Origin of the sequence: Bacillus sp. J14TS2 (assembly GCF_018333015.1) — a bacterium.
Classification (GTDB): Bacteria; Bacillota; Bacilli; order Bacillales; family Bacillaceae_C; genus Lederbergia.
This window is the reverse complement of the sequence record NZ_BORE01000009.1, coordinates 1-115,343: the sequence shown is the minus strand read 5'-3', so window position 1 is coordinate 115,343 and position 115,343 is coordinate 1. Positions and strand designations below refer to the sequence as shown.

General features: G+C 38.5%; 87 protein-coding genes (1 of these 87 running past the window's edge). 74 read left to right on the top strand and 13 right to left on the bottom strand.

Annotated elements, in window-relative coordinates; translation table 11 throughout:
- From KI375_RS14955 to KI375_RS14935, 5 genes are all read left to right on the top strand, one after another.
- Nucleotides 1-425 carry the 3' portion of an SDR family oxidoreductase gene (locus KI375_RS14955; protein ID WP_212974275.1) on the top strand. It extends 346 nt beyond the left edge of the window, so only the last 425 of its 771 coding nucleotides appear in the window; its start codon lies off the left edge, out of view; the stop codon is at nt 423-425.
- Between the two features lie 25 nt (nt 426-450).
- Complete coding sequence (gene larE, locus KI375_RS14950; protein ID WP_212974274.1) at nt 451-1,251, top strand: ATP-dependent sacrificial sulfur transferase LarE; 801 nt, start codon at nt 451-453, stop codon at nt 1,249-1,251.
- An 80-nt stretch (nt 1,252-1,331) separates the two neighbouring features.
- Nucleotides 1,332-2,807, top strand: a complete 1,476-nt coding sequence (locus tag KI375_RS14945) for a gluconokinase (RefSeq protein ID WP_212974273.1) — start codon at nt 1,332-1,334, stop codon at nt 2,805-2,807.
- Nucleotides 2,808-2,821: 14 nt separating this feature from the next.
- Nucleotides 2,822-3,565, top strand: coding sequence for a nickel pincer cofactor biosynthesis protein LarB (gene larB / locus KI375_RS14940; RefSeq protein WP_212974401.1), 744 nt, complete (start codon nt 2,822-2,824; stop codon nt 3,563-3,565).
- 23 nt (nt 3,566-3,588) lie between these two features.
- On the top strand, nt 3,589-4,044 hold the full coding sequence (locus KI375_RS14935; RefSeq protein WP_212974272.1) for a GNAT family N-acetyltransferase: 456 nt from the start codon (nt 3,589-3,591) through the stop codon (nt 4,042-4,044).
- Nucleotides 4,045-4,796: 752 nt separating this feature from the next.
- Here the strand turns inward: KI375_RS14935 and KI375_RS14930 are convergent.
- A complete protein-coding gene (locus tag KI375_RS14930; RefSeq protein WP_212974271.1) occupies nt 4,797-5,738 on the bottom strand; it encodes a nuclease-related domain-containing protein in 942 nt (313 codons plus the stop codon).
- Nucleotides 5,739-5,830: 92 nt separating this feature from the next.
- On the bottom strand, nt 5,831-6,820 hold the full coding sequence (locus KI375_RS14925) for a LacI family DNA-binding transcriptional regulator (RefSeq protein WP_212974270.1): 990 nt from the start codon (nt 6,818-6,820) through the stop codon (nt 5,831-5,833).
- Between the two features lie 282 nt (nt 6,821-7,102).
- Here KI375_RS14925 and KI375_RS14920 point away from each other — a divergent pair, with 282 nt between their 5' ends.
- The 3 genes from KI375_RS14920 (at nt 7,103) to KI375_RS14910 (ending at nt 10,571) form a co-directional block, all read left to right on the top strand.
- Nucleotides 7,103-8,614: a tagaturonate epimerase family protein gene (locus KI375_RS14920; RefSeq protein WP_244852674.1), complete on the top strand. Its 1,512-nt coding sequence runs from the start codon at nt 7,103-7,105 to the stop codon at nt 8,612-8,614.
- A gap of 207 nt (nt 8,615-8,821) precedes the next feature.
- A complete protein-coding gene (uxaC, locus tag KI375_RS14915) occupies nt 8,822-10,225 on the top strand; it encodes a glucuronate isomerase (protein WP_212974269.1) in 1,404 nt (467 codons plus the stop codon).
- A gap of 10 nt (nt 10,226-10,235) precedes the next feature.
- Complete coding sequence (locus tag KI375_RS14910) at nt 10,236-10,571, top strand: NIPSNAP family protein (protein ID WP_212974268.1); 336 nt, start codon at nt 10,236-10,238, stop codon at nt 10,569-10,571.
- Between the two features lie 45 nt (nt 10,572-10,616).
- Here KI375_RS14910 and gsiB read toward each other — a convergent pair whose 3' ends face one another.
- The gene (gene gsiB / locus KI375_RS14905; protein ID WP_212974267.1) at nt 10,617-10,997 is read right to left on the bottom strand and encodes a KGG domain-containing protein; all 381 of its coding nucleotides are present in this window, start codon (nt 10,995-10,997) and stop codon (nt 10,617-10,619) included.
- 251 nt (nt 10,998-11,248) lie between these two features.
- Between gsiB and KI375_RS14900 the strand changes: the two genes are divergently transcribed.
- The 7 genes from KI375_RS14900 to KI375_RS14870 all read left to right on the top strand — a co-directional run bounded on the left by KI375_RS14900 (nt 11,249) and on the right by KI375_RS14870 (nt 20,986).
- A complete protein-coding gene (locus tag KI375_RS14900; protein WP_212974266.1) occupies nt 11,249-12,412 on the top strand; it encodes an ROK family transcriptional regulator in 1,164 nt (387 codons plus the stop codon).
- A gap of 40 nt (nt 12,413-12,452) precedes the next feature.
- Complete coding sequence (locus KI375_RS14895; RefSeq protein ID WP_212974265.1) at nt 12,453-13,157, top strand: endonuclease/exonuclease/phosphatase family protein; 705 nt, start codon at nt 12,453-12,455, stop codon at nt 13,155-13,157.
- Between the two features lie 470 nt (nt 13,158-13,627).
- Nucleotides 13,628-15,259 carry an extracellular solute-binding protein gene (locus KI375_RS14890; protein WP_212974264.1) on the top strand — a complete coding sequence of 544 codons (1,632 nt, stop codon included), beginning with the start codon at nt 13,628-13,630 and terminating at the stop codon, nt 15,257-15,259.
- A 138-nt stretch (nt 15,260-15,397) separates the two neighbouring features.
- On the top strand, nt 15,398-16,315 hold the full coding sequence (locus KI375_RS14885) for an ABC transporter permease (RefSeq protein ID WP_207450420.1): 918 nt from the start codon (nt 15,398-15,400) through the stop codon (nt 16,313-16,315).
- Nucleotides 16,316-16,328: 13 nt separating this feature from the next.
- On the top strand, nt 16,329-17,222 hold the full coding sequence (locus tag KI375_RS14880; protein ID WP_212974262.1) for a carbohydrate ABC transporter permease: 894 nt from the start codon (nt 16,329-16,331) through the stop codon (nt 17,220-17,222).
- 198 nt (nt 17,223-17,420) lie between these two features.
- Nucleotides 17,421-19,016, top strand: a complete 1,596-nt coding sequence (locus tag KI375_RS14875; RefSeq protein WP_212974261.1) for an extracellular solute-binding protein — start codon at nt 17,421-17,423, stop codon at nt 19,014-19,016.
- A gap of 140 nt (nt 19,017-19,156) precedes the next feature.
- Nucleotides 19,157-20,986, top strand: a complete 1,830-nt coding sequence (locus KI375_RS14870; RefSeq protein ID WP_212974260.1) for an FAD-dependent oxidoreductase — start codon at nt 19,157-19,159, stop codon at nt 20,984-20,986.
- 55 nt (nt 20,987-21,041) lie between these two features.
- Here the strand turns inward: KI375_RS14870 and KI375_RS14865 are convergent, their stop codons facing one another.
- Nucleotides 21,042-22,667: an extracellular solute-binding protein gene (locus tag KI375_RS14865; RefSeq protein WP_244852672.1), complete on the bottom strand. Its 1,626-nt coding sequence runs from the start codon at nt 22,665-22,667 to the stop codon at nt 21,042-21,044.
- Between the two features lie 291 nt (nt 22,668-22,958).
- Between KI375_RS14865 and KI375_RS14860 the strand changes: the two genes are divergently transcribed.
- The 9 genes from KI375_RS14860 (at nt 22,959) to KI375_RS14820 (ending at nt 36,015) form a co-directional block, all read left to right on the top strand.
- Entirely contained in the window at nt 22,959-23,729 is a 771-nt protein-coding gene (locus tag KI375_RS14860; protein WP_212974259.1) for an AraC family transcriptional regulator, read from the top strand.
- Between the two features lie 150 nt (nt 23,730-23,879).
- The gene (locus tag KI375_RS14855; RefSeq protein WP_244852670.1) at nt 23,880-25,505 is read left to right on the top strand and encodes an extracellular solute-binding protein; all 1,626 of its coding nucleotides are present in this window, start codon (nt 23,880-23,882) and stop codon (nt 25,503-25,505) included.
- A gap of 127 nt (nt 25,506-25,632) precedes the next feature.
- Nucleotides 25,633-26,505 (top strand): sugar phosphate isomerase/epimerase family protein, encoded by an 873-nt coding sequence (locus tag KI375_RS14850; protein WP_212974258.1) that lies wholly within the window; start codon nt 25,633-25,635, stop codon nt 26,503-26,505.
- A gap of 450 nt (nt 26,506-26,955) precedes the next feature.
- Nucleotides 26,956-27,723: a GntR family transcriptional regulator gene (locus KI375_RS14845; RefSeq protein WP_212974257.1), complete on the top strand. Its 768-nt coding sequence runs from the start codon at nt 26,956-26,958 to the stop codon at nt 27,721-27,723.
- Between the two features lie 173 nt (nt 27,724-27,896).
- The gene (locus KI375_RS14840; protein WP_212974256.1) at nt 27,897-29,825 is read left to right on the top strand and encodes a CehA/McbA family metallohydrolase; all 1,929 of its coding nucleotides are present in this window, start codon (nt 27,897-27,899) and stop codon (nt 29,823-29,825) included.
- A gap of 136 nt (nt 29,826-29,961) precedes the next feature.
- Entirely contained in the window at nt 29,962-31,584 is a 1,623-nt protein-coding gene (locus tag KI375_RS14835; RefSeq protein ID WP_212974255.1) for a type 2 periplasmic-binding domain-containing protein, read from the top strand.
- A gap of 783 nt (nt 31,585-32,367) precedes the next feature.
- Nucleotides 32,368-33,165 (top strand): ABC transporter ATP-binding protein, encoded by a 798-nt coding sequence (locus KI375_RS14830; RefSeq protein WP_212974254.1) that lies wholly within the window; start codon nt 32,368-32,370, stop codon nt 33,163-33,165.
- A 59-nt stretch (nt 33,166-33,224) separates the two neighbouring features.
- Nucleotides 33,225-34,622, top strand: coding sequence for a protoporphyrinogen oxidase (gene hemG, locus KI375_RS14825; protein ID WP_212974253.1), 1,398 nt, complete (start codon nt 33,225-33,227; stop codon nt 34,620-34,622).
- Nucleotides 34,623-34,824: 202 nt separating this feature from the next.
- Complete coding sequence (locus tag KI375_RS14820; RefSeq protein ID WP_212974252.1) at nt 34,825-36,015, top strand: MFS transporter; 1,191 nt, start codon at nt 34,825-34,827, stop codon at nt 36,013-36,015.
- 252 nt (nt 36,016-36,267) lie between these two features.
- Here KI375_RS14820 and KI375_RS14815 read toward each other — a convergent pair whose 3' ends face one another.
- Both KI375_RS14815 and KI375_RS14810 read right to left on the bottom strand, forming a co-directional pair.
- A complete protein-coding gene (locus KI375_RS14815) occupies nt 36,268-37,752 on the bottom strand; it encodes a cellulase family glycosylhydrolase (protein ID WP_212974251.1) in 1,485 nt (494 codons plus the stop codon).
- Nucleotides 37,753-37,929: 177 nt separating this feature from the next.
- Complete coding sequence (locus KI375_RS14810) at nt 37,930-38,547, bottom strand: YktB family protein (protein ID WP_212974250.1); 618 nt, start codon at nt 38,545-38,547, stop codon at nt 37,930-37,932.
- A gap of 193 nt (nt 38,548-38,740) precedes the next feature.
- Between KI375_RS14810 and KI375_RS14805 the strand changes: the two genes are divergently transcribed.
- The 12 genes from KI375_RS14805 to KI375_RS14750 all read left to right on the top strand — a co-directional run bounded on the left by KI375_RS14805 (nt 38,741) and on the right by KI375_RS14750 (nt 55,739).
- Nucleotides 38,741-40,249, top strand: a complete 1,509-nt coding sequence (locus tag KI375_RS14805; RefSeq protein ID WP_212974249.1) for a DUF1846 domain-containing protein — start codon at nt 38,741-38,743, stop codon at nt 40,247-40,249.
- Between the two features lie 210 nt (nt 40,250-40,459).
- The gene (locus tag KI375_RS14800) at nt 40,460-41,425 is read left to right on the top strand and encodes a 2-hydroxyacid dehydrogenase (protein WP_212974248.1); all 966 of its coding nucleotides are present in this window, start codon (nt 40,460-40,462) and stop codon (nt 41,423-41,425) included.
- A 44-nt stretch (nt 41,426-41,469) separates the two neighbouring features.
- Nucleotides 41,470-43,722, top strand: coding sequence for a helix-turn-helix domain-containing protein (locus tag KI375_RS14795; RefSeq protein ID WP_212974247.1), 2,253 nt, complete (start codon nt 41,470-41,472; stop codon nt 43,720-43,722).
- Nucleotides 43,723-44,024: 302 nt separating this feature from the next.
- Nucleotides 44,025-44,990 (top strand): ABC transporter permease, encoded by a 966-nt coding sequence (locus tag KI375_RS14790; RefSeq protein WP_207450295.1) that lies wholly within the window; start codon nt 44,025-44,027, stop codon nt 44,988-44,990.
- A 16-nt stretch (nt 44,991-45,006) separates the two neighbouring features.
- Nucleotides 45,007-45,903, top strand: coding sequence for a carbohydrate ABC transporter permease (locus tag KI375_RS14785; protein WP_212974246.1), 897 nt, complete (start codon nt 45,007-45,009; stop codon nt 45,901-45,903).
- Nucleotides 45,904-45,944: 41 nt separating this feature from the next.
- On the top strand, nt 45,945-47,495 hold the full coding sequence (locus tag KI375_RS14780) for an extracellular solute-binding protein (RefSeq protein ID WP_212974245.1): 1,551 nt from the start codon (nt 45,945-45,947) through the stop codon (nt 47,493-47,495).
- Nucleotides 47,496-47,684: 189 nt separating this feature from the next.
- A complete protein-coding gene (locus KI375_RS14775) occupies nt 47,685-49,181 on the top strand; it encodes a LamG-like jellyroll fold domain-containing protein (RefSeq protein ID WP_212974244.1) in 1,497 nt (498 codons plus the stop codon).
- Nucleotides 49,182-49,218: 37 nt separating this feature from the next.
- Nucleotides 49,219-50,733, top strand: coding sequence for a sulfatase family protein (locus tag KI375_RS14770; protein ID WP_212974243.1), 1,515 nt, complete (start codon nt 49,219-49,221; stop codon nt 50,731-50,733).
- A gap of 59 nt (nt 50,734-50,792) precedes the next feature.
- Nucleotides 50,793-52,259, top strand: coding sequence for an arylsulfatase (locus KI375_RS14765; protein ID WP_212974242.1), 1,467 nt, complete (start codon nt 50,793-50,795; stop codon nt 52,257-52,259).
- Nucleotides 52,260-52,335: 76 nt separating this feature from the next.
- A complete protein-coding gene (locus KI375_RS14760) occupies nt 52,336-53,736 on the top strand; it encodes a sulfatase family protein (RefSeq protein ID WP_244852667.1) in 1,401 nt (466 codons plus the stop codon).
- 61 nt (nt 53,737-53,797) lie between these two features.
- Nucleotides 53,798-54,895 (top strand): mandelate racemase/muconate lactonizing enzyme family protein, encoded by a 1,098-nt coding sequence (locus KI375_RS14755; protein WP_212974241.1) that lies wholly within the window; start codon nt 53,798-53,800, stop codon nt 54,893-54,895.
- 229 nt (nt 54,896-55,124) lie between these two features.
- Nucleotides 55,125-55,739, top strand: coding sequence for a hypothetical protein (locus tag KI375_RS14750; protein ID WP_212974240.1), 615 nt, complete (start codon nt 55,125-55,127; stop codon nt 55,737-55,739).
- 193 nt (nt 55,740-55,932) lie between these two features.
- Here KI375_RS14750 and KI375_RS14745 read toward each other — a convergent pair whose 3' ends face one another.
- Entirely contained in the window at nt 55,933-56,703 is a 771-nt protein-coding gene (locus KI375_RS14745) for a YibE/F family protein (RefSeq protein WP_207450278.1), read from the bottom strand.
- Nucleotides 56,700-57,836 carry a YibE/F family protein gene (locus KI375_RS14740; protein ID WP_212974239.1) on the bottom strand — a complete coding sequence of 379 codons (1,137 nt, stop codon included), beginning with the start codon at nt 57,834-57,836 and terminating at the stop codon, nt 56,700-56,702. Before KI375_RS14740 ends, KI375_RS14745 begins: the two co-directional genes overlap by 4 nt.
- 274 nt (nt 57,837-58,110) lie before the next feature.
- On the opposite strand from KI375_RS14740, the gene KI375_RS14735 reads away from it, so the two are divergent.
- The 3 genes from KI375_RS14735 to KI375_RS14725 all read left to right on the top strand — a co-directional run bounded on the left by KI375_RS14735 (nt 58,111) and on the right by KI375_RS14725 (nt 62,650).
- Nucleotides 58,111-60,207, top strand: coding sequence for a phosphodiester glycosidase family protein (locus KI375_RS14735; RefSeq protein ID WP_212974238.1), 2,097 nt, complete (start codon nt 58,111-58,113; stop codon nt 60,205-60,207).
- Nucleotides 60,208-60,240: 33 nt separating this feature from the next.
- Nucleotides 60,241-61,062, top strand: coding sequence for an amidohydrolase family protein (locus KI375_RS14730; RefSeq protein ID WP_212974237.1), 822 nt, complete (start codon nt 60,241-60,243; stop codon nt 61,060-61,062).
- A gap of 289 nt (nt 61,063-61,351) precedes the next feature.
- Nucleotides 61,352-62,650 (top strand): ABC transporter substrate-binding protein, encoded by a 1,299-nt coding sequence (locus tag KI375_RS14725; protein ID WP_212974236.1) that lies wholly within the window; start codon nt 61,352-61,354, stop codon nt 62,648-62,650.
- Between the two features lie 506 nt (nt 62,651-63,156).
- Here KI375_RS14725 and betB read toward each other — a convergent pair.
- The 3 genes from betB to KI375_RS14710 all read right to left on the bottom strand — a co-directional run bounded on the left by betB (nt 63,157) and on the right by KI375_RS14710 (nt 66,584).
- The gene (gene betB / locus KI375_RS14720) at nt 63,157-64,629 is read right to left on the bottom strand and encodes a betaine-aldehyde dehydrogenase (RefSeq protein ID WP_212974235.1); all 1,473 of its coding nucleotides are present in this window, start codon (nt 64,627-64,629) and stop codon (nt 63,157-63,159) included.
- A 42-nt stretch (nt 64,630-64,671) separates the two neighbouring features.
- The gene (gene betA, locus KI375_RS14715) at nt 64,672-66,333 is read right to left on the bottom strand and encodes a choline dehydrogenase (RefSeq protein WP_212974234.1); all 1,662 of its coding nucleotides are present in this window, start codon (nt 66,331-66,333) and stop codon (nt 64,672-64,674) included.
- Between the two features lie 71 nt (nt 66,334-66,404).
- Entirely contained in the window at nt 66,405-66,584 is a 180-nt protein-coding gene (locus KI375_RS14710; protein WP_212974233.1) for a hypothetical protein, read from the bottom strand.
- 676 nt (nt 66,585-67,260) lie between these two features.
- Here KI375_RS14710 and KI375_RS14705 point away from each other — a divergent pair.
- From KI375_RS14705 to cudC, 7 genes are all read left to right on the top strand, one after another.
- Nucleotides 67,261-68,019: an HAD family hydrolase gene (locus tag KI375_RS14705; RefSeq protein WP_212974232.1), complete on the top strand. Its 759-nt coding sequence runs from the start codon at nt 67,261-67,263 to the stop codon at nt 68,017-68,019.
- Between the two features lie 21 nt (nt 68,020-68,040).
- Entirely contained in the window at nt 68,041-69,126 is a 1,086-nt protein-coding gene (locus tag KI375_RS14700; protein WP_212974231.1) for an ABC transporter ATP-binding protein, read from the top strand.
- Nucleotides 69,123-69,995, top strand: coding sequence for a carbohydrate ABC transporter permease (locus tag KI375_RS14695; protein ID WP_207450260.1), 873 nt, complete (start codon nt 69,123-69,125; stop codon nt 69,993-69,995). Before KI375_RS14700 ends, KI375_RS14695 begins: the two co-directional genes overlap by 4 nt.
- 16 nt (nt 69,996-70,011) lie before the next feature.
- Complete coding sequence (locus tag KI375_RS14690) at nt 70,012-70,851, top strand: carbohydrate ABC transporter permease (protein WP_244852665.1); 840 nt, start codon at nt 70,012-70,014, stop codon at nt 70,849-70,851.
- A 64-nt stretch (nt 70,852-70,915) separates the two neighbouring features.
- Nucleotides 70,916-72,241, top strand: coding sequence for an ABC transporter substrate-binding protein (locus KI375_RS14685; protein WP_212974230.1), 1,326 nt, complete (start codon nt 70,916-70,918; stop codon nt 72,239-72,241).
- Between the two features lie 267 nt (nt 72,242-72,508).
- Nucleotides 72,509-73,960, top strand: coding sequence for a CehA/McbA family metallohydrolase (locus KI375_RS14680; protein WP_212974229.1), 1,452 nt, complete (start codon nt 72,509-72,511; stop codon nt 73,958-73,960).
- Between the two features lie 287 nt (nt 73,961-74,247).
- On the top strand, nt 74,248-74,826 hold the full coding sequence (gene cudC, locus KI375_RS14675; protein ID WP_212974228.1) for a choline uptake/conversion transcriptional regulator CudC: 579 nt from the start codon (nt 74,248-74,250) through the stop codon (nt 74,824-74,826).
- A gap of 286 nt (nt 74,827-75,112) precedes the next feature.
- Here the strand turns inward: cudC and KI375_RS14670 are convergent, their stop codons facing one another.
- Nucleotides 75,113-76,129: a LacI family DNA-binding transcriptional regulator gene (locus tag KI375_RS14670; protein WP_212974227.1), complete on the bottom strand. Its 1,017-nt coding sequence runs from the start codon at nt 76,127-76,129 to the stop codon at nt 75,113-75,115.
- Nucleotides 76,130-76,530: 401 nt separating this feature from the next.
- Between KI375_RS14670 and KI375_RS14665 the strand changes: the two genes are divergently transcribed.
- The 28 genes from KI375_RS14665 to KI375_RS14530 all read left to right on the top strand — a co-directional run bounded on the left by KI375_RS14665 (nt 76,531) and on the right by KI375_RS14530 (nt 114,300).
- The gene (locus KI375_RS14665) at nt 76,531-77,853 is read left to right on the top strand and encodes an ABC transporter substrate-binding protein (RefSeq protein ID WP_212974226.1); all 1,323 of its coding nucleotides are present in this window, start codon (nt 76,531-76,533) and stop codon (nt 77,851-77,853) included.
- A gap of 307 nt (nt 77,854-78,160) precedes the next feature.
- A complete protein-coding gene (locus KI375_RS14660; RefSeq protein WP_212974225.1) occupies nt 78,161-79,033 on the top strand; it encodes a sugar phosphate isomerase/epimerase family protein in 873 nt (290 codons plus the stop codon).
- Nucleotides 79,034-79,126: 93 nt separating this feature from the next.
- Nucleotides 79,127-80,500, top strand: a complete 1,374-nt coding sequence (locus tag KI375_RS14655) for an alpha-L-fucosidase (RefSeq protein ID WP_212974224.1) — start codon at nt 79,127-79,129, stop codon at nt 80,498-80,500.
- 315 nt (nt 80,501-80,815) lie between these two features.
- On the top strand, nt 80,816-82,141 hold the full coding sequence (locus tag KI375_RS14650; RefSeq protein ID WP_212974223.1) for an alpha-L-fucosidase: 1,326 nt from the start codon (nt 80,816-80,818) through the stop codon (nt 82,139-82,141).
- A gap of 85 nt (nt 82,142-82,226) precedes the next feature.
- On the top strand, nt 82,227-83,561 hold the full coding sequence (locus tag KI375_RS14645) for an ABC transporter substrate-binding protein (protein ID WP_212974222.1): 1,335 nt from the start codon (nt 82,227-82,229) through the stop codon (nt 83,559-83,561).
- Between the two features lie 15 nt (nt 83,562-83,576).
- Complete coding sequence (locus KI375_RS14640; protein ID WP_212974221.1) at nt 83,577-85,277, top strand: alpha-L-fucosidase; 1,701 nt, start codon at nt 83,577-83,579, stop codon at nt 85,275-85,277.
- 108 nt (nt 85,278-85,385) lie between these two features.
- Complete coding sequence (locus KI375_RS14635) at nt 85,386-86,726, top strand: ABC transporter substrate-binding protein (RefSeq protein WP_212974220.1); 1,341 nt, start codon at nt 85,386-85,388, stop codon at nt 86,724-86,726.
- 606 nt (nt 86,727-87,332) lie between these two features.
- A complete protein-coding gene (locus tag KI375_RS14630; protein ID WP_212974219.1) occupies nt 87,333-88,301 on the top strand; it encodes an ABC transporter permease in 969 nt (322 codons plus the stop codon).
- A 27-nt stretch (nt 88,302-88,328) separates the two neighbouring features.
- Nucleotides 88,329-89,225: a carbohydrate ABC transporter permease gene (locus KI375_RS14625; RefSeq protein ID WP_244852700.1), complete on the top strand. Its 897-nt coding sequence runs from the start codon at nt 88,329-88,331 to the stop codon at nt 89,223-89,225.
- A gap of 97 nt (nt 89,226-89,322) precedes the next feature.
- A complete protein-coding gene (locus KI375_RS14620; protein ID WP_244852663.1) occupies nt 89,323-90,951 on the top strand; it encodes an ABC transporter substrate-binding protein in 1,629 nt (542 codons plus the stop codon).
- Between the two features lie 23 nt (nt 90,952-90,974).
- On the top strand, nt 90,975-92,291 hold the full coding sequence (locus KI375_RS14615; RefSeq protein ID WP_212974218.1) for an alpha-L-fucosidase: 1,317 nt from the start codon (nt 90,975-90,977) through the stop codon (nt 92,289-92,291).
- Nucleotides 92,292-92,436: 145 nt separating this feature from the next.
- A complete protein-coding gene (locus tag KI375_RS14610) occupies nt 92,437-93,840 on the top strand; it encodes a sulfatase family protein (protein ID WP_212974217.1) in 1,404 nt (467 codons plus the stop codon).
- Between the two features lie 241 nt (nt 93,841-94,081).
- Nucleotides 94,082-96,370, top strand: coding sequence for a glycoside hydrolase family 95 protein (locus KI375_RS14605; RefSeq protein ID WP_212974216.1), 2,289 nt, complete (start codon nt 94,082-94,084; stop codon nt 96,368-96,370).
- An 82-nt stretch (nt 96,371-96,452) separates the two neighbouring features.
- The gene (locus tag KI375_RS14600; RefSeq protein ID WP_212974215.1) at nt 96,453-97,745 is read left to right on the top strand and encodes an alpha-L-fucosidase; all 1,293 of its coding nucleotides are present in this window, start codon (nt 96,453-96,455) and stop codon (nt 97,743-97,745) included.
- A gap of 101 nt (nt 97,746-97,846) precedes the next feature.
- Nucleotides 97,847-98,137 carry a hypothetical protein gene (locus KI375_RS14595; RefSeq protein ID WP_212974214.1) on the top strand — a complete coding sequence of 97 codons (291 nt, stop codon included), beginning with the start codon at nt 97,847-97,849 and terminating at the stop codon, nt 98,135-98,137.
- Nucleotides 98,138-98,164: 27 nt separating this feature from the next.
- On the top strand, nt 98,165-99,175 hold the full coding sequence (locus KI375_RS14590) for an extracellular solute-binding protein (protein ID WP_212974213.1): 1,011 nt from the start codon (nt 98,165-98,167) through the stop codon (nt 99,173-99,175).
- Between the two features lie 148 nt (nt 99,176-99,323).
- Nucleotides 99,324-101,735 carry a PDZ domain-containing protein gene (locus KI375_RS14585; protein ID WP_212974212.1) on the top strand — a complete coding sequence of 804 codons (2,412 nt, stop codon included), beginning with the start codon at nt 99,324-99,326 and terminating at the stop codon, nt 101,733-101,735.
- Between the two features lie 145 nt (nt 101,736-101,880).
- On the top strand, nt 101,881-102,219 hold the full coding sequence (locus KI375_RS14580) for a UxaA family hydrolase (RefSeq protein WP_212974211.1): 339 nt from the start codon (nt 101,881-101,883) through the stop codon (nt 102,217-102,219).
- A complete protein-coding gene (locus KI375_RS14575; RefSeq protein ID WP_212974210.1) occupies nt 102,206-103,366 on the top strand; it encodes a UxaA family hydrolase in 1,161 nt (386 codons plus the stop codon). The genes KI375_RS14580 and KI375_RS14575 overlap by 14 nt, the downstream gene beginning before the upstream one ends.
- A gap of 27 nt (nt 103,367-103,393) precedes the next feature.
- Nucleotides 103,394-104,203, top strand: a complete 810-nt coding sequence (locus KI375_RS14570) for an SDR family NAD(P)-dependent oxidoreductase (protein WP_212974209.1) — start codon at nt 103,394-103,396, stop codon at nt 104,201-104,203.
- 1 nt (nt 104,204) lies between these two features.
- Entirely contained in the window at nt 104,205-104,978 is a 774-nt protein-coding gene (locus KI375_RS14565; RefSeq protein WP_212974208.1) for an SDR family NAD(P)-dependent oxidoreductase, read from the top strand.
- A 24-nt stretch (nt 104,979-105,002) separates the two neighbouring features.
- Nucleotides 105,003-105,896, top strand: a complete 894-nt coding sequence (locus KI375_RS14560; protein WP_212974207.1) for a fumarylacetoacetate hydrolase family protein — start codon at nt 105,003-105,005, stop codon at nt 105,894-105,896.
- A 19-nt stretch (nt 105,897-105,915) separates the two neighbouring features.
- Nucleotides 105,916-106,347: an L-fucose mutarotase gene (fucU, locus tag KI375_RS14555; protein WP_212974206.1), complete on the top strand. Its 432-nt coding sequence runs from the start codon at nt 105,916-105,918 to the stop codon at nt 106,345-106,347.
- Nucleotides 106,348-106,740: 393 nt separating this feature from the next.
- A complete protein-coding gene (locus KI375_RS14550) occupies nt 106,741-108,942 on the top strand; it encodes a helix-turn-helix domain-containing protein (protein WP_212974205.1) in 2,202 nt (733 codons plus the stop codon).
- 244 nt (nt 108,943-109,186) lie between these two features.
- Nucleotides 109,187-110,152 carry an ABC transporter permease gene (locus tag KI375_RS14545; protein ID WP_212974204.1) on the top strand — a complete coding sequence of 322 codons (966 nt, stop codon included), beginning with the start codon at nt 109,187-109,189 and terminating at the stop codon, nt 110,150-110,152.
- A 12-nt stretch (nt 110,153-110,164) separates the two neighbouring features.
- Nucleotides 110,165-111,067 carry a carbohydrate ABC transporter permease gene (locus KI375_RS14540; protein ID WP_212974203.1) on the top strand — a complete coding sequence of 301 codons (903 nt, stop codon included), beginning with the start codon at nt 110,165-110,167 and terminating at the stop codon, nt 111,065-111,067.
- A 208-nt stretch (nt 111,068-111,275) separates the two neighbouring features.
- On the top strand, nt 111,276-112,892 hold the full coding sequence (locus KI375_RS14535; protein ID WP_212974394.1) for an ABC transporter substrate-binding protein: 1,617 nt from the start codon (nt 111,276-111,278) through the stop codon (nt 112,890-112,892).
- Between the two features lie 166 nt (nt 112,893-113,058).
- Entirely contained in the window at nt 113,059-114,300 is a 1,242-nt protein-coding gene (locus KI375_RS14530; RefSeq protein WP_244852658.1) for an alpha-L-fucosidase, read from the top strand.
- 153 nt (nt 114,301-114,453) lie between these two features.
- On the opposite strand, the gene KI375_RS14525 is transcribed toward KI375_RS14530, so the two are convergent.
- Nucleotides 114,454-115,343: transposase (locus KI375_RS14525; protein WP_212974202.1), on the bottom strand; the 890-nt coding region annotated here is incomplete at its 5' end.

Below are 115,343 nucleotides of genomic sequence, written 5' to 3'. Positions count from 1 at the left end.
TGAATCTGAAAGGACTCGTATTCACGATTCAGCATTTTGCCAAACGAATGATAGAGCAAGAGCGGAAAGGCAGCATTATCAATATTTCATCAGTTTCCTCCGGGCCCCCGTTATCGAAAGTATTTACATATTCTGCATCCAAAGCTGGGGTAGATAATATAACTCAATTTTTAGCCAGAGAATTTGCGCCTCATGGTATACGGGTAAATGCGCTTATTCCAGGGTTCTTTCCAGCGGAGCAGAATCGGAAAATTTTAAGTGACGAACGAGTGGAGTCGATTATGGGCCATACGCCAATGAATCGTTTCGGTGAACCTGAAGAACTACAAGGGGCAGCTGTTTACCTAGCCTCTAACCGCGCTTCTGGTTTTGTAACTGGAACATTTATCAGGATTGATGGCGGTTTTGGTAGTATGACAATCTAACATGATTTTGAAAGGAGATCGTATTTTGCTAGAGGAAAAAGTTGAAAAACTGACATCCATTCTCCGAGAAATGAATAAAGTCGTCGTCGCTTTTTCTGGTGGTGTGGACAGTACCTTTCTATTGAAAATGGCTGTCGACACATTAGGAAAAGACCGTGTTTTGGCCGTGACGGCCGATTCAGAAACCTATCCGACGAAGGAATTGCTAGAAGCGAAAGAATTGGCAAAGGGAATTGGGTCTCGTCATATGGTTGTGGAAACTTCAGAGTTAGCGATTCCTGGTTACACCGAGAACGATCGCAATCGCTGTTACTTTTGTAAAAATAGTTTGTTTGAGCATTTAATTCCAATTATGGAGGAGAAAGGCTTCCAAAATGTTGTCTATGGCGTGATTGCAGATGATATGAATGAATTTCGACCAGGTATGAAAGCAGCAAAAGAAAAAGGTGTGCGCGGACCATTACAGGAAGCGAATTTATTTAAAGAAGAAATAAGGATTCTATCGAAGGAGCTGGACCTGCCAACATGGGATAAACCATCCTTTGCTTGTTTGTCGTCACGGATTTCTTATGGTGAAACGATCACACAAGCGAAGCTAACAAAGGTAGAGAAATCAGAAGCCTATATTCAAAGCTTAGGCATTCGCCAAGTGCGCGTTCGAACTCATGAAGATATTGCTAGAATAGAAGTTGAACCGCGTGATATGCATATTTTGCTAAATAATCATGCGAAAATTGCCAAGAAACTACAAGATTTTGGTTATAAATATATTACAATGGATTTGAATGGTTACAAAAGTGGAAGTATGAATAAAGTATTGGTTTAGCGTATATTGGTGTTAGGGGAGATGAAAAATCTCCTCTCTTTCATTTTAGAAAAGAAACAAGCTAAGGGATGTGTGAATGTATGCAAAAGGAATATGTGATTGGGATCGACCTTGGGACAACCAGTGTAAAGGCTGTATTATTTGATACGAAGGGACAGTTCGTTGCTGAAGCAGAAAGATTGAATACTTTTTATTATCCGAGCGCTGACTGGGCCGAACAAGATCCCGATGAAATTGAAGAATCTGCGCGTATTACGCTTAAAGAAGTGATTGAAAAAGGAAAAATTGCCGAAGAGCGTCTAGTCGCTGTTGGTTTTTCCTGTGCGATGCATTCATTGATATGTGTGGACGAGAGGTATCAGCCATTATCGAAGATGATCATTTGGTCTGATGGGAGAAGCAATCGTCAGGCTGAACAATTGAAAAAGGGAAGCGGCAAGCAACTCTTTTTAAAAACAGGTGCACCAATCCATCCAATGACCCCCTTTTTAAAACTATTATGGATGAAGGAAACAGAAGACGAAGCCTATCAGAAGGCGGCATATTATATTTCCATGCAAGAATATCTTATTGAGAAATGGTTTGGAGAGCGGATTATAGACTATTCCATGGCTTCCGCAACAGGCTTACTCAACATTGAAAATGTCGCATGGGAAGAGGAAGCACTTAAGTTAGTTGGAATAAGAAGAGAACAGCTTTCTAAGATAGTGTCTCCAACAACACGCTTACCTCATCTAAAAAAAGAAATTGCAGATGAAATCGGTGTTTCAGACGAGTTACCATTTGTAATCGGGGCTGCAGATGGACAACTTGCAAATCTTGGGGATGGAGCGATTTCACCAGGAGAAGTAGCCATCTCAGCTGGGACAAGTGGAGCGATTCGCCAATTTATTAGTGGTGCTGCAGTAAATGAATCAGAAGAAACATTTACATATCTTTTTACGAAAAATAGTTCGATTATTGGTGGGGCGACAAATAACGGTGGCATTACCTTGCAATGGTTAAAAGATCTGCTAGATTATAAAGGACCTTTAGAGGATCTTTTACATGAGGCGGAAGCAATTGCTGTTGGGGCAGAAGGACTCATTTTTCACCCTTATATTAATGGAGAAAGGGCACCATTATGGAACCAACGGGCAAAGGGGAATTTTTACGGATTTACAATTGGACATAAACGTGCACATTTAGTCCGCGCAGTATTAGAAGGAATTGTCCTGAATCTTTTTCAAATAGGACAGTCTCTGGAGAAACTAGCTGGACCTCCAAAGAAAATTTGTGTCAATGGGGGATTAACCAAATCATCGTTATGGGTGCAGATCTTAGCAGATGTCTTCGCTCAAGAGATACATCTCTCAGATACACCTTACAGTGCTGCTTGGGGGGCTGCATGGACAGCACTTGTCGGCGTTAAAAAAGTAGACTCTTTTGAAGAGATTAAAGATAATCTACCAGCTGGAAAAGTGGTTCAGCCAAATCTGACTCGACATGAACAATATAAATCTATCTTTAAAAAATATGAACGCTTGGCAAAGGATTTACAGGCTTATTTTATTTGAAGGTGTGGGCATCAATGGAAAAAATATTACAACAAGTGCGAGATGGGCAATTAACAGTGGAAGAGGCAAAAGCTCAATTAGCCACTTATGAAAACCTGGGATTTGCGAAGGTAGATCATCACCGGAAAAAACGGCAAGGCTTTCCCGAAATCATATATGGGGAGGGCAAGACTACAGACCAAATTCTCGCCATTATGAAAGCTATTTTAGCTAAAAAAGAAGATGTTTTAATTACTCGGATATCAAAAGAAAAGGCAGAAGCGATTTTACAGGAATATCCGGAACTGAAGTATCATGAGATCGCTCGGATTCTATCTTATCAACATGAGCCGAAAAATCGGAGAGCTGGTTATATATCGGTAATTTGTGCAGGCACTTCAGACCTTCCCGTTGCGGAAGAAGCAGCAGTCACGGCAGAAGTATTAGGAAGTAATGTAAAACGAATTTACGATGTCGGTGTCGCGGGCATCCACCGCCTATTTGACCAAATTGAAGACATTCAACATGCAACGGTGTCAATCGTCGTTGCTGGAATGGAAGGGGCACTACCAAGCGTAGTCGGCGGTCTCGTTTCCCACCCTGTTTTAGCCGTTCCAACCAGCATCGGCTATGGCGCCAATTTCGGCGGCCTATCCGCCTTATTAACCATGCTCAACTCGTGTGCTTCCGGGATCAGCGTCGTCAATATTGATAATGGCTTTGGTGGCGCCTATAATGCGGTGTTGATTGATAGAATGGTGAGAGGGGAAATGGGCTAAACAAATTTTTAAGAGGTGTTGAGATGTCCAGAATAGAGATAATCAAGCTGGAGTCAGATTTACTTACTGAAGCAAGTCAACTTTTAGCGGATTATATATATTCCAGCGATGAATGGGGAAAAGAACAGCTAGAGAGCTGTAGGAATAATCTAGCTTGCTTATTAGATTTTCCGAGCGCTGACTTTTTCATGGCCAAAAAAGAAACAGATTTTGTCGGATTTATCGCTGTCAATTGGAGTTTCTCAACAAGCGCGGGAAAACCATTTTTGCTGATTCAGGACTTGTATGTCCGTCCTGAACACAGGAAAAAAGGTGTGGCGGCAGCTCTTATTAACAAGGCGAAAGTTTGGGGAGAACTCCATCAAGCGAACAGGCTTCAACTTAACACAGGGACAAATAATAGAAAGGCCCGTCAATTATATGAAGGGTTAGGCTTTGAATGGTTTCCTGATAAGGAAATCTATATGTACTTTCTATAAAATAATACTAAATCTTGAAAATCCATTGGATTCTCAAGATTTTTTAATATAGAAAGAATGTCCATATGCCTGAACGAATGTTGAAAGAATGAAAAATGGTTAGATAGCAAGGTACATAGATCCTAGATCCCATAAAGGACTTGGCCCTTACTTAGCCGTGCCCAAAATGGAGCGAATCCAAGAAAAGGGGAACGGCGAAGCGAGTGGCGCGCCCGAAAAGGAGCGAATCCAAGAAAAAGGGAACGGCGAAGCGAGTGGCCGTGCCCAAAATGGAGCGAATCCAAGAAAAGGGGAACGGCGAAGCGAGTGGCCGTGCCCGAAAAGGAGCGAAGCCAAGAAAAAGGGAACGGCGAAGCGAGTGGCCGTGCCCAAAATGGAGCGAATCCAAGAAAAGGGGAACGGCGAAGCGAGTGGCCGTGCCCGGAATGGAGCGAAGCCAAGAAAAAGGGAACGGCGAAGCGAGTGGCCATGCCCGAAATGGCGTCAACCCAAGAAAAAGGGAACGGCGAAGCGTGTGGCCGTGCCCGAAATGGAGCGAACCCAAGAAAAAGGGAACAGCGAAGCGTGTGGCCGTGCCCGAAATGGAGGGAATCCAAGAAAAAGGGAACGGCGAAGCGAGTGGCCGTGCCCGAAATGGAGGGAATCCAAGAAAAAGGGAACGGCGAAGCGTGTGGCCGTGCCCGAAATGGAGCGAACCCAAGAAAAAGGAGGACAATATAGCTCATGGTTGGTTCTGATTATTGGTTAGGTTATTAAATAATGAAATTGCCCATACTATTATTTTTTAGAAGATAGTAAGAAAATCCCCCTCTGTCAATGAAAATGAAATTTTCGGTTAAGATTCTTCTAATTATTTTCTTGGATAAAATCCCACCACACCATTCATAGATGGCTTTTGTAGTAATTTTTCTTTCGGGAAACAGCAAATGAAATTCCGCTATGTGTTCGATGACAGATGTTTCTGCCTTTATCTCTCGGTGGCAATGCTCGCATAGAAGTATGTGAAACGTTTTGGGGATTAGGAAGTTTTTACAGCATGGGCAAGTCATGCCTTTTCGTAATTGATCGTATTCATACTCAGGTAACTGTTCATATGATGAATTCTCTATATGATGCGTAGCGAATTTCTCCGATAAGGCTTTCTGGTTTTGTGTGATCTCGGGGTTGGAAGCTAGCAATTTCTTAAAAAAGCGATTTAGTTGGGTTGGAAATATGATGGGTTGATGCAGGGGCGTCTGATACAAGGTGAATTCGGGGTTGATGAAGATGACATAGGGTTCAATGGAAATGGTGTACCCCCATTTGTGGAGAAGTTGTCGAAGTAAAAATTCGCTTCTTTTTAGTTGCGAGAGGGGATTTCTAATTTCTTTTCCGTTGGCAGCGACGTACCAATTGTCTTGTTGAATATAAAAATCACCTTCGTAATTTTTGATTTCAAACAAATAAATCTTATTTTTTTCGATAAAAAGGCTATCTAATTGGAATTCCGTTTTATTGCTTGGCAGTAATAAATCGTAGAGAATTGTTTGGTTTTTAAGAGGAGTCTCATTTAATTGTTGATAAAAGGCGATTTCGCCGTTGTACCCTTTTTCAAGGTTGTCCGTATGCTTTTTTTCCTCCAATGATAGCTTCATGCGTGGGAGTAAAGACTGTAAAACGAGTAATTCTCTAGATTTTCTGGGTTTATCATGCATTGTCTCTTTCCTTTCATTTATAATAATAGTTTCATAGTAAAGAAATCTCAGGATAATTCCAAGGGGAAAGACTCAAATCTTCCCCAAAAAAATCATGGTTCAATTGCTTTGCATGAAGCTCTTTCGTGCAGGATGGGCTGTAATTTTTTAATTTTTGGTTCGATGTCCTGTTTTTCGATTTGTTCGATCACAGTATGAACAATTTCCTTTGCTAATTGATCAACCGGGACACCAATCGCAGTTAACGGGATTTCAAGATTGGCCATTTGTGGGATATTATCATAACTAATAATCGAAATATCATTCGGTATATCTAGTTGATTTTCCTTCAATCCTCTAATAATGCCACTGCTAATATCATAACTTCCACCAACAATTGCTGTAGGAAGAGAGGGAGCGATGATCAGTTTTTTTACAGCAGAGAAGCCATTATACCAATCTAATCCTTCTGTATTTACGAGATAATGGGGATCAAGCGGAAGCTTATACTTTTTGACAGCTTGAACGAAGCCATTGTATTTGGCTATTTGCATCGGATCGTTTGCAGAGATGTCGCCAATATAAGCGATTTTTCTATGGCCCAACTCATATAAATACTGAATCGCATCATGCATTGCTTGTCCATGATTTGCATCAATAATTGGATAGGGAGAGACTGCTTTTCTTGATACCCCGTAAGAAAGCAAGGGAATTGGATGGGTTTCAATCTCTCTATCGTCCTCTCCCTCAAATAAAATAATCCCATCGACTTGAAACTTTCGAAATGTTTCTAGGGAGGCTTCAATTGGATCGACAGATAGAATCATGGAATAAGCAGTTTTACGAATTTCATCACTAATTTTGGTTACTAAAGTTGCTAAAACGACCCTTTCAATTGTAGGCCAAATTAAACCGACTAGTTTTGTTCGTTTTGAAACAAGACGTTGGGCGGCAAAGTTCGGTTCATAGCCCATTTCTTGGGCAATTGCAATTATTTTATCTTTCGTATTCTTTTTCACTAAAGGACTATTATTCAAAGCTTTGGAGACCGTTGAATAACTAACGCCTGCTAATTGAGCGATATCCTTGATCGTTATACTCATAACATCACCTGAAAAATCTTATTTTTATCCCGCATTGACGGGTAGTAATCCTCCAGAATGGAGTCCCACTTTATTAATGTATCATAGATTCGTGCTCTTTACATTGGCGGTGCGCATCGCCGTTCATTAGGGGTTTGAACTTTTCTAAAGAAAATGACGGAAATAGGTTGTTCTAGATAAGAAAATGATTTACTATTATTATAACAACGTTGTTATAAATTATCCATTGATTTGTAATCGTTATCAAACCTATTTTCATATTTTTGAAAGGAGTTCGATCAAATGACACACTTAGTAGATCAAAAGGTACATTTATTGGAACTAATGAATGATTTAGAAAAAGGAGAAGTTCCGGTATCCTCTTCTACGAAAATCTATAATCAATCCTATGTAGAACATGATGGCACCCGGTTACTAATGGTGCATGATCAAGAGGACAAGTGGCTACTGGCAGTCGGGGAAGGGGTTGTTTTTAATGATCTTCAAGGAACAGTTTTAACTAATGATAAAAAAGTTTGCCCACTTACTCATGAAAATCGTTTAGTCTTAAATCGGTATTTCGATTATACCGTTCCACGTGCATTTGGTACGAAAACGGCTACAATGGGATTGGGGGACCGTTTAGGGTTGGCTTCGCCGGGACATATTGAAACCGTTCACAATAGAAATGTCAAACCCATTCTTGCTCAACAAAGTATTCGCGAATTAACACTTTTAAATAGAACGATGAATGATATGTTAGATGCCGCAAGCTTTGCTGTTTTTCAAGAAGGATATAAGGATGGATATGGGGCTGATGGTGATCATATTAAAGAAGAGAAGGATATAGAATATGCCTTGTCATTAGGGGTATCTATGCTAACGCTAGATTGTTCCGATCATATCCCTAAACAAATTGAATCACTATCATCAGAGGAATTAGAGAAGGCATTTAATGAGGTAGATGCTGAAGCAAAGGCTTATTTTCAAAATGAATATACCAATAAAACCTTTTCTGTGAATGGTCTCTCGATCCAGTTTGATAAAATAAATGTCATGAAAAATGTTTTACAGTATGCGAAAGCTCTAAATTTTATGGCCCATGTCTATGATACTTACATTCGTGAATCAGATCGTCCGATTGATTTTGAAATTTCTATTGATGAAACGGAGACGATCACTTCCCCGCAGGCCCACTTTTTCGTTGCGAATGAGCTACAGCGTAGGGGTGTTAGTGTAACAAGCTTGGCACCTAGATTCTGTGGAGAATTCCAAAAAGGCATTGATTATATTGGTGATATTGAACAATTTGAGCGTGAATTAAGCGAGCATGCCTTGATTGCGGAGCATTTCGGATATAAGCTAAGTATTCATTCTGGTAGTGATAAATTTAAGGTATTCCCAATTATCTCCAAATATACGAAAGGGATCCTTCATATTAAAACGGCTGGAACGAACTGGTTAGAAGCAATCAGAGTGGTGGCTAACACGAATCCAAGCCTTTACCGTCGTATGCATATGTATGCTTTGGACCATTTTGAAGAAGCTTTGGCTTATTATCATGTGACACCAGACTTAAACAGCATTACTCCACTTGAGCAAGTTGCAGATGAAAAGCTTGCCGACTATATGAATCATGAGGCCGCCCGCCAGTTATTTCATGTGACCTATGGAATTCTCCTCACAGCAAAAGATGATCAGGGTGAGTTCTTATTTAAAGATGAATTTTTTGATATATTACAACAAAATGAAGACGTTTATCGGGAAGCGCTTGTAAGCCATATTGGCAAACATGTTGATTTATTGGGATTGTAAGCTAGGGCGGAAATGAATGTAATAAAGACCAAGTTTTGCGCTGCCCTGACGTCAATCGCAAACGTCCGAAATGCACGTTGCAAGTTTGAGGCTATGCTGACTTCGACACAGGAAGTGCCGTACTTAGCCGAAGATCACCTATCTCGCAGTATCATTTTTACTGGTCTTTTTGAACATCCTCTAAAATGAAAGAAAGCTGGTGTGAACATGAAAGAATTTATGAATGGAAATTTTTTATTAGAAAATGATGTAGCGGTTCAACTGTACCATGAGTATGCCAAAGATATGCCGATTATTGACTACCATTGCCATTTAAGTCCACAGGAAATCTATGAAAATAAGCAATTTAAGAATATTACCGACATCTGGTTGTATGGGGATCATTATAAATGGCGGACATTGCGCGCAAATGGGATTGAGGAAAAGTATATTACTGGGGATGCAAGCGATTATGATAAATTTCTAGCTTGGGCGAAAACAGTTCCAATGTTAATCGGCAATCCTTTATATAATTGGGCCCATTTAGAATTACAAAGATTTTTCGGTATTCACGATCTCTTGAATGAGGAGACAGCCCCTACTATTTGGGAAAAAGTGAATAGTCAATTGAATGGTGAAGGTTTTGGTGCACGAGACTTTATTATAAAGTCGAATGTGAAAGTGGTTTGTACAACCGATGATCCAATAGACACATTAGAATACCATCAGAAAATAAAAGAGGATACCAGTTTCGAAGTATCCGTTCTACCGAGTTTCCGTCCTGATAAAGGGTTAGAAATTAACCGAGATGGCTTTCAAGCTTGGGTGAAAAAGCTCGAAGATATTTCCGGCACGCAAATTCATTCATATGAGGATTTCCTGCAGGCACTTGAAGAAAGGGTGGACTTTTTTCAATCAGTTGGCTGCAAAGTTTCTGATCATGCACTCGATTCGATGATGTTTACCAGGACGACCAAAGAGGAAGCATCGATCTTTTTCAAAGAGGCACTGGACGGTAAAAAAGTTACCCTTGAGGGTGAGAAAAAATATAAAAGTTACACACTGCAATTTCTCGGGAAATTATACGCAAAATATGATTGGGCTATGCAATATCATATTAATGCTTTAAGAAATAATAATACGAGAATGCTAGAGGAACTTGGTCCAGATACTGGTTTTGACTCCATGAATGATGAAGGAATTGCCAAGCCATTAGTAGGGCTATTAAATGCATTGGAAAAAGAAAATGCCTTACCTAAGACCATTTTGTATTCACTAAATCCAAATGATTTTCCGACGATTGCCGCAATGATTGGTAGTTTTCAAGGTGGGGGAATCCCCGGGAAAATCCAATTTGGAACAGCTTGGTGGTTTAATGATACAAAAGCAGGCATGTTGAATCAAATGCAAATTTTAGCGGATATGGGTGTATTTAGCCGCTTTATCGGAATGCTAACTGATTCACGCAGCTTCCTATCCTATACACGTCATGAATATTTTCGAAGAATCGTTTGTAACTTTATCGGCGAGTGGGTTGAAAAGGGAGAAGTTCCTCATGATATCGAGTTCTTAGGGGAGATTGTTCAAGGCATCGCCTACCATAATGCAGAATCTTATTTTCAATTTGAATAGGGGAGGTTTCATGATTTATCGAAGAAAAAAGTATAAAGTAAATCCACAGATTGTGAAAGAATTTAATCGACATTTTAAACAGACGTTATTACCAGCACAGCTGAAATACGGGGCACGGCTAGTCGGGCGATGGATGACGACTGAAAAAGAAAACGAAGTAGAAATTATGGCTATTTGGGAATATGATAGTTTGGAAGAATATGAAAAGATAGAAGCAGAGGTAAGAGGAGACCAAGAACATGTAGCACGTGTTCAAGAGTGGTATAAAAAAATGGGTGGAAAAGAAAATCTAAACGATGTATTTTATCAGATAAATCAGGATTTTTTAGAATCAACATTATACTAGATGAACGAAAAACCTCCAGACCTATAAAGTCTGGAGGTTTTTGAATTATTTTCTGTTATTGTTATGGCGAGCTTCTCCGCCTTTTTGTCCGATATCGCGATAGAATTCCTTATCATGATTCTTGGCAGTAGCTTCTCCACCTTTTTCACCAATTTCTTGATAGAATTCTTTATCATGATTTTTGGCAGTAGCTTCTCCACCTTTTTCACCAATTTCTTGATAGAATTCCTTATCATGGTCCTCGGCAGTGGCTTCTCCACCTTTTTGTCCGATGTCTTGATAGAATTCTTTATCATGATTCTTGGCGGTAGCTTCTCCACCCATTTCGCCAATTTCTTGATAGAATTCCTTATTATGTTGTTTACTTGTTTTTTCTCCGCCTTTACGTCCTGCTTCTTCTCTGCTCATTTTGTTTTGATCAGTCATTAAAATCCTCTCCTTGTTAGAAAAATTGTTTTAATGCTGCGCGCATTTTATGTTTACCCAGCTTCCATTTAGATAAACAAGTTATTAATATTTTTGTCGAATTTGGATAAAAATTTTATTTCCGACAAATGATAGACTATTGATTAAATCAATCAGTTTGATTAATATTAGAGATAGCCGATGATTGGTTGAATAGTTATTTTGCTAAGTAGGAAAGATGAGAACGGTTTTAAAAAGAAAGGATCAGGAATATGAAGCTTGGAAAAGTATCGAACAGTCAAATGATTAAAGAAATAAATCAACAAAAGGTATTACGTCTTATCTATACAGAAGGCCCTATTCCACGAGTTGATTTAGCTGGAAAAACAGGTCTTACCCAACAGACGATTACAAATATTGTCAATCGATTACTTAGTGAAAATCTAATTTTAGAGACTGCTCCAGTATCAAATGGAGGCAGGAGAAGGCCGATCCCTCTCATTATTAATAGTACAAATATGTATGCGATTGGGATTGAGCTGGCGATTAAATATGTACGTGGCACTTTGATGGACTTTAAAAATAATACCTTAAAAGAAATAACCGAATATGTTCCTCGTTATGAGCATGAAGAACATCCAATGGAATATATTTTTAAAGTCATTGATCAATTGCTTGAACAGGTCCCCAAAAAAGAAGGATTAAAAGGGATTGGCTTAAGTGTTCAAGGATTGGTTGATGTGAGCAAAGGGACAGTTATTTACTCTCCTGGATTAAGATGGAGGGATTTCCCTTTAAAGGAGAAATTAGAGGATCGCTATGGTCTTCCGATTTATTTGGAAAATGATGCTAATTTACTGGCGATCGTTGAAAGTTTAAATGGGAAACTCGCATTATCAGAGCAAAGCATGGTTTTTAAATTTGATTATGGAATTGGCAGTGCAATGGTCATTAATAAACAACTGCTTCATGGGGCCAACTATGTTGCCGGAGAATTGGGGCATTATAAGGCTTTTACAGACGATGATGCCATTCCCTGTCATTGTGGTGCAAAAGGATGTTTAACAACATTTGCTTCGATTAGCGGCTTGAAGAGAAATGGTGGTTTTACATTAGAGGAATTTAATCAGGCAGTGCGGGCAAACGACCCAGCAGCCATGGAGATTTTTGAAAAAATCCAAACCGCCATAGCAAAAGCAATTGCCAATTTAATTACCCTATTTAATCCAGAACATATCTTGTTTACTGGCAGATTCTTGGATGAAATTGGCGACCTGATGATTCCATTATTAAAAAAAGATATACTAGAGTTAATACCTGACTCTTGTCAAAATGTTAAAATTATTGTATTAGCAGAAACACCCAATGAATCTAAATCTGCAGCAGGTTTAGTTATGAACTACTTTTTTAATATTCCTTTCAGCGAATTTTATTAATTAATCAGAATGAGAAAGGGAAGTGAAATGGATGAAATGTATGTCCTACAATATCCATCATGGTGTTGGATTAGATGAGCAATTATCCACAGAAAGAATTGGAGAAGTAATGAAAATGGCAGAGGCGACTATTATTGGTCTGCAAGAAGTGGATCGTTTTTTTGGTGAAAGGAGCAAATTTCAGGACCAAAGCCTGGCATTAGCTAACCAACTCGGATTTCATTTTGCATATGGAGCAAATATTGATGAGCCTCCTGTAAATGGACAGACTGAAAATAGCCAATATGGAAATGCAATTTTAAGTAAATACCCGATTGTGGATGCCGAAAATATTACACTCCCTACATTGGATGAAGAGCCGCGTGGGGTGTTAAAAGCAGTTCTGGATGTGGATGGTGCTTTCATGCATATTTTAAACACACATCTTTCATTAAACGAAGAAACTCGCCAACAGCAAATCAAAAAGCTAATTGAACTGATTGTAGATGCAAAGGATCCAGTGATTTTAATGGGGGATTTTAACGCAGATGCCGACAATGAGGGCATAAAAAGCTTACTAGCGGAAACTCATTTAACAGACTGCCTGGGCGAAATAGAACCAAATCAAACTTATCCGGCAGATGCTCCGACAACCCGACTTGATTATATTTTTACAAAGGGGATACAGAACAAACAATCATATGTCATCCAACAAGAAGGGTCTGATCACCTTCCCATTATGACAGAAATCAATTTTAACAACTAGAAGGAATAATATCTTTATTCCTTCTAATATACTTATACTGTCACTCATTATAAAAAACGAAGAAGTAAAATGTAATTTCGGATTTAAGTCATATGATTTAAAAAAATATATTGACAATCAACTTAAAAAAGATGAAAATTAGATTAACCACCCTGAAATTTTACCAGTTTTCTAGTGGTGTCTGAAAATTCAATTTCCATAAAACTTGTAAGTAAAGGTAAGAGGTCGAGCAATCAATGGGGAAGCCGATCTGCTTGCCTATAAATACAAGGAATTTATAGTTTTTGAATAATATGTAAGCGTTTTAAATATCTTTATTGGAGTTTTACACACTATTCATAGAGAGTTAAAAGATGGTTGATAGAGTGAATGGAGGAGATCGTTAGAGCTAGTCGAAAAGGGGGGTGTCATCACATTAGAAATGAGGCAGATGCCAGATCCATACTTTACTATACTTGGAGGGGCTAACTTTGAAAAACAAAAAAGTCATATTCCTACTAATGATATCATGTATGTTCATTTTGGCAGCTTGTAGTGATAAGAAGTCTTCTGGTCCTGAAACACCTGAAATTAATGAGGATGATTTAGAGAATTTTAATACCACTGGTATGCCGATTGTAAACGAGCCGATTACCCTTAAATTTATGGCTGGAAAATCACCTTTATCTGCTGAGAATTATAATGAAACCTTACTTTGGAAGACCTTTGAGGAAATGAGTAATATTCATATCGATTGGGAGTTAGTTCCGACATCGCCAAGTGATGGACGCGATGAGAAGAGAAATCTGGCATTGGCTGGGGGAACAATGCCTGATGTGTTTTATACAATGGCCATGCCGAATGAGGATTTATTGAAATATGGTCAGCAAGAAATCTTTGTGAAAATGAATGACTTAATTGAAGAATATATGCCTAATTTATCAGCGTTATTGGAGCAATATCCGGAAATTCGCAAGGGAGCTACTTTTCCTGATGGCAACATATATGCGATACCAACTATTTACGATCCTGAATTCACTTCCGTTCTTCTAGGTTCAAAGGGATGGATTCGTAAAGATTGGCTTGAGCAACTAGAAATGGATATGCCTGAAACGATTGATGATTTTTATAATTATTTAAAAGCAGTGAAGGAAACAGATCTTAATGGCAATGGAAAACAAGATGAAGTCCCTTATGGAGCGACGAGTATTTCAGATTTGCGAAATATCTTAAAAGGGGCTTTCGGGATTGGAAATAAAGGAGTTAAACATTCTTATATTGATGAAGACCCAGAGACAGGAAAAGTACGTTTCTATCCTATTTCCGATGGCTATAAAGAAGAGTTGGAGTTTTTAAACAAGCTTTATTCGGAAGGGCTAATTCAAGAAAATATATATACAATTGACGCGAACCAAAGCTATAGTATGGGAGCGGATGGCCTCTATGGAAGTACGGTTATTACGAGTGCAGAAACGATTTATGGAGAAATGGGAAAAAACTTTGTGGGACTTCCAGCACTTGAAGGTCCAGCGGGAAAAACCTACAACAAAGCAACATCTCCACTTGCCCATATGGGTGGGTTTGTCGTAACGAAGGAAAATCAGCATATACCTGAAACACTTAGATGGTTGGATTACTTCTATAGTGAAGAGGGAGCGAAATTATTCTTTATGGGGATTGAAGGAGAAACCTTTGAAGTAGACGAAAATGGCGACCTGCAGTATCTAGAGAAGATAACAAACAGCTCTGAAGGATTAACGATGGAGCAAGAATTGTCAAAATATATTACATGGCTTGGAGGCGGCTATCCAGGAATTGTTCGGGAAGGAACTTTTAAAGGAGCTGAAAGCTTACCATCTTCTATTGAAGCTGCTGAAAAATTAGAACCGGATATGCTAGATGAAGTGTGGCCAGAGTTTACGTACACCGTAGAAGAAAACAATAAATTATCTGGTCTAAAAGCTGATATCCATAAATATGTAGACGAAATGCAAGATAAATTTATTACAGGCAATGAGCCTTTTTCAAAATGGGATGAATATGTCAAAAAAATTGAAACAATGGGGTTGGAAGATTACTTGGAAATTCAAGAATCAGCCTATGAAAGATACAAGAATAATTAATAAAAGGAAATTGTATAGATAATTGGTTAGGGTTGTATCAAATGAAAGAAATTGTTTGACACAACCCTTTCACTTTATCGATAAAAGGGAGGTTCCTTTATGGACTTGAAGAACGCTGGGGTTGAGCATAAAATCGTCATGCCTGGAAGTCGCTTTTCGCGAATTCGCAAAAACTTTCTTAAAAGCTGGCAATTGTACACCTTTCTATTACCTGCATTGACTTTTTTCGTTATTTTTCATTATATCCCGATGTACGGTGTACAGATTGCCTTTAAGGATTTTTTTGCGACGATGGGGATTAACGGAAGTCCATGGGTAGGCTTTGAGCATTTTGAACGTTTTTTCAATTCCTATTACTTTTGGCGATTATTAAAAAATACCTTGATTATCAGCTTATATCAATTATGTTTATTTCCACTACCGATTGTTTTTGCCTTGATGCTAAATGAGTTGCGCAATGGGGCCTTTAAGAAATGGACACAGACGTTAACCTATGCCCCCCACTTTATTTCTGTTGTCGTTGTGGTAGGGATGATTATTGCCTTCTTAGATCCAACGACCGGGATTGTCAATATTTTGATTGAGAAGCTAGGTGGTAATTCAGTTCAATTCCTGACAAGTCCAGATTGGTTCAGACATATCTATGTATGGTCTGGTGAGTGGCAAGGTCTTGGTTGGGGGTCGATTATTTATTTGGCGGCGCTTGCAGGGGTGAATCCGGAACTGTTAGAAGCAGCGAAGGTAGATGGAGCAACACGTTTCCAACGGATTCTCCACATCAATATTCCAGCCATTTTACCTACGATTGTCATTCTCTTTATTTTGAATATCGGTAAATTTATGTCAGTCGGATTTGAAAAAGTGTTGCTTTTGCAAAACTCCTTGAACTCGGAAACATCTGATATTATCCAAACATTTGTGTACGAAACAGGTTTACTGGAAGGGCAATATAGTTTCGCTGCGGCCGTTGGTTTATTCGATTCTGTGATTAATATTATTCTGCTTGTGACGGTGAATCAAATTGCGAAAAAAGTCAGCGATAATAGCTTATGGTAAGGGGGGAGCATAAATGAAGAATATGAGTGTCTCGGATAAAAGCTTCGATTTGATTAATAAAATTTTGGTCGGATTTTTAACATTGATCATTGTGTATCCGCTTATTTTTGTGATCAGTGCCTCGATTAGTGACCCGGCAGCGGTAAGTACAGGGAAAATGTGGCTGTGGCCGGTCGATGTCACCTTTGCGGGCTATAAACGGGTCTTTCAAAATGATGCGATTTGGTTGGGGTATCGGAATACAATTTTTTATACAATTGTGGGCACAATCATCCACTTAATCGTGTTATTGCCTTGTGCCTATGCCTTATCGAGAAAAGAAGTGATGGGGAAGAAATATATTTTATGGATCATTTTATTTACGATGATGTTTAATGGGGGATTAATCCCGACGTACCTCGTCATTAAAACATTGGGGATGATCGACACGATTTGGGCGATAGTGGTCCCAGGTGTGGTTGGAGCATGGTCGATTCTTGTGGCACGAACATTCTTTCAACAAACCATTCCCGATCAGTTAGTAGAAGCTGCCAAAATTGATGGGGCTTCGGACTACTATATTTTCGGAAAAGTAGTCATTCCCCTCTCGATGCCAATTATTGCGGTAATGGCCTTATTCCATGCGGTCAGCTTATGGAATCAATACTTTACAGCGTTGATTTACCTTTCAAACGAAAAGTTATATCCATTACAGCTGATCTTAAGGCAAATATTGGTGGTCGCACAAATTAGCCAAGAAGGTGGCGGGGGACCAGGGGAAATCGAGTCCTTAGTGGAGCAGGTGAAAACAGCCAGCTTAGTAAAGTATGCAGTCATCATGGTCTCTTCCTTACCCCTTTTAATCGTCTACCCATTCCTTCAACGCTTCTTTGTACAGGGGGTATTGATTGGATCGGTGAAGGAGTAAGGTAGGCATGAGAATCTATTGAACTAAGAAGACAGGTATTTAAGAAATAATTTCTATTATTTTATCCCGGTGCAACCATCCGTGTGCCCCCGCTTCAAAGAAGTACTAAGTGGGGGGCGTGATATAGTATCCTCTTTTTAACCCCTTATTATGAGAGTATAAGGATATGAGGTAGATAATGAATTGGAGGAGTATTAATTGCAGAATAAAATTACCCTATTTTTAGCCCTTTTATTATTTGTACTTCTAACGGATTGTAGTCAAAATGATAAGGTGAAAGGTCCCAGTGCAGGAGCAACTAACGTAAATGAAACAGGGTTTCCAATTGTGGACGAAGAAATAAACCTCGAGATCTTCGCTGGTCAGGCACCCGCAACAAATCCCAATTGGAACGATGTTATGATATTCAATGAATATGAGAAAATGACAAACATGAATATTACTTGGAAAATGGTTCCCCATTCAGGACTTGAAGAAAAGAGAAATCTTGCCCTTGGAAGTGGAAACCTACCAGATGCTTTTCATAGTGCATCCATGCCCATCGCAGATATTATGAAATATGGAGAACAAGGTGTATTCATTCCTCTTAATGATTTAATCGATGAATATGCCCCTAATTTCAAAGCATTGATGGAGGAAAATCCTGAGATTAGAGAAGCGGTAACGATGCCAGATGGAAATATCTATGGTTTTCCGCAAATGGCAGATCCAGAGTTTCTTTCATATCGTATGGGCCCTAAACCATTTGTTCGAAAGGATTGGCTTGAGGCGCTTGATATGGATGTTCCAAAAACAACAGAGGAATATTATCAATATTTGAAAGCGGTTAAAGAAGGTTTGCCTAGTGGGGGAGAAGTAGATGAAATTCCTTTTGGGGCCCCGTATATTGATCCACTAGTTTCATATATAAGAGGTGCATTTGGATTAGCAAATAAAGGATCTGGCGGAGGATATATGGATCTAGATCCAGAAAGTGGAAACTATCGCTTTTGGCCGACATCCGAACAATACAAAGAGTTTCTTGAATATCTTCATAAATTATATAGTGAAGAATTGATCGAACAAAATGTCTACTCCATTGATCATATGCAATATCTAGCAAACCAAAAAGAAGGAAAATATGGCAGTATCATTTGGTATAGTCCCATGCAGATTATAGGAGAAAAGCTAGGTGGTCAATATATCAGTTTACCTCAATTGGAAGGACCACATGGAGATAAAATCTGGACGACGCTTTCTGATGCTGTATTAAATCCAGGTGCATTTTTGATAACGAGTGAGAATGAATATCCTGAAGCGACCGTAAGATGGATCGATCATTTTTATGGTGACGAAGGTTTGTTATTGTTTTTCATGGGGATTGAAGGTGAAACCTATGAAAAAGATGAAAATGGTGAAGCTGTCTATATGGATCATATTTTAAATAGTAAAGAGGGCTTGTCAAATGAGGAGGAGTGGGCAAAATATTTAACCTTCCCTGGTGGCGGCTTTCCGTCCATGACTACTCTAAAATACTTTCAAGGGGCAGAAAGCAAACCAGATGAAATGGCATCTTCGGACCTATTAGCACCAGATCTGGTCAAAGAACCGTGGCTGTCTATTCGGCATACTAATGAGGAAACGAGCAAATTAAATGGATTTGGTGCAGATATAGAAAAATATGTTGTTGAAATGCGAGACAAATTTATTGTCGGGACGGAACCATTATCGAAATATGATGAGTATGTTAAAACACTTGAACGCATGGGCTTAGAGGATTATATGAAGCTAAAGATTGAAGCGATTGAGAGATGATAATGACCTTATCCTCCTTAGGTGAAATTTTGGATATGAAAATGTAAATCCTATGTATTTTAAAGGGGTTATATTCCATATATGCTGTTATTAAAGATATCCAATAATATTATAACCTATCCCGAAGGAGGATAAATGTAATGACCAAACGCAATACTAAACAGTTTGCAACAGATATTCTTATTGCTGGAGGAGGAATGACGGGAGTAACAGCTGCATTAGCGGCAGCAAGAAACGGGGCTAATGTGATTTTATGTCAGGATCGTCCAGTTCTTGGAGGAAATGCTTCATCGGAAGTTCGCATGAATATATCAGGGTCTTCCAGTAAAGGAACTGAATTAGAAACTGAAAGAAGAGAAAGTGGGATAATAGAGGAAATTATGTTGGAATGCTCTGTTCGCAATCCACAACGCAGTGCAAATATGTTGGATTTGATTCTGTATGAAAAATGTCGCGCCGAGCCGAACTTGACTTTGCTGTTAAACACAACTGTTGTAGAGACTGAGATGGAAGGGAATACGATCCGATCTGCACGTGCGGTGAGAGAAAGTACCGAGGATCAATTTACAATCACTGCGGATATTTTTGTTGATTGTACAGGAGATGGCAGGTTGGGCTTTGAAGCTGGAGCCGAATTTACGACAGGGCGTGAGGCGTCACATGAATATGGAGAAAATGCCGCCAATCGAAATAGGGATGCCCACAGACTCGGATCATCACTCCTATTCACATCAAGAGATATGGGCCGCCCCATGCCTTTTGTAGCACCGGAATGGGCAAGGAAATTTACAGAAGAAGATTTGAAATTCCGTAATCATTCCTCGTGGGAATATGGCTATTGGTGGGTGGAATTTGGTGGAACAATGGATACGATTAAAGATAATGAGGAAATTCGGGATACATTGTTAGCAATCATGCTTGGTGTCTGGGATCATATTAAAAATAGTGGAAATCATCCGGAATCGGAAAATTGGGCATTGGACTGGTTTGGATTTCTCCCAGGAAAAAGAGAGTCCAGAAGATTCATTGGCCAGCACGTACTTACGCAAAATGATCTTCAAGATGCTATACCTTTTGAGGATACTGTTGCCTATGGAGGTTGGTCGATGGATACTCATCCGCCCAAAGGAATCGATGAAAAGGATGAAAAACCGTGCAATCAGCCATATACTCCCTATCTTTATAGCATTCCTTTGCGTTCCATGATTAGCAAGAATATTTCCAATCTGATGTTTGCAGGACGCAATCTTTCTGCTACCCATATTGCTTTCTCAAGTACGCGAGTTATGGGAACTTGTGCCGTGATGGGACAGGGCTTAGGTACATTTGCCAGTGTTGCAATTCGGCATCAGTACAACCATAAGGTACCGTTCGCTGAAGCCTGGTCCAATCGGAATATTGTAAAAGAAGCACAACAGGAATTGTTAAGGCAAGGGGCGTTTCTTCCAGGGTTTGTGCTTGAGAAGAACCTTGCTAGAGAGGCTACTATTATAGCATCATCTGAACAGAAAAATGGCCATGCGGCCAACGTGGTAGACGGACAGACTCGCTCTGTTCACGGTCCGTCTGGTGTTCGACCAGATCTGACTTGTGTAAGTACACATCGATGGATGTCAGATCCGCAAGATGAGAATCCTTGGTTGGAGTTAAACTGGGATAAGCCAGTAAATCTAGTGAATATTTCACTTGTACTTGACTCTGGGCTCCACCGTTGGCTAACATTGGCCCACCTTGATTGGTTACAGAAACGTATGCAGTGGGGACGCCCACAGGCTGAAACATTGAAAGATTTTAAGCTGATTGTGGAGGATGTGCATAGTGATAAGATCGAAATTGCTGATGTGAAGGATAATTATCAACGTTTGCTTCATTTTCCAGTGCGACTTGAACAGATAAAAAAGCTAAGGATCGAAGGCATAAAAACCAATGGTTTGGATCATGCGAGGTTAATCGAAATTGTATGTGAATAAAATGCAAATTTAATCAGTAGGGAATGATTGCATTCCCTACTGATTATTCGTTCCCTTAATTATTTTTATAGCGATTGTAAGCATCGTTTTGAATTTCCATATACTTCTCTAAATTCATTGTTTCTATTCTCTTTATATATTCATCCCACTTTGATAGAGGTTCATTACCTGTTATAAACTTATCCTGCATTTCATTCACATATTTATGAATATCTGATTGTAAGCTAGATAATTCATTATTTTCTTCAACCGTATAGGTAAAGATTGGCCAAGCTTCATCTAATATATTGGCTTCAAGCTTTTCAGTTGCCTCAAGAGATTCAGGTAAGGTTTCAGCACCATTGAATGTCCTTTCTTTTACAACCCCAGGGTACCCGCCACCACTCCAAGTGAAGTAATTGGCTATTTCTTGCGCCATTGACAATCCATCAGGACTATCGGTAATTTTATCCAGGTACTGTAAATCGCCATTTTCATCTACCTCAAAGGTTTCTCCTTCTTTCCCCATAAAGAACAGTTCAGCCCCCTCTTCACTATAGAAATAATCCATCCATCTTAAGGTAGCGGGAATATTTTTATTCTCATTTGTAATGACAAATCCTCCCATTCCAGATAAGGGCGTCCCCACTTTGTTATATTGCTTTCCAGCCGGCCCCTTAAGTGCTGGAAGTCCGACGAAGTTTTTCCCCATCTCATCTCCATAGGCTGTAATCGGACTTGAGGATACCGTACTTCCATATAATCCTTCTGTCCCCATTCCATAGCTTTGGTTTCTATCAATACTATAGATATTTTCTTGAATTAATCCTTCGGAGTAAAGTTTATTTAAGTACGTCAATAATTCTTTATAACCATCAGAAATTGGGTAAAAACGTAATTCTCTTGTATCAGGATCTTCATCCAGGTATGGCTGCTTTGAACCTTTATTGCCGATCCCAAAAGCTCCCTTTAAAATATCTCGTAGTCCAGAAATTTCCGTTGCACCGTAAGGAACTTCATCCTGTTTTCCATTGTCATTAAGGTCTGTTTCTTTTACTGCCTTTAGATAGTTATAAAAATCATCAATCGTTTCAGGCATATCCATTTCTAGTTGCTCAAGCCAGTCCTGGCGTATCCATCCTTTAGAACCTAGTAGAACGGATGTGAACTCGGGATCGTAGATCGTAGGGAGACCATAAATATTGCCATCTGGGAAAGTAGCACCCTGCTTTATTTCAGGATACTGCTCAAACAGGGCTGTAAGGTTTGGCATGTATTCCTCAATAAGATCATTCAATTTTACAAATATCCCTTGCTCGCCATATTTTAATAAATCTTGGTTGGGCATGGCCATTGTATAAAAGACTTCAGGCAATGTTCCGCCAGCAAGTGACAAATTCCTTTTTTCCTCTCGCCCCTCAAAAGGAACTAAAGTCCAATTAATATGAATGTTGGTCATTTCTTCATACGTTTTCCATACAAGTAGCTCATTGTAATTATCAGAGTTCGAGGCATATTTCCCAGCCATAATATTAATTGTAATCGGATCATTTACAATGGGCATATCCGACGCATTAAAATTTTCTAAAGCTTCGTCCTCCAATTCCTGGCCTTTAGGTGCTGAAGTTTCTTTGTCACTACATGCTGTTAAAATCAACATAAAAGACAGCAAAACGAGAACTAACCATTTTTTCTTTATCAAAGTAGTTCCTCCCTTTTGTAACCATTTTTTAGAACAATCTTCAAGTCAATCATGAGCACCACGCATGGAACGTAATCTTAACCATTCTTAACTAAATGATATTGCTAATATTGAAAGCGATTACTAATTGACGATATAAAAACTGCCACCTCCCCTACAAATGCTAGTCAGCTATGATATAATATCGTTGAATATCCTTAATAACAGAATATAGGAAATAAAATACCGTTGAAATGCACAGGATTAACTTTATCATATCTAAAATTTCATATAAGAAGAAGGTAGATAAAAATGAATGCATCCATACGATTACCGAAATTGGTTAATCATGTCTTTTGGGATAAAAAGGAACATTTTCTGTTGAAACAAGATACCTATTTGACGTGGATTTTATTCGCCATCGAAGAAGGTGATTTTACATATCGGATTCACCAATCCGAAGGGCATGCAAAAAAAGGGGATGTTGTAATTTGCCCCCCTCAAATTGCCTTTCATCGCAAAATCCAAACTCCCTTAAGCTTTCATGCCATTTCTTTTAATTTTCCGCATCATGAAATAGGATCCTTGCAGGACATGCTGCAGGAAAAAGAGCAGAAACTATTTATACCACCTACTACACGTTTATTTGAAAATTATCAACAGCTGCGAAAACTGCATCTTCTCTCAGATGTATATGAGTTAAAGCAGCATTATTTTCATGACTTGTGGATGAGCATGATCCATAAGTCTTTGGAGGAACGGCACCCTGTACTAGAGCAAATCCTTGCATATCTAGAAGAGCATGCTCATCACTCGATCGAAATCAAGAATGTGGCCACGAAGTTTCAACTCACATCCGTCCAGTTGATACGTAGTTTCAAAAAAGTCTATCATATGACCCCTGTACAATATCTAACATCTATCCGCTTAAAAAAGGCGGCTAACTTATTATTGGAAACAGATTGGAATCTAGATACGATTGCTCAGGAATGTGGATATGAAAGTGGATATTACCTCAGCCGTATATTCAATAAGCATATGGAGATCCGCCCTTCGGAATATCGAAAAATCAATCGTTTTTAGTTTTATAATAGAATTCCTTCTCAAGTAATGGAAAATGATTCAAAATCGGTGATGATTTTTCTATGTTGAACAATGTCCTTTTTATCTTCACGCGCGCATATAATAGCAAAGAAAGCGATGGGCATAAAAAGGAAAATGGAGGGGGTAGCATTGAGGGGGATTAAAAAAAATTTACTTTTCATTATGTTATCTAGTTTATTTATTTTAGGAGCGTGTAGTGATCAAAAAGAGAAAACAAAAGAATCGGAAATTGATGAAGGTCAATTGGAAAATTTCAATAAAGATGGAATGCCTGTTGTTAATGATAAGATTACGCTCAAATTCATGTCAGGACAATCGCCACTATCGGCTAATGATTACAATGACACGCTCATATGGCAAACATATGAGGAGATGTCCAATATTCATATTGAGTGGGAACTGGTTCCCAATGATGGTTTAGAGGAGAAAAGAAACCTAACCCTTGCTGGGGGGACATTGCCTGATGTATTTTATGCAATGGTTTTACCAAATGAGGACTTGCTTAAATATGGTCAGCAAGGTGTTTTTCCAAAAATGAATGATTTAATTACGGAGTATATGCCAAATTTGACTGCTTTGTTGGAAGAGTATCCTGAAATTCGCAAGGGAATCACATTTCCTGATGGCAATATCTATTCAATTCCAACGATTTATGATCCGGAATTTACTTCCGTTTTAACGATTGGCAAACCATGGATTAGGAAAGACTGGCTTGAGCAGCTAGATATGGATATTCCACAGACAATCGATGATTTTTATGAATACTTAAAGGCCGTGAAAGCAACGGATCTTAATGGAAACGGAAAGAATGATGAAATTCCTTATGGTGCAACCAATATGGATGGTTTAATTGGATTTTTAAAAGGGCCGTTCGGTGTTGGAAATCGCGGGCTTAAGCATTTATATCTTGATGTCGATCCTGAAATAGATGAATTGCGTTTTTTTCCAATTTCAGATGGATATAAGGAAATGCTTGAATTTACAAATAAACTCTATTCTGAAGGCTTAATTCAGAAAAATATCTATACCATTGATGCTAATGCCAGTTATGGCATGGGGGCGGAAGGATTATATGGAAGTACCTTTATTTCAAGCCCAGAAACCATTTATGGAAAAAAAGCAGGGGAGAATTTCGTCGGACTCCCTGCACTAGAAGGTCCTAATGGCAAGGCATTTAATCAGATGAATTCCCCATTATCCTCCATGGGAGGCTTCGTTGTCACAAATGCCAATAAGAACATCCCTGCCACTCTGAGATGGATGGACTATTTCTATAGTGAGGAAGGTGCCAAACTGTTCTTCATGGGCGTAGAAGGAGAAACCTTTGAAGTGGATGAGAATGGAGAACTTCAATATTTGGATAAGATCATAAATAGTCCAGACGGTTTAACAATGGAACAAGAATTGTCTAAATATATCATTTGGCTAGGCATAGGGTATCCGGGAATTGTTAGAGAAGCAACCTTTAAAGGTGCTGAAACTTTACCTGCCTCTCTTGAAACAGCTGAAGCATTAAGTCCTTATTTGCCTGATGAAATTTGGCCAAGATTCACCTTTACAGTAGAAGAAAATAATAAATTAATTGGATTACAAGCGGATATCCATAAATATGTTGACGAAATGCGAGATAAATTTATTACTGGTGCTGAACCATTATCGAATTGGGATAATTATGTAGATAAGGTGAAGAAAATGAGATTAGACGAATATATGGAAATCCAACAAAATGCCTTAGAAAGATATAAAAGTAACTAATCTTTCACCAACCAATTCTTTTTTTAAAACAGTTCGGTTTCGTAATAGCAATCGATCATGATCAGAATAAGACAGTCATAGAATGATAGAGATAATAAATGTTACCTAAGAGAAGGGATGGAAAAGTATGAAATTAGGTTTAAGCACGTATAGTCTATTAGGTGCCATTAGAAAAGGTGAAATGACTGTACTGGATGTTGTAGATTGGATTGCAGATCAAGGTGGAGAACATATGGAAATTGTCCCTTATGGCTTTACACTTGTCGATAATCCCGCGCTTGCTGATGCTGTTTGCAATAGGGCGAAGGAGGTTGGCATTGAATTATCCAATTATTGTTTGCCGGCAAACTTTGTTCAAGAAACCGAAGAAGCCTTTGATCAGGAAGTAGCGAGAATTAAAGAGCATGTTGATTTGTGTCATCATATGGGAATCAAACATATGCGCCACGATGTAACAGCGTTTACTCTTCCACCAGAAAAAATTACGATTAAATGGTTTGAGGAGAATCTGCATCTAATGGTAGAAGGGAGTCGCCAAATTGCCGATTATGCCGCTCAATTTGGCATTACGACAACCATTGAAAATCACGGACAATGTGTACAACACAGTGACAGAGTTCAAAGAGTAATTTTGGAAACCAATCGTTCCAATTTCAATACAACATTGGATGTTGGGAACTTCCTATGTGTAGATGAAGATCCAATCGTAGGTGTGAAGAAGAATTTACCATTTGCATCCTTTATTCATTTTAAAGACTTCTATATTCGTCCTTATGATGAAAAACCTGGTGGAGGCAAATGGTTTACATCCGCAAATGGCAATTATTTAAGAGGGGCGATTGTTGGGCAGGGAGATGTTAACATTCCGAAAATCGTAAAACTTATTAAAGATTCGGGGTATGATGGCTACGTCTCACTAGAATTTGAAGGAATGGAAGAATGTAAAGAAGCGACAAAAATTGGTTTGGACAATATAAGGCGTTTCTGGGAATCAGCATAAGGGTTATTCTTGAAAAGAATCTATAAAGTTGTCTTGTTTTGGTGTTCTTAGACCTCTTCTAGGAACACCTTTTCTGTGTAGTTTTCTAGCTTCAGGTTGCCATCTACTTCCTATGAACGTCTTTTAAATTTCAAGTAGAATTCGGGGGCGTAGCAACTTTTCCTCCTCCGTGGCGTTAATCGAGAGAGGGCTGAAAAAGCGTAAGGGTGCCACACCAGACCGTAACGTTAAGTGGAAGAAGGTTGAAAAAGTGTAAGGGTGTCCTGTCGACCTCTATGCACCCGTTTAGAATTACTTGAAGGTTTCATATGCTGACAATTTTTTGAAAATTATTTATTGACTTTCCTGTTATTATAATATAATGTTATAACCACTAAGAGAGATATTTATGTAACATGTAAAAATCTCCATACTGTGAAAAATAAAATGATGATTTCTGGAGGAATAAACGTGCTAGATGATACTTTGCCGGTTAGTTTGCAATATCAACTGCGGAATAAATTACTTGAGAAAATCACGGAAGGATTTTGGCCACCAAGCACCCAAATTCCGAGTGAAAGGGAATTATGTGAGGAATACGGTGTTAGCCGTATGACTGTACGAGAAGTTCTAAAGGACTTGGCTCAAGAAGGCTACTTAATACGGAAACGAGGAAAAGGTACATTTGTAGCATTGCCTGAATTTAAACATGAGTTGACAAGTACTTATAGCTTGTCGGAGGAAATAGAGAAGGAGGGTCTAGAGTCAAAATTTCAAATTCTGAGTTTCCGCTTACTTAATTCCACCGCATTCTTACAACAAAATTTTGGAATATCTGATAATGAAAAAGTATATGAACTTATCCGTCTGCGCTTTATTGATGATGAACTGTTTGCTTGGGAGCGTGCTTATATTCCCTATTCCATTATGGAAGATACGACGGATGAACAGATTGAGAAAGAGGGTTTATATCCTACCATTTTCCGGCATTCGGGATTAATCGCTGAAAATGCAGAAGTCGAAGCAACGGCAATAAATTGTCCAGTTGAAATTGCTGAGCTGCTTCACTTACAGAAAAATGCCGCCGTCTTTTACCTTACTAGGTTAACTATGGCAAAAAATCGCTGTATTGAATACTGTGAAAGTTATATTCGCAGTGAGAAATATAAATATAAATACAAACAAACCTTAAGAAAGAAAGCAAATTTTGAGCGTGTTAAACAGGATACAACGAGTTAGGGATGCTGAGTACCCTAGTTAGGTTATAAGTAAGTTCTTCCTTGTTGAAATAGGAAAATTTCCGAGGAAGTATATTTTACACACAATATGTAAGCGGTTGCCAAGAGAGTTTAGATTACGGAATCATATGATCCGTGTTTCTAATAAACAATTTTTAAAAAGGGTGTGAACAAATGATTAGTAATGACCAAAGTAAAGATTTGCAAGAACTCGTTTTGTTGAGTGAAGGAAAAAGAGCAACTGCGGAGAAGCAAATAGCTGGTTTTGAAGCGGGAAAGGCGATTGATGGCAGAAGTGATACTTGCTGGGCAGCCAGCCCTTATTATAAATGGTGGAAGATTGATTTATTACAAACTTGCCAGATTAACAGAATGACTATTTGTACTAGTACAGAGATTGATCGCTATACTCACTATTTTATAGAATACAGCCAAGATAATCTGAATTGGCAGACGGTTGCTGAAAAAATGGATGAGACTGTAACTGTCAGTGGAGAAGAATATGAAGTATCATTTAAAGCCCGCTATATTCGGGTAACAATTACGTATTGCTCGTCCGGGGAGTCTGCACAAATTTATGATTTTAAGGTTTTTGGTCAAGAAGTGGATGAATCAAAGTTCGTTCCTAGTAAGGTATCTCCTTATAAAATTCCAGCGACTTTTTATGATGATGTCCGTGGGTTTTCTGAGATAGAGGTCTCTGATCTGGAGTCAGGCCAAAAAGATCAGGTGTTAATAGGCGGGAGTGTTGATAGTTATATAGTTTATCGTGGGATTGATTTTACCAAAGGTGGTGTGGATCAGCTGCGTGGGCATTTTGGTTTTACAGACTCAGATAAAAGTAAGCGGATCACAATGGAAGTAAGATTAGATGATGTGCATGGCAACAAAGTTGGGGAGATCGTTCTCTTTAGGCAATGGAAGGCTTGGTCAATCTTAGGTGGTCAGCTTGAACATTCAGATTCATCATTATTGACTGGAGTCCATGATGTCTACCTTATTATCAAGGAATCTGAACCTTCACAACGATTAATGATTCACTGGTTAGCGTTTGTAAGAAAATCAGCATTACCAGTGGCAAAACCAAGATCAGAAGCTATACCAGCGCCGCTTGATAGGGAGTATAAAATTTATTTTGGTAATCTACATAGTCATACCGATTTTTCGGATGGAGAAGGGGTCCCTGAGCATGCGTTTGATTATGCGAGGTATACGGCCGGTCTGGATTTCTTGGCAATTACCGAACACAGCAACCTTTATGATCATTATCTTGATTGGGATAAAAGCAGGAAATGGAAGGATATCCAGCTGATGGCCCAAAAGAAAACTGAAGAGGGGGCTTTTCTTGCATTAGTTGGTGCAGAAACAACTTGGTACAATCAGTTCGGCCATATGAATACATTTAATCTAGAGTTCTTCATCAATGCATATGAAACGAAATATAATGAAATCTCTGTTTACTACGAAATGATAAAGCAATATCCTGATTCAATCCATCAATGGAATCATCCGTGGTCGAGTGGAAATCGGCACTTGGATGCTTTTGAACCATATGATGCGGAAGTGGATGAAGTCCTTCATTTATTAGAGGTCAATCCGATCATATCGAAGGAACATGGGGGTCTCTATTATTATGTAATGGCTCTTGATAAGGGATGGCATTTGTCTCCTGCAGGTAACCAAGACAATCATCATGGACAGTGGGGAACTGCGAATACCCTTCGAACAGCAGTATTGGTCGACCATCTGACAAAAAAAGATTTCTTTGACGCAGTGAGACATCAACGAGTTTATTTTACCTCTGCTCTTCATTTAAAAGTTTGGTTTAAGGTTAACGGCTCAATCATGGGTTCTAGAATAAAACGATCAGAGACCTTGGAGTTTAGTGTTAAAGCTTTATATGGAGTAGACACAGGGCATCGTTTGGTTAAGGCGGAAATATACGGGGAGCATGGTCGTGTTCTTCATACTATTCACATTGATAGTCGGGAATGGGAAGATACTTTTTCACTCCCATGTAAGGAACGCTATTACTTTGTGAAGATTTATCAGGATGACGGGGAATTTGCCGTTACCTCACCGATTTGGATCAAGGGAGAATAAACCAATCCGGGTAAGCGAATGGAAGGGGGTGATACGTACAGAAAAGCATCTTTAAAAGCATTTGCAAATAAACCATTCGAAACAGAATGTATTGAGGAATTTCACATTATATTTTCCTAAATAAGGAGGGGCAATATTGAAATATAACAAGGTAGTTTTAATGTTACTGTCGTCCTTTATATTGGTTTTAGCTGCATGTAATGGAAAGCAAGCATCCGAACCGCAAACATCCGAAGTAGATGATGAAGAATTAGAGAATTTTAATGAATCTGGCATGCCGGTCGTAAATGAACCAATAACGCTTAAGTTTATGGCAGGAAAAGGGAGCAAAAATGCGGATGATTATAATGAAACTTTACTTTGGAAAACCTATGAAGAAATGACAAATATCCATATTGATTGGGAGCTGGTTGCCGCTGACGGTCGTGAGGAAAAAAGAAATCTTGCTTTGGCTGGCGGAACATTGCCTGATGTTTTTTATGCAATGGCGATTCCTAATGATGACTTATTAAAATATGGACAGCAAGAAGTCTTTGTAAAGTTGAATGATCTAATTGAAGAATATATGCCGAATTTAACAGCGTTATTGGAAGAATATCCGGATATTCGTAAAGGTGCCACTTTTCCTGATGGAAATATATATTCAATTCCAACCATTTATGATCCTGAATTTACTTCGGTGATCATGGGGCATAAGTTATGGGTTAGACAGGATTGGTTAGATCAATTAGAGATGAAAATGCCTGAAACAATCGATGATTTTTATGACTATTTAAAAGCTGTGAAAGAGACGGATTTAAATGGCAATGGCGAGCAAGATGAAATTCCTTATGGAGCTGGCAATATTACTGGTTTAAGAGATGCTTTGAAAGGTGCATTTGGTGTTGGGAACAGGGGATATAAGCATTCTTATCTTGATCAAGATCCTGATTCTGGGGATTTACGGTTTTATCCTATTTCTGATGGCTTTAAAGAAGAATTGGATTTTTTAAATAAGTTGTACTCCGAAGGACTTATCCAGGAAAATATTTTTACGATTGATGCAAATCAAAGCTATGCCCTAGGAGCTGAAGGTGTATACGGTAGTACCGTTTTTACTAGTACTGAAAGTGTTTATGGAGAAATGGGTGAAAAATTTGTTGGCGCTTCCGCTCTGGAGGGACCAGGTGGCAAGGCATTTAATAGAGCAACCTCTCCACTTGCTCATATGGGTGGTTTTGTGATCACTAATGAAAACGAAAATATTCCGGCGACATTAAGATGGTTGGACTATTTCTACAGTGAGGAAGGTGCGACATTATTCTTTATGGGGGTCGAGGGTGAAACCTATGAAATTGATGAAAATGGAGATATGCAGTACTTAGATAAGATTACGAACAGTGCTGATGGTTTAACAATGGAACAAGAATTAGCCAAATATATTACTTATCTTGGTGGAGGCTATCCAGGTCTTGTAAAAGAAGCGACATTTAAAGGAGCAGAAAGCTTACCATCCTCCATAGAAGCGGCGCAAAAACTCGAACCATTTATGCCTGAAGAAATTTGGCCGGATTTTACGTATACGATCGAGGAAAACAATAAGCTTTCTGCTTTACAGGCGGATATCCACAAATATGTCGATGAAATGCAGGATAAATTTATAACGGGCACTGAGCCATTATCAAAATGGGATGATTATGTAAAAGAAGTAGAAAAGATGAAGCTAGATGAATACATGGAAATTCAAAAGGCGGCTTATGAACGATATAAAAATAACTAATTCTTCATTATTCAGATGAAGATAATTATGGTCATATGAACTATTTATTCTCCTCTATATGAGATTGATTAGGAAGTCAATAACGTGTAGGGGAGATTTTTTATCTAAGTATGTCTCCATTGATTAACTCGCATTAGTAGAGGGGGTAGCACATTAATAGTAATGGGAGAATTCCGAGTTCTTATTTACTTCCTAGAAAACTCTTTCCGTTAAGTACGCAGTGTCATTCTTTGAATCGCATTCCAAAATTTCGAGTGAGTTTTGAGTACGTAGGAGCATCTATGAACCATTTTCCAAGAATTTGGGTGAGTTTTAAGTACGTAGAAGCATCTATGAACCATTTTCCAAGAATTTGGGTGAGTTTTAAGTACGTAGAATCGTCTATGAACCATATTCCAAGAATTCGAGTGAATTTTGAGTGCATAGAAGCGTCTATGAACCACTTTTCAAGAATTTAAGTGAATCTTGAGTACGTAGAAGCATCTATGAATCATATTCCAAGAATTCAAGTGAATTTTGAGTACGTAGAATCGTCTATGAACCATTTTCGAAGAATTTAAGTGAATTTCTTGTACGTAGCAACTTCTCCTGATCCCACCTTCACTTCCGTAAGAGCCCAAGAATTGCCGCATCCTCCAACTCAATAATGTTGAAGCGCAGATCCCTTCCGTTGCTCCGTAGCCAAGCTGATGATATCAACAGGTTTTTCTTCAAATAACTTAGTAAATTCGCTATAATGAGAACTATTATGTAAAAGCTTGGTCAATGAAAGGGAGTTTTAAGATGGAAAATACATTGGTTACTTTAAAAGATGTTTCCTGGCGTAGAGAAGGCAGGAAAATTTTAAATCAAATTGATTGGGAGATAAAAACAGGGGAGCATTGGGCTGTTTTAGGCTTAAATGGGTCAGGTAAAACCTCTTTGCTAAATATTTTAGCAGGTTATCAATTTCCAACGACTGGTGATGTGAACGTTCTCGGGTATGAATTCGGCAATTCGTACATCCCTAACTTACGTAATGAATTAGGGATATTCAGCAGTTCACTCGAAAGATTTTCAGAAACACTAGATTATGAAACGATTGAAGAAATTGTGGTGAGTGGTGAATTTGCTTCGATTGGCTTGTATCAAGAAGTTCCGCTAGAGGTCTGGGAAAAAGCGGATGCGCTCATCTCAAAATTCCGTCTAGATTACTTAAAAGGGAAGGAGTATCGCTACTTATCACATGGAGAAAAACGAAGAGTGTTAATCGCAAGAGCCTTAATGAATGATCCAAAACTGTTGATTATCGATGAGCCATGTTCGGGTCTCGATATTTTATCAAGAGAAGAGATCTTAATGTTGATCAAAGAGATCACTCAACAACAATGTCATGTCGTGTATGTCACACATCATATAGAGGAATTGACTGAAGAAATCACGCATGTATTGCTCTTACGAGAAGGAGAAATCGTTGGAAAGGGACCGAAAAAATCAGTATTAACAGATGAGCTATTATCTCAAACCTTTAAGTTAGGTTTGAATGTTCATTGGGCAGAGGGACGTCCTTGGGTTTCCGTTAAAAAGCCGTTAAATATCTGATTTCATCAATGAATATGGTACACTGAAAGCAGAAAATCAACGCAAATGAGGTGTACGAGATGAAGACGATTGTGATTATGGGTGGCGGTATAACAGGCCTATCTGCCGCATATTCTTTACATAAATGGAAAAAGGCTTCGCGGGCAAAGGTAAGATTGATTGTAGTGGAAGCAGAAGAGTCCTTGGGAGGAAAAATTCGTACGAGAATCGATCATAATTTCATTATGGAAACAGGGGCAGATTCAATTGTGACCCGTAAAATGGCGGAAATGGATTGGATTGATGAGCTCGGTTTAAAGGATGAAGTGGTCTATAACGCAACAGGCCAATCTTTTATTTATGTGGATGGTAATTTGGGAGCGATTCCGGCTGATTCTGTTTTCGGGATACCAGCTACCATAGAATCTTTGGCGAATAGTTCTTTAGTATCTGCTGCTGGAAAAGTTGAGGCGTTAAAGGATTTTTACTTACGAGATCGTACTTTCACAAAAGATGATTCCATTGGTGATTTTCTGCGTTACTATTTAGGGAATGAAATGGTGGAAAAACAAGTTTCTCCTGTTTTATCAGGCGTTTACTCCGGAAAATTGGAGGATTTGTCAATTGCTTCTACCTTGCCATACTTACTTGAATATAAAGAAAAATATGGCAGTATTATGAAGGGGCTTGAGGTTCATCGTGAAAAATTTAAGAGTAGTGGAGAGAAAAAATTCCTTTCTTTCCAAAATGGCTTAGGTACTTTTATGGAAGCGATGGCGCAAGCACTGGAGGATGTAGAAATTTTTACTTCCTTTCAAGCCAAGCAGATTGAAAAGCAAGGAACACGCTATCGAATTGCTTTCACTAATCATGAGGAAATTGAGGCGGATTATATAATTTCAGCTATTCCGGCTTCTGCTTCGCAATCTTTATTTAGCGAAACCGACATTGGGCAAGAATTTGCTTCATTCAAAACCAGCTCCCTAATTAGTGTGTATATGGGATATGATTTACCGGATGATTTGTTACCAGAAGAGGGAACAGGCTTTATTACGGCAAATAATAAGGAACTATCCTGTAATGCTTGTACATGGACCAGTCGGAAATGGCATCATACCTCTCGCCAAGGAAATTTACTTGTACGATTATTTTACAAGAGCAGTCATCCCGCCTTTTCAGCAATAAAAAATTTATCCGAAACAGAGCTGATTGAAGTCGCTCAATTAGATATTCAAAAAAGCTTGCAGATCACAGCAACTCCTGTCACCTCGAATGTGACAAAATGGATGGGAAATATGCCGACCTATCAGATTGATCATCAACAAACTGTTGAGAGGGTTGAAAAGATTTTGGCTGCTACTTATCCGCATATTAAGCTTGCGGGCTGTTCTTATTTTGGGGTGGGGATTCCAGATTGTATAAAGAGTGGGATTGAAACAGCTGAAAACGTCATCCAGCAGCTGGAGGAACAGATATAATATTAAAGAGGCTGGGACATAAGTATTCTCCATGAAAAACGAACAACTAGGAGGCATAGACTCTCGCTCCGGAAATATACTTCGCTTCCGCGGGAGTCTCCTCAGGCTTTTGCCAAATTCTTACTGAGTTTAACGACTTAATAATGCCTTCGCCTCGAGCATTGTGTGTCAATTCTTATGGAAGAGAAGAAAAGGTGAGCCCATGAAAATATTTAAAGATTTCCGTCATTTCTTGAAAATACAAGGAGCATGGTATTTAATCTTAGGGATTTTTCTTTATGGCATTGGCACAGGGATCCTATCGCCGATGAACGCGATTTATATGAGTGAAGGGATTGGGCTGTCGAAAGGGGAAATCGCAACCGTTTTCTCAGTTTCTGTTTTGTTAAATATGCTGATCACTATTTTGGTTGGGATGATGAGCGATAAGATGAAACAGAAAAAGCCATTACCCCTAATCGCTTTACTGCTTTGCATGACAGGTCTAATGATCTATATGCAAGCGGATACTTTTACCCAAGCCTTAATTGGCATGATTATTACTGTTGCACCATCAGGTCTGATTATGGGACAAATCTTTGCGATGGCTCGTAATCATTTTATCAAACTAGCCCCTGAAATTTTTGAAATTGCTCAAATCTGGTTAAGGGCAATGATGAGTGTAGGCTTTTTCACGGGATTATTGATTGGAGCCAATCTATATATATTCGCTGATTTTAAAGGTGTGTTGATTGGCAATCTATCAGGTTATTTGTTTTTATTTCTATTACTTTTATTTTATAAGGAATATAAGCATGGAGAGGGAGAAGGAACTCAAACAACAAAAGGTGAGCGTTTTTCACTTATTATGCTCCTTGCCCTATTATTATTTGGGTGCGCCGACTCTTTAAGAGGATTATATTTGCCACTTGTGATCGTTGATTTATTCGAAAAGCCTTATTTGATGTCTTATTTATGGAGTGTTCAAGCGGTTTTTGAATTATTGTTTATGACCTTTGCAGGCTATTGGGCGATGAAATTTGGCAGTAGACGAGTGTTTGTGCTTGGTGGGGTTTGTGCGGCCATTACGTATACGATTTATAGCTCAAGTCCGCCGCTATTTGTATTCTTCCTCGTCCAACCGTTGTATTCCTTTTTTGTCTCTGTGCTTTATGGGGTAGCAATGGGGTATGTACAAAGGATGTTCCATACAAAGATTGGTTTTGGATCAAGTCTTTATGTTTTTTTATTTCAAATGGCTTCCTTAGTTGGGTATGTATTACCAGTTTGGATTCAAGGGTATACACCAAAGATTTTTATGATTCCAGTGATTTTAGTGGGTACAGGGATTCTATTAATGGTAAGCTATATGCTTTTCATCCGCTCGAAAAAAGAGCTTGTCACAACGGTATAATGTTATAATGAAGAGGCTGGAATAATAGTATTTTCATAGGTGTCTATACTCCGCTTCGGAAATATTCTTTGCTTTTTGCGGGCAAGTGGCAATTCTCCTCAGGCTAGCCTTCCGGGGGCTTGCCGAGCTCTCACTTCCCGCAGGAGTCTCCGAATATTTCCTCCGCTAAGGTAATGGATGGTCGTCCTTGGGGCTTAACGTTTTCATGCTGTCTCAGCCTCTATTTGAATGCGTTTTTCTATATTAATTTACTTATCCTTTCGTGATTACTAAATGACGAATTGTGTTCCCTGTAGCGGGAATTTCCAAATACCCTGCTGGTGAATTCGTTAATTGATGGAGCAGGAAATTTGAACCGACTGGTGATAAAGAAACGGTTGCTTGTTCTACTTCCTGGATATTTGGGAAATAAAGAATCGTAGGTTTACTCAAGCTTTCTTTCCACCTCATTTGAAAGCTTCCTAATTCTTCCTCATGACGATATTGATATAAGCTTCCGGAAACAGCCATGGGATAAGCACGTCTTACACCTGAAAATGGCGCATATTGATCCATGTCTGCCGTATAGTCCCAATACGTATCACTACATAAATGGCGTTCTATTAATCGTTTTATATGTAATGCGATATGTGCCATATGATTCTGGTTGTAAAAAGCTCCCCACTCTCCTAGAATCATGGGCATTCCCAAACGCTGTTTCGTCTGTTCATGTCTTTCAAAAATAAACTCTAAACGATGATCATTGGCTGTATGAGCGAGATCGGTATCAACGACTATATCATAAGCATGGGGGGCGTATGCCTGTTGACTCTCTTTCTTTCCATCTTGACTCATTAAAGGTTGGATCATGCTACTCATACCCAAATTTGAAAAGTAATTAGTTTCCAAAAATAAGATCCCCTGTGGATCAATTGTGCGAATCGCATCTGCTGCTTTTTGATAAAAAGACGATAAAATATCTTGTTCAAATTTCTGTACAATCGCGGCAGGGGCATCGATGACTTGTTGAAAAGCTTCAATATCCTCTAGAAAATAAAAGTAATCCTCTTTTGGATCGGGGTCGATAAAGGCAGCCAAGATTTCTTTCTGTTCGATGCTTCCATTTTGAGATTGATAGATTTCTACATATTGATTCATCATTTTTTCCATTACATCAGTTGCAGCATGACCAATAAAAGGCTCATTCATCAAGTCGTAACCGATTACATTTGGTTCAACATGTAGTTTCTGGACGAGATATTTCCATGCATCGATAAAATGGTCCTGAATCCCTTTGCCAATGGGGCCAGGAGTGTTATGCCAAAAATGATCAAAAGCAGTTTGAACCGCTTTATTAAATAGATAAGCATCACTCCAAGTCGTGCCTGGCTCGTATTTTTCTCCATCTGTTAAAGTGGCCCAAGGCGGAGCACCATCTCCGAATCTAGAGCTAAATAAATCCTGATGCATATCCAAAAATACCCAAATATCTTGCTGATCTGCTAAACGAATGAAATGACGAAGGTTTTCGATATACTCATCATGATATACATTGGGCTCAGGCTCTAATCCATCCCAAATTACACCTAAGCGAATTACATTTATCCCCCAGCTCTTTAAGCGCTTAAAATCCTGCTCGCTCCAATCGCCAGTATAATGAGATTTCTTATCTTTACAAACCATATTAATCCCGTGAAGCAAAATTTCTCTTCCATCTGCATCAACAAATCGATGACCCTGTGCTTTGATTTTGTTCATTTTGGTCATTCTCCTATTATTTTATTTTTACAAATTCTTTGTTGAAAATCTGAACAATATTGATTTCCGCTTCAGGCGGCGTGTGGTGATCTTCCTCGTTGCTCTTTCTTACCTACCACGCTTATCCTTCATTTGTAATCAGTGGGAGATAAAGCCCCCACTGATTGAAGTTCTGCTTTACTTAAAAGCCAATTGGTATAGCGGCACAAGTGATTTAAACGTCTCTTTAACGTATTCTAAAAAGCGATCACCATCTTTGAGAAGTGGGTCATTTGGAGCTAGATGCTGACCAATTAAAAATTCTGCCTTTTTTACGTCACGAAAACGAGTCAGTACTTTTTCTAAATCCACCTCACGCAAAGGCAGCGCATCCTTTTTCATATGATCTTGGGAAATCATATAGTCATTAGGGATTGTTTTCTTGACCATGTTTAGATGATCTAAGAAATTTTGTGCCATTTTATCTTTATTTGGTAATTCATAAATAAAAGCTAGCCAGATAAAAACATGATCATCAAACAGTCCTACTTGAAAATGTGGATGTTTTTTATACCCCCGCTTATTGTCTGCGATCGCAAGCCATGTATCTTGAGGAGGGTTAACGGTTCTTCTAGCATGCCTAGCAATATGTAAAAACATTTCAGAACCAATCATTTCTGATAAGTCAGTTGCCAGAATTTCCCCTGCCTCTTTAAATTTTGGTTGAATCCGTTCTTGGATGGCTGCCATCCGTTCATCAAGGCTATCAATCAAAAAGGTATCGAAGTCTTGTTGCTCAAATCCGTTAAAATCCATTTGTTATGCTCCTTTCTTTACTCTTATTTGTTTTTAGCCTGCTCCGTGATTGCGCTTCTTAATCTTGGCACGTATACTATTATCAGTATACATGATCTAACTTTTATAGGAAAAGATTTCATTTGATTGTGGAACGGACGTAAGAAAGGTAAAATAGGCTTATTAGAAACATCGAAAGCAGGCTGAAGGAAAAATGAAAAAAATTGGATTTGATTCGGAGAAATACTTACAAGAACAATCATCTTATATCTTAGAACGGGTACAGCACTTTGATAAGCTGTATATGGAGTTCGGTGGAAAATTAATCGGCGATAAACATGCCAAGCGTGTTTTGCCGGGCTTTGATGAAGATGCAAAAATGAAATTACTGGCTACATTGAAAGAGAAAGCAGAGATTATTATCTGTGTGTACGCCAGAGACATCGAGCAGAATAAAGTACGTGAAGATTATGGCATTACATATGACCAGGATGTCTTACGCTTAATTGATGAATATCGGGGATACGGCATTTCTGTTAACAGCGTATTGGTCACACGCTATCAAGAGCAGCCAAATGCCAAAGTATTTATGGCAAAGCTGGAGCGGAATGGGGTTAATGTTTATACCCATCGTGCTATTCCAGGGTATCCAACAAATGTGGAAGCGGTCGTCGGTAAGAATGGTTTTGCTAAGAATCCCTATATTGAAACGACTAAGCCGATTGTAGTGGTGACAGCACCTGGTCCAGCAAGTGGAAAGCTCGCGACCTGTCTAAATCAGATGTACCACGAACATGAACGTGGAAAGAAGACAGGCTATGCCAAGTTCGAAACTTTCCCAGTTTGGAATTTACCATTGAAGCATCCAATAAATATTGCGTATGAAGCTGCTACTGTTGATTTAAAAGATGTGAATATGATTGATAATTATCATTATGAAGCGCACGGAGAAGTGGCTATTAATTATAATCGTGATATTGAGACCTTTCCTGTTATTAAACGGATCATTGAAAAAATTACCGGTAGAGAATCAGTCTACAGTTCGCCGACTGATATGGGTGTCAATCGTCTTAAAACGGCTATAATTGATGACCAGGTCGTCCAAGAGGCCGCAAAACAGGAAATCATCCGGCGCAGTTTCGCCGTAGAAAATGATTATAAAAAAGGACTGGCGGACGAAGAGACTCTTCGCCGTATGGAAGTGATCTTAGAAGAAATCGACTTGAAAAAAGAAGATCGAGTCCCTGTATTGCATGCTCGCAACTATGCAAAAACAGTTGAGGAAAGGGGAGGTGGCACGAATCCACAAGCGGTGATTGCCATCGAACTTCTGAATGGTGAGATCATCACCGGGCGAACCACATCTCTAATGGATGCTTCGGCAGCTGCGATTCTAAATGGGTTGAAGTCACTGGCAAATATTGCCGATGAAATAGACCTCCTAGCACCTATGATCTTAAAAACTATTCAGAGTTTAAAAACAGAAGGATTAAACAGTAGAATCCCGATATTAAGTGCTAATGAATTATTGATTGCATTGGCAATTAGTGCTGTCACCAATCCCACTGCTCAACTGGCTTATCACCAATTAGCGAATTTACAAGCCACACAAGCCCATTCAACGGTTATCTTGAACAGAGAAAACGAACAAACCTTGAAAAAGCTTGGAATTGATATTACCAATGATCCAGTATACCCAACAGAGAATTTATATTACAATTAATGCTGAAGTTTTGCCATTAAGCATATCCAGGATTCTTTATCGACCTGGGTTTCCATAGGGGCTCTTCTGTTGGATATTTAAGTCTGTATAGCCAATAAGAAGAGTCTGCAATGCGCAGATTAAATAGAGCGGGCATTTATCCCGCATTAACGGGCAGTAATACCCCCACTGATTGAAGGTTCATTTTATTGCAAGAATAGGAGGCTAATAATGAAACCAAATATTTATTTAAGTCAATCTGTTTCAGAAAAAGTCAGGGAATATTTAATGGAATATTGTGAAGTGAGAGAATGGCGCGGGGAAGATCGCATTCCACGGGAAACACTTTTGCAAGAAATCGCAAATGTAGAAGGTTTATTAACAGCTTGGCACAAAATAGATGAAGAATTACTAACAGCTGCGCCAAATTTAAAAGTTGTAAGTAATGTCTCTGTTGGCTATAACAATTTTGATGTGCACGTTTTAAAAGAACGAAATGTAATCGGAACCAATACTCCATATGTTTTAGATGACACAGTAGCAGACCTAACGTTGGCCCTTATGTTGACGACAGCAAGAAGAATTGCCGAACTTGATCATTATGTGAAAGCAAAGCAATGGGAGCCTGTGAAGGATGAAGATCAGTTCTTTGGATTGGATGTTCATCATGCGACAATCGGTATTATTGGGATGGGCCGAATTGGAGAGGCGGTTGCTCAACGTGCCAAGTTCGGCTTTAATATGAATGTCTTATATCACAATCGGAGCCGGAAACTGGAAGCAGAGAAAAAATATGATGCGGAATATTGCACATTGCCAAATCTCCTACAAAGGGCGGACTTTGTTGTGATGCTTACCCCTTTAACGCCAGAAACGCATCATTTGATTGGTGAACAGGAATTCAAACAAATGAAAAAGTCTGCTATTTTTGTAAACGTATCTCGTGGGCAAACGGTAGATGAACAAGCATTAATAGCGGCTTTACAAAATGGTGAGATCCATGGAGCGGGGCTTGATGTCTTCCAAAAAGAGCCAGTGGAAACAGATAATCCATTACTGAGCATGCGGAATGTTGTAACGCTTCCTCATATTGGCTCTGCTACAGCTAAAACGCGTGATGAGATGGCGATGCGTGCTGCTCAAAATATAGTTGCGGTGCTAACCGGAAAAGGCGCCATTGATCCTGTAACAGATTAACCTTAGAGAATGCAGATGATGATAAAGTGGAAGGGGGGAGGTACTTGAAAAAAAGGCGTTTAAGAATTCCGCTCAGTCTTCAGTTTTTATCTTTTTATATCCTAATTTTAATTGTCCCAGTGCTTTTTCTTGGCTCGATTATTCATTTCTATTTACTTGCGAATATAAAGGGACAGGTAATGGAGTCGAATGAAAAAAAGCTGATCCAAATGAAGGATATCCTTGACACAAAATTATCGGAGTTTCATAGGATTTCGTTACAGGTATCCTCTCAGCATGAATTAACGCCTTATTATGTGAACAACTTTTTTGACGTGTTTAAAGCAAAAAAAATATTAAACTATAAGGTTGGTAATGATTCTATCTATGAGCTTTTTTATTATATTAGGGGCAATGATTATTTATTTTCTGGTGATTCTAGCTATTCGTTTCCTTCCTTTACAGATAGTTATTTTCAATTTGAAAATTGGTCATACGAAGATTTTTATCAAACCTTAAATGAAAGTCAAAAGCCTTTTCTACGGAATCCGGAAAAGGTAAGAATATTTAATGGCAAAACAGTGAATATGATTACGTATGGTGTACCAGTTCCTTTCAATAGTAAGCACCCTTATGGCACATTGCTTTTTTTTATTGATGAAAAAATGATCCAAGATATGTTAAAAAATGTGGTCAACACTTCGGCAGGAAATGCCTTTATTTTAGATGATCAGTATCAGGTTGTAGCAGGCTTATATCATCGTCAACCCGAATTAAATGCTTTCATTAAGCAAGTCAATCAAGACGGAGCGGATGAGGTTAAAAGCATCATCATAGATCATGAAACATATTATGTATCTCATGTAAAATCCGAATTTCAAGATTGGAGTTTTTTTACTCTAACGCCTGAGTCAGAGTTAATGAAAGATGTTAATAGTGTAAAGCATAATGTGTTGATATCTTATGGGATCGTACTATTTATTGGAATTCTGTTGATCTATATTGGCATGCAAATAAATTATAAACCTTTGGGAAATTTGATCCGGCGCGTGGAGGAAAAATGGTCACGTGTAATCCAACAGCATCATGGTTTAGAAAAAATTTCGGAAGTAATGCATTATTCTGAGCTGAAGAATCAACACTTGAGTAAACATGTTGAAAAAAGCCGGCCAGTGATGCAACAGCATTTACTTATCCGCTTACTTCGTGGAGAAATTGCAGATTATCAGGAGTTGAATGCGTTAGGGGCGGAAATTCAATTACAATTAAAGGAAACAGACTATTACGTGATGTTGATGGAATTTCATCAGCAGAATATCCTCCATGATCCAATGAAACTCGGTGAAGTGAAGAAATGGCTTACATATCTACCAAATAAAGAAAAATACCAAATTGATCTAGGCGATTTGTTTGGAACATCTAAGCTTGTTTTTATCTTATCTGGTGAAGTCCACCATTCAGTATTAAATGATTGGTATATAAAAATAAGTAAAGAGAGCGATATTTCAGTGACAATTGGGGTTGGAAATAGCTACCGTGATACAACTCAGATGGGTAAGTCTCATTTGGAAGCGGAAACAGCTCTTCACTACCAATTAATCAAAGGGATCAATCAGATTATTTTTTTCTCAGAAACGTCTGCGGAAAATTTGAATTTGAATTGGTACGATCGGCAAATCGTCGACCAACTAGAGTTATGTATAAGACAGCGGAATATGGAGCAAGTTGAGAAGATTATGATGAAAATCACAGGAATCATCCAATCTGCTAACTCGAATTTATTTATGGCGAAATGCTTGATGTTTGATGTGTCTAGCACGGTTATGAGAATTATTCAGGATATTCAGCCTGCTCAAGAAAAGCATGATATGCTGCCAGATGTTTTACAAATCAATGACTTCCATTCTACCGAGGAAATGGAAGAAATGGTAACAAAAATAATACGGAATGTTTTTGATATTCATGACCAGGCACAGCCTGATCTGCAATTATTGGATGATTTATTAACATATATACAAGATCATTATCATGAATACCAGTTTTCCATACAAGCTTTAGCAGAGCATTTCTCCCTATCAGAAGCTTATATTATGCGTTATTTTAAAAAGCACACAGGTGAGACAATCTTACAGCATTTAAATCGTATACGTATGGACCAAACGAAATTTCTGTTAAAAACAAGCGATTTACAGGTAAAAGAGATTGCAATGCAAGTTGGCTATAGTGATGTTTCAAGTTTTATAAGGAAATTTAAGCAACAAGAAAACATGACACCAGGGGAATTTAGAAAAAAATATACAGAAAAAAATGTAATTTAAACTTGGCATCTGCCAAGTTTTTTTGATTTTTAAAGGATAGACAATTCCTTATGAAATCACATAAATCGTTGGTTTATCAAGGGTTATACGGGTTTGTAAATCGCATATTGGTTTCGTTTTCACATACAGAGTCCTTTTTAAGCAAATATGGTTTTGGCATATATCGTGTGAAATAACTGATTGCGGAAAAACGAAAAAATAATTTAAGCTTGGGTCACTGAACGGATCATTTAAGCGAAATGGTGAATCCGTTTGCAACAAGGCAATCAGATTTCTACATAGAAGAAAAGGAGGTACGAAATATGAAAGAACAAGGGGGAACAGCACTACAAAAGACGGAGCAAATCGTGTTGAGAAAAAGAACACCGAAGGAGAAAATAAAAAAACTTCTACAAAATTATGATCTTTATCTCTTATTATTACCAACACTGCTCTATTTTTTAGTATTCCATTATTTTCCGATGTATGGTGTACAAATTGCCTTTAAAAATTTCAATGCAGCTTCAGGGATCTTAGGGAGCCCTTGGATCGGCTTTGACCAATTTATCCGTTTCTTTCAATCTTATCAATTCTGGACAGTTTTAAAAAATACAATCGGATTGGCTCTTTTTGAATTTGCTGTATTTCCGATCCCAATTATTATGGCGCTATTATTAAATCAGCTTGTGAACCGTCGTTTTAAACGAATTGTACAAACCGTTACATACGCGCCCCATTTTATTTCAGTTGTAGTTTTAGTCGGGATGCTTTACCTATTTTTATCACCACGAAATGGAATCATTAATCAGGTCATTGCCCTATTTGGCGGAGATCCTATTTTCTTTTTTGGCATACCGGAATGGTTTAAACCATTATTTGTTTTCTCAGGTGTATGGCAAAGCCTTGGATGGGGGATGATTATTTATTTAGCAGCACTCACATCCATTAGTCCTGACTTGCATGAAGCAGCTGTGATGGATGGTGCGAGTAAGCTAAAAAGAATATGGCATATAGATATTCCGGGAATATTACCGACCGTAATTATTCTGTTGATCCTTAATATGGGGAATTTACTAAATGTCGGGTTTGAAAAGGTATACCTAATGCAAAATTCCGTGAATATTTCTTCATCAGAGATTATCCAAACCCATGTATATAAGGCTGGACTTTTAGGAGCTCAATTTAGTTACGCAACAGCCGTTGGGCTATTTAATTCAGTTATTAATTTTATCCTACTGATTGTTGTCAATCAGACAGCTAAAAAGGCTGGACAGAACAGTCTATGGTAGAAGGGAGGCCATTTGAATGAATCTTACAGCGAGAACAAAAGGTGATAAGATATTTGATCTTTTTAATACAATCTTTTTTATGATTGTATTATTTATCACCATCTATCCGCTTTATTTTATGGTGATTGCCTCTTTTAGCAGTCCTGATGCGGTTAATAATGGTGAAATCTGGTTATGGCCAAAGGATATTACCTTTAAAGGGTACGAAATGATTTTCGATCATGACAAAATCTGGACAGGCTATAAAAATTCAATTATTTACACAGTACTAGGAACGGCCATCAATGTTGTACTTACGATTACCGGTGGTTATGCCTTGTCAAGGAAAGATCTAGCTGGCAGAAATATGTTTATGTTTTTTATCGTGTTCACTATGTTTTTTAGCGGTGGGATGATTCCGTCCTATCTATTGGTAAAAGATCTTGGCATGGTGAATACGATTTGGGCGATGGTCATACCTAATGCCATTTCTGCCTATAATCTGATTATTGTTCGGACCTTTTTTCAAGGGACGATACCAGATGAATTATTAGAAGCAGGGAAGATAGATGGCTGTACAAACTTGAATTTCTTCTTGAAAATCGTTGTACCGCTCTCAACACCGATTATTGCCGTTATGGTCCTTTTCCATGCTGTTGGTCATTGGAATACGTATTTTAACGCACTGATTTATTTGCGTGATTCCGCCCTGCATCCTCTTCAATTAGTGCTCCGGGAAGTTTTAGTTTTATCCCAAGCGAATGAAGTGACGGATTCAGGAGCCTTGGCTGGGATGGAATCTGAAATGCAAAACATCTCCGAGTTAATAAAATATGGAGTTGTAATTATCGCGAGTCTGCCAATGTTAGTTTTATATCCATTTGTACAAAAGCATTTTGTAAAAGGTGTTATGATTGGATCCATAAAAGGATAATGGATCTGTTCATATATAATTAGACTGAAGGGGGAAAAGAAATGAGAAAAAGATGGCTGGTTCTTGTTGCACTGGTTCTACTTATATTAGGGGCCTGTAGTGGAAAGGATAAAAACAGTTCGAGCGAAGCAATCGAAGATTCAGGAGAGGAGAAGGTTACGTTAAACGGGTTTGGCGTAAAGGCACCTGCAGCTACAACAGATTGGGCTGATATGGAATTTCTAGATGAATTAGCTGAAAATGTGAACACAGAAATTAAGTGGACGAATGCGACTCCACAAACACAGCAGGAGCAAATTAACCTGATGTTTGCAAGTGATGATTTACCTGACTTTTTTTATTCTGCCTGGACCTTAGGAGCAAATGATATCGTCAAGTATGGAAGCAATGGTCAATTAATTGCTTTAGAAGATCTAATTGAAGAGAATGCTCCAAATATCAAAACATTTTTTGAAAAGAGACCAGAAATCGAAAAAATGATCACAGCTCCAGATGGTCATATCTATGCATTACCACTCTATGTTGAAGATCTTTGGAGTACTTCAAATGATGCCATGTTTGTAAATAAAAAGTGGTTGGATGAAGTTGGGATGGATATTCCCGAAACAACAGATGAATTTAAAGAAATGTTAACAGCATTTAAAGATAAAGATTTGAATGATAATGGAAAGAAGGATGAAATCCCATTCAGCTTTACGTATAGTAACGAAATCCGTGGGCCCCATTCTTTAAGTGGTTCGTTTGGAGTCGTTGGCCGTAAGCTTGGTGTAGAGAACGGGGAAGTATATTTGGCACCTGTTCGACCTGAATATAAAGAATATGTGAAATGGATGCATGAATTGTACAAAGAAGGATTAATCGATCCAGAAGCATTTACTCATGATATTAATGTGTATGATTCGAAAATAAAGTCTGCTACTCCAGTATTGGGTGCCTATTTTGCTTGGTCTAAATTCTCTAGCTTTGGTACTCTCGATAAAGATTATGTAGCGATACCGCCATTAAAGGGGCCTGATGGAGAGCAAATGTGGAATCGCTCATCCGGTTCATTAAGCCTTTCAGGATTCTCCATTACATCCGCCAATGAGAATCCGGCACGATCAATGAAGTGGGTTGATCAAATGTTTGATCCAGAGATAGCTGTTCAAGTTTATGCAGGACCTTTTGGCGTCAATTTGGAAAAAGATGGCGAGAAGATTGTTAAGAGTGAAGTGCCAGAAGGAACGAGCTACGAAGAGTTTAGGCACCAACAATCACCTGGTTCTTATGGAGTATATGCGATCTTACAGGAGACATTTGAAAAATTTGAATTGGATACGGGAGAAAAAGAAAAAATGGAATATGCAGAAATGTATGAGCCGTATCAACCAGAAGAAATATACCCCGATCTCTTGTATAGTGCTGAAGATGCTGAGCGTTTATCGATTTTAACGACCGATATTGACGGTTATATTGATGAAACGATCCCGAAATTCATTATTGAGGGGGATGTGGATTCGAAATGGGATAACTATATTGAACAATTGGAAAAAATGGGCTTAGATGAGTTGATAGATATTCACCAAAAGTATTATGATAGTTTTAAAGAATAATTGATGTAAGAAGATGTTCAAAAAGGCCGATAAAATGATACTGCTCCTTTTTGAACTCTCATTAGTAATCGATTTTGAATAAAGCTAGTAAAGGGATTTCCAAAATGGCATTCATTCCATAATAGAGTGAGTGCCATTCCTTTACTAGCAAATAACTAGATAAAATCAACAATCTTAAGGAGGGATAGGATGACGGAGCAAGATAGTGAATTTGTAGCGGACGTGCCTCGCTGGCGTCTAGCATACTCTCAGACAGAGACTAGGAAAGTTGAAGGAATAAATGGCCAAGTACTTGATCTGAGCGCCAGTGCTTCTATACGGAAAGCTGTATGTGAGCCGAATCCTTTACGAAAGTATTCAGGCGATTTTACTGTCAGTGTATGGGTAAAGGGCGACCGATTAAATGGCTTATTTGAGAATCGTTCATTTGATCTGATTGCTGCGACACATGAGATCGAGGGCCGTAAGATAGGATGGAAAATCGGAGTTCAAGCAAATGGTGCTTGGTATTGGCAAGCAACTGAAGGGGCGGAAACGTATAGATATGAACCTACAGCTAGTCGACAATCGATTCGTGATGGGCAGTGGCATTTTCTTTCCTTTACGTACTCTGCCACAAAACCGGAAATTCACCTGTATTATAATGGGTTGAATGTAGGGATCTATAGTGTTACTTTACAGACAAAACAAAGCTGGAATCAAGCTGAGGCGCTCTGGATTGGTGGAGAAGCGAAAAATGAAAGCGATTGTGAATCCTTCCCAGGACTGATTGATGAGGTATGGATAGATGATCAAACTCTTTCATCAAAACAGATTGCGAAACGCTTTTCTCAATATCGCCACCTTGAGCGGGCTCCAGAAAGACAGACCAAACATCTCAAGGTGATGACGTTCAACATCTGGAATGGTGGACGTGAGACGGGAGCTGAGATTGGCGTTCAGCGCGTAATTGATGTGATAAAAGATAGTGATGCAGATCTGATTATGATGCAGGAAACATATGGCTCTGGCCCCATCATTGCAGATGCTCTTGGTTATTATTTCTATTTAAGGAGCTCGAATTTATCCATTTTAAGTCGCTATCCAATTATTGATACATATCCATACTATCAAGCATTCCACTGTGGTGGAGCGCGGATTCGCCTAAATGAGGAACGATATGTGAATGTATTTTCGATTTGGTTACATTATCTTAGCGATTATTTGGAGAAACTGCATCGAAATGCGAATCTCAGTCAAGCGCAGTTACTTGAAGGCGAACAGGAACGGTTAAATGAATTGAGAGAGATACTTCAAGCACTTAAACCACTAACTGAAAAGTCAGAGCAAGAACCTTTATTATTATGCGGCGATTTTAACAGTGGTTCTCATTTAGATTGGATCGAAGCAACTCGATCACACCATAATGGCTATGTATTCCCGTTTCCACAGTCACTTATATTGGCTGAAGCAGGATATAGAGATACATATCGGGAAATTCACCCTGATCCAGTTACAGACCCAGCTATTACATGGCCCGCTTGGGAACAGGATGATTATATTAGTGATCGCATTGATTATATCTATCTGCATGGCACCCAGCTTGATCCACAGTTTGCGAGGAAGATCGATACACATCCTGTCCATTTTCCATCTGATCACGCGGCGGTTTTGGTTAATTTTCGGATTGAAGAACCGATGAAATGAAGGCTAGATAAAAAAATTTGAGATAGACGGAGGTATAATGATGAAAAAGCCAAATATATTACTCATTACAAGTGATCAGCAGCATTGGGATACAATTGGTGCTTTTAACAGTGAGATTTCAACACCTAATTTAGACCGCTTGGTTCGCGAGGGAACTGTTTTCAATCGGGCTTATTGTCCAAATCCAACTTGCACACCGTCAAGAGCATCGATTATCACTGGTGCGTATCCAAGTCAACATGGTGCCTGGTCGCTTGGGACAAAATTACCTGAGGAGCAGTTAACGGTTGGGGAGGTGTTTCAGGAAAACGGATACAGAACTGGATTGATTGGCAAGGCTCACTTTCAACCACTAAAAGATACCGAAGAATATTCATCCATTGAATCCTACCCTTTGTTAACGGATTTGGATTATTGGAAGAAATTTAACGGCCCTTTTTATGGCTTTGAGCATATTGAACTTACGCGGAATCATACAAATGAACATTTGGTTGGTCAACATTATGCCTTATGGATGGAGGAAAAGGGCTGTAAAAATTGGCGGGACTATTATTTACCACCAACAGGAACAATGGACCCTGATGAAAAGTACAAATGGGCAATTCCGGAAAAATATCACTATAATACATGGATAGCTGAACGGACAAATGAAAAGCTAACAGAGTATCAGGAAAAAGATGAGTCATTTTTCTTATGGGCTAGTTTCTTTGATCCGCATCCGCCTTATCTTGTGCCAGAACCATGGGATACGATGTATGACCCAGAACAATTGACTTTACCAACGATTGTACCGGGAGAGCATGATAAAAATCCGCCTCATTTTCAATTAACACAAGAAGAGAACCCGGATTTTTCCGCCTATCAGGAAACAGATATAGGCAATATTGGTTTTCGTTCCCATGCGCAGATAACGGAACAAGAGGCCAGGCAAAATATGGGCGTCTATTATGGCATGATTAGTATGATGGACAAGTATATCGGAAAAATATTAGATCGATTAGATGAGCTTGGACTCGCTGAAGATACGATTGTTGTCTTTACAACCGATCACGGACATTTTTTCGGACAACATGGTCTACATGATAAAGGTGGATTTCATTATGAAGATGTGATTAAGCTGCCTTTTATTGTGCGCTCTCCGGGGAGAGTTCCTACTGGAAAAACGACAGAAGCAATGCAATCCCTTGTTGATTTGGCTCCGACATTTTTAAGCTTTGCGGACATCGAAATCCCCCATACGATGACAGGTAGAGATCAAAAAAAGGTATGGTTAGGGGAAACAGAACAAGCAAGGGAACATATTTTATGTGAGAATCGTACACAGCCAACTGCGCTTCATATGAAGACATATGTAAATCAACGCTATAAACTAACGATCTATTATAATCAAACATATGGAGAGTTATTCGATTTACAAGAAGACCCAAGGGAGATGTATAACCGCTGGGATGATCCAGAATATGCCGGGATCAAAGCAGATTTACTATTAGAGTATGCGTGGGCAGAACTTGGAATAGAACCACTTTCGATGCCAAGGGTTTGGTGGGCATAATCTCTTATATAAAAAGTAGTGAAGACTCCTACCCCGACGAATAAAAGGAGAGAAAACAGTTGAAAAATTATAATGTTTTATTTATTATGACAGACCAACAACGTGGCGATTGCATAGGTGTTAATGATAATCCAATGATAGAGACACCGAATCTGGATTGGTTAGCATCCGAGGGGGTGAATTTTTCCAATGCCTACACGCCTAGTCCATCTTGTGTCCCTGCAAGAGCTGCTTTACTAACCGGGATGGATCCATGGAATACTGGGATATTAGGGATGGGAGCGGGACAGAAGCCAATGGGCGTGGGATTTCCTCATACTCTACCAGGAGAATTATCGGCTGCTGGTTTCCATACTCAACTAGTTGGCAAAGGGCATTTTTATCCACAAAGAGCTTTAAATGGTTTTCATCATACGGTTTTAGATGAATCTGGCCGGGAAGAAGATCCTGGCTTTACATCAGATTATAAGAAATGGTTTGATCAGCATAAGGATGGAGATTACGGAATAATCGATCATGGCGTAAATTGGAATTCATGGATGGCAAGGCCTTATCATGCACCAGAACATCTTCATCCGACAAATTGGACGGTGAACGAATCACTAGATTTTTTACAGAAACGTGATCCTAGTAAACCATTTTTTCTGATGACCTCTTTTGCCAGACCACATTCTCCTTATGATCCACCAAAATACTATTTTGATATGTACCATCATAAGGAATTGCCAAAACCATTTTCGGGAGACTGGAATTTGATTTACGGACCTGAACAGAAAGCTCTAGATCCGGACGCTTGGAGAGGCATGCGGAGTGAAGAGGAAACACAGCGTGCGCGAGCGGGATATTATGGATCTATTACCCATATAGATCATCAGATTGGTAGACTATTATTTTATCTCCGTAAGACAGGACAATGGGATAATACTTTGGTTATTTTCACTTCTGATCATGGTGATATGTTAGGCGATCATAGTCTTTGGAGGAAAACATACGCTTATGAAGGATCCGCTAAAATCCCACTGATTATCAAGCTTCCCAAATCAATCGAGCGAAAAGGAGAAAGAGTGGACCAAGCAGTGCAACTACAAGACTTGATGCCGACCATACTGGATACTTTGGAAATAGATATTCCTGACTCTGTTGATGGAATAAGTTTGCAAGGTTTGCTGCAGGGGAATCAAGAGTTTTCTAGAAATTATCTTCATGGAGAGCACAGTGCTTGTTATGCAGAAGCGCAAGAAATGCAATATTTGACTGATGGAAAAATAAAATATATTTGGTTACCGAGGTTAAATAAGGAACAATTATTTGACCTTCAGTGCGATCCTCAAGAGAGTAATGATTTAGCTAATCACAAAGAGTATCGAGTTTTATTACAAAAATGGAGAAGCCGGATGATCAAAGTTTTAGAACCAAGAAAGGCAGGGTTAACGGATGGAGATAAGCTTGTAAGCCAAGCAGGTAAACCACCATTAATTTCACCTAAATATCAAGAGAGACTCCAGAATTCTCTATATAAATGGTGAATGAGCGCTTACGTTTTGATCATGCTAATATCTTTTTTTTAGATAGTATGTAATAATAAATGGGAGGTGAAAGCCCTTGCAAAAGCAAATGAAAAGTAAACCAAATATTGTTTTTATTCTTAGTGATGATCAAGGAGCATGGGCACTTGGAAGTGCTGGGAATCATGAAATTCGCACTCCACATTTAGATCGTTTGGCTAAGGAAGGCATGCGTTTTTCTAATTTCTTTTGTACTTCTCCCGTCTGCTCTCCAGCTCGGGCATCTTTGCTGACAGGAAGAATTCCTTCCCAGCATGGGGTTCAAGACTGGATCCGAGAAGGGAATGTAGGAGAGGAAACAATCGAATATTTACAAGGTCAAACAGCGTATACGGAAATTTTAGCTGAAAACCATTATGTATGTGGTTTAAGTGGAAAATGGCATTTAGGTGATAGCATCAACCCGCAAAAGGGATTCCACCATTGGTTTGTCCATCAAAGGGGAGGAGGACCGTATTATAATGCTCCAATGATCCGCAACGGGGAACTTGTCCATGAAGCTGGCTATCTAACAGACGTGATTACAGATGATGCACTTGAATTTTTAGATCATCAAGATGGGGAACAACCTTTTTATCTAAGTGTTCATTACACGGCACCTCACGATCCTTGGATCAATAGTCATCCGCAGGAAATTGTTGATTCATATGATGATTGCTCATTCGACTCCATTCCAAACGAAGCGAAGCACGACTGGCAAATTAACACGGCTCCTTGGGGAGATAATCGAAAGGAAAATTTAAAAGGCTATTTTGCTGCTGTTACAGCTATGGATGAGAATATTGGTAGAATCATAGAAAAAATTGAAACAATGGGCATCCGCGAAAATACACTTATTTGTTTTCTCAGCGATAATGGATTTAATTGCGGACATCATGGCATATGGGGGAAAGGGAATGGGACTTTCCCGCAAAATATGTATGATACTTCCGTAAAAGTTCCAGCAATTTTCTCACAGCCAGGGCTTATCCCAGAAGATAAAGTGTGCGAGGAATTGGTAAGTGGTTATGATTTTATGCCAACATTATTGGACTATGTTGGTATAGAAAACGTTGAAGCAAACAAACTTCCTGGAAAAAGCTTTTACGGCTTATTAAAAGGGGTGCAAGCGGAGGCCCATGAGCATGTTGTTATTTATGATGAATATGGGCCAGTCCGGATGATCCGAACGAAAGACTGGAAGTATATTCATCGTTATCCTTATGGACCGCATGAATTATATCATTTAGAGGAAGACCCGGGGGAAAGAGAGAATCTAGTCGAAAACCCGAGCTATGAAGATATCTTAATTGATATGAAAGGGAAGCTTGAAAAATGGTTTGTTGAATATGTGGATCCTGCTTTTGATGGAACACATGAAGCCGTCAAAGGCTATGGCCAACTCAATTTGGTTGGCCCTGCTGGGAAAGGAAAACCTGCTTTTCGCGAAAACCCTTAAGATCAATGAAAAACAATGTAAGAAACTTGTTATTTAGTTAAATAAAAGGCGGTGCTTAAAAATGAAAATAACCAAGGTTGAAACCTATTTATTGGATATTCCACTAAAGCAACGAGCGATTACAGATTCCCAAACAAGATTGGAATCAGTTGAATTTGTTGCGGTACGAGTGGATACAGACGAAGGTATAAGCGGATGGGGATTTAACTGGAATTACACTAAGGGAACGCGAGCGGTTCAAGCGATTATTGATGATACGTATGCACCAAAACTTATTGGAAAAGACCCACTTATGTACAAAACACTTTTACGCGATCTTCACTATACCAATCATTTTATCGGACAAGTTGGGGTCACCCGTGTTGCTCTATGTGCAGTGGAACTAGCCCTCTGGGATATAAAACTAAAAGTAGCCAACCTGCCTTTATGGAAATATCTAGGTCCAGTTAAGGATAGAGTGAAGGCTTATAACACTGATGGTGGTTGGCTCCAAGTTACGACTGATCAACTTATTAAAGACATGCTCACTCTAGTTGAACGTGGTTATGATGCTGTAAAGATGAAATTAGGATTGCCTGATCCAAGAGAAGATTTTAAACGAGTCAAAGCGGTACGAAAAGCAATTGGTGATGATATAAAATTAATGGTTGACGTCAATACCGTTTGGGATTTAAAGACATCGAAAGTATGGGGGCGAAAACTGGAGGAATTAGATGTCTATTGGTTAGAAGAGCCGATGAATCCTTTCGATAAAAAAGCGCATGCAGAACTTGCACATACGCTGGATTTGCCGATTGCCATTGGGGAAACAGTCTATACAAAATACGATTTTCGGGATTATATTGAAATGGGTGCTGTCGATATTGTGCAAGCGGACGCGACAAAACTATCGGGAATTGACGAATGGCTGGATGTAGCTGCTCTTGCTCGTTGCTATAATTTAGAGGTGATCCCTCACACGAATGTTCAGCAGAAATTACACGCTCAATTGGCTGCTGCGACCCCGAATGTACCAATGGTCGAACATTGTTATGAATCGATTGCGGATATTTGGGAAGACCCGATAAAAGTTGTGAATGGCTACTATACCTTACCGGAAGAACCCGGACTGGGCTGTAAATTAACGGATAAAATTTTGACAGAGTGTCGAAACGGATAAAGTGAAAGTTCAATTACTGTGGGTTCGGAATTCCCTCTGCAGGAAGAATTAGCTAGTCTGTTCCGATCCAGTTGTTGGGATGAGCCCCAGTGACTTGTCATAAAAGGAATAAGTCACCCTCAGTCCTTGTTGGGTATTCTTGACGATTTGTTTGCAAACCCGCACCTCAAAACACAGGTTTTAAGTGATGGGGGGTTCATCTAGAAGTATAGGAAATGGAGTGCTGCGTATGTCAGAAACAGCTGTTTCAAAAGCAGCATTACGGGGGATGGCTTCAGGCGTTTTACTTATGACGTTTTTTGGGACAATGTGGGCGGGAATTGGGATTGGAGGACTTCAGGGATGGGGAAACCCTTGGTTGCCGATCTTTGCCATAGTCATCTGTATTGTTTTATTTGTTTGCGGGTACATATTGAGCAGGTCATCTCAAAAGCTACCAAGTTATTCAAGCAAATCGGGCAAACAGCGTTCGAAGAGAACGGGCATGTGGTTCAACATTATTTTCGGACTTGAGTTTATATTGATTGTCTTCGCTGCTGTAATCTGCGGTTCAATCAATCATTTCGAATACTTCTTTCCTGTGATGGCTATTATTGTCGGGGTTCATTTTCTCCCGTTAGCATATCTTTTCAAAGTTAGTGCCTATTATATAACGGGTGCACTTTTATGTTTCCTTGCGATTGTAACAATGCTCTTTGTACCCGTAAATATAGAATTTTTGAATCATGAGATTAGTGCATGGTGGTCATTTATTGGTTTTGGCTCAGCGTTAATATTATGGGTAACTAGCGTCATTATTTTGCTTAACGGAAGGAAAATGCTCCGGTTGGCTAATAATGCTTGATAAAGCCGTTTCGAATGTTCTTCTACTTAGGTAATTGCCGCAAACGGGCACAGTTGTTGAGGAAGCACTGTGCTTCAAGATTGTTGGAAGTAATTTAAAATGGAAGAGATTGATTTTGTCCGTTAATGCGGGATAAAGAGAAAACTCGGGGAATTGCAAGATGCCCGAGTTTTTTCAGTTTATCAGTAGAAAGTTATTCTGCGACTTTGTCCCGAGTTTTCGTTAAGTAATAGGCGTTAAGCCAGGAGGCAATAGGGATAATTAAGGCAATACCAATACCAGAGCAAAAAATCGTGATCATTTCGTCACTGAAAATTTTTGAATTGATAATTTCACTCAAAGAATAGGATAAGTCTTTAAACCATAAAAGCAAGGCAAGATAGCCTCCGAAGAAGGCGAAAAATAATGTATTTGTATTGGTCCCTAAAATATCTCTTCCAATACTTAATCCAGAACGAAATAAATCTTTTCTACTAATGGATGGATGGTGAAGGAAAATTTCCCGCATCGGAGAAGTAATGGAGATCGCCACATCTGTAATGGCGCCGATAGTACTCATAATAATCACGGAGGCACCTATTTTGACAAAATCCACACCAATATAAAGGGAAAACATTCCTAATTCTTCCATTTCCTCCTCACCAAAGCCTTGAATCATCGATCTTTCAGATAAAATCGTAATGAAAACAATCAGAATCACAATCGTAATGATGGTGGCAATAAACGCAGTTGTTGTTTTACTATTCACCTCATTTATGAAAAACAGATTTATACAACTGATCACTGTACATCCGATCAATGTTAAAATAATCGGATTCGCACTTGGAGCTGTCATAAATAGGACAATCAGAAGGATCACAGCAAAATTTAAGAATAAAGACAGAAAAGATCTAGCTCCTTTTTTTCCACCGATCAGAATCATTAAAACGCCTAAAATAATAGCTAACCATAAGAAAACATTCATAAGTTTCTCCTCTTTCGTTGAACAAAATAAATGGACACATATAAACCAATCGGAATCGCTAATACGATCCCAATCCCGCCTGCCAAAGCTCGCGCTAGTTCCAATGAAAGATTCATAGAAAGGGAAAAGCCTAGTGGTGAGGCATTTTTTAAATATAAAATCAGCATTGGAATCGTACCGCTAATATAGGCAAAAAATAGAATATTGGTCATCGTTCCCATAATATCCTTCCCAATATCTAAGCCGGAATTTTTCAAAGCTTTTACAGAAATATCGTTATTTTGTTCATATAAAGCAAAGATGGAGGCTGACATTGTAATCGCCACATCCATGACAGCACCTAAAGATCCAACAAATAGCCCAGCCATAAATACCATTTGGTAAGGGCGAGTTAAGAACTGCATTTCTTCGTAGCGTAATCCGTTTTCGTTCGTTACCCAAAGAACTATATAGGTGATGAAGAGCGAAAGAAGGGTGGCGCATAAGGTCGCAATAATAGCGGCATATGTTTTTTCATTAAAACCATTCACAAGTAACAATGAAATGGCTGTAAATAAAACGGCAGCCACTCCACATATCCAGACTAAACTGATATTAGGGTGCTGGATATATATATCCAAAGCATAGGAGAGCAACAGCGCATTAACAGCCAAACTGATAATTGAAAACAATCCCTGCTTTTTTCCGACAATCAGTAAGATAAAGATAAACACCCATGCGGCGAATAAAATATAATGATCACGCTTTACATCCTGGATACTACCAGTAAGCTCTTGATTTTCGCTCAGGTCATGATCAATGTCAACAAATAATTCATTGCCGACACGATAAGGCTGATCATAAGCACCGGAAATTGAATACTCATTAGTTAAATGGATAAGTTGTCCTTTTTCCTTTCCGTTTTTTAATTCTGCAATTATGTGTTGTGTCGTGAGTTTGTCATGATTATCATTCATATCTATTAAATCAGTGGTCTCGACTTGCTCGACCTCGATCACTTTTGCAATCGATCGTTCAAACAAAGAATGATTATGTTGGACAAATATAATGGAGGCAACAAAACAAAGAATTAACAGTGTATAAAACACCAATTTTTTCGGTGATATTGGTATCCTATTTAAAATGGCTCTCAAAGCATAACCTCCAATATTATTTCTAATATCATTTTATAAGAATGGAAGAACATATACAATGGAGCTAGAATAACAATCATATATTCATTGGTCAAGTAGCAGGAAAGAATAGGAGGATTGCTGAAAGAGGATGATCATAGTAAGCTACTATAGTAAAATAAAGTGAAACTTGAATCATTGAGGATTTTCGACACACAGGATGTGCTAGTGCAGATGTGGAGGTATTACTGCCCATTAATGCGGAACAAATAGAGGTAATAGGGTGTGAAAATAAATGCAGAATGTTAATCAAACTAAGGTACAGACGATAGCCCCAGGCGTCAGACAATTTTCAGAAGAGGTTTATAGTATTTCTGGCAAACAACATCTTCATATCATTGAAGCTAAGCTAGAAACAGATAAAATTCGCTTTGAAGCTGGATTAACTTATGGAAACGTTGTAGGGATGCAAAAAGCAACGGAGCAGGCGGCCGCTGTTAATCGTTCAGAACATCGTATTGTTGCAGGAATCAATGCGGACTTTTATGATATGTCGAATGGTTTACCCGCTAATTTGATTGTTCATCAAGGGCAGATATTAACATCACCAAATGGGCGCACGGCGATAGGATTTAAGAAAGATGGTACAGCTATAATTGGTACCCCCGATTTATCGATTACTGTAAAAATCAATGATCAAGTACAGCAGCTTCCCTGTCCGATCGCATTAAACAAACAGCTGATAGATTATCCACTTGTCTTATATTCAAATGTTTTTGGTGAAATAAATGTAACCGTTGACAACGCAGTGAAGGTTATTGTCGATACGACCAATGATGTGATCCAATCAGGGCAGTCTGTAAGAGGGCGGATTCAACATATTGTTGAAGAAGCAAATATCACTTTAACGGAAGGACAATTGCTCCTTGCAGGCCGTGGGAGAGTTCGAGAATGGTTACAATCTATAAAAGCAGGAGACGAAGTAGAATTAGCTTTTACTTTTTTAGATGATTGGATGAATGTACAAGAAGCAGTTGGTGGTAATCATCTTCTGATTGATAAGGGGATGCTCATGGAGGGTACAATACCTTCAGATACGGGCTTAGCACCTAGAACAGCTGTTGGAATAAAAGAGGATGGGACTGTTCTACTTATCGTAGTCGATGGTCGAAAACCGGGTTATAGTGTAGGTGTTTCGCTTAAAGAGCTAGCGGAGCTAATGCTTGCATATGGTGTTTATTCTGCCGTTAATCTTGATGGTGGAGGATCATCAACAATGTTGGTTAAATTACCAGGTGAGCAAACACCGATCATAATCAATCAACCATCTGATGGGGCAGAAAGGGATGTGGCTAACACTCTTCTTCTTGTAAACTGTCAGAAAGAAGGAGAGTTAAAGAAACTTTTTGTTTATCCCGCAGAACTTGCCATCCTAGCAGGAAGTTCGTTTACTTTTAAAGTTAGAGGCACAGATGCTTTTTATCATGCCAAACAGATAACAGATAAGGTGGAGTGGTCTGTTGATAGGCATATTGGAGAAATGAATAGCAGCGGCTGTTTTAAAGCTGGTTTCAAGCCAGGGGTTGGAATGGTGTCAGCCAAGATGAATGGTGTCAAGAGTGGTGTTAGTAAAATTGAGGTAGTTGATACATGTACGAAACTTGCTTTCTTACAATCTGAGCTAACGGTTGAGCCAAAATCTGTATACCAAATAGGAGTGGAAGCCTATCATAAGGGGAGAAAGCTAATATTAGATCCCCTTTTATTGGAGTGGACATTCGACGGAACTGTGGGGGAGATCCATCCGGGAGGGAAATTCACTGCTTTCGATGAAAAGGGAAGTGGAAGCATTGCGGTTCGCTATGGAGATGTGTCCGCAGCGCTAAAGGTTGAAGTCGGGAAAGAGCCCCATCTTATCGAGAATTTTGAGAATGGGGCAAATCAATGGGCGATAAAAGGTGACCGCTATACAGCCATTCATATGCGTTTAGCATCTGGACCTGATGACCCTATTCGTTTTGGGTATCATGCCCTAAGAATTGATTATAATTTTTTAAATCAAAAAGGGATATCAGGTGTCTATGTTACTGCGAAAAGAAGCATTGAATTGGAAGGGTATCCAGATAAAATTGGAATGTGGGTTTATGGAGATGGACATGGTCATTGGTTAAGGGGACAATTACGAGATGGACATAGTCAGTTATTTTCCATCGATTACACGGAGAAGGAAATGGGGGTTTCATGGACAGGTTGGAAATATGTGGAGGCAAAAATACCGAAAGATCGGATTCTGCCTTTAAAAATGGAAGCACCTTTTCGGTATATGGCGACAAAAGGAGAGAATAAGACGACTGGAACCTTATATATTGATCAAATCCGCTTGATTTATTAGAATACTTTTCAAATAGATATGGAGGTTACAGAAATGAGATTGGATGCCCATCAGCACTATTGGCAGCTAGAAAATCAGTGGACAAATTGGCCAACGGAGGATTTGCAAGCGATTTATAAAGACTTTTTACCAGAGAATTTAGCAGCACATTTGAAAAAACATCAGATCAAACAATCAATCGTTGTGCAAGCAGCACCAACAGAGGAAGAGACAAAGTTTTTATTGGAACTAGCCGATAATCATCAGACGATTGCGGGTGTTGTTGGCTGGCTTGATTTAGCCGACCCGTCATTTCCAGAACGATTCTTTCATTATAAGCAGCATGCGAAATTTATTGGCATTCGTCCCATGTTACAGGATCTGTCAGATGACCGCTGGATTCTTCGCCCAGATGTAAAAAGCAATCTAAAGATTTTAGTTGAGAATGATTTTCCGATCGATCTCTTAATTTATCCGAAACATCTTCCTTCCATAATCGAATTATTATCAGAATTTCCTGGTTTGCGAGCGGTGGTAAATCATTGTGCCAAGCCAAATATTAAAGATCAAGAGTGGGCGACATGGGCCGAAGGAATCGCTAAGATTGCACAATATCCATCCACAATGTGTAAAATATCGGGATTAATCACAGAAGCGGATCATCAAACATGGAAACCGGCGGATATTAAGCCATACATTGAACATGTCTACCATGTATTTGGAGAGAAACGGGTGATGTTTGGGAGCGATTGGCCTGTTTGTCTATTAGCCGGAACCTATGATGATGTAATTAACATTGTTGAAGAGACAATACCTCAAGATCACGCAGCTTTTTTTGGTAAGAATGCACAATCATTTTATAAAGTAGATAAATAACCAATGTCAACAGGTTTGGTCAGAAAGGTGTGACGGTATCGTCGCGCCTTTCTTATTATTAAAAAAATGAAATTAGATTTTGTTAATTGTTTAATATATATGTAATAAAGGTTTAATTTTCTCGTTAAATAGGTTAATATAAAATGTGAATGGAAAATTTTAGCATCTATTCTTTTGTTCACTGAGAAAATAAAAGTAGACAAGGGGAGTTTTGCGAAGGAGGTTATAGAGGAGCTATATAAATGAAAACGTTTTCTTTTTTGTGGAATGAATAAATAAGGGGGATTAGATGAATAAAAAACTTTGGCTATCTGTTCTCATTATAGGAATTTGCTCGATTTTGTTTCTGAGTGGGTGTACGAAAAAAACGGGGAAAGAAAATGAAAAAGATGATAAAGTTCACCTGAAGATGCTTATTGCAGTCGATGAAGAAGTCTTTAAAAATCGCTTTAAAGATCAAATTAGTGAGGCTTTTCCTGATATCAATTTAGAGTTGATGGAAGGGAATCCAGCTGATATTAATGAGCTTCAGGAACTATTTGCCAAAGGGGATGTTCCGGATATTATAACTGTTGCTCCCTCTGCTGAATATATTGAAGATTTAGATTTACTAATGCCGATTGATGAGCTTATTGAAAAACATAAATTTGATTTAGGTATTTTCCGGGAAGGAATTGTAGATGATCTACGCACTTATGATCCTACTGGAGAAGGACATTTATACGGATTGCCACTAGAAGTCGGGATGACGGCGATGTATTATAATAAAGATATTTTTGATAAGTTTGGAGAAGATTACCCAACTGATGGCATGACCTGGGATGAGGTGGTTGATCTTGCTCGGAAATTGACTGATGAACGTGAAGGGATTCAATACAAAGGTATGCAAATCCTCAATTGGGCGACGAATATCCCTTATAGACAATTGAGTATACCTGGGACCGATCCTGAAACGGGAGAAGTTTTATTCGCAGATGATCCATTAACGAAACAGTATTTTGATTTATTAGCGAGCATTCGAGATATTCCTGGAATGCAAGAAAAGGATGAAGATAACCCGGATGGATTCCATGAAAACAAACAAAATATTGCTATGTGGATAGCGAATGCTACACATTTGCCACTTATTGCTCCTGTAGATGGCTTTCAATTTGATATGGTTACAACACCAGTTTGGAAGGAGCTTCCTAACATCGGCCCATCAGCTGTTGCTTTATCCTTTAATATTACCAAACACAGTAAGCATCCAAATGAAGCGTTTAAAGTGATGGCTCACTTGGCTAGTCCAGAGGGGCAGAAGGTGCTGTCATATGTTGGCAGCCCACCGACAATTGAGGATACGGCTATTTTTGACGAATTTGGCGGTCAAATTCTTGATCAATATGAAAGCGACTATAATGCAAGAGCTCCATTTACCCAAAAACTGGCACCTGTTCCACCCTATTCCAAATATGATGAACCTTTAAACGGATTTATGAATGGGAAGGCAAATGAGTTTTTGGAATCAAATGAAGACAGTGTGACATTTATTCGCAAATTAAAAGATGAATACGAAACGATGGTAAAAGAAATGCAAGGGAAAGAGTGATAGAAAAGTAGAATGTTCTTTTGAAATACTGTGACAGTGTTTTTCTTGTTATTCAGGAAGCCATAAAATCCTTGCGGGAATAAATTCTATTCAAGAGTAACATACAGCAGTCAGAACAGCGTTGCACTATGATGGAGCAACGCTGTTCTATCTCTTGAAAACAATAATTATGTGATGAATGAAAATAATAGAGCGATAGTGCTCTAGTTCACCTGATAAATGGTAGACTAGACCATTTGAATGGATCCAATCATAGGAGCAGAAATGTCTTTTAAGCAGTCAGTGATATCAGAACATGCCCACGCAATAGGATGGAGTGAGGCTTCTCACTCAGTCAGGAATGAATAAATTGAAACTACGATACAAAAGAAGACTCATATTCAAAGCCACTCACATTGAACGAAAGGCATGTAGTTAGGCAAAACGTGCAAAAGATTAAAAAGGGAGCCAACCCCTTCATCTTATTCTAATCTGCACGAATGCGATCTTAATCAGTCTATTTAATTTTATTGGAACCAATGGAGCGGTTGTGGATCAAGGTTTTGGAAAATGTGTTTTGTTTCCGTGTATGCATCTAACCCAAGTTTACCTAATTCATAGCCAATACCTGATTGCTTAAATCCACCCCAAGGTGCTTGGGGGAAGTATATATTAAATTCATTAATCCAAACAGTGCCCATACGCATTTTTCTGCTAAGGCGTTCTGCTCTTGCTAAATCATTTGTCCAAACTCCGCCAGATAATCCATAAATAGAGTCATTGGCTAAGCTGATGGCTTCCTCTTCGGTAGAGAATTTTTCGATCGTAATGACTGGGCCAAATCCTTCATTTTGGACAACACTCATTTCAGTAGAACAATTGGTTAAAATGGTAGGCAAATAGAAGAATCCATCTTGTAATGCAGGATCATCGGGTTGCTTACCACCTGCAGCAATGACTGCGCCTTCCTTAACACCGTTCTCCACATAGGCTATGACCTTTTGTAAATGTTCTTTAGAAATTAGCGGGCCCATTTGCGTTTTTTCATCAAATCCATTTCCAAGACGAATGTTTTTCACCTTTGCCACTAATGTTTGTATAAATTTATCATGAATACTTTCCTCTACAATAACCCTCGTACCAGCTGAACAGATTTGTCCCGCATGGAAGAATACGGCATTCATGGCTTGGTCTATCGCAGTATCAAAATCAGCATCCGCAAAAATAATATTTGGATTCTTTCCACCTAATTCAAGGGCAATATTTTTCATATTATTACTCGCCGACCGCATAATTTTTTTTCCGGTTTGTAGACCACCAGTAAAGGAAATTAAATCAACATCTTTATGATCAGCTAAGACAGCACCAACCTCAGCACCCGTACCTAATACAAGATTGACAACACCAGCAGGGATACCGGCTTCTTCCATTAATTCAAACACTTTAATCGTTGTTAACGGTGTAATTTCACTTGGCTTCATGATTAGCGTATTCCCAGTTGCAAGTGCCGGAGCTAATTTCCATGATGCTTGTAGTAAAGGATAATTCCAAGGGGTAATTTGTCCACAGACACCAACAGGCTCACGAACAATCTTACTGATAGAATTTGGGATAGGGGAATCAATGATTTCCCCACCATCTTTATCAGATAAATCAGCATAATAACGGAAGACACCAGCAATGTCATCCATATCCCAACGGCTTTCTTCTACTGTTTTTCCGGTATCAAGTGATTCCAATTTTGCTAACTCTTCTTTATCACGTTCAACAAGGTCAGCAATTTTACGAACTTTAGCACCACGTTCGATAGCAGGAGTTGTCGACCACACGCCATCATCAAAGGCTTTTCTTGCCGCCAGAATAGCGGCTTCAGTGTCTTCTTTCGTACTTTCGGGTACCCGTGCAATAACTTCTTGATTAAAAGGATTGATAATATCTCTTGTACCTTTAGCAATAGCATCTACCCATTGACCATTGATATATTGTTTTTTTATTTGCAAAAAGGCTCCTCCTCTATCCATTTATCGAATAATGAAATCAGACTATTTAGCTAAACGCTCATGTTTATAATACTCTAAATATAGTGGTTCTAATGGTTTTTTACCACGAATCAAATCTGCCGCTTTTTCCGCTAACATAAGCACAGGTGCATGGATATTTCCATTAGTCACATACGGCATTGCAGAGGCATCAACAACACTTACATTCTCAAGGCCATGTACTTTCATCGTATTAGGATCAACAACAGCCATTGGATCTGAAGCATCTCCTATTTTCGCTGTTCCACATGGATGTAAAGCAGTTTCTGCATCATTTCTTACCCATTCTAAAATTTCCTCGTCTGTTTGCACAGCAGGCCCCGGAGAAATTTCACCAGAGTTATAGGGTTTCAAAGCTTGCTGTGAAATAATATTTCTCGTTACTTTTACTGCCTCTACCCATTCTCGTCTATCTTGCTCAGTAGAAAGATAATTAAAAACCATACTTGGATGTTCAGTGGGGTCTGTTGATTTAATTTTTAGAGATCCACGCGCATCTGAATACATTGGACCGACATGTACTTGGAATCCATGTTCAGTATCTGCTTTCTTACCATCATATCGAACAGCAAGTGGAAGGAAATGATACATTAGGTTTGGATAATCCACATCTTCATTGGAACGGACAAATCCACCACCTTCAAAATGGCTGCTTGCTGCCGGTCCTTTTCTCCACAATACCCATTGCAAGCCAATCCAAGGCATTTTTAATTTATCAAGGCTTGGTTGTTCTGACACAGCTAATGGACAAGAATGTTGAATATATACTTCAAGGTGGTCTTGCAGGTTTTCACCGACACCAGGCAGGTCAACAACCGTATTAATACCAAGCGCATTTAAATGTTCCGCATCCCCCACACCTGACAATTGCAGTAATTGAGGAGTATTGATCGCTCCACCTGCAAGGACAATTTCAGCGCCATATACTTGTTTGAAATGTTTTCCTCTCCTATAGGTTACCCCTGTTGCTTTTGTACCTTCAAAATTGATTTTCGTCGCAAATGCCAATGTTTCAATATCTAGATTCTCGCGTTTTTTGATTGGATCTAAATAAGCATGTGCTGCTGATAGTCGTTTTCCATTATAAATATGGCGATCAAATGGCCCGAATCCTTCTTGTTTATAACTATTAACATCTGGCGTACGAGAATATCCCGCTTCCTCTCCAGCCTTAAAAAAGGCATTAAATAATGGGTTTACAGCAGGACCCCTTGTTAATTTTATGGGGCCATCATGCCCTCTGAATTCATCATCTGGTGAATCAATCGCATTTTCCAAACGTTTAAAATAAGGTAAACAGTGTGCATAATCCCAAGTTTCCATCCCAGTATCTGCACCCCAACGCTCATAATCCATTGGATTTCCGCGTTGATAAATCATTCCATTGATGGAACTGGATCCACCTAGTACCTTCCCGCGTGCATGTGCAATACGTCTGCCGTTCATATACGGCTCGGGGTCAGATTTATATCCCCAATCATATAATGGATTCCCAGACGGGTACATTAAAGCGGCAGGCATTTGAATAAATAAATCCCATGGGTAATCACTTCTTCCTGCCTCCAAGATGAGCACCTTTTTTGTTCCATCTTCACTAAGGCGATTTCCTAGTATTGAACCCGCACTGCCACCGCCCACAACAATATAATCATAATATTTTTCCATAGTATTGAACCTCCATATCAGTGTCACAAATGCTATTTATGAAACCTGTATAATGAAATTTGCCTCTGTGTTTACTTGTATTCTGTATCCCTGTTATTTCTTCTAAAATCAGACAAAATATTTCTCAATTCATATGCCTTGTCAATCATATCCCCATCCATAGAATTAGAGATTGCTTTTCTGGAACGAGGTGAAAATATTAAAAAAGATATAAGTGTCACAACTCCAACTGTTACAATGCTTTTCCTCATAAAAAACACTCCTTTATTTTATTTGCTGCAATGAGATTTTCAATTCTAGGAATCTCTAGTATCACTAATAGAAGCTTAACGATACCATTCTATTACTTTATTAAGTTTGTTAAATAAAAATTTAATATTTAAAACACACATAACTTACCATAACAAGAAAACGATGTCAAAAAATGCCAGCAACTCTAAAGTGATAGCTAAATACTTTTACGTTTAATTTACAATTAATTCACAGTTAATATATATAAGGAATGTATGCTAATGATGAGGGAATTAATTCGACTGAAATAGGATGCTAAAGTGAGGAGGTCATGGCAAATAGGGAATCATAATCCAGCTAATCATTATATATAAACAGAGATTCATGATTTATAAACATCGGATTTATAATTCAAAAAAAGTTTATTCTCCAAAAACAGTAATATATCGTCAAAATTGGGGATATAACATGATTACTTAAATATATTTAGCTGTTTAAGCATTATAAGACGCTATAACTCTTCTTTAATACCTATAACTAATGGAAAATTTAAAAATAAGGCGAAATTCCCGCTTTTAAGAAAAATGACCGGTTTGACATCATTTTTTATATTCGTTATGGTAACTACATAAAGTTTGTTAAATAAAAATTTAATGAATTAAATAAAATTACCGAAGAGGGGTAAGAGAAAAGAATATGGCAAAAATTAATATTGATAATCAAACATACCATATTGATGGCATTCTGTTTGATAAAGATGGTACATTAATTAATTTTCGCTCCCTATGGGTCACTTGGGCTGATAAATTGATAGATAATATTGTTTCGGCCGCACAGTTATCTGCTAAGGATAAAGAGGCATTGGCACATTCGATCGGATTTGATGTGAATAGTGAAAAATGGGATCCCAAAGGACCGTTATGTATCGGTTCATTAGATGATTTAATCGCGATTCTTTCTTTTCATCTTTATCAAAAAGGGATGCCATGGAATGAAGCTGTTGAAATAGTCATCAATACTTATGGCAAAGTGGATAAAAACCATCGCTGGGATAAAGAAATTCAATCGATTACCGGTTTACGTCATTTCCTCAATCAGGCGAAAGAATGCGATATCAAACTTGGGGTTATAACCTCGGATAACCATGATCAAGCAGTACAACATTTAAATGCATTACAGCTAGATTCTTATTTTGGTAGTGTGATAGGGCATGATCAGGTAGAACGTGGCAAGCCATTTCCAGATATGGCTGAATTGGCCTGCCATCAATTAGGAATAAGGCTAGATCAAACGATTGTTGTTGGTGATTCAGATGGGGATATGATACTGGGAAAAAAGGTAAATGCGGTAGCGAGTGTTGGTATTGTTACTGAACCAAGCATTGGAGCAGACCATCTCATCAATGCTGATCATATCATTAGAAGCTATCAAGATATCATCATCAATAAAAATTAATAGGAAAAGGAGAACTTTACTGTGTCGAAAATAGAAATGCTTAATATTACTAAGCAATTTGATGATAAAGGTGGCAAAGTCATCCATAATTTTAATCTAGAAATAGAGGAAAAGGAATTTATTGTCTTTGTTGGACCTTCTGGTTGTGGTAAATCCACAACATTACGAATGTTGGCTGGTTTAGAAAGTATTTCCGGTGGCGAGTTATGGATTGATAAGAAATTAGTGAACAAGCTGCCACCTAAGGACAGGGATATTGCCATGGTTTTTCAAAACTACGCCCTATTTCCTCATTTAACCGTATTTGATAATATTGCTTTTGGTTTAAAGATTCGTAAGGAAGACCGTAAAGTTATCAAGGAAAAGGTGCACCAAACTGCTGAAATTTTAGGATTAACCCCGTATTTAAAACGCAAACCAAAAGCTCTCTCAGGTGGACAAAGACAACGGGTGGCATTGGGCCGCGCAATCGTTCGAGATGTCAATATCTTTTTGATGGATGAACCATTATCAAATCTAGATGCAAAACTACGAATACATATGAGAAAGGAAATTATCAATTTACACCGGAAATTAGGAACAACCACGATTTACGTTACACATGATCAGACAGAGGCAATGACAATGGCATCAAGGATTGTTATTTTAAACAAAGGAAATATTGAACAAATTGGTACTCCTAAAGAGGTATATAATCATCCACATACAAAGTTTGTTGCTAGTTTTATTGGTGCTCCTCCGATGAACTTCTTAGATGGTCAGATTGAAGGAAATGAACTGACCCTTTTGGATGGCACATCATTAGGACAGATATCGAGGGATCTAGACCATACTGGAAATGTATCTGTCGGCATTCGCCCTGAGGATATTTATTTAAGTAAATCTGATAAGGGAATAGAAATGAAAGTAGAATATATTGAACTGATGGGGGCGGATCTAAATGTTCATGGTCAAATTAATAGTGCTGATGTCATTTTTCGTTTAGATCCGGAGACTGATATAAACGAAAATGATGTGGTACACTTGGAAATTCCCGCTCGAAAAATACATTTATTTGATCCGAAAACAGAACATTCTCTCTATTATAGCAAGGGAGTGAGCGAATGAGTCGTTTAAAAACTGCGGGAAAGTTATTTTTCTTTCTAGGAATCCCACTATTGCCATTACTTGTATTCTGGTTTATTCCAATGATTGTTTCTATTTGGCTAAGCTTAACCAATTGGGATTATATTAGCCCTTCCTTTGATTATGTTGGTATTGATAATTATACAAGTGCATTTACAAGTGAGGATTTTTATCAGGCATTATATAATACAATCTTTTTTGGATTTTGGACGGTAATTCCAACAGTTGTTATTGGACTATTATTGGCACTGCTATTAAGGGAAACATTAAAAGGAATCACCTTCTTTAGATCCCTTTTATTCTCTCCTTGGATTACACCGATGGTAGCGATGTCGATTGTTTGGACATGGATTTATGAGCCGGAAATTGGCCTCTTAAATCAAATACTAGGTTGGTTCAATCTACCACAGCCGGAGTGGCTAATGAGCTCCGATACAGCAATGTGGGCGGTTATTATTGTGACTATTTGGAAAAATGCAGGATGGGCGATGTTATTCTATTCAGATTCATTAACAAAGATCCCGAAGGAATTATATGAGGTAAGTGATATTGTAGGTTCGTCTTGGTTTCAGAAATTAAGAACCATTGTGATTCCACTCGTATCACCAACAACATTGTTCCTAGTCATCATGTCAACCATTGAGTCGATCAAAGCCTATGACCAGATACAGGTGATGACACAAGGGGGGCCAGCAGGAGCAACAAGAACCCTGTTGTATTTATATTACCAGATGGCATTTGAACAATTTGATATGGGACAAGCAACTGCAATTGCCAATATTATTGTTGTATTAACAGGCATACTTGCATTATCGATGTTCTATGTATCTAAACGTTGGACCCATTATTAAGGAGGGAGATCATTAAGTGTTCAGTTCTGGATTAAAGACAAAAAACTTTTTTAACTATATAGCATTAGCCATACTTGGAATTCTTATGGTATTCCCTTTAATATGGATGTTTTTAAGTGCCATAAAATCACCAGATGAGATATTCGCGATACCATTAAAGTGGTTACCTGAAGTTGCACAATGGGGAAACTTTGCGGCGGCATTGGAACTTGCGCCTTTTGGGCTTTATATTTTTAATAGTACGATTACAGCATTAGTGATTGTTGTGTTTCAGTTAGTATTATCAAGTATGATTGCTTATGCATTAACACAGATGCATTTTAAAGGAAGAACATTATTATTTAATTTGATTTTGATTACTTATATGTTACCGCCTGCCGTAACCTATGTACCTAGTTATGTCATAGTAGCAAAAATGGGGTTATTAGATACACTTTCAGGGATTATCGTCTCTAATATTGCAAACGTCTTTGTCATCTTTTTGTTAAGGCAAGCATTTATGCAAGTGCCAAAGGAGATGATTGAAGCGGCCCGGGCAGAGGGTGCAGGTGATTTTGGAGTATTACGCAGAGTTATGATTCCGATGAGTAAATCCACACTATTCACAGTGGCTTTGATTAGTTTTGTTGAAATGTACAATAACTATTTATGGCCATCCTTAATTGTGAAAAGTCAGGAAAAATATTTAATTACTGTCGGGCTGAATAAATTCTTTATGTCCCAGGGTGCCTTTGCTGAACAATGGCCATTGATCATGGGGGCAAATGTGTTATCTGTTATTCCATTGTTAATCTTGTTTGTTATTTTATACAAATGGTTCATCAAGGGAATTGGTGATACAGGTCTTAAAGGATAGCGTGTTACCTAGGTATTAAATAAAGCCAATGAAAATAAAAATATTATAGACAGGTGGAGAAAAAATGAAAAAGAGCAATATATTAACGGTGTTCATTGCCATGTTGGCACTTGTACTTGCGGCATGTTCGGGAGGGGCAAATAACAATGCAAGTGGATCTGGTGACAATTCAAATAATTCTCAAGGCGAAGTAACAAAAATTGAATTCTGGTATGGTCTTGGAAGTGAAGCAGATAGCAAAATGAAAGAAATCATCCAGGAATTTAATGATTCCCAGGATGAAGTTGTTGTTACACCAGTACCACAGGCAGATTATGATGAAACATTTCAAAAGGTTCAAGCCGCAATCGCCTCAGGTACTGCACCAGGAGTATTTGTCGGGGAACTTATATCCGTAAATAATTTAGGTGCTAAAGGAGTATTGGCTCCATTAAACGAATTTACTGATGAAGATCCTGATTTTGACCAAAGTGATTTCTTAGAAAAACTAATGGAACCGGGAATTATTGATGATGAAATATATGGTATTCCAGGGTATGGAACAACACAAGTGATGTATTATCGTAAAGATATTTATGAAGAAGCAGGCATTGATCCCGAGGAAGCTTATTCATCATGGGAGAACTTAGCAAAGGCATCGAAAGAATTACAAGATCAGGGCCTTGTTGACTATGGTCATCTTCCAATGTGGAAATTGGGGAACTTAATAGATCTAGCTTTAAGTAATGGTGGTACGATTTTTAATGATGATGAAACAGAAGTCCTGATTGATAGTCCCGAATGGGTTGAAGCATGGGAATTCATCCGTAAACAAGTCCATGAAGAAAAAACAATGAAGGTAAACTCTGGCGGTCAGGGTTGGGAATATTGGTATAAAACGATTGACCAAGTGATGAATGGATCGGCGGCAGGCTATACTGGTTCATCTGGTGATAAAGGTAATCTAGATTTCGATATTATTGAATCATTACCACAACCCGGTCTAAACGGTAATCCAGGTAAGCCAATTGTCAATGCTTTATATATGGCGGTTCCTGAAGCAATAAGTGATGCGGAAAAAGAGGCGGCATACAAATGGATCAGCTATTTCACAAGTCCAGAAGTAAATGCAGATTGGGCGCAAAATATTGGCTATATTCCAGTACGCGAATCTGTGATGGATGTAACGGAATATGCGGAATTTATTGAAGAACACCCATATGCGGGAATACCATATGAACAAGCACAAACAGCAAGTTTAGATTGGGTTGACCCAACAGGTGGAAAAATTGTGGATGCGCTAAGTATTGCAACAGATATGGTTGAATTACAGAATGTACCCGCTGACGAGGCTTTAAAACAGGCAAAAGAGAAGGCACAAAAAGAGTTAGACAAAGTAAATAATAAATAATATTTTTTCATAAAATGCGTGTTCAAAAAGGAAGATAAAAAAGACCAAGTCGGTTAAAAGCGCTGCCGTCCTGACAGCAACACCGACACTAGTACATCCTGTACGTCGAAAGTTCGAGGCAGCGGAGAACAAGACAATGAACTTGCGCGTGTTGCGGTGACTTCGACGTTCGACAGAGGACGTGTCGGTGCTTAGTCGAAGATCATTTATCCCGCAGTGTCATTTTTACCGGACTTTTTGAACATCCTTTAAACAGGGGTGAAATAGATGGTAAAAGAAACGTTGAAATTCGAAGTGAATCAATCATCATCAAGCAATCAACTTGCACAACAACAATCATTTCAAGTACCTAAAAATGTTCAATCTATTTCAATTGAAGTAACAACAGATAGACCATTATGGTTAAATTACATGGTTTATGATGATCAAAATGAATTACGGGCGCAATTTATGAAGATAAATGCGCCCCAACCGCTTGTGATTCATCAGGAAAAAGGAAAAACAAGCCCATATACCATATCAGGAGAGATCCATGAAGGTGAATGGATGATCGATATTGTAATTATTAGTAATGAAGAGATTGAAGCTAATAGTAAGTGGTGTGGATGTAAGATTACTTTTAATGACACTTTAGTGGAATATACACAGGCTGATGCCGCAAACTGGCAAACGAGTGAACAAACAGCATTTCAATTAAGTGGGTTTGATGAAAATAAAGTATTTAATCAGGATAGTAAATGGTATAAAGGGGATTTTCATACCCATACCATTTATACTGATGGAGAAATGACAAGGGAAGAGAATATGCTTAGTGCCAAAAATCAAAACTTGGATTTCTTTGTGGCAACAGATCATAACCTTGTCCCAACATCATGGGTAGATGGAAAAGGTATCCTAGTGATACCCGGTGTTGAAGTCACCTCCATGCTTGGTCATTTCAATATTCTAAATACCAATACGTCCCCATTTTTAAGAAATAGTATGACAGACATGATGACAGAAGAAGGCATGAATAATATCTTATCGGATGACTATGGCAATAGTATTGTCTCCATTAACCATCCTTTTCTAACGGAATGGAAATGGCTTTTACGAGAAACACCACTTGATAAGGTCGACACAATGGAAATCTGGAATGATCCAACATACAAATATAACCCACAAGCAACAGAATGGGCGTTGATCGCGTGGAATTATCTGTTGAATGATGGATATAAAATCACTGGTATCGGTGGTTCTGATTCCCACTTAAAACCCGACGATGCCTATGAAGGCAGTACAGAACCATCCTTAATTGGGGATCCTGGGACATATGTTTATTGTGAGCAACTATCAGCTGCCAATGTCGTAACAGGATTAAGAAAAGGGAATGTCACTGTATCTAGAGGTGAATTTGTCCAATTTCGACTAGGCGATTTAATCGCAGGATCTACTAGTAAAGATCTAACTGGCTTAATTCATGCACAGGTAGATACAGAAGAAGCCATTTACTTTGAATGGATTGTTGATGGAGAAAAAGTGAAGAAAGACATGACAAACCAGTCTGATTTTCCCATTAATTTTACAGATCCAGATGCTTACCATTGGATTAGGGTAGATGTCAGACATGAGGATGGCCGGTTATACGGCTTTTCCAACCCAATTTACTTCGGTGAAAAGCAACCAACAATAAAAAAATGGGGACAAATACTTGATATAATGAGTGATTACATAGAATAGAAGCCTAAGGGCTTCTATTCTATTATTTGAATGGTTATAATGAAATTATTAAATGCTATATTGTCACAAATCAGGCTATGAAGTGAGTTTTAGTAAATAAGATAATGTTTACTTTTTTGAAATTATAGGTAAATGAGTATATGTCATTATTAGGCTAGAATATTTACGAATGATAATAAGGAATCTTGTAAATGGTTAGATAATCTACATTTCGGACTATCAATGACATTACATATTATTTAAAGAATTCACCCAAGGTAGAATAAATAAGGCATAGAGGTGAAAAGGTGTTGAATAGTCAAGATGATCAGGCAAGGAAAAAAATAGCAGATATAAAAAACAAGGTTATTGGAGCCATTTCAGAAACGATGGATTTATATGGTGTCGCACCTTCAGCTGGCACACTATATGCAACAATGTATTTTAACAACGAAATGAATTTAGATGAAATGCGAGAAGAGTTGAATATGAGTAAGCCTAGCATGAGTACAGGTGTCCGTAAGCTCCAGGAAAATGGGATGGTAAAACGAATTTATCAACGAGGATCAAGGAAACATTTATACGTTGCTGAAAAGGACTTTTTTGAATCATTTGTGACATTCTATAAGAAAATGTGGGATCGTGAAGTCAGAACAAATCTGAATGTGATTATAGATGGCGAAAAGATCCTAAATGATATTATAGCATCAGACGATGTGTCAGATGAGATTAAGGATGTAGCCAAAGAATATATCGAGTTATTTGAGGAGTCAAAGATATATTATAAATGGTTAGGCAGATTATCAGATACGATTCGGTCAGGGGAAATATTTGAATTCCTGCCGAAAGAGGAAAAGCAAAGTAAGGATGAGCAGCAAGAGAAATAAATAAAGTAACTTGATAAATCTTGTATACTCTTTTACTACATGTTCTTTTGTTAGAATTTAAAATATGGAATAAAAGAAAGGGCCGAGATCTTTTCTACCTAGAAGATTATCGGCTTTCTATTTGTTATCGGAAATTGCTCAACACCATCATCTAGCGGCCCCTAGTGATAGCTTATGCTCAATCCAAAATGGCTAGAGGTTAAGATTCAATGACTTGAACTTCGTCCACCATAGTTCATAGTTCGCGTTCAATAGTCCAAGTCATCGCACAAAGACGGTCCTTTGCTTATCTCTTAAAAGCCGATGATTCCCTAAGATGAATTTCAGATGGAAGCACGATTTTTCTTGGTATTTCTGGTGCGGTATTTTCAATTCGTTCAATCAGTAATTGTGCACCTAAATAACCGAAATTATAAGAAGGTTGCTCCGCAGAGGTTAAAAAAGGTTCATTTCCTAAATAATTAGGAATGCTATCATAACAAACTACAGCGATGTCTTGTGGTATTTTGATCCCATGTACTTTTAAAAATTTAACCGCATTCATCCCAATGAAATTACTAGTCGCAAAAATGGCTGTCGGACGTTCCGCTTCAGGTAATTCAAGTAATTTTTTGATAGTCTCCGAAATATCGCTATCCTGCAAAAAATGACTCTGGTGAATCCATTTTTCATTTATTGGTAATTCATGCAGGCTCAATGTATCAAGATATGCATCATGCCGTTCTCTTGCAGTTGCAATATCTAAGGGTCCGTTGATGATCGCTATTTTTCGATGCCCTTGTTTAATTAAATGCTCCAATAATCTCCGAGTCGTCATCTCATTATCACTTAAAATTTGGTCAGAGGCTACATCATCGATATATCGGTCAAGCAAAACATAAGGAATTTTATACTTAGCCAATTTCTGTAAGTTTTTCTTCGAAGAATCATTTGCAGGAGCTGCTAAAACCCCGTCAGTCCCTGTTGAGATCAACATATCAATGTACCTGGATTCCTTTTCAACATTTTCATCACTATTACATAACATAAGCTGGTAGCCCATTTGCATCGCTTTATCTTCTGCCCCTCTGGCGATATTGGTAAAGAATGGATTGGTAATATCTGTCACCATTAAGGAGAGTATTTTTGTTTTTTTCGAGGTTAAACTTCTTGCTGAGCTATTTGGAATATAGCCTAGTTCTTTGATAACAGCTTCTACTTTTTCTCTTGTTTTTTGGCTAATGCTCCCAGAATTATTAATCACTCGAGAAACGGTCATCGCTGAGACATTGGCCTTTTTCGCTATATCATAAATCGTGACCAAATGATCGATCCCCCTTTTATATTATATGTACAAATGTACTAGCGTATTTCCTTACTCATCATTTTATATACCATAACTATTATACGCGTAATTCTGCAATATTTCATTATTGGTTTCATAAATATGGCAAGAAAAAACCAAAGGATTATATTACTGTTTAATAAGCAGTGCAATAAAACTATGGTTATCTGCACACAAATAGTTATTTGAAAGTTTCGAAAGTAAATTGACAACAAATAAATCAAATGTTAGTTTATATTTACCGGTAACCTCACTTTTTAGCAACATGTTGCATCAGAACATTTTTAAAATTTCCTTCAATAAACCTGTAACAATCTATAGGCTATGAATAAGTTATTTGATTTTTAAAAGGAATGTAAGCGATTAAGGGGGCTTTGTTAATGCAAATAAGAGTAAGTCACTGGGCATTACTTTTTGGGATTATTTTTTCAATTTCCATTATGGTTGCCTGTAGCGATTCATCTACACCATCTGAAGGAAATGAACAAAAAAAGGAAGCAAATGATGAAACACAATCAGAAGAAGAAATTACAATTAAATGGGCTTACCCATGGGGAGAAGAAGGATTTAATGAAGAAATTTTGAAATATGTAGAAGCAGAATTTCCTAATATAAAGTTTGAATATTTGGACGGTGGACCAGACCATCCGGAAACACTAGAAAACTTAATAGCTGCCGGAAATAGCCCAGATATACTTTCGATGGGGCAAGTAAACCAAATTTCAGTTTTGGACAACCTTGGATTGGCTTTTAAAATGGATGAATTAATAGAGAAAGAGAATTTTGATTTAGAACGATTTGAACCATCAATCATTGAATATGCCCGTAATCGGGATCCGAATCGTGAAGGGGGATTATATGCGATCCCTAATGGACGTGCTGTATATTCTTTGCACTATAATAAAGACGTATTTGATATTCTTGGTGTGGAATACCCGCAGGATGGTTTGACATGGGATGAAGTCATTGATTTGGCGAGAGATTTGACACGTGAGGTCAACGGGGTCCAATATCGTGGATTGGATCTTGATGTTCCTCTTGATAGTATGAACGTATTTAGTGAAAATACTGTTGATCCTGAAACGAATGAAGTTTTAATTGCAGACTCCGAAGCTGTTAGAAGATACCTACAAATGATTGATGAAGTTATCTCTATTCCTGGAAATTATCCTGCCGAAAATCCCGGTGATCTTTTGCATAATTGGGGTGAGGCATGGGGGAAAGGAGATGTAGCGATGCAGCCAGCTAGAACAGGTTGGCTTGATGAGGAAAACGTCGATATTGCTACATATCCTGTCTGGGAAGGATATGAGGGGCTGATGCCTGTAGCGAACGGTGGAGTATATGCCATTTCAGAACCAAATGAACATAAGGAAGCTTCATTGAAAGTAATTGAATATTTAATGTCAGACGAAATCCAAATGATTAAATCAAAGGAAGGAGGACATCCATCTGTATTAAAGAACCCTGAAATTCATGAAGTATATGGACAGGACAAGCCGGGTTACGCCGATAAAAATTTGCAATCGATATTTATGTATGAGAATGCAACAGGACCGTCAAGTATACCAAAATACACTGATGATGTGCTTTGGATGGCTGCAGTCGAGTTCGCCAACTCTGGAAAAGATGTCAATGAATTCATGCGCATTTTACAAGAACAAGCTGAAGCCAATGTTCGTGCGCAAATGGAACAAGAATAGTGATCTTTGTATTTTATCGATCATGCTGTGGAAACGTAGGTTTTAGATAGGAAATATATGAAAACAGCACCGGAAAGTAACATTTAAAGGTGCTGTTTTTGGCTTATATATTGTATAATCCGGTTGAGCGATTGCCAAAAAGGAATTGACAGTATACTATCATGATGTTAGTTTAATATTATCGGTAACAATTCTATTTTACACATAATGTAACCCTTTTCTAATAGGTTGTCAGTTTTGTTGAAAGAAATATTCCAATTAAACTGGAGTTGTGTGGTGGAAAATATGAATAGAGGAGTGGGAAAAGATGAAAGTAGGTCTCAGTACATATAGTTTATTAAGCGCGATCAAAGCAGGAGAAATGGATGTACTTGATGTCGTCCAATGGATTGCAGATAACGGAGGAGAACATATGGAAATCGTTCCATATGGCTTCACCCTAGTTGATAATCTCGAGCTCGCTGATGCTGTGCGTGATAAAGCAAAAGAAGTAGGCATTGAGATATCGAATTATTCGATGCCAGCCAACTTTGTCCAAGAAACAGAAGCAGAGTTTAATCAAGAGGTAGCTAGAATTAAGGAACATGTGGACTTGCTGCATCGAATGGGGATCAAGCATATGCGACATGATGTAACAGCGTTTACTTTACCACCAGAAAAAATTACAATTGAATGGTTTGAGAAAAACCTACATCTTATGGTAGAAGGCAGTCGGCAAATTGCAGATTATGCAGCACAATATGGTATTACGACAACCATTGAGAATCATGGACAATGTGTGCAACATAGTGATCGGGTGCAAAGGGTTGTATTAGAAGTAGATCGGCCAAATTTTAAAACGACGGTTGATGTCGGAAACTTCCTTTGCGTAGATGAAGACCCGATTGTAGGGGTAAAGAAAAATTTACCATTTGCTTCTCTTGTCCATTTTAAAGATTTTTATATTCGTCCTTATTATGAAAATCCTGGCGGTGGTAAATGGTTTACATCAGCGAATGGCAACTATTTAAGAGGTTCGATTGTTGGGCAAGGAGATGTGAATATACGTCAAATTGTAAAACTAATCAAGGATTCAGGTTATGATGGCAACATCACCCTTGAGTTTGAAGGGATGGAAGAATGTAGAGAAGCTTCCAAAATAGGGATGGAGAATCTAAAACGTTTCTGGGAAGAGGTTTAAAGGAGGATATCGGGTGATGCTTATCATCCGATATTCTAAAAACACATCTGTAAGCGGTGTCATCAAATCATCATAAAGGAAGGAGATGAAATAATGGTTAAAACCTATGAGAAAGTAGACATGATTGAACAAGGTGTGCATAAATACAGTGCAGCAAAAAATTGGGTAAAGCCAAAAGACCCTTTATTATTAGAGAGATTGGAGTGGTTTAAGGACCAAAAATTAGCTCTAATGATCCATTGGGGTCCGAATGCACAACTTGGGATAGGAATGTCCTGGCCACTTAGTGATGATGATAAAGAATGGTCACGGGAAACGGTCGATTGGACGGACGATGATGAAGAGTTTAAACGCCAATACATTGATTTAAATAAAACTTTTAATCCTATTCGTTTTCAACCGGATGTATGGGCTGATTTAGCTGCGAAAAACGGATTTAAATATTTGATTTTCACAACCAAACATCATGATGGATTCTGCTTGTGGGATACAAAAACAACGGATTATCGTATTACCGCAAAGGATTGTCCGTTTCATACCCATAAATATGCAGACATTACGAAAAATGTGTTTAATGCTTTTCGTGAAAAAGGTTTAGGGATTGCAGCCTATTTTTCAAAACCAGATTGGCATTCACCATATTACTGGGCCCCAGGAATGAAAAGGGGGAGCTTTACTAACCGTAATCCTTCCTATGATCCACACGAATTCCCATGGTTATGGGAAAAGTTTACTGAGTTTACGCATGAACAAATGCTGGAATTAATCTCTCATTATGGGCCAATTGATATTCTATGGTTGGATGGGGGACAAGTGAATGGTGGAAAACAGAATATTAAGGTTGAAGAGGTTGTGGAGAAAGCTCGTAAAATAAAAGCTGATTTAATTGTAGCTGACCGAACCATTGGCGGTGAATTTGAAAATTATCTTACCCCGGAACAGACGATCCCAGAGTATGCGTTGGATGTCCCTTGGGAAAGCTGTATCACGATTGGTAAAACCTTTTGTTATCGATATGATGATTACTACAAGTCATTACAGGAAATTATTCATATTTTAATAGAAGTTGTGGCAAAGGGCGGTAATTTAGCGCTTAATGTGTCACCACAACCAGACGGCAGGTTACCATTAGAAGCGATTGAGAGAATGAAAGAATTAGGGAAATGGCTTGATAGATATGGGGAGGCAATTTATAAAACAAGAATTTGTGCCCCTTATTTCACAGGAAAATTTGCTTTTACGAAAAGGGAAGATGCCGTTTATTGTTTTAGACTTTATCAGGCAGATGAACACAGGGAAAAGTACTTAACAATACCTTTTAAAGAAGAAGTTCAACAAATTGATATAGTCGGTGAAGAAGAAAATATTCCTTTTGATACGTCGGATGACGGTTTAACCATAAGAATACTAAATAATAAGCAAAGTAATGAATCCCCTATTGTTGATGTATTTAAGCTAACTACATAATAAAGCCATTGTACAGTGGCTGGGTGTTCGTATAAACGAGTAATTGGTAATGACGACGTGAACAGTTAGTGGTTATCATGGTGCAATCAGAATACCGATCATATATTGCGAGCTATACCTTTCTAAAATATCCTTGGTAATAATAGGGGGAGGTGACTAGAATGAGGGATTTGGTGTTAATGGAAAGCATCCAAGCTTTGCCCTTTCTTTTTGCACGAATATTAGCAAACAATTAAGTAGTAAACATTGTTTGTTTTAAAGGCAAATCCGACAAATAGGCAGATTAGATTAAAAGAATGCGAGGGAGATAATATTATGAATACGCAGAATACTTACGCCTCTGAACACAAAAATTGGCCAAACCATTACGGGAATCCAGAATGGTTCATTCATGATCGTTTTGGATTATTTATCCACTGGGGATTGTATTCCAGTGCCGCACGTCATGAATGGGTCATGAATCGAGAGAAAATTCACCCAGATACGTACAATAAATATTTTAAATTTTTTGAACCTGATTTGTATGATCCAAAAAAATGGGCGCAGGTGGCAAAAAATGCTGGCATGAAATACTTTGTGATTACAACAAAACATCACGAAGGATTTGCCCTTTGGGATTCCAAACTAACAAATTATAAGGTAACAAATACACTAGCGAAACGCGATCTGTTATTAGAAATGGTCAACGCTTTTAGAGAAGAAGGATTAAAAGTTGGTTTCTATCATTCTGTTATTGATTGGCATCATCCAGAGTTTCCTATTGATGGGTTGCATCCACAACGAGACGATGAAGCATTTAAAAAAGAAGCCGCTAATCGCAAGATGGAAAATTATGTTGAATATCTACATGGGCAAGTACGTGAATTATTAACGAATTATGGAAAGATTGATTATCTTTGGTTTGATTTTTCTTATCCGAATGCTGATTGGGGCTGGTCAAAAGGAAAGGGTGCGAACGATTGGAAGGCCGAAGAATTAGAAAAAATGATCTTCGAATTGCAACCAGATATTATTCTTAATGATCGACTTGATTTAGGGCGCGGAGTAAAAACACCCGAGCAATATCAACCAAATGGGCCACTTGTAGAGAATGATCAACCAATCATTTGGGAGGCTTGTCAAACACTCAATGGTAGTTGGGGGTATGACCGAGATAATTTAGATTGGAAGTCACCAGAAATGCTGATTAAAATGCTGATTGATAGTGTTTCGAAAGGAGGCAACCTCCTGCTTAATGTGGGACCCAATGGGCGTGGAGAATTTGAACAAAGATCCGTTGATATACTAAATGAAATTGGCGAGTGGATGCGCGTGCATTCGCGTTCTATCTATGGAGCAAACGCGAGTGAACTTGTTGCTCCTGTGGATTGTCGCTATACACAGAAAGGCAATCGCTTGTATTTGCATATCTTCTCTTGGCCATTTAGACACATCCATTTAGAGGGTCTAGCTGGAAGAATAGAGTATGCTCAATTGTTACACGATGCATCAGAGGTTCAATATAAAGAGCATGATCCCACTGAAGAGGAAACACATATGACGACGAGAATTACACCGGGATCTGTCACATTGGAGCTGCCAATTCATAAGCCTGACATGTCGATTCCAGTCGTTGAGATTTTCTTGAAGGAAGAAGATTAATAGAAAGGAGATGAATATCTCCTTTCTATAAAGTACGAATAAATCGAATACAAAAACAGCTATAGACAACCAAGGAGGACAAGTGATGAAGAGAAATCTTATTTTATGTGTATTATTTGTTTTTAGTATAGGTGCGTTCCTTTCTGCCTGCAGCAGTTCTGCTAAATCAGGGACTCAACAGGAGAAGAAAGAAGAAAAAGAGGAAGTTGTTACAGAGGTTTGGGATGAAGAAGGGGAGCCAACTACGGTAAAAGTTCTGTATCCGTGGGGGGAAGATGCATTTGAAGACCAAATCGTCAAACCATATAAAGACGAAATCCCAAAAAACATTACAATTGAATGTGTATGTGAAGCTGCTCAATTAGAACCGCTCCAGGAAATGAATGCGAAAGGAATTGTTCCGGATATTATTTTTGCCAATTGGGGAATTGACCCACTTGTTGAGTTGGATATGCTGGAACCAGTCGATGAGTTTGTACAAAAATATGATGTAGATTTAGATGCATTTGATGATAGCGTGATTGCTACATACCGTGCAATGGATCCAGAAGGTGAAGGTCGCTTAATCGGAATGCCAACAGTTGTTGACAGGCTTGGTTTATTTTATAATAAAGAAATTTTCGATTTATTCGGGGAGCCTTATCCAGATCCAGAAAAACCAATGACTTGGGCTGAAGTACATGACCTTGCCGCAAAGCTGACTGGAGAAAGAAATGGCGTTCAGTATCGCGGATTGGAAATGGGCTCAGGACTCACAACCTATGAAGCTACGGTTCCATTAAAAGAATTCGGAATTAATTGGACAGATCCGGAGACAGGAGAGGTTTTGATGGATGAATCTCCTGAGGTAAAACAGTATTTGGAGCTTATGAAGCAGATTTATAATATCCCCGGACTTTACGATCCTGCCAAAGAGGCAAGAGAAATCGATAAATTTGGAGAAAAAAACGCTGCAATGGCGATTTCGTGGCCAGGTTATTTTAGATGGGGGTTAGGAGGCGTACCTGAAGAAGCAACAATGATTGATGCAGCGCCTATCCCAGTATGGGAAGAGGGAGGGGCAGGTCCTTCACTATGGGCCCATCCATATGTACTGAACAAATATAGTGAGAATAAAGACGCGGGTTTTCAGGTGATGTTGGCTATTTCCACAGTAGACAATATGGATCCACTGACAAATCCTAACAGCGAATTCAGTGAAGCACATGAAAACTATCCGATTTATGAAGGGAAGAATATGAAAGCCTTCTGGAATTACGAAGGAGCAATGCCACCTGAACAAATTAGTAAGTGGGATGATTATGTCGATCTTGCTGGAAGCTTGGAAAAATTAGCAGAGGGAAATATGGACACAAACGAATTTCTGCGGGTACTGAAGGAAGAATCTGATATCGCAATTAAAGAGGCCATGAACAATTAGATTTGGGGGTTCAGGATGTTAATAAAAGAGCAAACAAAAGAAATAGAACGTGTGAAATGGTGGAAAGAGGCCAAGTTTGGGATGTTCATCCATTGGGGGCTTTATGCAACCTTGGCAAAAGGTGAATGGGTGATGGCAGCATCCAAAATTCCTGTAAAAGAATATGAACAGTTTGCTGCACAGTTTAATCCCAGGGAATTTAATGCAAAAGAATGGGTGGGTACAGCAAAACGAGCTGGGATGAAATATATCGTCATTACAGCAAAGCATCATGATGGTTTTGCGATGTATCAATCACAAGTAGAAAAATTCAATATTGTAGACGCTACCCCATTTGAACGTGATCCGATGAAGGAGCTAGCAGAGGAATGTCAGAGACAAGGAATAAAACTATGCTTCTATTATTCTCATGTGATTGATTGGCATCATCCACATTCTGTGCACGAATACTATAACAACACATGGGATTATAAACTTGAGGAAAAAGCGTTCTATAACTATTGGCATAATCTTGCGAGGCCGCAAATTAAAGAATTACTGACACAATATGGGGATATTGGCTTATTATGGTTTGATACGGCAGGCGGTTTATCTAAAAAAGATAGTAAAGAATTGGTGGAATTTGTTCATCAGTATCAACCGAATTGCCTAGTAAACAGTAGAGTTAGCCACTGGCCGAATATAGGGGATTATCAATCAAAAGGAGATAATGAAATTCCCATGTATGGAGAAGATTCGGGACCATGGGAAACACCGATGACCTTAAACCAATCATGGGGATATAGTGATAAAGACCAGGTGTGGAAAACACCCGAATCCATTATCCGCAAGATGGTGAATATTGTCAGTAAAGGAGGGAATCTACTATTGAATGTAGGTCCATCTGCTGAGGGTGTGATTCCGGAAAAATCGGTAGAAGTATTAGAACAAGCTGGAGCATGGATCGAACGCAATGGAGAAGCAATATATGGTACAAATGCCAGTCCTTTTTCGTATGAACTTGAATGGGGAGCTGTCACAATCAAGCCAAGAAGAATGTATCTTCATGTCAATAATGAAAAATGGACAGATCACCTTAAGTTGTTTGGCTTAAAAAACAAGGTGCTGCGAGCGTATTTATTGGCAGATCAAGAAAAGGAGAATTTGTCCATCACGCAATCATATACAGAATCACTGGATCATCATATCCTTGGGATTAATTTACCAAAGGGTGCTCCTGACCAATATATTTCCATTATCGTACTTGAATTAGCTGGAAATGCTCAAGTGGATGAGCAATTTATGCAACAAGTGTCCGGTTCAGTCAATCTTGATTTAGTCCATGCGGAGACCGCTGTAGAAATGAATGAGAAAACGGCGAAATGGAATTTTAAAATCACACAGCCTGGCACTTTTAATGTGGTTTTGGTGAATTTTAAAAAAACAAATACCGTTTGGGAAGAGCATTATAATGAGGAGGTGAAGGTAGAAATAGCTGGCCAAGAGCTTAAAGGGATTCCTCAAGAAGATCAACTGATAAAAGATTCTCCAGCATGTCAATATCCATATAGCGAGGTTCATTCTGTGCTTGGGTGTATTGATATTGTCGAAACTGGAAATTTCCCTTTAACGTTAACCAGTAATAAAATACGAGAAAAATCAATTGGCACAGAAATTTGGCAAGCCGAAGCAGTTAAGTTACGCTCTATCAAATTAGTACCGATTTCTAAGCAATAAATGAATTTGTTTTTCTCTCTTCAAATCATAGGGGTGGTAAACTTCTAGAAAAACATCTTGATAGGAAAGAGAATGAATAAAAAACATTCTAATTTATGGGGGTTATCAATGATGTTGGTTCAAAAGAAGTTTGTGTTGATGATTTTTATGCTTATTTCACTGGTCATGATGTCAGGCTGTCATAATGACACGAAAGAAACTGTCCAAACAGATGCTGAGACAACAAATGATCAAACCGAAGTTCCGGAAATGCCAGATGACCCGATAACATTATCCGTTATGCTTCCCTGGGATGATGAAATGTTTGCAGACTATATTAAAGATGATGTGGAAGAACATTTTCCGAATATTACATTGGAACTGATTGATCAAACAGTAGACGCCACAGGACTTGAAGAAACTTTTTCTAAAAATATGAATCCAGATATTGTGTTAGCACATAATGGCTATGAAGTTTTAAAAGAATTCGATGTCGCTTATCCTTTGGATGATCTTGTTGAACAAAACCAGTATGATTTAGACCGATTTAGAGAGGGCCTTATTGATATAGCTCGCGCTCGCGATCCTTACGGGGAAGATAAACTTTATGGCCTGCCGTTTGAGGATCTTGTACCTGTTCTCTACTATAACAAATCTATTTTTGATCAATTTGGAGTCGATTATCCAGAAGATAATATGACATGGGATGAAGTGATTGATCTTGCCAGAAAGGTAACGGGAGAGAAGGGAGGAACAACTTATCGTGGGTTAACATTTGGCTCATCATGGTACTATTCTTTCCCGCTAAGTCAATTATCTGTCAATGGAACAGACCCAGAAACAGGTGAAGTTTTGTTTACACAAAAAGAGGAATTTACAAGATATTTAGATTTAATCGATCAGATTACTTCCATCCCGGGAAATTTTGAGCAAGGAATGGAGTCTACTTTCGTAAATCAAGACGTCGCAATGACAATGCATCATTTAACGAATATATCAAGCTTTGTAGAAGCTGGAATTGATTTTGGGATGGTGAGTTTCCCAGTTTGGAAGGATAAGCCAAATTCAGCACCGTATAAATTTATTGGCCAGACTTTAGCAATCAGCAAGCATAGTGAGAATAAGCTTGCAGCATTTAAGGTCATTGATTACTTAACCTCTGCAGAAAAACAAACGAAAAACGCAAGTGTAGGAAGGATTTCACCTTTAAAAGATCTAACAGTTATGAATCAATTTTTAAGTGAAGCATTCCCGGATCATGACTTTAATATCGAAGGCGTTTTGTCCGTTCCCCCAGCGGAACCTCCCGTTTATTCAAAATGGGGGCCAGATATTCAAGTCAACCCGAACGATTTTTATAGTGATATTGCCGTGGAATTTATCGAATCTGGTGATGATCCAACTACGGTGTTAAGACGGATGGAGGAAACTTATCAAACAAAGGTAGAAGAAGAGATGAATAAAAACTAAAATATTGTTCGCAAAGGCTTCGTCAACATAGTCTTAAGTTTTCTTCAATCAGTGAGGATGAAAAACCCCCCACTGATTGAAGTTTTTTATTAATATCTAGATAATTCGAAAAACTATTGACAATTATTTTTGTCGATGTTAAAGTAACATTACCGATAACATATAATATCAACTGTGTGAAACTACCGCCTTGTGTATGCGCTAGCATATATAAAACAAGGCATTTATTTTAAATGTATCTTGCTTTATAAGAGTGAAAAATGAACAGGTATGAAACTAGCTGAAATGATGAGGCTGGGACAAAACTAAAATGTTAAGCTCAAAAAACGAACAACACATTACCTTAACGGAAGAAATATACTGCGGGATGTAAGAGTTAGCCAGACTCCAAAAGACAAATTCTGAGGAGGAATGCATCCGTCTGCGGAAAGCGAAGTATAGTTCCGGAGCGTGTTTTATACGCGCTAGTAGTTCGATTTTTTCTTTAGTGAAAACACTTTTGTCCCAGCCACATTTTTCAATACAAATGTAAGCGATAACAATATATTGATTATTGCTATTATTTCTAGAAATCTGATTGCATTTTACTCTAAAGGAGGGTTTCACATGAGAAACATAGTACTAGCGGAAAAATCAAAGGGGGGTATTGCGCTTAAAAAAATAAAAAAGACTTCACCCATACAGAAAATGAAAAATAGCTGGCAACTGTATGTTTTATTTTTTCTTCCACTTCTCTATATTATTGTCTTTCATTATATCCCCATGTATGGCGCGACTATCGCTTTTAAAAATTTTAATCCTGTTCAGGGCATTTTAGGAAGTAATTGGATTGGTTTTGATCATTTTGAACGTTTTTTTAAGTCTCACGAATTTTGGCGAGTTATTAAAAATACGCTTATTTTAAGTTTTTACCAATTAATCGCGGGTTTTCCTTTTCCTATATTGCTTGCTTTAAGTTTAAATTATGTAAACAAAAAACACTTCAAAAAGACCGTGCAGATGATTTCTTACGCCCCTCACTTCATTTCAGTTGTTGTAATGGTTGGAATTATCCTTGTATTCCTAGAACCACAAGGACCGATTAATAGTTTACTTACCATGATGGGAATGGAACCGATTCATTTCATGGGAAATGCAGGATATTTTAAATCAATCTATGTTTGGTCGGGAATATGGCAAAGTGTTGGTTTTGGCTGCATTATCTATTTAGCTGCCCTCTCAAGTGTTAGTCCAGCCCTTCATGAAGCGGCGATTATCGATGGAGCCTCGAAATTACAAAGAATATGGCATATAGATATTCCCGGTATATTACCGATAACAATTATTTTGCTGATTCTTGATATGGGAAACATCTTGAACATTGGCTTTGAAAAAGCTTTATTATTGCAGAATCCTCTGAATTTAAGAAGCTCTGAAATTATTGATACGTATGTATATAAAGTAGGACTTGTTTCGGCTGTACCCAATTATTCCTACGCAGCTGCGATCGGATTATTTAAATCAATTATTGGTCTTATTCTAATCTATTCGGTTAATAGATTTTCGAAAAAAATAGGGCAAGAAAGTCTATGGTGATGAATCAAGGAGAAAGAAGTGATCATAGTGAATGTTAATGGGGTCAACGATACAAGAATTGATAAAATTTTCTCGATAATAAACCATGTGATTTTAAGCATTATGTTGATTGTGTTTCTTTACCCACTGATCTATATCGTGAGTTCATCCTTTAGTTCTTCAGATGCCGTGACAGCGGGTGAGGTGTGGTTATGGCCGGTTGATTTTAGTCTTGAAGGCTATAAAGCTGTTTTTGCTTATAAACAAATTTGGACGGGATATGGAAACTCATTATTTTATATGATAGCCGGTACACTCATTAATATCTCCTTAACCATACTGGCAGCTTATCCATTATCAAGGAAGGATTTCTATGGTCGTAATTTCTTCATGCTTTTATTTTTATTTACCATGCTTTTCAGTGGCGGGTTGATTCCTAATTATTTGCTTGTTAAAGAATTAGGGATGCTGAATACCCGTTGGGCAATGATTATTCCAAATGCAATGTCTGTATTTAATGTGATTATAACGAGAACATACTTTAAAATGACGATTCCAGATGAGTTACATGAGGCAGCTAAAATGGATGGCTGTAGCGATTTCAGGTTTTTAGCAAGAATTGTGCTTCCATTATCAGGGCCGATTATTGCTGTGATGGGATTGTTTTATGCTGTTGGTCACTGGAATGCCTTTTTCAACGCATTAATTTATTTGCGAGATCAAGATTATTTTCCTTTGCAATTAGTTTTAAATAATATTCTTGTTCAAAACGAAGTGGATCCTGAAATGTTTATGGATGTAGAATCACAGGCTGCGATTTCCGGTTTGCGGGAACTTTTAAAATACTCATTAATCGTAGTGGCTTCTATTCCAGTCCTTGTCATTTACCCTTTTGTTCAAAAACATTTTGTTAAAGGTGTGATGATTGGCTCATTAAAGGAATAGCCTTCCTTGGATTGGCACATTTCCTAGTTTAGAAAGGGGGAAAACACTGTTTATATGTTCTGATCTATCATCCAAGTGATATTAAGGGGGGATTTTATTGGAAAAGGTAAAATTATCTTGTTTATTCTTTGTTGTATTGACTTTTCTTGTATTTTTAACGGCTTGCAATAATGAGGAGAAAGCAGGCGGCAAAGCCAATGATGCAAAAGACATTGAACTAACGGAGCCTGGGACATTTCCTATCACGAAAGAAAAAGTAACAATGAGGGTATTAGTACCTTCACATGCTTTAGTAGAAGATTTTAAAACAAACGAATTCACAAAATGGTATGAAGAAAAAACCAATGTTCATATTGAATGGGAAGTAATCCCCAGTCAAAATGCAGAGGAAAAACTCAATTTAGTCCTGTCCAGTGGTGATTTGCCAGATGTCATTATGAACAGTCCAGTTACGCTTTCACAGTTAATGATTTATGGAAGCCAAGGAATGTTTTTACCTTTGAATGATTTGATTCAGGATTATGGAGCAGATGTGAAAAGTTTCTTAGATGAAAGACCAGATATTTTAGAGTCGATTACGGCACCTGATGGGAATATCTATTCAATGCCATACATCAATGAATGTTATCATTGTACATTGGCGCAAAAACTATGGATCTATCAGCCTTGGTTAGATGAGCTTGGACTAGAAATGCCTGAAACAACGGAAGAATTCTATCAAGTTTTGAAGGCTTTCAAAGAACAAGATCCTAATGGAAACGGTAAACAAGATGAGCTTCCGATTGCTGGTAATAAAGATTTATGGCCTTTTCCTAGTTACTTGATGGATCCATTTATTTACAATGAAATGTATGTTGAAAATGGAAAAATTCAAGTCCCTTACACAAAACCTGAATGGAAAGAAGGGCTGGAATACATCCATCAATTGTATTCGGAAGGTTTAATGGCGAAAGAGTCTTTAACACAGGATCAAGATCAATTAAAGCGTCTAGGAAATTCCAAGGAAACAATATTAGGAATGGCGATGGGATATTGGCAGGGTGATTTTATGACTGGTGGTGGCAATAGCGGAAAATGGCTAGATTATGTGGCCGTACCTCCTTTAGGGGGTCCGAAAGGAAACAGGGTTTCTTGGTATCAACCACCAGTACCGGGAAGAGCTTCTTTCATTATTACAAACCAAGCGAAACATCCAGAAGTCGCCTTGCGCTGGGCGGAAGGATTCTATCAAGAGGAGATTACATTAAGAGCTGTAATTGGTGAAAAAGATAAGAATTGGCGTTGGGCTGAAGAAGGGGAAGTGGGAATTAATGGCGAACCAGCAAAGTGGGTGCGTTTAGCCTCCTATGGTGAAGTGCAGAATACTCACTGGGCGCAGCAAGGTCCAGTTATTAGAACAAACGATTTCAGATTAAGTGAAATGACAACAGATGAACAGCCCCTAGAAGCACTCCTTTATGAAGAAACGAAGGAAAAATATGAACCATATAAACCTGATGAGGATATGATCGTTCCACCACTTTATTTTAACGAAGAACAATCCGCCGAACTAGCAGAGATTGAGGCAACGATCCAAAACTTTGTTGATGAATCAAATGCCCGTTTTATTTCAGGGGATGATGATATTGACAAAGGCTGGGATCAATACCTTGCTACACTGGAAGGAATGAATTTGGAGCGTTACATCGAAATTTACCAAGAAGCGTATGACGAGAAATATAAATAAACATTAGAGGAGGAGAAGAGATAATGCAAAAAGAAAGTGTTGCAGTTCAAAATACCAATTGGCCGGCTTATTATGGGAATCCAGACTGGTTTATTCATGATCGATTCGGATTATTTATTCATTGGGGGCTGTACTCAAGTGCTGCTCGTCATGAGTGGGTGATGAACCGGGAGAAAATTCATCCAGATGTGTATCGTAAGTATTTTGAATTTTTTGATCCTGATTTATACGATCCACAAAAATGGGCACATGTGGCAAAAAATGCGGGAATGAAATATTTAGTGATTACAACAAAACATCATGAAGGGTTTGCTCTTTGGGATTCCAAACTAACAAACTATAAGGTGACAAACACTCCAGCAAAACGGGATCTCTTATTAGAAATGGTCAACGCTTTTAGAGAAGAAGGATTGAAAGTTGGTTTCTACCATTCTTTGATTGACTGGCACCATCCCGAATTTCCAATTGATGGGTTGCATCCCCAACGAGATGATGAAGATTTTAAGAGAGAAGCCACTAATCGTAAGATGGATAATTATGTGGAATATTTACATGGGCAAGTACGAGAATTATTAACGAATTATGGGAAAATTGATTATCTCTGGTTTGACTTTTCATATCCGAATAGAAATTGGGATTGGTCAACTGGAAAAGGGGCAGATGATTGGAAATCTGAAGCATTAGAAAAAATGATTTTCGAATTGCAACCAGATATTATCCTCAATGACAGGCTTGATTTAGGACGCGGGGTGAGAACACCAGAACAATACCAACCAAGTGCGGCTTTAATAGAGGATGATAAGCCAGTTATATGGGAGGCTTGCCAAACATTAAATGGCAGTTGGGGATATGATCGAGACAATTTAGATTGGAAGTCACCGCAAATGTTGGTGAAGATGTTAATTGACAGCGTTTCAAAAGGGGGGAATCTTATTCTAAATGTAGGGCCAAATGGACGCGGAGAATTTGAACAGAGATCAATTGACACTTTGAATGAGATAGGTGATTGGATGAGGGTAAATGCTCGTTCCATTTATGGCGCAAATGCAAGTGGATTTACCGCTCCGGTTGATTGTCGTTTTACACAAAAAGGTAACCGCTTATATCTGCATATTTTTTCCTGGCCATTTAAACATATTCATATAGAAGGCTTATCTGGAAAAATAGCATATGCTCAATTTCTGCACGATGCTTCAGAGATCCATTATAAAGAACATGATCCAAATGAAGTGCACTCTCATATTTCAGCTAGAGTCACATCTGGATCCGTTACATTGGAAGTACCTGTGCAAAAACCGGATATTTCTGTTCCTGTTATAGAGATATTTTTAAAAGATTAATTGTGTGTCTTTATTTCATTCAGAAGATGCTCTGAATCCCGAATCGAATGGCAATAAGGCCCGCTCAATGAAGTTATGCTGATTGACAAGTTTGTCAGCATAACTTTGTTGAGTTGTGGATGACAAAGGAGATTATGAATTTGAAATGAGTAGACCAAATATTATTTTGATAACTGTTGATGATCAAAGGTATGGAACTATAAATGCCTTGGGAAATAGAGAAGTCATAACGCCTAATCTAGACGAATTAGTTAAAACAGGTACCTCGTTTATCCAAGCACATATTCCTGGTGGAACAACAGGTGCAGTATGTATGCCAAGTAGAGCAATGATCCATACTGGGAAAAACCATTTTACTTGGACGAGCGATGGAGCCATTATTCCAGCCGATCATACTTTATTAGGCGAGGCCCTTCAACGAGAAGGGTATACTACATTTGCAACAGGTAAATGGCATAATGGGACGGAAACATTTAATAGAAGTTTTTTAGATGGAGAAAATATCTTCTTTGGTGGAATGTGGGATCATTGGAATGTACCTGTTTCAGATTATGATCAAACGGGTCAATATAATAATATAAAAAACTTTATTACGAATCCGATGTTACAGGATTCCGTAACCCAAATGCACTGTGATCGAATTTATCCAGGAAAACATTCCACAGATCTATTTGCTGAAACAGCGATTGACTGGTTAGATTGTTATCAAGAGAAAACACCTTTCTTTATGAATCTAGCATTTATGTCTCCTCATGATCCAAGAAATGCACCTAGGAAGTTTATGAATATGTACGACCCGGATAAGATTGAGCTACCAATAAATTTCGTTGGAGAGCATTCGCTTGACTTCGGTGTTAAAAATATAAGAGATGAGGTTTTACTTTCCTATCCAAGAAAAGAGGAAGATGTAAGAACACATATTGCTCGATATTATGCAATGATCACCCATCATGATGATCAAATTGGACAAATCATCACCAAACTAAAGGAAAAAGGACTATATGAAAATACTATTGTTGTGTTTGTAGCAGATCATGGACTGGCACTTGGTCAACATGGATTGCTGGGTAAACAAAATAATTATGATCACAGTATAAGGGTTCCTCTAATTTTATCAGGACCAGGCATACCAGAAAATGAAATAAGGGATAGCTATGTTTACCACTTTGATATATTCCCAACTCTTTGTGAGCTAATTGGTATAGAAATTCCTGCTTCTGTAGAAGGGCTTAGTATGCTCCCTCTATTAAGTGATCAAACGGTCTGTTTACGTGAGAATCTATATTTCTCCTATGCAGATAAAGTACGCGCAACAAAAGATAAGCGCTTTAAATTAATAGAATATGCTGCAGGTAACACAATTTATACGCAGTTATTTGACCTACTTGAAGATCCAGTAGAGATGAATAATTTATATGATGTGGAAGGGTATGAAGAGATTATCAAACAATTACGAGAGCAAATGAAAAAGTTTAGAGATGAATGGTTTGAGGAACGGCATCCAACAGGAAAAGCCTTTTGGAAGAATTATGAAAAGGTTCAAAAATAAACATATGGTTGTATATAAGAGGGCATTTGAGAAGGTCTTCTAAATACTGATAGATATTTCCAAGAGAATCCAATGTAAAAAAGAGAGTAAAGCTTGAAAAAATTAATATTTTTTGTATTAGTGGTCACTTCCTAGTATAAGTTACAACTGGAAACTAAGTGATTTAATTATCTCACCCCTTAGAGTTCCTAGGAAGCCCGTATTTCAAGAAATTCTAATTCAATTGAAATGAGGTTGAACATTGCAAACGAATCAAAAACTTTGGTATAACCAACCAGCAAAAAAATGGACAGAAGCTCTCCCTATCGGAAATGGCCGATTAGGAGGAATGATTTTTGGAGGAATCCATCAAGAGAAAATTCAATTAAATGAAGATTCTATTTGGTATGGAGGTTCGCAAAACGCCAATAATCCAGATACCAAAAAGTATTTACCTGAAATCAGGCAATTACTATTTTCCGAAAAGCAACAAGAGGCAGAGCATTTAGCGAGAATGGCGTTGTTTTCTCAGCCAAGATATTTACATCCTTATCAACCACTAGGAGATTTATATTTATGGTTTGTTCATGATGATGAGTCTGTGGATGAATATTGTAGAATTTTAGATTTAGAGACAGCTATTACAACGGTTCAATATAAGGAAGGAAAAGTAAAATATTCACGTGAATATTTTAGCAGTGCTGTGGATGAAACTGTGGTCATACGCTTAATAAGTGATAGGCCGGGAGCTTTGAATTTTAGTGCGAATATGATGCGCCGTCCATTTGATCTAGGGAGTAGAGCTATATCTCCAAATATTCTACTTATGGAGGGGGAGTGCGGGCGAGATGGTGTGGAATTTCGTACGGCTATCAAGGCAGTAAATGAAGGAGGAAAGGTTCAAACGATCGGGGACTCGATCTCAGTTGAAAACGCAGATGCGGTAACCCTTTTTCTAAGTACTGCAACCACTTTTCGTTATCAAGATCCTGAACGGGTTTGTCTGGAGCAAGTAGGAGACGCATCTATACAAACGTATGACGAACTAAAAGAAGCACATATAAAAGAATATCATGAAAAATTCGCACGGGTTCATCTGGATCTTGCAAATGGAGAAAAAGAAGAGCTATGTTCATTACCAACAGATCTTCGCATCAAACGTTATCAAGAGGGAGAAGAAGATGTAGATTTAGAGTCTCTCTTTTTTCAATACGGTCGCTATTTACTTATTTCATGTTCAAGACCGGGTAGTTTGCCCGCCAATTTACAAGGAATCTGGAATGATCAATTCACTCCTCCATGGGAATCAAAATATACGCTTAATATTAATACCCAGATGAACTACTGGCCTGCAGAGATATGTAACTTAGCTGAGTGTCATCAACCACTTTTTGATTTAATTGAAAGAATGAGAGAAAAAGGAATATCGACAGCAAAAGAGTTATATGGATGTCGCGGATTTGTAGCCCATCATAATACGAATCTGTGGGGAGAAACGCATATAGAAGGGATCCCTTTATCTGCCTCGATTTGGCCAATGGGCGCGGCATGGTTATCTTTACATCTATGGGAGCATTATCGATTTGGACAAGATGAAGGTTTCCTTCGTAATCGTGCCTATCCTGTTATGAAAGAAGCAGCTGAATTTTTCTTGGACTATCTTGTTGAGGATGAGAATGGTCAGCTAGTGACAGGCCCGTCCATTTCTCCTGAGAATACGTTTAAACTTCCAAATGGAACCAAAGGAAATCTTTGTATGGGGCCTGCTATGGATAACCAAATCCTACAATTTTTATTCACGGCTATCCATGAAGCTGGGAAGATTTTAGAGAACGATGATGATTTTATGTTGGAAATAGAAAAGGCGATCAAGCGATTGCCGAAAACGGAGATTGGGCAACTTGGTCAGATTATGGAGTGGCTCAAGGATTATGAAGAAGTGGATTCAGGTCATCGCCATATCTCTCATTTGTTCGCCTTACATCCAGGGGAAGAAATCCATCCCATTCATACTCCTAGATTGGCTAACGCTGCTATACAAACTCTAGAAGGGAGACTTTCAAATGGTGGCGGCCACACAGGTTGGAGTCGTGCTTGGATCATCAATTTTTGGGCGCGGTTACGTGAAGGGGAAAAGGCGTATCAAAACGTTCGTCAACTTTTGACAACTTCGATTTACTCGAACCTATTTGATGCACACCCACCTTTCCAAATTGACGGTAATTTTGGGGCAACAGCCGGTATAGCTGAAATGCTGCTACAGTCGCATTGCAGAGAAATTGTTTTCTTACCTGCATTGCCTCAAACATGGTTGAATGGGTCTGTCAGAGGATTGCGAGCCAGGGGAGGATATGAAGTCGACATCATATGGAAAGACGGGGGATTCCATTCCGCGAAAATCAAATCAAAGGTAGAAGGAATTTGTAGAATTAGGACTGATATACCGCTTTTAGTTTGTAATGGGGAGAGGATGGTAACCACTACGTGGCACGATTCTATTCTTGAATTTAGAGCGATAAAAGGTGATGTGTACACCATCCACCCATCGTAACTAAGAAGTTTATCGATATTTTATATTCGTTTGTAAAAGGAACGCCCTATTAATAATTTTTGAAGGAAGGTTGTGCATTTTTTTGCTGCAAAAACGATTAAGTAAGCCAACTAAAGAACAATTGCAATGGGCAGATGCTGAGATGGGTGTTTTGATTCATTATGATATTCAAGTTTTTGAACCAAGCTATCAGTGGAGGGGAAAATGGGGATATCAGCCTGACTCTACTATCTTTAATCCGAGTCATCTAAACACAGATCAATGGATTCGAACAGCAAAGGAGGCGGGAGCAAAATATGCGATTCTTGTAGCAAAACATTGTAGTGGATTTTGTTTATGGCCGACTCATGCGCACGAATACAGCATAAAAAACTCCCCATGGCGTGAAGGAACGGGAGATATTGTCAGGGATTTTATTGAGTCCTGTGAAAAATACGATATTCGGCCTGGATTGTATTATAGTACTTCGGCCAATGCATATTTTCAAGTGGACAACCCGGGAACTGTCTCATCTGGTGATTCCGAAGAACAAGAGCGCTATAATCAAATGGTCATGCAGCAAGTTACTGAATTATGGTCCCACTATGGAAGATTATTCGAAATTTGGTTTGATGGAGGTACCTTGCCACCCGAAAAAGGGGGACCAGATGTAACATCTATTTTAAGGAAACTGCAACCTCAAGCTATTTGTTTTCAGGGGCCAAAGGAAATTGCATCTTTGATTCGCTGGGTTGGTAACGAAGATGGCTTTGCGGAATACCCTTGTTGGAGCACGACAGAATATACAGCAGATAAGTATGGTCAATTTTCACCCCAATATGGAAGTGGTATGGTAGATGGAAAACTTTGGGCCCCTGCTGAAGCCGATGTTCCGAATCGTAAGCAACAATGGTTTTGGTATAAAGATGAAGAGGGTTTATTATTATCAACAGATGAATTAGTAGAATGCTATTACAAATCGGTTGGTCGGAATTGCAATTTACTCATTGGTATGGTTGTCGATGATCGTGGATTAGTGCCAGATGCTGATGTTTCACAATTCCGGGAATTTGGAAAAGAGATCAAAAGCCGATTCGAGAATGTTTTGAGTGAGACAAGTGGTGTGGGACATCATTTAACGATTAATTTTCAGATACCAACTATTTTGGATCAGATCGTTATTATGGAAGATATAGCCCATGGCGAACGGATTCGAGAATATCAAATAGACGGTTTAGTGGATGGTAACTGGAAAATGCTTTGTTCCGGTGAGGCTGTGGGCCACAAAAGAATTGAAACCTTTAGTACAGTTGGGGTTACTAGAATCAGATTGACGGTTACTAAGTCAGTAGATATACCGCATATTAAAAAATTTGCCGCCTTCAAACTAAAATAGAATGATAGTGAGGGGGGAGAGTAGATTTTTTAGTTATCAGTATCATTGATAGTCCGATTTGGTTAGGGACAAAATTAAATATATAGATTTGGAGGAGTATAATGGAGGCTAAAAGAACATGTTTGCTTATTGGGGCTTTTCTGCTTTTTCTATCTTTGTTAGTCGCTTGTAACAGCGATGTCACCGATACTCAATCTCAGTCGGAACAAAATAATAATGGACAATCTGAAAACAATGTGGATACCGAGGATAAAGAAGTGAAGAAACAATTTTCTACCGAGGACACGACAATTAAAGTCGCAACTCCTTGGGGGGAAGAGGCATTTAATGGTCGGATTGGAGATTTTGCTAGTGAGAACCTCCCCCATATCACAATTGAGCATGTCGATTAGGATGGAACAGTAGAAAATCTGGAAGAATTGTATGCAAATGATACCATTCCTGATGTGTTTCTGGCCTTTACCGGGCAACAACCCTTAGAACAATTAGACTCGGTTTATCCTTTAGATGATATGATCGAGAGTTATGGAGTTGATTTAAGTCATATTCAAGATGTTGCACTTGACAATGTTCGGTCTAGAGATAAGGAACGGAGACTAGTTGGTATTCCGCAGGAAACAACAGTTATTGGCTTATACTATAATAAGGAAATATTTGATCTATTTGGTGTAGGATATCCAGACCCTAATGAAAGTATGACGTGGGATGAATTAATGGATTTAGCGCCTAAATTGACTGGAGAACGAAGTGGAACATATTATTGTGGGTTGGAAATGGTGGATCTTGAATACGCACCTTTAAGTCAACTTTCTGTTAATAAAACAGATCCGGAAACAGGTGAAATTTTATTATCGTCGGAACCAAAATTTACCCAATATATCGAATTGATGAATAGATTTTATGATTTACCAGGAAACGATGAAGAAAGTTGTGGCTTTGAAGCTAAAACAACAGCTATGAAAATCGGTTGGCAAGGAGTATTAGTGTACCATGATAATGATTACTGGGAAATAGATGTAGCTCCTATGCCGGTTTGGAAGGATCTACCTGGAATTGGTACTGAACCTAGTGGACATCCTTGGGCGATCAATAATTTTAGTGAAAATAAGGATGCAGCATTACAATTTATTATAGAAGGAGTGTCTGAAGAGTATCAAACAATCCTTTCAAAAAAAGGTACACCAGTGCCTTCAAGTACAGGGGTTCCTAACCAGGAATATGGAGCAGATAATCCACTCATGGAAGGAAAAAACGTAGCGGCATTGTTCGTCAATACACCTGCACCCCCACCAGAAAGAAAAAGTCCTTGGGATAGCTTTGTCGAGTTTGACTTTGAAAAATTAAAAGAGAGTTCAGACATTCAAGAATTTCTAAGAAGAACCCAGGAAGAATGGGAAATTAAAATTCAAGAGGCAAAAGCAACACAATAATTTCACTATCTGTGTAAAATCAAAATCAAAAAATAAAGTAGATCTGGAAATATGCAACCTATTCTAATTACACTTTTAAAGATACTTGGTTAAAAAGGCGGTTTACATTGATAAAATTAATTTTTACGTTTGACAGGAGGAAAAAACTATGATGATGCCATCTAGTTACTCTGAAAATTCTAGTAATCAGTGTGAGGAAGACGTAGGGGCAGTTACATTCTTTGTCTCATGCTTAGGAGATGATAGAAACCCCGGTACAAAGGATGCGCCATTTGCTACTTTAGATAAAGCGCAGCATACGGTACGAGCTGCCAAACATAAAGCTGTAGCTCCAATCAGGGTCTATGTGCGAGAAGGTACGTATTTTTTAAAAGAACCACTTCAGTTTACTGCTGAAGACTCTGGCTCGGATGAAGTCCCTATTTTCTTTGAAGCTTTCGAAAATGAACGCGTTGTGATTAGTGGTGGAACTTCATTAAAATTAGCATGGACTTATTTTCGTGATGGGATATGGCAAGCGAGTGTTCCTGAAGATATAGAGATAGATGAGTTATTCGTAAATGAAAAACGCTATTGGATGGCTCGTTACCCGAATTATGATCCCACTGTATCTATTTATAACGGTTACTCTTCCGATTGCTTAAATGAAAATAGAATTGCAGGTTGGTCTGATCCCAGCGATGGCTATATTCATGCGATGCATAAACACATGTGGGGCGGTTATCATTATCTCATAACCGGCAAAGATCCAAACGATAAGTTGACTTATGAAGGAGGCTGGCAAAATAATCGCCCGCTTGGCATGCATGATGAATATCGTTTCGTAGAAAATATTTTTGAAGAACTAGATGCACCCGGTGAATGGTATTTAGATCGTCGTAAGAACATTCTTTATGTCTATCCAATTGCGGATACTGACTTACAGAATGCAGTTGTCGAAGCCGCTCAGTTACGCCATTTAATCGAATTCGCTGGAACCGAGGCACTGCCTGTATGCAGAATTACGCTTAAGGGATTTACTTTCCGTCATACATCCAGAAGCTTCATGGATACCCGCGAACCGCTGCTTCGTAGTGATTGGACAATTTACCGCGGCGGTGCGATATTCTTCGAGGGAAGCAAAAACTGCCATGTGGAAGACTGCTTTTTAGATCAATTAGGTGGAAATGCCATTTTCGTCAGCGGTTTCAATCGTGAGATTTCAGTACGCGGTTGTCATATTGCTAATGCTGGTGCAAATGGAATTGCATTTGTTGGACAGGCTTCAGCTGTACGCAGCCCGCTATTTGAGTATAATCAGAGACAAAAACTGAAAGATATTGATCAGACACCTGGCCCTTTGACAAATGAATATCCTGCTGATTGTCTTGTGGAGGATTGTCTTATTTATCGGAGTGGTCGGTATGAAAAACAATCTGCACCGATTCAAATTTCAATGTCACAGAACATTACAATTCGCCACTGCAGCATCTACGAGGTTCCTAGAGCAGGGATAAATATATCAGATGGAACATGGGGTGGACATCTAATCGAATGTAATGATGTATTCGATACTGTGTTGGAAACAGGTGATCACGGTTCTTTCAATTCTTGGGGACGTGACCGTTTTTGGGGGTTGGAGGATGTCGACCTGAATCACCTGAACCTTGCAAACGAGAAACCAGAACCTAGCGAGCTCCCAATACTAGATACGATCAAGCCTGTCATTATCCGCAATAATCGCTGGCGTTGTGACCATGGCTGGGATATCGATTTGGATGATGGGTCAAGTAACTACCATATTTATAATAATCTTTGTCTTAGTGGCGGGATAAAACTAAGGGAAGGTTTTTATCGAAAATGCGAAAATAACATTATCGTTCATAATTCATTCCACCCTCATGTATGGTATAAGGGGAGCCAGGACATCTTTCGAAATAATATTGTCTTTGAGACTTACAAACCGATTCTCGTACCCCAACCTTGGGGATTAGAATGTGACAACAACTTACTTCATAGAAATGGTGAAAATGTCGTTATACCAGCAAATTCTCTTCAGCAGCAAAGTGAGAGGGATTCGAACTCGATCATAGGAGACGCTAAATTTATTAATCCGGATATCGGGGATTATCGAGTAGTGGACGACTCACCAGCACTAGAAATAGAATTTAATAACTTTCCGATGGATCTGTTTGGTGTCTACAAAGAAGAGTATCGCCAAATAGCGCGTACCCCCGAGTTACCAAAACCCGTAGATTTTACTGCCAGCACCCGTGATGGGGAGACTTATGAGTGGATGGGAGTTCAAATCAGAAATGTGACTGGTATTGGTGAAGTATCAGCATTCGGTCTTCCAGGTGAAATCGGTGTATGGATCGAAACAGCCCCGGAAGAGAGTGAATTGGTAAATGCTGGTCTGCAAGAAAAGGATGTCATTATTGAAATTGCAGGATATAAGATAGGGAGTTTAAAGGATATATTGAACCTTAATATAATTTCTAAAGGAGAAAAACCTATCAAAATATCTATTTTCCGAGACCAACAAATACTAGATATTCAAATCGTTTCTCACAATTTATAATGAAATACTTCACTAGCCGATAAGACACTGGTTAATTATGATGATAAGCTTAACCTTTAAAATAATTAATTGACATAAAAGCCAATGATTTGTTAAGATTATGATACCGATAACAAAAAATACTGGATAAAAGGGAGGTTTTTTTATGGAGAAAGCGTTTCAATCAGGAATTACATGCATTGTCATGGACGATAAAGACAATGTTGCAACCCTTTTAAAAGATATTAAAAAAGGGGAGACGTTAACATACATCCAAAAGGATAATGAGCAACAAATAGAATTGAAAAATGATGTGGATTTTGGTCATAAAGTAGCCATTTTACCAATTCAGAAAGGGCAAGAAGTGCTCAAATATGGTGAAGTGATCGGAGCAGCTACCATGCAAATACAAGTGGGCGAACATGTTCATATTCATAATATTGAAGGCATTAGAGGTAGAGGAGATAAAAAGAGTAAGGAGGCGCAAAAACATGCAAACGTTTAAAGGCTATCGGCGAGAAAATGGAAAAATTGGAATCCGTAATCACCTACTGATTTTACCGACTGTTGTTTGTGCGAATCAGGTATGTGCAAGAATTCAACAGCAAGTTTCGGATTCAGTCGCAATTCCGCACCAGCACGGCTGTAGTCAGGTAGGAGATGATAAAGAAAGAACACATAAAGTCTTGGTGGGAATGGGGAAGAATCCCAATGTTGGAGCAGTTTTAATTGTTAGTCTTGGTTGTGAGGTAATCGATGCTAAAGAAGTCAAAGCGGAAATTGAGGAAACAGGAAAACCTGTTGTCTGGATTGATATCCAAACTGAAGGCGGTTCCATTAAAACCATTCAAAAGGGGATTACTGAAGCAAAGAAATTAGTAGGTGCCATTCAAGAAATACCCACAGAAGATGTACCGGTCTCTGAATTAATTGTTGGAGTAAAATGTGGAGGGTCTGATTTCACCTCCGGACTATGTAGTAACCCAGCACTTGGAAAAACGTCTGATATGCTTTTAGCTAATGGTGGAACGATCATCATGGGGGAAACAACTGAAATTATTGGAGCTGAGCATCTTGTTGCAGCGAAAGCAGTAAGTGAGGGCGTAATAGAAAAGCTTTATAAGGCGATTGAAGGGTTTGAAGCTGAAATTGAGCGCATGGGTGTTGATATGCGTGGCGGGAATCCAAGCCCCGGAAATATAGCTGGAGGACTATCTTCGATCGAAGAAAAATCGCTTGGGTGCATTAGCAAGGCTGGAAATGCACCATTAAAGGATGTTCTTCCATTTGCTGATGACATCCCTGACAATGGTTATTATTTTATGGATTCCCCGGGAAATGATATCGAATGTGTAACTGGAATGGCGGCTGCTGGAGTACATATGGTCGTGTTTACAACGGGGAGGGGAACACCGACTGGAAATCCAATTATTCCAGTAATCAAAGTAACTGGAAATGAACTTACAGCCAAACGAATGGCTGATAATATTGATATCGATACAAGCCCTGTTTTACAAGGGAAGGAAACATTAGATCAAGCCGGGGAAAATATCTATGATTTCATCTTAGGAGTTGCAAATGGAGAACAAACAAAAGCGGAAATATTAGGGCATGCCGAATTTAGTATAAGTCGTATTGGTATTAGTTTATAAAGAGGATCAACAAAAAGGAGCAGAGATATGAAAAGACTTGAAAAACGTGTGGCACTTGTGACAGGCGGAAGTAGTGGAATTGGAGCTGCGATTGTGCGCAGGCTAGCAGAAGAAGGAGCTGACGTAGCAATCAACTACAAGTCAGTTGAAAATCTTGAACAAGCAAACGCTCTAAAAGAGGAGTTACAAGCATCATATAGTGGGAAATTCATGGTTGTGGAAGCAAATGTCGGCATCAAACAAGAGGTCGATCAGATGATTGAGGCAGTAGAAAAAACTCTAGGAGCTGTAGAGGTGCTCGTCAATAATGCGGGCATTGCCCCATTTCAACCGTTTCTAAATGTTTCAGAGGAATTATGGGATACAACCTATCAAACAAATGTAAAATCTATTTTTCTAACTGCACAGCGTGTTGCTCCGAATATGATGAAAAATAAATACGGCAAAATTATTAATATTGCCTCTACAGCTAGTGTGCTTGTGACAAGTCCAGTTATCCCGCATTATATCTCTTCCAAAGCAGCTGCAAATCAGCTCACAAAAGCATTGGCGATTGAGCTTGGAAGACATCATATCAATGTAAATGCAGTTGGTCCTAGTACAGTCGATACGGATATGTGTCACGATTATTTAGAAGATCCTGCGATTCGGGAGCAAGAAATTCAAGCAAATCCAATGAAACGCTTGGGGACCGAAAAGCAGATTGGTGATGCGGTTGTCTTTTTAGCATCAGATGAGGCAATGCAAATTAATGGTCATTTATTAATGGTAGACGGAGGATTGACAGTGAAAGCAGCGCAACCGGAGGATCATATGCAGGAAGAAAGGGGGTTATAAAATGAGATTAGCTGATAAAGTGGCGATTATTACAGGATCAGGCAGTGGAATTGGAAAAGCAACCGCTCTTCGTTTTGCAGAAGAAGGAGCTCATGTCATCGTCAATGATGTCAATCCAGAGCATGGCCAACAAACTGTACAGGAAATTAAACAAAAAGGGGGGGAAGCCTCGTTTTTTGAAGCAGATGTGACAAAGCCAGAATCTGTGAAAGCTTTAGTAGATTATGTAATCAAAGAACATAAAAAGATCGATATTCTTTTTAATAACGCTGGCATTAGTAATGTTGGCCGTGTCGATGAAGTAGAACCAGATGTCTGGGATAAGGTAATGAATGTCAATGTAAAGGGCGTTTATTTAGGCTGCAAGTACGTCGCTCCTCATATGATTGAACAGCAGAGCGGTTGCATTATTAATATGTCTTCTTGTGTAGCTGAAATGGGATTAGCAAAGCGTGCTTTATACGGTGCTTCTAAAGGGGCGGTGTTATCCTTAACAAAGTCGATGCAAGTGGATTATGCTCCCTATAATATTCGTGTAAATGCTTTACTTCCTGGTACCATTTACACACCTTTTGTGGAGAACTATTTGAAAAATTCGTATGATGATCCTGAGGAAGCGATTAATAGTATTAAAGGCCGGCAACTAAGTGGTGATCTTGGAAAGCCTGAAGATGTCGCTAATGCTGCCCTATTTTTAGCTTCAGATGAAGCGAAGTTTATGATGGGCTCCCCACTATATATTGATGGCGGCGTTGTATTTGGGAAAGATGCATAACAAATAGAAAAGGAGATACTGACCATGAAACTATTAACATATGAAGTCCAAGAGGTACATAAATTAGGTGTTCAAACAGATAAAGGCATTATCGATGTTCAAGCAACAGCAGAGAAAACGGGTAACTCAGATGTGGAAACAGATATTATGTCTGTCATTGCTGGAGGGGAGAAGGCAACTAAGCAATTGGCAAGTCTACTGGAGCAGGCAGAAGAGACAAACACGACTGTATATGTAGATTCTGAAAATCTTGTATGGGGACCAAGTGTCACAAGGCCGCATAAAATCATCTGTGTGGGTTTAAATTATCGCAAACATGCAGATGAAACAAATGCGCCTTATCCAGAAGTTCCCATTCTCTTTAATAAATTCGATAATACACTAACAGGTCATAAAAGCGAGATTCCTGTACCAAAAGTGACGGAAAAGCTAGATTATGAGGTAGAACTTGCCATTGTAATTGGAAAAAAAGCAAAGAACATAAAGGAATCAGATGCGCTTGATTATGTATTTGGCTATAGCGCAGCGAATGATTTATCTGCCCGCGATTTGCAAATGAGAACACAGCAATGGATGCTTGGAAAAATTGGTGATAAATTTAGTCCATTAGGACCTTATCTTGTGACAGCAGATGAAGTGGGTAACCCTGATGATCTAAATTTAAAAACAACCGTTAATGGGGAAGTCAGACAGGATTCCAATACATCAGATATGATTTTCAACTGCTCGGAAATCGTCAGCTATCTCTCGCAATATCTAACACTAGAACCTGGAGATGTTATTTTGACAGGAACCCCTGAAGGTGTTGTTCTAGGTTTACCAGAAGATCAGCAAGTCTATATTCAACCAGGTGATGTGATTACTTGTGAGATTGAAAAATTAGGTGCTATAACAAATTATTATATAGAGGAAAAGTAAAGAACGGGTGTGACGTTGTATGTTAAAAGGAATTCCTTCAATTATTTCGCCAGAACTTATGAAAATATTAATGGAGATGGGGCATGGGGATGAAATTGTCCTAGCAGACGCAAATTTTCCGTCTGCTAGCCATGCCCAACATCATCTTATTCGCTGTGACGGACGTGGGATACCAGAGTTATTAGCAGCGATATTAAAATTCTTCCCTCTTGATACATATGTGGAACATCCTGTGACATTAATGGATGTAGTGGAAGGAGAGCAATTTCAACCTACGATTTGGGAAAACTATGAAACCTTCATCCAAAAAGAACAAGCTATCTCTCTCCAAATGGAATATGTGGATCGCTTCGCATTTTATGAGCGAGCCAAAAAAGCCTATGCAATCGTGGCTACTGGAGAATCGGCTCAATATGCCAATATTATCTTAAAAAAAGGTGTCCTTACATAAAGCTATTTAATGCCTAAATAAAGGCTCCACACCATATTTTTTTAGAGATAAAAAAGTATAAAATTCGGCTAGTGTCTAGCTCCAGCGCCCAGCGACTAGCAAACTTTTAGCTTCTTCTTACGATAAGTCAACATCGGCTCATACTTCGCCGTGTATCATTTATCTCGTTAGAAGCTTAAAAAGTTTGTCCATCGCTAAACGGGCGCTTTTGCTTTTCTTAAGATATGCCAATTCGTCATAACCTTCAACCTACTGATGAAAGCCCCGATCTATATGGATCATACGCCTTCGAATGCTCCAAATTGGAAAGACATGCTATTCATTCTTGTCTATGGTAAGGATTTGCTGAAATCATTGTAATGCTCTGATTTTATTTTGGAGAGGGGAAAATGTATGAAGCGTAATTGGTTTCGCCAAATGTTATTCGCGTATACACCTGTCTTTTTTATTATTATCCTTGTTTTATTCTTTATTTTCTTTCAAGTCTTAAATGAACAGAGTAAGCAGGAAGCTCTAAATATAAACGAGTCATTAGCTGGACAAGCGTATCGCTATGTCGATCGTAGTTTGAAAGAGATCGATCAGCGGATACTAAGAGAATCTTTGATCAATAAAAGCTTTAAATCGTTTTTAGAGGGAGAAGATATAGCTGATGTACCTAGAAATCTTGAAGCATATAAGGCATTGCAAGAGTTAACCATAAATTATCCAATGATTGATTCTGCTTATTTAGTTCGTGATCATGATGAAACCGTTTTGAGTCTTAGTACGGTGACGAAAGTATTGGATTATGGAGACCATTCCTTTATTAAAACCACTTCCACTGGACATTCATCTCATTGGACGGACCAACGCCTTTTCCAGGAATTCCCAAAACAAGATAAAAAAGCAGTTGTATCCTTGAAACGGCCTGTTCCTTTTCACGGAAAAGCCAAAGGGTTTATCGTGGTGAACGTGAGTGTAAACGAGCTAAAAAAGGGGATTCAGGAAATGTATGATCCAGAAGTAAGCTTTGTTCGTCTGACTGATAGAAGTGGAACGGAGCTTTTGAATGAAGATGTTCATCCGGTAGATGATCGGATTCTTACGCGCTTCATATCAGATTATACGGGGTGGACAATAGAAAGTGGGTTTTCTAAAAGCAATTTGACTAGAGTTATAGAATCTGTTCGATTATTATGGATTATTGTATCTATTTTTGTTGTTTTGACGGGTGTTATCTGGATTATTTACATAACGAAAAAAGCGTACAAGCCGTTGGAACAACTAGTAAGAAAGATTAATGGTGGGGTATTAAAAGAGCCGCTTATTCCTTCGCAAAGAAATGAATTTACCCTGATTGCCCACACCTTTGATCAAATGTTAGAGCAATCAAATCGCTATCATGAGGTTGAAGATGAGGTTCTATTGCTGCGCAGGAAATATGGATTCGAGCAAATTTTAATGGGGAAGGATGGATTTCCAGATTGGGAGAAAGAGATGGAGAAAATGGAATTATCGCCAATATTCTCCCCATCGATCGTGTTTCTTTTAGAAATTGATCAGTATGGTCAATGGAAGCAAGAATTGGGAGCAGAAAAACTCCTTCAAGTGAAGGCTATGATGGAAAAGAGAGCAAGTGAAATGGACCATGATTCAATGCCCGTTCTTTGGTGTGGCTGGGCGAATGAGTATCGTTTCGTTGGGATTGTGCAAATGTCTGAGGAGATCGATCCGTATCATTACTTTACCCACTTCAAACAAGTGATATCTGATCAATTGCCTTTTACCGTTACACTCGGATTTAGTAGGCTGATTACAATTCCAGAAGAAATACGTAAAGCATTTGATGAAGCAACGGGAGCACTTGCCTACAAAGCTACACTTGGCTTGAACCAAACCATCCAATACGAAGAAATAACATTAACAGAAGTAGATGTTTACCGTTATTTAAAGCTTGCTCAAGAGACTGTGTTTGCTTATCGCTTAAGTGATCCGAGTTGGCGTGAAAAATATCATGAGCTTTTTGAACAAATTAGTCAAGCGAAACTGCGGAAAGAAGAAATTATCCATATTATTAACTTTTTCATTTTTCATTTGGAACGGGAGAGACATTTGTTCCCACAAGAAATTCAAGAATTGTGGAGCGAGCATGCCGTTTCCCGACTAGCCGATCAGCTGGAACAGTTTGATACAGTAGAAGAATTGAAAGAAAACATGTTTACGATATTAGACGAGATGTTCAAACAAATTATTTCTCAAAGACAAACAAAGAGCTATGATGAGGTGTTGCTGGAGATTAAACAGTATATTGAAAGTCATTATAAGGAAGTTAATCTATCTCTTGATCATTTAAGTGAAGTCTTTGATTTAAAAGGAAAATATATTAGCAAACTCTTCAAGGAGCATTTTGGTGAAAAATTTGTCGATTTTTTAACGAGAATTCGGATGGAACATGCAGAAGAGTTATTGAAGACATCTGATCAACCAATAGTAGAAATCAGTAAGCAGGTTGGCTATATCAGTCCCAATTCATTTACAAGAGTTTTCCGAAAAGTATATGGAATTTCACCAGGAGAATATAGAAAATTGCACAAAAAAACGGATGAATCGTAATTTATTATGCTAGGTATCTCCTCTTCAACCATTTCGAAGGAGAGTACCTAGCTTTTTCAGGACATTTGCAGAGGGTGAAAAAAGAATCATGGAGAAAATGGTTATGTTTATTACCTTTCATCGCTGTAGATAAGCGGAATGCGAAAAAGGATAACCGAAAGAAATTTGCTTGTTGTCAGATTTTGTTGTCTGTCGCTATGATACATGTAATCCCTTACATAAATGACGGAAAGGAGAGGATGGAATGTCAACTGGGAAAGCTGTTATCGATAAAAATCCGCATCATCTTCTTACTAAGAAAAAAAGAGCAAGAAATTGGAAGTTAGTAAAAAAACATTGGCAACTCTATTTATTAGTATTAATTCCTCTATCATTTTTAATTACATTTAAATATGTACCTATGTTTGGAAGTGTGATCGCTTTTAAAGATTACAATGTGGTGAAAGGGATCTGGGGGAGTGATTGGGTTGGATTTAAACATTTTACTCAATTTTTTCATCTACCCATCTTCTGGGATATTATTAAAAATACACTTGGGATTAGTCTTTATGGTCTTGCTATCGGTTTTCCTGCACCGATCATATTAGCACTTGCCTTAAACGAGGTACGCCAAGGCTTATTTAAACGATCTGTGCAGATGGTCACATATGCACCATACTTTATTTCAACGGTTATTATGGTTTCGATCATTATTGTGGCGTTATCTCCAAATACTGGCATTGTGAATAGCATTCTAGGATTGTTTGGAGTGTCTCCAAGAAACTTTATGGGGGAACCGGGACTATTTAAGACGATTTACGTTTTCTCAGATGTTTGGCAACAAACAGGATATGGAGCGATTATCTATTTGGCTGCACTAGCAGGTGTTAATCCTGAGTTATATGAAGCGGCAAAAATAGATGGTGCTTCCAGATGGCAGAAAATATTGAATATTGATATCCCTAGTATTTTGCCAGTGACCGTTATCATGTTGATATTAAATGTTGGTAATATGATGGCGATTGGTTTCGAGAAAATTTACTTAATGCAAAACCCATTGAATGTCCCAACATCAGAAGTTATTTCTACTTATGTGTATAAAGTCGGGTTAATTGAATCAAATTTTAGTTTTTCAGCAGCAGTGGGATTATTCAATTCGATCATTAATTTGATTTTACTTGTGTTCGTCAATTTTCTAGCAAAAAGAATATCTAATAACAGTCTGTGGTAAAGAGGTGAAAAAATGACTAAGAAAACAAGTAAAGTACGTGAATCATTTGGCGATCGTGTATTTTTAACAGGGATTTACACTTTTTTAATACTAGTATTACTGATTATATTACTGCCTTTAATGAACATTCTCAGTTCTTCCTTTAGTCACCCAAGTGCCGTGGTCGCAGGAAAGGTCTGGCTGTTTCCAGTCGACTTTTCGCTTGCAGGTTATAAAGCGGTTTTTGACAACCCGAATATCATACTTGGGTTTAGAAACTCAATTTTGTATACAATCGCCGGTACTCTGGTGAATGTCGTGTTAACGATTATGATTGCCTATCCGCTTTCTCGGAAGACTTTTTATGGGAGAGGCCTTATAATGGCCGTTCTTGTCTTCACTATGTTATTCGACGGTGGCCTCATTCCCTATTATTTAGTTGTCAAAGCTCTTGGTCTGCTGAATACACCATGGGCGATGATTTTGCCCGGTGCGGTTGCCGTTTTTCAGGTGATTATTGCGAGAACCTTTTTTCAGACAACCATACCAGATGATCTGTATGAGGCAGCGGAAATAGATGGTTGCAGTGACATGCGTTTTATTACAAGCGTTGTCATTCCCTTGTCGAAGCCAATTATTGCAGTTATGACTTTAATGTATGCGGTGGGCCATTGGAATGCTTATTTTCAAGCATTGATCTTCCTAAGAGATCCTAATTTATTTCCATTGCAAATCATTCTTCGAGAAATTCTCGTATTAAATTCCGTTGATCCATCGATGATGTCTAATGTGGATCAAGTTTTGGCCTTGGCAGGATTAAAGGAACAGCTAAAATATGCATTAATTGTTGTTGCTAGTGTTCCAGTCTTACTCATATACCCATTTGTACAAAAGCATTTTACCAAAGGAGTGATGATTGGTTCGTTAAAATCCTAGCCGATTATAAGGTTTTACTCTTTTGAAAGGGGGGATGGAACTCAACAGGATGTTTGTCAGAACGGCGCTTTGACGCAAAGGATTAGAAGTGCAGACGGAGCGAACTAAACCGTTCATCCTTTAAATAGGTACTAGTCATTTTCTTATAAAAAAGGAGGGTCATTTTGTGAAAAAGAAAAAATGGATAGTTCTAAGTATTGTATTTGTGATGGTGTTCCTTGCTGCTTGTCAGTCAAAGGAATCAGGAAAGAATGGAAGTAAAAGTGAGAGTACAGAAAATATTACCATTAATCCCGTTGGGAAATTGCCTATTGTGGATGAAACCATGACATTGCAAATGTTTGCTCCACAATATCCAACAATCGAAAATATGAATACCAATACCTATACCAAATGGTTGGAGGAAGAGACAAATATCCATATTGAATGGGATCTTGTTCCACAAGATGCGTTAAATGACCGTAAGCAATTAATGCTCGCAAGTGGGGACTATCCTGAGGTCATTCTTCACGGGAATTTAACACCTGAAGAACAAATGCGCTATGGAGAACAGGGGGTCTTTTTACCGCTAAATGATTTAATTGACCAATATGCACCAAACATAAAAAAGGCAATGGAAGATCTTGATTATCTGGAACAATCGATTACAGCACCAGATGGCAATATTTACTCAATTCCCCAAGTAAATGAATGTTACCACTGCTCCTATCCGAATAAATATTGGATCAATAAAGACTGGCTTGACGTATTAGACCTTAAGATTCCTGAGACAACCGATGATTTATATACTGTATTAAAAGCTTTTAAAGAAGAAGATCCCAATGGTAATGGAAAAGCGGATGAAATCCCTTTAACAGCGGCTACAGAAGCAACGATGTGGGGCGGGAATTTTGCCGTTTATCTGATGGACCCGTTTATTTATAATGACGGAGATACCTATTTAATCGTTCGTGATGATAAAGTGTCACTTGCTGCAAATACAGATGAGTGGAGAGAAGGTCTAGAATATATGAGCAAGTTATATTCAGAAGGACTGATCGATATGGGCGCCTTTACTCAAAATAATGATGCTGTGAATCAACTTGCAAATCGCGACGAGAATGTGATGGGTTCAGTCACAACTGCATTATTAAGTTATGCTCTATCACCTGATGACAAAACACCGCGTCATAAAGAATATGTGACCGTACCAGCATTAAAAGGCCCTAAAGGGGTGCAACAGGCAAATATTGAAGCAAGTGTGGCCAACGGGCAATTTGCTTTAACCAATAAGGCAACAGAGGAACAACAAATTGCCGCGATCAGACTTGTTGATTTCCTTTTTACGGAAGAAGCGATTCTTTTACAAGAATATGGACCTGAAGGCAAAGGATGGCGTAAGGCGGAAGAAGGGGAGCTTGACTATGATGGAGAACAAGCAAAATATACTCAACTTCCAGTCGAGGGCGGTCAAACTCATAATGATGGCTGGGAGCAATTAGGCCCTTCTTTGCGGACTTTTGAATACCGAGCATCCTTTACAGCACCAGAGGATCCTTTAGCTGAAGATGGCTACGGCACTCGTTTGCATCAAGAAACAAAAAATAATTACGAGCCATATGCAACAACAGAAAACTATCCAAGTGGTATATTTATTAATTTGGAAGACTCAAGTGAAGCAGCTCAGTTAAAAACAACGATTGCAGATTATATTGAAACAAATTTGGCTCAGTTTGTAACAGGCGATAAGAACCTTGAAAAGGATTGGGATGCATACCTAAAAGGCTTTGAAGGTTTGCAACTAGATCGCTATCTGGAAATCTACCAAGAGGCCTATGATAGATAATAGATATACGAATTGCATAACCTTGGTGCTGCCAGCATTCCTGTATAACTGCTGGTAGTGCTGCTAATTGTAATTTTACCGATAACAAACTATAATTTTAGTGTAAGAGCTTTCATAAAAATAGAAATTCAAGCAAACGATATTTTTCGTAGAGGAGTCGATTTTCTTGCAAACAAGCAAATTACCATTGCCTTCCATTCCTCAAGTTTTCTGGCAAAATCTCGATCTTGGAATGTTTTGCCACTTTGGAATGAACACCTTTTGTGATCAGGAGTGGGGTGAGGGGAATGATTCTCCTGAATTATTCAATCCCACTGAATTGGATGCCACACAGTGGGTAAAGTTAGCAAAAAAAGCTGGATTTAAATATTTTATTTTGACAGCTAAGCATCATGATGGCTTTTGCTTATGGCCAACCAAGACAACGGATTATTCAGTTAAATCAAGTCCCTGGAAAGATGGCAAAGGGGACGTCGTTAGAGAATGTGCTGATGCCTGTAGAGAAGAAGGGATGCATTTTGGAATCTATGTATCTCCGTGGGATCGAAATGCTTCTTGTTATGATGACCCTGAAGCTTATGATAATTTCTATTGTGAGCAATTAACAGAACTGATGACTCAATATGGCCCCTTAGGTGAAGTTTGGTTTGATGGAGCTGGGTCAGAAGGCAGAGTGTATGATTGGGAACGAATCATTGGCATTGTTAAGAAGCATCATCCGAATGCGATGATTTTTAATATGGGACGACCAACGATTCGCTGGGTCGGAAATGAAGATGGCGTAGCGCCATACCCTTGTTGGAATACAGAAAGCGTAGCTAAAATCAGTATGTTTTCTAATGATCGAGCCACCTGGCTCCCTGGCACTCCTGAGTGGCTGCCTGCTGAATGTGATGTTCCAATTCGCAAACGCCATTGGTTTTGGCATCCAAATGATGAAGAGAGCCTGTTATCGTTAGAGGAATTAATGAATATTTATTATCGATCTGTTGGCCATGGGACCAACTTATTATTAAATGTATCCCCTGATAATCGCGGCCTTATTCCAGAAGTAGATGCCAATCGATTACTAGAATTTGCGGAGGAAATTAACAAGAGATTTTCTCAACCACTCGCTGTAACATCAGGAACTGGCAATGAAATAGAATTAGATTTAGACAAGGAAACCGAAATCGATCATATTGTTTTGAGAGAAGATATATCCTTTGGTGAACGAGTCAGAAAGTTTGCGGTAGAGGCATTGGTCGATGGAGAGTGGCAAACAATTGCAGAGGGAACAGCTATTGGTCATCGACATATTAAAGAAATTCCGTCTATTAGAACGAAAAAATTAAAGTTGAATGTAATAGAAGCAGTGGCCCCAGCAGTTATTTCGGAAATTTCAATCTACTATGCTAAGAGAGAATGAAGATGTATGTAAAAAGACCCGTGCTCACGCTGAGGCCACTGAAAATCTTATGATTTTTCAGTAAAACTAAAAATTTATAATGAAAAAGGCGACTCTATTTCATTTTTTGAAATGTAGAGACGCCTTTTTATGGATTTATGTATTCTATTTTGCTTATTTTTGACCCATTAGTTTCATGATTCGTTTTAGATTCACGGTGAATATTGCCATGGCTCCTTGCATTTCCATGCCAACTAGACCCGAGGATTTTGATACTTCATACCCGTGTCTATGCTTTAATTCGCTATTTTTCGCTTCAATTTTATAGCGTTCTTTGGACTTTTCTTTAAAATAATCTGTTTCCTGGAATTTCATCTGCTCGCTATGCTCATCTGATTTAATGCTTACGGAATAGCTTTTGCTTTTAGCTCCAGGTTTGTAACAACCTTCTCTGAATGGACAAACTTTACATTTTTCAACGTCAAAATAGTATGTATCTGTTTGGTTCGTGGATACACTTTTCTTCCCTTGGCGTGCTTTCCGTATCGCCATATGTCCTGCTTTACAGACATACATTCCCGCATCTTTATTAAACTCAAATTCATCTTCTTTTTTTCGATAGCCCTGGGTTACGGAAGGATTTAATTTGGCTACTAACTCCATTTCCTTTTCACTGGTGTATTCAATATTCCCCTTTTCAGAATAAGCTGCATCTCCAATAACGGTTTCTACATCCATGCCAGCTTCCATACTTTTTTCAATCAGTGTTTCTAATTGTTTTCCATCATTTTTCTCACCTGTGGTAAGCGTAGCCGCCGTGATGATTCTTTCCTCACTCATCGCCAGATGTGTTTTATAGCCGAAAAAGGATGTATCTTTCGTTTTATGGCCAATTTTCGCATCTTGATCTTCAGAGATTCGTAAATGTTCGATGTCGTCATTTACGGTTTCCTTTAATAGGTTTAACTTCTCTTTTACTTTTGGATATTCGGAAATCGTTTCCTCATTTTCAATCACATCCATTAGTTTTTGGCAGTATATCATCTCATCTTCCAACTTATCCG

What these genes read in the sequence shown, in the direction of transcription:
- fucU (WP_212974206.1), top strand. Translation starts at nt 105,916, where the DNA reads ATGTTAAAAGGAATTCCTTCAATTATTTCGCCAGAACTTATGAAAATA.
- KI375_RS14575 (WP_212974210.1), top strand. Translation starts at nt 102,206, where the DNA reads ATGCAAACGTTTAAAGGCTATCGGCGAGAAAATGGAAAAATTGGAATC.
- KI375_RS14585 (WP_212974212.1), top strand. Translation starts at nt 99,324, where the DNA reads ATGATGATGCCATCTAGTTACTCTGAAAATTCTAGTAATCAGTGTGAG.
- KI375_RS14775 (WP_212974244.1), top strand. Translation starts at nt 47,685, where the DNA reads ATGACGGAGCAAGATAGTGAATTTGTAGCGGACGTGCCTCGCTGGCGT.
- KI375_RS14665 (WP_212974226.1), top strand. Translation starts at nt 76,531, where the DNA reads ATGCAAATAAGAGTAAGTCACTGGGCATTACTTTTTGGGATTATTTTT.
- KI375_RS14750 (WP_212974240.1), top strand. Translation starts at nt 55,125, where the DNA reads ATGTCAGAAACAGCTGTTTCAAAAGCAGCATTACGGGGGATGGCTTCA.
- KI375_RS14945 (WP_212974273.1), top strand. Translation starts at nt 1,332, where the DNA reads ATGCAAAAGGAATATGTGATTGGGATCGACCTTGGGACAACCAGTGTA.
- KI375_RS14535 (WP_212974394.1), top strand. Translation starts at nt 111,276, where the DNA reads ATGGTGTTCCTTGCTGCTTGTCAGTCAAAGGAATCAGGAAAGAATGGA.
- KI375_RS14860 (WP_212974259.1), top strand. Translation starts at nt 22,959, where the DNA reads ATGAATGCATCCATACGATTACCGAAATTGGTTAATCATGTCTTTTGG.
- KI375_RS14840 (WP_212974256.1), top strand. Translation starts at nt 27,897, where the DNA reads ATGATTAGTAATGACCAAAGTAAAGATTTGCAAGAACTCGTTTTGTTG.
- KI375_RS14565 (WP_212974208.1), top strand. Translation starts at nt 104,205, where the DNA reads ATGAGATTAGCTGATAAAGTGGCGATTATTACAGGATCAGGCAGTGGA.
- KI375_RS14635 (WP_212974220.1), top strand. Translation starts at nt 85,386, where the DNA reads ATGATGTTGGTTCAAAAGAAGTTTGTGTTGATGATTTTTATGCTTATT.
- gsiB (WP_212974267.1), bottom strand. Translation starts at nt 10,997, where the DNA reads ATGACTGATCAAAACAAAATGAGCAGAGAAGAAGCAGGACGTAAAGGC.
- KI375_RS14610 (WP_212974217.1), top strand. Translation starts at nt 92,437, where the DNA reads ATGAGTAGACCAAATATTATTTTGATAACTGTTGATGATCAAAGGTAT.
- KI375_RS14685 (WP_212974230.1), top strand. Translation starts at nt 70,916, where the DNA reads ATGAAAAAGAGCAATATATTAACGGTGTTCATTGCCATGTTGGCACTT.
- uxaC (WP_212974269.1), top strand. Translation starts at nt 8,822, where the DNA reads ATGAAAGAATTTATGAATGGAAATTTTTTATTAGAAAATGATGTAGCG.
- KI375_RS14540 (WP_212974203.1), top strand. Translation starts at nt 110,165, where the DNA reads ATGACTAAGAAAACAAGTAAAGTACGTGAATCATTTGGCGATCGTGTA.
- KI375_RS14655 (WP_212974224.1), top strand. Translation starts at nt 79,127, where the DNA reads ATGGTTAAAACCTATGAGAAAGTAGACATGATTGAACAAGGTGTGCAT.
- KI375_RS14730 (WP_212974237.1), top strand. Translation starts at nt 60,241, where the DNA reads ATGAGATTGGATGCCCATCAGCACTATTGGCAGCTAGAAAATCAGTGG.
- KI375_RS14640 (WP_212974221.1), top strand. Translation starts at nt 83,577, where the DNA reads ATGTTAATAAAAGAGCAAACAAAAGAAATAGAACGTGTGAAATGGTGG.
- KI375_RS14545 (WP_212974204.1), top strand. Translation starts at nt 109,187, where the DNA reads ATGTCAACTGGGAAAGCTGTTATCGATAAAAATCCGCATCATCTTCTT.
- KI375_RS14710 (WP_212974233.1), bottom strand. Translation starts at nt 66,584, where the DNA reads ATGAGGAAAAGCATTGTAACAGTTGGAGTTGTGACACTTATATCTTTT.
- KI375_RS14885 (WP_207450420.1), top strand. Translation starts at nt 15,398, where the DNA reads ATGCCTGGAAGTCGCTTTTCGCGAATTCGCAAAAACTTTCTTAAAAGC.
- KI375_RS14780 (WP_212974245.1), top strand. Translation starts at nt 45,945, where the DNA reads ATGAGAAAAAGATGGCTGGTTCTTGTTGCACTGGTTCTACTTATATTA.
- KI375_RS14595 (WP_212974214.1), top strand. Translation starts at nt 97,847, where the DNA reads ATGGAGGCTAAAAGAACATGTTTGCTTATTGGGGCTTTTCTGCTTTTT.
- KI375_RS14830 (WP_212974254.1), top strand. Translation starts at nt 32,368, where the DNA reads ATGGAAAATACATTGGTTACTTTAAAAGATGTTTCCTGGCGTAGAGAA.
- KI375_RS14810 (WP_212974250.1), bottom strand. Translation starts at nt 38,547, where the DNA reads ATGGATTTTAACGGATTTGAGCAACAAGACTTCGATACCTTTTTGATT.
- betA (WP_212974234.1), bottom strand. Translation starts at nt 66,333, where the DNA reads ATGGAAAAATATTATGATTATATTGTTGTGGGCGGTGGCAGTGCGGGT.
- KI375_RS14680 (WP_212974229.1), top strand. Translation starts at nt 72,509, where the DNA reads ATGGTAAAAGAAACGTTGAAATTCGAAGTGAATCAATCATCATCAAGC.
- KI375_RS14895 (WP_212974265.1), top strand. Translation starts at nt 12,453, where the DNA reads ATGTCCTACAATATCCATCATGGTGTTGGATTAGATGAGCAATTATCC.
- KI375_RS14815 (WP_212974251.1), bottom strand. Translation starts at nt 37,752, where the DNA reads ATGAACAAAATCAAAGCACAGGGTCATCGATTTGTTGATGCAGATGGA.
- KI375_RS14910 (WP_212974268.1), top strand. Translation starts at nt 10,236, where the DNA reads ATGATTTATCGAAGAAAAAAGTATAAAGTAAATCCACAGATTGTGAAA.
- KI375_RS14870 (WP_212974260.1), top strand. Translation starts at nt 19,157, where the DNA reads ATGACCAAACGCAATACTAAACAGTTTGCAACAGATATTCTTATTGCT.
- KI375_RS14645 (WP_212974222.1), top strand. Translation starts at nt 82,227, where the DNA reads ATGAAGAGAAATCTTATTTTATGTGTATTATTTGTTTTTAGTATAGGT.
- larB (WP_212974401.1), top strand. Translation starts at nt 2,822, where the DNA reads ATGGAAAAAATATTACAACAAGTGCGAGATGGGCAATTAACAGTGGAA.
- KI375_RS14570 (WP_212974209.1), top strand. Translation starts at nt 103,394, where the DNA reads ATGAAAAGACTTGAAAAACGTGTGGCACTTGTGACAGGCGGAAGTAGT.
- KI375_RS14785 (WP_212974246.1), top strand. Translation starts at nt 45,007, where the DNA reads ATGAATCTTACAGCGAGAACAAAAGGTGATAAGATATTTGATCTTTTT.
- KI375_RS14580 (WP_212974211.1), top strand. Translation starts at nt 101,881, where the DNA reads ATGGAGAAAGCGTTTCAATCAGGAATTACATGCATTGTCATGGACGAT.
- KI375_RS14695 (WP_207450260.1), top strand. Translation starts at nt 69,123, where the DNA reads ATGAGTCGTTTAAAAACTGCGGGAAAGTTATTTTTCTTTCTAGGAATC.
- KI375_RS14745 (WP_207450278.1), bottom strand. Translation starts at nt 56,703, where the DNA reads ATGAATGTTTTCTTATGGTTAGCTATTATTTTAGGCGTTTTAATGATT.
- KI375_RS14630 (WP_212974219.1), top strand. Translation starts at nt 87,333, where the DNA reads ATGAGAAACATAGTACTAGCGGAAAAATCAAAGGGGGGTATTGCGCTT.
- KI375_RS14660 (WP_212974225.1), top strand. Translation starts at nt 78,161, where the DNA reads ATGAAAGTAGGTCTCAGTACATATAGTTTATTAAGCGCGATCAAAGCA.
- KI375_RS14650 (WP_212974223.1), top strand. Translation starts at nt 80,816, where the DNA reads ATGAATACGCAGAATACTTACGCCTCTGAACACAAAAATTGGCCAAAC.
- KI375_RS14770 (WP_212974243.1), top strand. Translation starts at nt 49,219, where the DNA reads ATGATGAAAAAGCCAAATATATTACTCATTACAAGTGATCAGCAGCAT.
- KI375_RS14755 (WP_212974241.1), top strand. Translation starts at nt 53,798, where the DNA reads ATGAAAATAACCAAGGTTGAAACCTATTTATTGGATATTCCACTAAAG.
- KI375_RS14925 (WP_212974270.1), bottom strand. Translation starts at nt 6,820, where the DNA reads ATGAGTATAACGATCAAGGATATCGCTCAATTAGCAGGCGTTAGTTAT.
- KI375_RS14850 (WP_212974258.1), top strand. Translation starts at nt 25,633, where the DNA reads ATGAAATTAGGTTTAAGCACGTATAGTCTATTAGGTGCCATTAGAAAA.
- KI375_RS14900 (WP_212974266.1), top strand. Translation starts at nt 11,249, where the DNA reads ATGAAGCTTGGAAAAGTATCGAACAGTCAAATGATTAAAGAAATAAAT.
- KI375_RS14725 (WP_212974236.1), top strand. Translation starts at nt 61,352, where the DNA reads ATGAATAAAAAACTTTGGCTATCTGTTCTCATTATAGGAATTTGCTCG.
- hemG (WP_212974253.1), top strand. Translation starts at nt 33,225, where the DNA reads ATGAAGACGATTGTGATTATGGGTGGCGGTATAACAGGCCTATCTGCC.
- KI375_RS14820 (WP_212974252.1), top strand. Translation starts at nt 34,825, where the DNA reads ATGAAAATATTTAAAGATTTCCGTCATTTCTTGAAAATACAAGGAGCA.
- KI375_RS14550 (WP_212974205.1), top strand. Translation starts at nt 106,741, where the DNA reads ATGAAGCGTAATTGGTTTCGCCAAATGTTATTCGCGTATACACCTGTC.
- KI375_RS14930 (WP_212974271.1), bottom strand. Translation starts at nt 5,738, where the DNA reads ATGCATGATAAACCCAGAAAATCTAGAGAATTACTCGTTTTACAGTCT.
- KI375_RS14735 (WP_212974238.1), top strand. Translation starts at nt 58,111, where the DNA reads ATGCAGAATGTTAATCAAACTAAGGTACAGACGATAGCCCCAGGCGTC.
- KI375_RS14615 (WP_212974218.1), top strand. Translation starts at nt 90,975, where the DNA reads ATGCAAAAAGAAAGTGTTGCAGTTCAAAATACCAATTGGCCGGCTTAT.
- KI375_RS14705 (WP_212974232.1), top strand. Translation starts at nt 67,261, where the DNA reads ATGGCAAAAATTAATATTGATAATCAAACATACCATATTGATGGCATT.
- KI375_RS14880 (WP_212974262.1), top strand. Translation starts at nt 16,329, where the DNA reads ATGAAGAATATGAGTGTCTCGGATAAAAGCTTCGATTTGATTAATAAA.
- KI375_RS14560 (WP_212974207.1), top strand. Translation starts at nt 105,003, where the DNA reads ATGAAACTATTAACATATGAAGTCCAAGAGGTACATAAATTAGGTGTT.
- KI375_RS14805 (WP_212974249.1), top strand. Translation starts at nt 38,741, where the DNA reads ATGAAAAAAATTGGATTTGATTCGGAGAAATACTTACAAGAACAATCA.
- KI375_RS14920 (WP_244852674.1), top strand. Translation starts at nt 7,103, where the DNA reads ATGACACACTTAGTAGATCAAAAGGTACATTTATTGGAACTAATGAAT.
- KI375_RS14935 (WP_212974272.1), top strand. Translation starts at nt 3,589, where the DNA reads ATGTCCAGAATAGAGATAATCAAGCTGGAGTCAGATTTACTTACTGAA.
- KI375_RS14800 (WP_212974248.1), top strand. Translation starts at nt 40,460, where the DNA reads ATGAAACCAAATATTTATTTAAGTCAATCTGTTTCAGAAAAAGTCAGG.
- KI375_RS14790 (WP_207450295.1), top strand. Translation starts at nt 44,025, where the DNA reads ATGAAAGAACAAGGGGGAACAGCACTACAAAAGACGGAGCAAATCGTG.